Here is a 115,343-nt window from a genome sequence, read left to right as displayed (position 1 = left end):
GAGCACAGCTTGCCTTTTTCGATATTCCCTTACTCTATGAGACAGGCTATGACCAGAAAATGGATCAGGTCTGGGTGGTCTATCTGCCCCATGACTTGCAAGTAGAGCGGCTAATGGCCCGTAACAGCTGGAGCCGGGCTCAAGCGGAGGCGGCCATTGCTAGCCAGGCATCTATTGAAGCCAAGCGCCAGCGGGCAGATTTAGTCATTGATAACCAGGGAACTTTAGCGGCGACCTTTGCCTATGTGGATCAGGCTTTAAGCCGTCTCTAGCTTGTTCCTCTGATAAGAATTCGTTATAATAGAAGGGAAAAGCGCCCTCTGGCGCCAGAAGATAAGGAGGGGACCCTATGGAATGTCCAAAATGCCATCACCAAAACTCCAAAGTTAATGACTCCCGGCCAGCTGATGGTGGGGCGGCAATCCGGCGGCGGCGGGAATGCCTCAACTGCAAGCATCGTTTCTCTACCTATGAACGGATCGAACAGATCCCCTTGTTGGTCATTAAGCGTGACGGTACCCGAGAAGAATTCAGCCAAGAGAAGCTACTGCGCGGGATTGTGCGTTCAGCTGAAAAACGGCCCATTACCATGGAACAAATGCAGGCTTTGGCTCAACAAGTAGAAAACAAGATTCGCGAAATCACCGACCAGGAAATTGAATCAGAACAAATTGGGGAATTTGTGATACCACTCTTGATGGAATTAGATGAAGTGGCTTATATTCGCTTTGCCAGTGTCTATCGCCAATTCCACTCGCGTGAGAGTTTCTTAAAAGAACTCCAAGCCCTGCAAGATCGTTTAAGCGAGAAAAACGATAAGAAATAAGCCAAGCGTCAATTTTAGAAAGGAGGTCCCATCATGTTAAGTCCCTTACAGCCCTTTCGGGTTCGGCAGCAAGCGCCCTTGTCCCAGCTACAGCAGGTGACCTTGCGCCAATGTTATCAGCCTGTTATCGGCACGGTGGGGCTAGCCTTCTATCTGTCTTTAACGGATTACGCGGGAGCGGACGGGGCCTGGAGCCCAGCGGTCATGCATGCTAGTCTGATTGATCAACTGCAAGTTTCGCCGGCCGACTTAAATCAAGCCCGCGGATACTTGGAGGCCTTGGGCTTACTCAAGTCCTATCAACCTAAGAAGGTCCAGGGTAATGCCCAGACTCAATTAGTGTCCTATGAAGTCATAGCGCCACTTGAGGTGGGGAGCTTCTTGCAGCACCCCCTTTATGCGGCTCTGCTGATGAATAAGATTGGGGATCAAGCCTTCTATCGCTTGATGCGCCGCTTTGAATGGGAAGAAATGGATGCCAGCGAGTATGTGGAAGTAACCCAGTCCTTCAGTCAGGTCTTCGACTATCCATCAGACCAAGCTATCAAAGACGCGCAGAACCAGGATGCTTTATCTGGCTCCTACCGTCAGCAGACCGCCCCTAATCCAGCAGAAGCTAGCTTGGACCAAGAGAGTCAGGAAAGTTTCCGTTATGGTCAGGTTCTAGATATACTAGAAGCGGCTCAAGTCAATAGCCGCCTCTTCACGCGGGAACTGCGCCAGCAAATGGCTAGTCTCCATCAAGTCTATGGCTTTAACGAGGAGCAAGTGGCGACAGTCATTAAATTGGCCTACCAAGACCAGACGGAACAAATTGCCATGGATCAATTACCGAGTCTAGCTAAGCGCTATAAGGCTAGCCTAAGCAGCAAGGAATCGGCTGCTAATCAAGCAGGCCAACTCAAAGACCAGATTCAAGCCCGCGCCCAAACCTTGCGGGAACAAGGCCAATATAGCAATAATCAGGCACAAATTATTGCCACGGCGGAGATTTTGCCACCGCTAGCCTTTCTTAAGCAAGTCAAACAGGCCAAGGGTGGCATCCGGAGCGACCAAGAGGGCTACAACCTAGAAGCTGCCTTGGAAAAGGTTAAATTGTCGCCTGCCATTGTCAACCTAGCAGTCTATTACCTCTTGGTCATGGAAGGGCGCGACCACCTTTACAAGTCTAATTTCGAAAAATTACTGGATGAATGGCAGCAAAAGGGGATTAAAGAAGTCCACCAAGTCTTCCGCTATATCGAAGACAAGCGCCAGGCCCAAGCCAAGAAGCCTAGCCAGGAGTCGGAACGTCCTTATGGCCGGACCCACAAGGGGGCTGGCGGCCATCAGCGTCAAGAAGTGGTGCCTTCATGGTTAGCCAAGCAACGCCAAGAAGGTCAGGATTCAAGGCAGGCATCAAGTCAAGCCAAGCCTGAGGCCAGCCCAGCTACTAGTCAAGCCACCCAGACCTTCGTCAATCCATTTAAGAAAGGGTCAGCCCAGGAGCTAGACCACTAGAGGAGGAATCTTATGGAGACAATCCAAGACGTCATGCGTCAGATTATGAACCAGCCCCATCTGCAAGAAATTTATGAGCAGGCAGTGGCCTTGGTCCGCCAGGATGAAGCCATTCAAGCCTTCCTCCAAGAACATCAGGCAGAATTAAGTGGGGAAATGATTCAAAATTCCCTGTCCAAACTCAATGAGTTTCGCCTAGAACGTGGGGCTATTGAGGCAGGCCAGCCAGGGACTAACCCAGGCTACCAGCCGGAATTATTCATTAACCACAATTTTATTGATGTTCGCTACAAGCCAACGACTGATTACTTGGCCAGCCTCAAGGCGCGTCGCCAAGCCGCTAATTTAGATAACCGCATGATGGCGGATGATGTCCGCCAGGCTCATTTGGCTGATTACATTATTGATTCGCCAGAACGCCAAGCCTTAATCAATGCCGTGACGCAATTTATGCAGACCTATCACCAAGATCCTAAATCAGCACAAGGTCTCTATATTACGGGTCCTTATGGGGTGGGTAAGACCTATTTATTGGGGGCTTTGGCCAATCATTTGGTGGAAGAAGAGGGAGCGACGGTGACTTTCTTACACTTCCCAACCTTTGCTTCTGATATGCGGGCTTCTATTCGGGACAATAGCACCCAAGCCAACTTGGATAAGGTCAAGCAGGTGGATGTCTTAATGCTAGATGACATGGGCGCCGAGTCTGATCCGTCGGGCTGGGTTCGAGACGAAGTCTTGGCCATTATTCTAGAGTATCGTATGCGGGAATCGCTACCGACTTTCTTCACTTCCAACTTCTCTCTGAAAGAATACGAAGAAGTCCTGACCTACAACCAAAAAGGCATTAGCCTAGCCAAAGCAGGCCGTATCATGGAGCGGGTTCGTTACCTAGCGCGTGAAATCACCCTTGATGGGCCAAACCGTCGCCAACTCAAACGGCAAGGATAAGGAGTAAAGCAATGAATCAACCAGAACCTAATGAACTGATCAAGCGTTATCGGATGACTCGTTTTCTCATGGTCATCGTCTTGGCTGTCCAACTATTCGTCCTGGCAGCCTACTACTTCAAGGAAAAGCAAACGGTTTTAGCCTTTCCTATGATTGTTAACAGCCTTTTCTTGGCTTTGGCCTTGACCCATTTGCGACATATTAAGCCTCGCGATTAAGCCAATCAATTCTTTTCAGCCCCGTTCTGCTTGAACTGGGTTTTTTTTCTTATGATCAGGTCTTGTCTGATGGACTCAAGTTACATACAATAGAAGTAAGAAAAAGCAAGGAGTGGATGTCAGATGAAGGTCTTGGTGACAGGGCATGGGGGCTTTGCCTCCGGCATGGCGGCAGCCAGTAGGATGATTGTAGGTGACCAGGAGCTTATCGACTGGTTGCCTTTTGAGGAAGGCACCAATCTCAGTGACTACCAAGCTCAAATCGTAGCTAGAGTCGAGAGGCATGGGGAAGAAGGTTTGTTGATTTTAACGGATTTTAAAGGCGGCACCCCCTTTAATGTCAGCATGCTGCTGTCTCAGGGGCATCCACAAGTCGCTGTTCTGGCAGGAACGAATTTGGCCATGATTTTAGAAGCCATTGATCAGGCATCTACAGCAAGTTCAGTGACTGACCTGGCGGATCACTTAGTAGTCATAGGACGCCAAGGTCTTCTTAAGGGAGTTCTGTAGGCGCGGAACTAGGCTTCCTTATCATGCACGGCCTCTAGCTTCTAAATTTATTTCCTAGTAAATTCATAGTAATTTCCTAAAAAAATACCTGCTTTTAGTCGCAAGAGCAGGTTATTTTAGTGTATAATAGGAAAGAATACACTGGCAAATCGATGGAGAGGAGTGGACATTATCGCAACGCTGAAAGACGTGGCCAAGAAGGCCAATGTCTCTAAAATGACGGTCTCTCGAGTAATCAATCACCCCCAACTGGTGACGGATGAACTCAAGCAATTGGTCTATCAGGCCATGGAAGAACTCAATTATCGACCTAATATGGCGGCCAAGGCCCTAGCCCAGAACCGGACCCTAATTGTTAAGGTCTTGATTCTGGAAGAAATGGATGCCACTGAACCTTATTATATGAACCTCCTATCCGGGATTGCCAAAGGTTTAGATAAGTACCAATACTCCCTTCAACTCATGACGGAGAACACCATTGATACGGGGAATAGTGATGGTTATATTATCACCGGCATGCGAGAGTCCGACTATGAATGGATTCGCAAAATCGACAAGCCGCTTATTCTCTACGGGGAGAATACCTACGGGGTGCCTTTTGTTGATTCTGATAATCGGCAGGCTGAATTTAAGGCCACCGAGTATGCCTTTAAAAAAGGTTATGACCACATTATCTTTGTCGGGATTGACGTGCCGGAATACTTCGAGCGCCAGCGGGAGCAAGGCTATCAAGACGCTCTGGCGCAACATCCAGATCACACGGCACAAATTCACCGCATACGGAATTCCTCGACCGCGGCAGCAGAATTGGTTGAGCGTCTGGACGCGCATTTGGAACCTAACACATGCTTCGTCTGTGCCTCAGATCGCATTGCCTTAGGCATTCAGCGGGGGCTCAAGTCACTGGGCAGAACCATGCCGGACGATGTTGGGATTATTGGTTTTGATGGGGTCTTTTTAGACCAGATTGCTAGCCCGCAGCTGACGACTGTGAAGCAGAAAGTCTTGGACATGGGGATTGCCTGTGTGGAACAGCTCATGCGCTTAATTGAGGGAGAAAGCCTCAAGGAAACGGCTTGTTACTTTGAAGCAGATTTGGTGGAAAGAGGGTCTACTAGATTGTAGGTTGCTTTACTTCCTATTTAGCTAGTGACATGATAAACTAAGAACCATAAGTAGATAGAGGGGGATATATAGACTATGACTGAGAAAAGAATGACGCGCACTGAGCGTATGCGTCAAGGAAATAAAATTGCTAAGAAGCCTGATAAGGCGACAAAGGCAAGTAAGAAAAAACAAGGGAAGAAAAGAAAAGGGGGCTTCTCTTGGCGGATTTTTCTGGCAATCTTGCTTTTCTTAGCGGCGGCAGTGCTATTCTTGCTAGATCCAATCAAGAACTACTTGGTCCGTCAAGGTCAGGAAGCGAATGCAGTCACTGAGTTAGACCGTAATAAGCGGGCTGAGATTGAAGCGAATGAGAAGAAGGAAGTGAACTATGACTTTGGTGTCATCAAACCACTTAATCCTTATGATGTCATCGCAAATGGAATTAATGCCAAGGATCTTCCGACTGTAGGTGGCGTGGCCATGCCAGATGTTGGTATGAACTTACCAATTTATAAGGGAGTAACCAATGAAGGGATGTTCTTAGGTGCAGGGACTTTGACTCCTAGCCAGAAGATGGGGGAATCTAACTATTCTATTGCTAGCCATCACTCCATTCATAAGGGCTTACTTTTTGAACCTTTGATGCATGCCAAGGTAGGCCAAGCTGTCTATCTGACAGACTTAGACAAGGTCTATAAATATGAAGTGAATTACATCGATCAAGTGGATCCAAGTCGTGTGGATTTGATTGAACCTACAACCAATCCAATCCTAACCATGATTACCTGTGACTCGACTCTTACCATGCGTGTCGTTGTTCAAGCTAAGTTAGTGGAAACTAAACCTATCGAAGAAGCATCCAAAGATATGGTCAATGCCTTCAAAGCCAAACAGACAGTTCCTACCAATAACTAAACAAGTAGAAACCCCAGACAGAATGTCTGGGGTTTTGTTTTAGGAGATAAATAATAGTCTAACTAAGCTTTGGGATGGCTTTTTGAATGATGACATTGGCAAGCTCCAGGAGGACACTGACAGGGGATGGTCTCCGGGGCAGTCTTGGCTTGTTCTTCTAGTTGCGTTATGATAGCTTGGCAATCAGCTTGGCTTAATGGTGTGCTGGCTAATAGCCGGGCCAGAAAATGGGCGCGATCTTTTCGACAAACAGGATCAAGGGCTGCTTGTAGGCGAAGGAGAGTGGCCTCTTCCTGGCTAATCGTTGCATAAAACTGGTAGGGGCTAATCCCTTCGGCTTTGTCTAAATAGCCCTTTTGAATTAGTCGCGAGAGCAGGGATTTAATGGTCCCAACCTTCCAATCACTTGAGGCGGATAGTGTGTCAATGAGTTGACGACTGGTGATACCGGGCATAGTCCAAACCAGTCTCATAAGCCGCCACTCAGCCTCGCTAATATGATACATATCTGATTTATTTTGGCTTAGATTGGCAGTCATGAGCGGGCTCCTTTCTGTAAAAATTACATTTGTCATCTCTTAGTCTAGTAGGCTCAGAAGCCCTTGTCAAGCCAGGAGCACAAGATATAGGGGGAGCCCTAGTTAAAAGGCTCGATTGGACCGGATTTGAAGCGAGTGATTGCTTTTCAAACCACTATATCTTGTGTTGTCTAGATGAATTGTGCACTAAATGTTGGGGCTTAAGGCTTGTTTTTCGTCCCAAATATGGTAAGATAGAACATGTTGAAAAATCTATTCAGGGAGGTGTTGAAATTGCTAGTTGTCTACTTATCCATCACGGGTCAAACGCGTAAGTTTGTCCATAAATTAGACTATCCCTTGTTGGAGATTACTCCAGACTCCGTCTTCACTGAAGTCCAGGAACCCTATATTGTAGTCGTGCCGACTTATGAGAAGGAAGCAACCGAGATAGTGAATGAATTTATCGAAGTAGGCAATAACCGCCATTATTTTAAGGGCGTTGCCGGTGGTGGGAACCGTAATTTTAATACCTTATTTGGTTTTACAGCCAAGGATTTGGCCCGAGATTATCAAGTGCCCCTCTTGCACTTATTTGAATTTCAGGGATCCGAAAATGATGTTAATAAATTGAAAGAGCAGGTGGAACAACTTGGATAAACCAGTCTTAAAGAGTCGTCCGACTGAAGTCACTTACTTCAAACTCAATAATGAATTAAACCGGCCCGTTGATGGGAAAATCCCTCTCAACAAGGATCGGGAAGCCGTGCGTGCTTATTTCCTAGAGCACGTTAACCCTAACACGGTCTTCTTCTATTCTTTGGAAGAGAAGATTAACTACTTGGTAGATAACGACTTTATCGAACGGGAATTCATAGAGAAATACCCAATGGAGTTCATCAAGGAGCTGATTTCCAGCACCTATAAGATGAAGTTCCGCTTCAAGTCCTTTATGTCTGCTTTCAAATTCTATACCCAATATGCCTTGCGAACCAACGATGGGGCTCGCTACCTAGAGCGCTATGAAGACCGTATTGCTTTTTGTGCCCTCTTCTTAGCGGACGGGGACCAGGAATTAGCGGTGCGTTTGCGGGACGAAATGATCAGCCAACGCTATCAACCCGCAACTCCAACCTTCCTCAACTCAGGGCGTAAACGCCGTGGAGAGTTGGTTTCTTGCTTCTTAATCCAAATTTCTGACGATATGAACTCAATCGGTCGGGCTATCAACTCTGCCTTACAACTGTCTCGAATTGGCGGTGGGGTAGGGGTGAACCTGTCCAACCTACGAGCTGCTGGTGACCCGATTAAGAAGATTGAGAACGCCTCTAGCGGGGTTGTGCCGGTGATGAAGCTCTTGGAAGATAGCTTTAGCTATTCCAACCAATTAGGCCAACGTAATGGAGCCGGTGCTGTCTACCTCAATGTCTTCCATCCAGATATTGTTTCCTTCCTCTCAACCAAGAAGGAAAACGCGGATGAGAAGGTCCGGGTTAAGACCCTGTCTTTAGGGGTCGTGGTACCAGATAAATTCTACGAATTAGCTGCCAAAGATGAGCCTATGTACCTCTTCAGTCCATACGATGTGGAACGCATCTATGGCCGTCCATTTGCCTATGTGGATATTACGCAAGAATACGACAACTTGGTTAACAACCCTGAAATCCGCAAATCTAAGATTTCAGCACGTGACTTGGAAAATGAGATTTCTAAGCTCCAACAAGAATCAGGCTACCCATATATCGTCAACATCGACACGGCTAACCGGGCTAACCCAATTGATGGGACCATTACCATGTCCAACCTCTGTTCTGAAATCCTTCAAGTTCAACGGCCAAGCCACATTAACAACCGTCAAGAGTTTGAAGTCTTAGGGACAGACATTAGCTGTAACTTGGGTTCAACTAACATTCCAAACATGATTGAATCACCTGACTTTGCTTCATCGGTAGAGACTGCGGTCCGGGCCTTGACCTATGTCACCGACCACTCTAACATTGAAGCAGTGCCAACGGTTAAGCATGGGAATGATTTGGCTCATACCATTGGTTTGGGCGGCATGGGCTTGCATACCCTCTTCGCCATCAACCAAATGGAGTACGGATCTCCAGAATCTGTTGAGTTAACGGAAGCCTACTTCTATGCCCTCAACTACTACACTTTAGTAGCTAGCAACAAGATTGCTAAGGAACGTGGCAAGAGTTTTGACAACTTCGAGAATTCTAAGTACGCGACAGGTGAGTACTTCGATGCTTATATCCAAGCACCTTTCCAAGTGACCTCTGAAAAGGTTGCAGCTATCATGAGCAAGGTGGCCTTGCCAACAGCAGATGACTGGCGTGCCCTCAAGGAAGCAGTAGCGGCTAGCGGCCTCTACCACCAAAACCGTCTAGCTATTGCGCCAACAGGGTCTATCTCTTATGTCAACGAGACCAGTGCCAGCTTGCACCCAATTACGCGTCTGATTGAAGAACGTCAAGAGAAGAAGACAGGGAAGACCTATTATCCAGCGCCAATGCTATCCAATGAGACCCTGCCATACTATAAATCAGCCTACGATACCGATATGCGTAAGGTGATCGATGTCTATGCGGCGGCCCAAAAACATATCGACCAAGGCATGTCCTTAACCCTCTTCATGCGTTCAGAATTGCCAGAAGGCATGTATGAGTGGAAAGAAGGCCGGACCAATAAGATGACCACTCGTGACCTCAACATCTTACGTCACTATGCTTGGAAGAAGGGCATCAAGTCCATCTACTATGTGCGGACCTTTACGGAAAATAACGACGAAGTCGGCAGCAACGAATGCGAAAGTTGCTCGATCTAGGAGGCGTCAGACATGACAGACAAACAATACTTTAACCAAATTCTTTCCCAGAAGAACAACATGCCAGTAGCCTACTATAAGGCCATCGACTGGAACAAGGTCGAAGACATGATTGATAAGTTGACCTGGGAAAAACTGACCGAGCAATTCTGGTTGGATACCCGGATTCCGGTTTCTAATGACTTGGATGACTGGCGGACCTTATCCATGGCAGAGCGTGACGTAGTGGCCAAAGCCTTCGGCGGTTTGACCCTCCTAGATACTCTTCAATCAGAAGAAGGGGCGGCGCTCATGAAGGATTTTGTCCGGACCCAACATGAAGAAGCGGTCTGGAACAATATCCAGTTCATGGAATCTGTTCACGCCAAGTCCTACTCTACTATCTTCTCCACCTTAAACACCAAGGCTGAAATCGAAGAAATCTTCGAATGGACTAACACTAACGAGCAACTCCAGTATAAGGCTAAGAAGATCAATGAAATTTACCAATCAGGCCATGGCCTCAAGATTAAGGCAGCCTCTACTATGTTAGAGACCTTCCTCTTCTACTCAGGTTTCTTCACGCCACTTTATTACTTAGGAAATAACAAGTTGGCTAACGTGGCAGAAATCATCAAGCTCATTATCCGTGACGAGTCAGTCCACGGGACCTATACGGGTTATAAATTCCAATTGGGCTACAATGAATTGCCAGAAGATCAGCAAGCGGAGCTCAAGATGTGGGTCTATGAACTATGTATGGACCTCTACCAGAATGAAGCTAAGTACACCCAGTCCCTCTATGATCAAGTAGGTTGGACTGAAAAAGTTAAAGTCTTCATTCGCTATAATGCCAATAAGGCGCTTCAAAACTTAGGTTTTGATCCGCTCTTCCCGGATACAGCAGAAGATGTTGATCCAATCGTCATGAACGGGATTTCGACCGGAACATCCAACCATGACTTCTTCTCACAAGTAGGTAACGGCTACCTCTTGGGTGAAGTGGAAGCAATGGATGACGAAGACTATTCTAAGTGGCTATAAAAAGAAAGCTAGGACCGCGGTCCTAGCTTTTTCTTTGGCTTATCTTGTTTAGAAATTCTCCCGTACGTAAGCGTCTAAGGCTAAGAGGGCATCGGCCACATCACTAGGCGTGAATTTTTGAGCCATTTGATGAATGGTTTCGCCATCTTGGGTGGCCAGTGCGCCGACTTTGACTAGGTCTTCATAGGCCACGCCAGCTAATTTCACTTCTTCCAAGGTAGTTGGGAGACCCAAGGCTTGATAGAAGCGGATGTAGCGGTCTAATTCTTCTTTAGGACGATTTTCTAATACCAATTGGGTCAGGGTCCCATAGGCTACCTTTTCCCCGTGAGTTAGACTGTGAATATCGCCGTGTAAGGCAGTAAAGCCATTGTGGATGGCGTGAGCAGCAGCCAGCCCACAAGATTCAAAACCAATCCCACTCAGTAAGGTGTTGGCTTCTACCACTGCTTCTAGGGCTGGCGTCACGACCTTGGCATGGGCTGCAGCAAGCGCTTGTAGGCCATTTTCAAAGAGGGTGGCTTCGCAGGCACGGGCAATGGCTTCGGCTGCGATACTTGGACTGCCACCGGCCATGGTTGCGCCATATGCTTCAATGACAGCACGTCCTTCAACCCAGGTAGCTAGGGCATCTGCAATCCCAGAAGCTAGCAGACGCACAGGAGCTTGGGCAATGACTTGGGTGTCTACGAGGACTAGTTCAGGGTTTTTGCTGTAGAAGAGGTAACGTTCGAAGACGCCTTCTTCTGAGTAAATCACTGAGAGAGCCGAAGTAGGAGCATCAGTCGAAGCGACCGTCGGCAAGATAGCCACCGGTACCTGCAGTTTGTCAGCAATGGCTTTGGCGGTATCAATGGTCTTACCACCACCCAAACCTAGGATGACTTGAATGTCTAGGTCACGCCCCACTTGGCTAACGCGGTCAATTTCGACGTCTGAAGCTTCTCCATGGAAGGCTTCATAGTGAACAAAGGTACTGCGAGCTTTGAGGTCTTCTTCTAACTGACGGCCGGCAATTTCATAAACAGTCGAGTCGGCTAGTAGGAGTGCGCGCTTACCTAGAGCGAGAATATGGTCTAAGCCAGACTTGAGCACGCCTTTACCTTGGACATAACGAGAAGGACTTGCAAATACTTTTTCCATCAAACATCACCTTTTCTTTCTAGATTTGTGGCTAGGCCACTATAAGCTTAGTCTAGCACTGGAAGGCTTGTGAAGCAAGTGAAAGGCCTTTCAAAATTATGTTGTGATTAGGATTCACAAATTTTCTAATTTTTGTCGGGGAAAGGTCCTTTTATGACTGAGGTATAGGCAATCTCTATCTAAGTATAAACTATATTCTTAAATTCAATAAAATACCATATTTTATATAATCGGCTTTCAATCTGATGACAGGAGTGCTATACTTAAAGCATAGAATTCTATGACAAATCTAGAAAGAAGGATCTGATAACATGGACTTTACAGGTAAAAGAGCCATTGTCACAGGTGGTGCCAATGGGATCGGGAAAGAAGTCGTTCGCGGTATTGTCGAAGGCGGTGGTTCCGTCATTATTGCCGATATTAATGAGGCAGCAGCTCGGGCAACCATTGCCGAATTTGGTCCAGCCGTTGATTTTGTCCACATGGATTTAGGTGACCATGAGGCCATTGAGACCGCTATGCAAAGTATTCTGTCTAGACCTGAACGCGTTGATATTCTAGTCAACTGTGCTGGGGTCATCTCTGCTAAGCCATTTGATCAATTAAGCTATGAGGAATGGGAACGCACTATCCGCATTAATCTAACTGGTTGCTTCTCTACCATCAGCCAGATTTTCCCTTATTTCAAGGAAGCGGGCGGGGGGCGTATTGTCAACGTCTCCTCAGTAGCCGCTAAATTAGGGGGTGGCCTCTTAGGGACGGCTGCCTATGCCTCTTCTAAGGCGGGCTTGAATGGCTTGACCAAAGCCATTGCCAAGGAAGGTGGTAAATACGGTATCTACTGTAATGCAGTTTGCCCATCCTTCACCCGGACTGAAATGACGACCGTCCTATCGGAAGACGCTGAAAAGAGCCAACGTGTCATCAGCATGATTCCGCTAGGTAAACGCGCCGAGCCAGTTGAAATTGCCCAAATGATTCTCTTCTTCGCCAGCGATTTAGCTAGCTTCATCACGGGGGAAATTGGCGACTGCGACGGTGGCATCACCTTAGATGGTTGATGTCTAGAAGTCGATCTATCTGAAGGGAGCCTAGTAAGATGCAAAAAGCCAAAAAATTCAAAATCCCTGGGGACATTATTATTATCCCTATGTTTATCGGCTGTGCCATTAACAGCCTGTTGCCACAGGTCCTACAAATTGGGGGCTTCACTACTCCAATTGTTAAGGGGGCCGGGCCTCTAGTCGGGGCCTTCCTCTTCTTCATTGGGGGGACCATTTCCTTAAAAAATACGCCAAAAGCGGTAGGGCGCGGGGCTGCTATTATCCTATCTAAGATTGCCGTCTCCGTTGTCCTAGGGCTCTTAGTAGCCAAACTCCTAGGTGATAATTTCCTAGGACTGTCAGCCCTCGCCATCATCGGGGCCATGTCTGTGGCCAATAATGCTATGTATGCCGGTATTGTCGATGTCTACGGTAATGAAATTGACGCCGGGGCGGTGGGTATTACCACCCTCAGTGTCGGGCCGATGGTGACCATGGCGGCCTTAGCTTCAGCGGGTTTGGCTAATATTTCCATTTGGAACTTAGTCGGGACGGTCTTGCCCCTAGTCTTAGGGATTGCCCTTGGGAATGCCTTTCCTTTTATGAAGAAAGCTCTATCCAATGGGGTGCCTGCCATTATTATGATTGTTGGTTTCTGCTTGGGGGCCAACATGAGCTTCGGCCAAATTCTTGAAGGTGGCCTGCCAGGTATCCTCTTAGGGATTCTGACCACAGCGCTTGGCGGGGCAGTCGCTATCTGGGTGGACCGGTCTACAGGTGGCTCTGGGATTGCCGGTGCAGCCATTTCAAGTACGGCAGCCAGTGCCATTGCGACCCCAGCAGCCTTGGCGGCTGTGGATGCTAGCTTTAAGGGGCTGGAGTCAATCGCCACAACTCAAATTACGGCTTCTGTTATTGTAACGGCTATTTTAACGCCACTCTTGACCGCTTGGGTAGCCAAACGAAATCAGGAAAAGGGCATTGACAGCAAAGCAATCTAAGAAAGGGCCAGCAGAAGATGCTGGCCTTTTGGTATCAAGAAAACCACCAGCAATGCTGGTGGTTCCGGAGAGCTTATAGCGAGGTAAGAAAAATAACCTCCCAAGTGGTAAACTTAGTGTAGGTTTCCTGATCACACAAAAAGAACCATGGAGGTATCCTTACGAAAAAGGACAATACACACAAGTTGGAAATGTAAGTATCATATCGTGTTCGCGCCCCAATATCGACGCCAAACCATATATGGGAAGTAGAAGCCAACGCTTGGCACAGAATTATTCGTGAATTATGCGAGCGCAAGGGCGTCATTATCTATGAAATAAATGCCTGCAAAGAGCGCATTGAAGATTGCAAGCTTTATGGGGTATCTGAAAGGAAAAAGTAGTCTCATGGTATTTGATCGATAGGCAAATTTAAAGTACCGTTATGGGAACCGCAAGTTTTGGTGTCGAGGATATTTCGTGGATACAGTAGGCCTTTAGGCCGTGGCCGGTAGCAGAGGCTTCCAGTCGCAAAGCAAACCGCCTGTGACAAGGGTCGGTTTTGATTGTGGTTAACCCGAAGTGCTATAAGAATATTGTGACTTTTAGTGGAGCTCAAGCTAAATCCAGCATTGGCTTTAGTCTCTATATCTTGATGAACTGTCTCCCAGCTAGTAGAATGAAGGTAACAATTTTGTGTGTCAATCATCCTAGAACCCACAAAGGGTAGTTTAAGATAAGAAGGAGAATGAATATGACTTATAATATTGAATTAGTCTCTTTTGATGAAGACAAATTGCGAGCCGTTTGGGAGTTGGGATTTCGTGATGCGGAACCTGAGTGGGCGCGTTGGGATGCACCTTATTTTCAAGAATATCAAGCATATGAGAGTTTTGAAGACTTTGTCTCTAGTGGCGTGGCAGCTTTTCTCTTAAGTGAAGGTGTGCGTTGTATCCAAGTAGAAGGCCAAGCAGTGGGAATGGTCTCCCGAATTTGGGAAGATCGACGAACTCGTTGGATGGAAGTAGGAATTGTCATTTATGATGCCAATCGTTGGAACACTGGTGTGGGACGGAAGGCTTTGGCGAAGTGGACGACCGATACTTTCGATTGTTTTACTGAATTAGAACATTTGGGCCTAACAACTTGGAGCGGAAATGCCCGTATGATGAGTTGCGCCCACGGTCTCGGTTGGCAACAAGAAGCCTGTATTCGTAGAGTCCGCTACTGGCAGGGGACCTACTATGATAGCGTCAAGTATGGAGTCCTCAGAGAAGAATGGGGAAAAAAATAGATGAGAACTCACTGAGCGCTTGGTTTGTTGGGTTCTCTTGCTTTCAGTCATTGAGGATGGATGCGGGTAGATTCGTATTTCTTGTGCCCCATGAGCATGAGTAGTGAAATTAAACTATTCACTTTCCAATATGAAATATTTTTTAGAAGTGACTGATGGCCCCCCAAAAAATGAAGCAGAAAGGTAGAGTGCAGATGAAAATTAAAGATATAGTACGTGACTATAATTTGGACAAAGAGGCCTTTGAGGCCTTCCTCCAAGACCAAGGAATCGCAGTGAAATTTTCTCTGACCGGTGCCTATCTAGAAGACAGTGTGGACCTAGTTCATTTGCTAGACCAATTTCAGAACTATTTAGCTGACCAAGATGAGGAATTTGCTGAACAACTTGCCCAACAAAAAGAACGGGAGCAAGGAATTGCTAATATTGTAGTGACTACGGGACAGGGATTTGATGGCTATAGTATCACGCATTATGGTGGGCCTGTGGCTAGTGATTTGGCACATTCTATCGCGCGTGGTGTGGATGGAGGTCGTGGAGACAATGCCTTAGGTGACCCGGCCCAAAGTTTGGTAGATGTTATGGAAGAAGGGCGTATCCTGACTTTGGCCCATCTCAAGGAACAAGCCTATGATCTTGGCTGTAATGCCATTATCAACCTTAAATTTGATTATGTGACCTTAGAACCTGAAACAGTCAATACTCAAGGAGCTACAAGCTATCTTCCTTATGTATTCTGTGTTACCGCTCTAGGTACAGCAGTCTACGCGGAGGAAGTCTAATCAGCTAAGACCATCATTTCAGACGCTAAATCAACCCACTGAGCCTTACGGTTTAGTGGGTATTTTTTCATTGAGCTAGTAAATTTAGGTAAACCTCAAAGAATAGGACCTAAGTCCTATTCGCTGAGCACTGACATGTGGTATAATCATCTTGTCCTCGAAAAGAAAACTTGATTCAGGGGACAGGAGGATCATAATATGAAAAAAACGTGGTTATTTGTGATTGCTGTTCTGGCAGTCATCGCCTTTGCCTTAGGTGGTACCTATAATGGCCTAGTATCATCGCAAAATGCAGTTACTCAAGCCCAGGCGGACGTGCAAGTTGATTTGCAACGTCGCTATGACTTAATTCCTAATGTAGTCAACAGTGTGAAGGGTTATATGAGTCATGAATCAGAAATCTTCGAGAAAATAGCGGAAGCCCGTGCTAAGATTGGTTCTGGTAATGCGTCAGAAGCCGAGCAAGGCCAGTCTGACTTATCATCAGCTGTGTCCCGTTTATTGGTTTTAACAGAGAATTATCCAGATTTGAAGGCCAATCAACAGGTAGAAAATCTCATTACTGAATTGGAAGGCACTGAGAACCGTATCAAGACCTCTCGTGGCGTTTTCAACGAAGTAGCGACCAAGTACAATACTAAGGTTCGCTCCTTCCCAACTAACTTGGTAGCAGGAATCTTCGGTTTCCAACCCGTGACCTTATATCAAGCAAGTAGTGATGCGCAAGTAGCGCCAACAGTAGATTTGAATTCTTCTAGCCGTTAAGGCGACAGTAAGCCCTATGAGGAGGCATGACCATGAAAACTAAAAAATGGCGAGGATTCCTACTCTTACTAGGCTTTGTCTTCTTGTTTATGGTAGGCTGTGGCGCTAAGACTAACAACTTACCTGATAAACCAGAGCGGTCGGTTGTGGATGAGGCTAAGGTTTTGTCTCAGGATACTTTAGCCTATATTGACCAGGTCAACCGTCAATTGGCTCAGACCTCGGAGCAATATCAAATTGGGGTTTATATGCCAACTGATCTCAAAGGTTTCAGTATTGAAGAACTAGCTAACAAGGTAGCTAAAAAATGGCAAGTGGGTTTCTCTGGTACTAACAACGGAATATTGTTGGTGGTCGCGCCTAATGACCGCAAGATGCGAATTGAGACCTCAAATAAGGCAGCTGAAACCTTACCCGATGTGGCGGCCAAACGAATCTTGGATTCTGCCAAGAGTGAACTCAAAGCTAAAGATTATGACCGAGCAGTACGCCTGCAGATACAGGGGATAATCCAGTATCTAGGCTTGTCAGATAGCCAACTGACGCAACTTGGGGTGACCAACTCAGCGCGTGCTGAGCACGAGACATCCTTGCGCTGGTCTAAGAGTCCTTGGCGTTTTGTAGCCAGTGCTTGGCCGCTCTTCCTAATTTTACCTTTTGGCATACCACTTGGTATTCGTCTCTTACGGCGACGCCGTCGCGCCTTCCGCTGGTCTGATGACGATGATGATTTCTTCGACGGATTCTGGGGTAGCGGTGGTAGTGGCGGTATCCTAGGAGGTTGGTGGAGCTCTGGTAGTTCCGGCTCTGACTCCGATTCAAGTGGTAGTTCAAGTGGCAGTTCCGGCGGTTGGGGCGGTGGCGGCTTCGGCGGCGGCGGTGCTTCCAGTGGCTGGTAAAGTAATTAAATAGCTAAGGCTAGGACTGAGTCCTGGCCTTTTTCGTTTGGCTAGATTGAACCTATCTTCTGTGATATAGTAGGAAAGAAGAGATGAGGAGGATGAGCATGAAATTTCTTATACCAAGTGCTAAGCAGCTGTCAGACTTGCCTTATGGTAAGTTAGTTGAGTTAGCGCTAGCTAGCCAGGCTGTAGTGGCTCAATTAGTTGATTTATCAACTGAAGAATTGGCTAAGTTTTATGATATTTCTGACGCTCAAGCTGTAACCGAGACGGAACGCTGGCAGGCTTTGGCGGCAGGAAAAGCGGCGTCATACCCTGCCATGGATTTATACGATGGTCTAATGTATCGTCAATTCAAGCCGGTACTTAAGTCAGATAAGGCTCGAGCCTTCGCTAGTCAGCATGTCTTGATTGCCACCGCGCTCTATGGCTTAATTGCGGCTAATGCCCCGATTGCGCCACATAGATTAGATTTCATGAAATCTCTCAAGGTTAATGGCAAGCCCCTAAAAGCCTATTGGAAGGCACAGTATGATACATCTATAAGCGCCAATCAAGATGAAGTATTGGTTTCCCTTCTATCATCTGAGTTTGAACAAGTATTCAGTCCAGCCCTGCGGCGACTTTTCTTACGGGTTCAGTTTCTAGAAGAAGTGGATGGCCGACTCAAACGCCATTCGACCATTTCTAAGAAAGGGCGCGGGCAGCTGCTAGCTTATTGTATAGAACATCAAGTCCAGACTCTAGAAGCACTCCAAGCTGCTAAGTTTGATGGCTACAGCTACCGGGCAGATTTATCCAGTGAACTAGACTGGGTCTACGTTAAAAAATAGAGAAATAAAGGAATAAGCCAGCCCCTTAGGGGCTGGCTTATTTAGCTAGTATAGGCTATTTTTCATTGTCACTAGCTAGCTGGCTTTCAGGTTTCTTACCTTCTAACAAATCTAGCGCCCAGCGGTAGCCAATATAGTGGAAGTCACCGCGTAAATCCTCTTCCAAGATTTTGCGGTATTTGCCTTTGACGAAGTCAATGAGCTTCTGGTGTAAGTCGACCAGGATTTGATCTTGGTCCGTTACATAGAGGATGCGCTCAGCACCTTTGCTCGGATAGTAGTAGCGCGCCTTAACCGGTATATCAGGCTTCTCGGTTGCAAAGAGCCCATCTGTCAGAATCTTGACTGCTTCAATGATGCGGTCATCATGACCGAATTCCAGAATTTGAATCTTCTCTAGTAATTCAGGAACGGTTGTCACCAAGCGCAGTTGGTAGTGGTCTAGGGAGAAGTTGAGGCCTTCCAAGATTTGCTCCAAATCGTCTTCTAGACGATCTTTGTCTTCCAGATAATGGGGCAAGAGAAAAATCATATAGGCAGCTTGTGGATTATGATAGAGAAATTGATAAGTGAGTTGACGCTCAGCACCACAAGTAGGGCACTCGAAGCGGAAGAGTTGACCTTCGAAGAGATCACGCACTAAAGGCGATTGGGTCTTGCTATTAAGGTGAGTAGGGTAGTCTTTATCTACTTGGGTCTGACAGACAGGACAAGTCAGGTGGAGTTCAGGCATGGTGAAGCCTCCTTCATCAATCTTTCTTTTATTATATCAAAAAAAAATGCGAAATCTATCTCAAGCTACTTAGAATAGAAAAAATGTGGTACAATAGGAATGTAAGGGTGCCCGTAAGTCAGTCGCGAGCAATCCATAATGTATGCAGAAAGGGATGGAAGTAATGAACTGTTTAGTGGTCTATATGTCACGTTATGGCTCGACCAAACGCTATGCTGAGCAAATCGCCAAAGTACTTAATTGTCGTGTCTGTGCCCATAATGAGGTCACCGATACACTCCTGGCAGAGAGTCAGATTATGATTCTGGGAACCTGTATTTTGGAAGGGCGTTTAGAAGGTGCTCCTGTTTATCAAGAATGGATAGAGTCTTGGCCTGACAAGTATTGGATTCTCTACACGGTTGGTCTCTCCAATCCAGACTTAACTAACTTTGATCCTCTCATGGCGGCGGCCTTCAAACCAGAAGTCTTGGAGCGTATCACTGAATTCCATTTTCGCGGAACAATTGTCTATAAGCGCCTCGACTTTATGCAACGCTTAGCTAAGCAACTAGAAGATACCAAAGAACATTCCCTAGATACAGTCAGTTTGGGTGACGTAGAGCGCTCCATGCTGGAGACATATGGGACCACTTATGATGTAACCGAAGAATCTTCTCTGGAGCCTTTGGTGGCTCGGGTTCGTGCTATTCAGAAAGGAGCAAAATAAATGGTAGATACCAAGGAACTAGTCGGCCGTTACGCTGCTAACTATGTCAAAGATGGCATGGTGGTTGGTTTAGGAACCGGATCAACGGCTTATTGGTTTGTTGAAGAATTAGGTGCTCGTATTGCGGATGGCCGCCTCAAACAAATTGTGGGCGTGGCTACTTCTCGTCGGGCAGCGGAACAAGCCCTTAAGTTAGGCATTACCATCATGGATTTAGATCGGGTTAACCATATTGATTTGGTCGTTGACGGGGCGGATGAAGTGACCCGTGATTTCTATGGCATCAAAGGGGGTGGTGGTGCCCTCTTGCATGAAAAGATTGTGGCTAAGAATGCTAAACGTTCTATCTGGGTTGTAGGTGAAGACAAGGTTGTCGATACTTTAGGAGCTTTCCCCTTGCCTGTTGAGGTGGTGCAGTTTGGGTCCTGGAATCTTTTCCGTCAATTGATGGCGGCAGGCCTAGAACCAAGCTTCCGTAAAGTTGGGTCTGATTCGCTCTATATGACAGATTCTGGCAACTACATTATCGACTTAAAGCTAGGCCAAATTCCTTATCCTCACCAACTAGCACATGAATTGAAGAATACGGTAGGGGTAGTCGAACATGGCCTCTTCCTAGATGTTTGTGATACTTTCTTGGTGGGACGTGCTGACGGTAGCATCCTCCTTTATCAGAAAGATCAATCCGAGCCAATGACAATTGAGGTGGATTAAATGCGGGTAGTAGACCTAATCGAGAAAAAACAAGCAGGCCTGGCCTTGAGTCAGGAAGAAATCAATTTCCTGATTGCCGGTTATACAGATGGCACAATACCTGATTATCAGATGAGCGCTTTAGCCATGGCTATCTATTTCCAAGGCATGACGGAAGAAGAAGCTAGCTACTTGACTATGGCCATGGTCAAGTCAGGGGATGAGATTGATTTATCCGCTATTCATGGTGTCAAAGTCGATAAACACTCAACTGGTGGCGTGGGCGATACAACTACCCTGGTGCTAGCACCTCTAGTAGCTGCCTGTGGTGTGCCAGTTGCTAAAATGAGTGGTCGTGGCTTGGGCCATACGGGTGGGACCACTGATAAATTAGAGGCCATTCCTGGCTTCTCCGTGACTCTATCACCCCAAGATTTTATTGATCATGTTAATCGCTACAAGATTGCGGTAGTTGGACAGAGTGGTAACCTGACTCCGGCCGACAAGAAGCTTTATGCCCTGCGGGATGTGACGGGTACCGTCCAATCTATTCCCTTGATTGCTAGCTCCATTATGAGTAAGAAAATTGCGGCCGGAGCAGATGCCATTGTCTTAGACGTTAAGACAGGCGAAGGGGCCTTCATGAAGACCTTGGCAGATGCGGAAGCTCTGGCCCATACCATGGTGAAGATTGGACACCAAGTGGGCCGTAAGACTTTGGCGGTTATTTCTGATATGAGCCAGCCATTAGGCTATATGATTGGAAATGCCTTAGAGGTCAAAGAAGCCATCCAGACCCTTCAAGGCCAAGGACCAGAAGATTTGACGGAGCTCTGCCTGGTTTTAGGTGGCCAAATGTTGCTAGCAGCAAATCGAGTAACTAGCCTAGAAGAAGGCAAAGTCCTCTTGCAAGAACAAATCGATTCTGGTCGTGCCTTGGAAGTCTTCAAGACCTTCCTTGCTAATCAAGGCGGGGATACGAGAATTGTGGATAATCTAGACTTGTTACCTCAAGCTCGCTATCACATTCCATTCCTAGCCCAAAGTTCGGGTCTAGTCAGCCAATGGGTGGCTGATGAAGTAGGGGTAGCCGCTATGATGTTAGGCGCAGGACGTGAGACTAAGGAAGATATTATTGACCCAGCGGTAGGGATCGAGCTCTGCGTTAAGGTTGGTGATCCTATTCAAGAAGGCCAACCACTTGCGATTTTACACAGTAACCGAGAAGATGTGAGCGAGGTCTTGGCTCGCTTGTCTGCTGCCGTTTCGATTGCCGACTCCGCTCAGGTGCCAGAATTAATTCGCAAAGTTATTGTGGAGTAAGTTTATCAACCAATCAAACAGCCCCCATCAGTTGGAAAATCAGCCAACGGTGGAGGGCTGTTGAATTATAACGAGCTTTTCTAAAAAAGTCTTAACTAGGGTGGTTTTAGTTTACTTTTGCAAGTCAGAGTGTTAAACTGACTGATGAATTTGTATGATTTTCGGAAACGAAATGAGGTGACAAAATGTCAATTAAACCAAGAACAATCAAGCCTTTTTCTTATGGGGTGCTAGCCTTAGGCTTAGCGCTTATACTAGGGAGCGCAGAGGTGGTAGGTGCCCAATCAGATTCTGAGCAAGTAGACTCAACAAGCCAAGTAGAAGGCCTAGCCACCTCGTCTGAGAGTGCTAGTTCTGTAGCTGAATCCGAAATGGTCTCCACTTCTGCTGAGAGTTTGGCTGAACCACAACTATCCAAACAAGAACTATTGCAGGCCGCCCTTGATGCTATGCATGAGTTAAAAACCTACCAGGTACGTTATGGCTTTACCTACGTCAAGGATCGGGCTTATACTGCCCAAGTACAAGCGGTAGGGGACCGTAGTCGCGGTATTGCTAAGATACAATTAACCTATTATGGCGATAAAGGCGAAGGTCTTAAGTATCAACTCGATTTGATGACTTATGATAATCTCTCTCATGTCTATATTAAGCATAGTCAATTATTAGCAAGCATGACCTTCTTCCCTGAATTGTCTTTGACAACGGAGCAGCTCAAGGCCCTAGAAGCCTATGATGACTATTATATCGAACTTAGCAAGGAACAGCTCAAGCAAGTTGGCTTAGATCAAGAAGCTTTCCAACTGCTTTTCTTAGAGCCTAACCGCAAGAAGTTGAATCAGTTGCCGGAAGCTAAGATTCATGAGTTCAAAGGGACCGTGATGACCAGTGCAGAGTTGACTGAAATTCCGGAGTTTCTCTTTGACCAGACACGTAACTTACATCTGGATTATCGTCTTAAGATGGAGTGGGAAGCAAGTGACAAAGGCCCTAGTCTAAAACTCAATCCCCATCTGGATTTGGTGGGGAAAGGGGTCGGTTTGGACCTTCAAGGGGAAGTATCAGCTAAGATTCGTAAAGGAGAATTTGGCCTCAACCGCATTGCGGATATCGCGACGGGCAAGGTAGATTTTCTTAAGGCAATGCAATTGAAGACGAGCCCTGTGCTCCAAAAGCTCAAGCGTTTTAGCTTGCGAGTGAATCCTAAGGAACAGAGCTATCGTATGACTCTCTTGGGGGTGGTAGAAGATACCAACCTTAACCTTTTCAATAATAATCCTGCCTATACACGCTCTTATGACTATGTAGTGGATTATGAGTTGAGCCCTAGTCAGAAACACTTACCAGATATTACTGAGCTTAAGCGCCTTTCGGCTCAGGAATATCAATCCATATTAAATAAGATATTAAGTCAGACACCAAAAGAGTAGGATTTCTTTTATGGCTGCCAGTTTACTAGATAGTAAACTGGCTTTTTGTTTTGCCTAGGAACCTATGTCTGTGGCACCAATTAGCTAATAATAGCAGAGGCCCATGACAAAATAGTGTTCGTATGTCCCTAATGTAGAATGGTGTGATAGGGGAGAGTCTTAAGCTAGTGTCTAGGGATGAGTGGATAAAATGAGTCTTTTTGTTAATTTATATAGAGGAATCCAAAAAATGATCTTTAATTATTAAGTAGAATAGGCAATTTCATTGTCTCTTAGGCCATAATAAGAGCCTATGTCAGAAGCAATAAATTTCTGTAAAACTACATATTTATCAATGGAAAGCTTGTCAAATGATTAGAAGCAAATTTCCTAAAAAACATCGTGCAATCTCTCTCTATATATACTATAATAATGGGCGGAGTGAATGAAAGAAGTTAACAAGGGCACTACCTTGGCTCCAGTTCCATTGGTGTGCAGATTCTCATGTAGAGTAGCTTCCTCGTTAGTTTGTTTCTTTCATCGTATATTTTATATAGAGGAGTCAGTCTATGTTTAGTAAGAATAATCGCCAGATGAATGATAAAAAACAGGGCGAGATAATCACGCGCTATACGATTAAGAAGTTTAGCTTTGGCGCAGCCTCTGTAGCAGTAGCCTGTGGTATTTATTTTGCTAATGGTGCAACTGCGGAGGCCCAAGATTATAGCGGTGTAACAAGTAGTGTAGATTACGAAGTAGTGGCCGAAGCGAGCGATCAATCGCTAGCCCCCGAGGTTAACCTAAATCAAGCCTCAGAAGTAGATAGTCTTGCTTCAACGGATCAAGGAAGTGATCCAATAGAATCTAGGGAAAAACTTAAAGAAGAAGAGAGTTTGAATAAGCCCCAAGAATCCTCAGAAGGCCCTATTCATTCTGCTTCTAGTCAAGCAACAAATGAAGATCGACCAGTGCCTTCTGTGGAAGCATTACAGACTAGTCGTTCTCGCCGAGTACGTCGAGATGTTACATCTAATAGTTTGCGGGATGGCAATCCTAATAATACGGTATCGAAGCCTACCTTGGCTGATTCGGAGAATAAGAGACCAGCTGATTTAATGAAGCAAATCAATTGGCTAGATTTATCTGACCCTAATTCAATTTCGAATTTGGACAATGGTTCCCTTAAAGTAGGAACCGTCTATGAAAAAGAAATTTCGCCAGGATATCGGGTTAAATTGACGGTTACGGACTTAAAACCCTTTAACTCAACCGAAATCTATCGTAATCGTGTTCAGGGGACTGAGCATGCAGCTAGCTACAATCCGAATGCTAAGAATACATGGCTGACATATGCGCCTGAATACAATGATCAGCAGAACAATGGAGATGACTACCGTCCTAAAATTATAGGGGCAGCTCAGAACCAATGGACAGCTATTAGAGATCAAGGAATCAATACTAAAGGGCGATTGACCCAATTACAAGTGCCACGCAACGGTGCTAACTATGGGGTGACTTTCAATGTTGAAGCAACTTATCTTAACAAGCCAGTTAAGGCGACTGTAGTTATGGCCGATGGCGAAGAAGCCAACCCAGGTGAGTATGCTATATTTACTACAAATGGGCAAGGCTGGGAGCACTTGGCTGAATGGAAACGTGTCCGCCCAGATGGGACCGAAATTACGGATACCTATTATGCAATGCTTCCTAACACTGATGGTCAATATATCGGGGAAGAAGGGAGTAAGGTTTATTGGCATGCCTATACTAATCCAGATCAAAAAACGGGGGGGCTAGGTTCCCAAGTTTTTGGTCCTAATGTTTCAAATGGCTATACGGTGCCACTTGTTATGAGTCGTGGGGCTTCTGAAGTGGGAATTTATATTGCTTCTTCCGGTCAACAAGGGGCTATGATAGGTTTTATGGTTGTTGATGAAGGGGATGCTCCTGAAACTTATGGGACAGCAGTTCACGCTATTTCTGGCTACGATGCAGAGACAGGGAATCCTAGCCCTCAACCTTATCTAGGTAGGGTGAAAGCCGATATTGACACGTCTTCTGGCGGTGATTGGACTCACGATGATAATACAGACCACGCCGATGAGGGTATCAAGCAACTCTTGCCTGATGATTTAGTTAATCAGACTCACAATCTTTTCCGGGCAGATCGTCTTCGTGACGGAAATTACTCCGTTCGTTTCCACGCAAATGTCAATGGCAATGCCAAGGCATATGTTCGTGCTTGGATGGACTTCAACCAAAACGGAAAGTTTGATGATAATGAAGCCAGTGATTTCACTGAAGTAACGGGTGAAGGCGACTTCACTGTTAACTTCAAAAATCATCCGCCGATGACAAATGATCAGGTTAACAAGATTGGGATGCGTGTTCGTATTGCCTTGAATCAAGGGGATATTGAAAAACCTACTGGAACAGCATTTAGTGGGGAAGTAGAGGACTTAGAAGTGCTCTTAACCTATCCACCAAAAGGTGAGAAGAAGGAGACTTTTGGTTTACAAGATCAACAACAAAAAGCAACCCTTCACTTTACTCCTCGTGGTGTTGATAAGAACGATGAGAATGCCAAAGCAGCCATTGACACCAACAAAGCACCAATCGTTTTAGATAATACAGGGCAGACCCTAACACCAAATGGTGAGGGATGGTATACTACGACAGAAGGACGCTATAAAGTGACCGCAGATGGCGCTGACGTTAATGTTGTTTTTGAGCCTGCGGCAGGTTTTACTGGTAAAGCAGCAGGGATTAATATTCGTCGTTTTGATACCAACGGATCAGACACTAACTGGACCGCTAAGAACAATTCAGAAGCACCTGTAAGTGATACGCTCAATACTATGGACGCTCGTTATGTTCCAAATGTATTGAAGCATACTGAGAACGTTTCAACCGACGCACAAGGTTTACCACAAGAAAAAGACATCGTCTTTAATGATGGGGATCCAGCCAACACACCTGTTCAGCCATCGGCTAGCAATCCAGCTACTTTCTTAGATGCTGAGGGTAATCCTGTATCAGGGACAAGTATTCCAGCAACTTCTGGTGGTAAGGAAGTCGGGACCTTTAACTTAGATCTAGCAACAGGTCGCGTAACTTTCACTCCAAACAAGTCATTTGTTGGGACGGTAGATCCAGTTAATTTACAAGTAAATGATGCTTCTGGGCAACCTCACCGAGCGACTTACCAACCGAAGGTGACGCCAGTTGTACCAACAGGTCAGAACGCAAGCTCTGAAGGTATTCAAGGGGCTGAGCAATCCGGAAACCTAGTCTTCACTCCAGGTGATAGCCGTGTGCCAATTGATGAAGCCGTTGCACCAACTTTTGACAATGGAAAATCAACTAAGGAAGTTCCAGGTGTTGGGACTTATACAGTGGATAATACAGGACGTGTAACCTTCCAACCACTTCCTGGCTATACTGGTCGTCCAAATCCTGAAACGGTTAAACGTGTGGATAAGAACGGGACAGAAGTAACTGCTACTTATCAAGCCGATGTCAAGGCTGCAACCCCTACAGGCCAAGATACTCAGACTACTGGGCTTCAAGGGCAACTTCAAACTAGCCAACTTAACTTCACACCGGGTCAAGCAACTGTTAATAATCAAACTCAAACAGTTCCATTAAACCCAGCTGGACCACAATTCGTTGTGGATGGGCAAGTTCAACAGGGTAATACCTTGGCAGTTAGCGACGCAAGTGGCAAGGTACAAGGAACCTATACAGTTAAACCAAATGGGGAGATTAGCTTCCAGCCTGCTCCTGATTTCTACGGAACACCTACTCCTGCACGCCTTCGCGTAACAGACAGCAATGGTTCTACTGCAGATGCAGTTTATCAGCCAAACGTTACGCAAGTAACGCCAACCAGCACCAACGCTGAGTCAAGTGGTGTTCAAGGCCAACCACAAAAGGGTAAGCCAACATTCACCGAGGGTGATCCGTTGGTACCACTTGATGACGCTAAGCCAATGACTTTCGAGGATGGGTCAAGCACTAAGAAGGTGCCAAATGTCGGGACCTATGTCATTGAATCAGATGGTACGATTACCTTTACGCCAGACAAGCAATACGTTGGAACCCCAGACCCAGTTACTGTTAAGCGTGTGGACAAGAACGGTACGGAAGTCACTGCTAAGTACACGCCAACTGTGACGAAAGTAACACCAACAAGCACTGACGCCACATCGAACGGCGTTCAAGGCGTTCCACAAACAGGAACCCCAGTCTTCACACCAGGTGACTCAGCCGTGCCAATCGACTTGGATAGCCCAATGACTTTCGAAGACGGCCAGCCAACTAAGACTGTGCCAGGTGTCGGTGTCTACACCATCAACCCAGATGGTTCCATTACTTTCACTCCAGACAAGCAATACGTAGGGACACCAGCCCCAGTCACTATCAAACGTGTAGACAAGAACGGGACACCTGTGACTGCTACTTATACTCCAACCGTGACTAAGGTAACACCAACCAGCACGCCAGCCACTTCAACAGGTGTCCAAGGTATGCCACAAACCGGCAGTCCAGTCTTCACACCAGGTGACTCAGCCGTGCCAATCGATGTGGATAGTCCAATGACTTTCGAAGACGGGTCAAGCACGAAGAAGGTTCCAGGTGTAGGTGAGTACTCCATCAACCCAGATGGCTCCATTACCTTCACCCCAGACAAGCAATATGTTGGGACCCCAGATCCGGTGACAGTTAAACGTGTCGACAAGAACGGTACGGAAGTAACGGCTACCTACACTCCAACCGTAACCAAGGTAACGCCAACCAGCACCAACGCTGAATCAAATGGTGTTCAAGGTCAACCACAAAAGGGCACGCCAACCTTTACTGAAGGGAACCCATTGGTACCAATTGATGCGGATAGCCCAATGACCTTCGAGGACGGCTCAAGTACTAAGACTGTGCCAAACGTTGGTGTCTACACCATCAACCCAGATGGTTCCATTACCTTCACCCCAGACAAGCAATATGTTGGGACACCAGATCCTGTCACGGTCAAACGTGTCGACAAGAACGGTACACCAGTCACCGCAACTTACACCCCAACCGTGACTAAGGTAACACCAACCAGCACACCAGCGACTTCGACGGGTGTTCAAGGTCAACCACAGACAGCGACGCCAGTCTTCACTCCAGGTGACCCAGCAGTGCCAATCGATGTGGATAGTCCAATGACCTTCGAGGATGGCTCAAGCACTAAGGCTGTGCCAAACGTTGGTGTCTACACCATCAACCCAGATGGTTCCATTACTTTCACGCCAGACAAGCAATTTGTTGGTACGCCAGACCCAGTGACAGTTAAACGTGTAGACAAGAACGGTACACCAGTCACCGCAACTTACACCCCAACCGTGACTAAGGTAACGCCAACTAGCACGCCAGCCACTTCAACTGGAGTGCAGGGCAAGAAACAAACGGCTCGTCCAGTCTTTACGCCAGGAAATTCATCGGTGCCAATTGATGAGACGGTGCCAATGACCTTTGAAGATGGCAAGACAAGTAAGTCTGTCATCGGCGAAGGGGTCTACACCATCCAAGCAGATGGCTCCATCGAGTTTGTTCCAGAGAAGACCTTCACGGGCCAAGGTTCACCATTGACGGTTAAACGCGTCGATAAGAACGGCACCCCAGTGACGGCTACTTACCAAGCGACCGTTATCCCAGTTAAACCAGGTGCTAACGACGACTACTCTTCAGGCGTGGTTAACCAAGCCCAAACGGGTCAAGTTAAGTTTGTACCAGGTTCTGCCAATATTGACGGCACAGAACAAAGCGTGGACTTAGTCCCAGGCAGCCTCAAGTTTGTGGTCAATGGCCAAGCTGTGGCTGACACGACTATTCCAGCCTTGGACCAAGCGGGCAAGCAAGTCGGGACCTACAGCTTATCCCAAGACGGAACCGTGACCTTCACACCAAATCCAGGTTACGTGGGTCAACCAGTCCCAGCCCGCATTCAAGCCACTGACGTCAACGGGACAACTGCTGAAGCGACTTATTCACCAGTTGTCAACGCTAGCGTGACTAGCGAGGGCATGAAGGGTCAAAGCCAAAGCAAGTTACCAGAATTCAAGGGTCAAGTGGATACCAAAGTTCCAGCTTATCTCGAGGGTGGGGTCACCAGCGTGACCGTTCCAGGTCAAGGGACTTACACCGTCAACCCTGAGACAGGGGAAGTGACCTTCACGCCAGAACCAGACTTTATTGGCCAGGCAAGTCCAATTACGGTTATCCGTCGTGATGTCAACGGGAAAGAACTGAAGATTCAGTACATTCCAACCGTTTACGGACAAGTGAAGACACAAGATACGACTTCAACCGGCTACCCAGGTGAAAAACAAACCGGGACGCCAGTCTTTGAAGGCGATGTGGATCTGACCATCCCAGCTACCTTCGAAAATGGTCAAACTGAATTAACCGTACCAGGGGAAGGGTCTTATGTTCTTAACCCAGATGGTTCTGTGACCTTCACACCAGAAGCCGGCTTCTTAGGCCAAGCAAGTGGTGTGACCGTGGTTCGGGTTGACCGCAACGGGCGCAAGGTGACGGCACAATATGTGCCAACCGTTGTACCACTACCAGTCGCTCCAAGTGAGCCAGAGGTAGAAAGACAAGGGCTCTTACCAGCAACTGGTGAAGCCCCAGACTATAGCTTCTTCTCAGGTGTGGCCTTGACTATCTTAGCAAGTGTCGGCCTAGTTGCGACGCGCAAGCGCCAAGCGACAGATGAAGACTAAAGCCTAGTCAAAATCCCTCAGCCTTCTTAGCAAGGACTGAGGGATTTTTTCTGCTTAAGCAAGTAAACACTAGGGGCTAGCTAGCCTTGAGCAGGACTCTTGTGCTAGAATACAAGAAAGGAGTGTGACAGGGAATGGAGTTAGGAATCATTGAAGCTTTTGTGCGTCAACGTATGGCGCAAGATAAGACGGGGCATGATATTCAGCACCTTGAGCGTGTGGTAGCCAATGCTCAACGTTTGATGGCAGCTGAATCACAGCCCATAAAAACCTCCATTGTGCTAGCTGCCGCTTGGTTGCATGATGTCATTGATGATAAGGTGACATCGAATCCAGCTCAAGCGCGTAGAGAAGTAGCAGAGCTTCTAATACAAGCAGGCGCAACTTTACCGGAACGAGATGCTATTTTAGAAATTATGGATCGCCAGTCTTTTAGTAAAAACCTGCAAGAAAGGCAATCTCTGTCACTCGAGGGACAAATTGTGCAAGATGCAGACCGATTAGATGCCTTAGGCGCAATTGGTATCGCTCGTACCTTCTATTATGGAGGTTCACGAGGACATGATCTCTATAATGACTTGCCTCCTCGTGATTTGTCCCAGTTAAGTCAAGAAGATTATCGTCAAAATCAGAGCAGCCTTGCGCATTTTGATGAAAAATTATTAAAGTTGGCTGACTTGATGAATACTGCATCAGGCCGTGCTATAGCCCAAGATAGAACTGCTTTTATGCGCCAATACCTGGCACAATTCTGGGCTGAAATCAAAGGAGAATAATAGATGGATACACTAATCGTGAAGAAGAAAGCCAGTCAAGGGCTAAAAAAGGGCAAGGCGTTGATTCAGTTAGCTGACATCATGGAGTCAGAAGTAGCTGAGCGGCTAGCCGAAGGAAGTGTAGTAGGCTTAAAGTCGGTGACGGGGCAGTGGCTGGGACTCATGCTAGTCGGGCGCCAACAGAAGGGCTTAGGCTGGTTGTTAACTCAGAATAGTCAGCTAGACGCTAACTGGTTAGAGCAACGGGTTCAAGCTTCCTTGTCTCAGCGTCAGTCCTATTTTAACCGTTCAGACTTAACTGCCTTTCGCCTTATCAATGGAGAAGGTGATGGCTTGGGCGGGGTGACAGTGGATTGGTATGCAGGATTTATCCAGCTTAACTGGTATTCTCAAGGAATTTATCATTACCGCGATGAGCTAGTATCAGCTCTTAAAGCTCATGTTCCCGGCATCTTGGGAATCTATGAAACCCAGCGTTTTGATCAACAAGTGGCTGAACAAGCTATTAGTCACCTTGAAGGTCAGCTAGCACCCGCACCAGTCACTATTCGCGAAAATGGCATTCACTATGCCATCCATCTTGGAGAGGAATGGATGACAGGTCTCTTTTTGGATCAGCGGCAGGTGCGAGACTATATCATGCAGGGAGCTGCTGGCAAAAGTCTCTTAAACCTCTTCAGTTATACAGGTGGTTTCTCAGTAGCGGCCGCAATGGGGGGCGCAAGCAAAACCGTTAGCGTAGATGTGGCTAATCGTAGCCTAGCTAAGACCCAGGAAAACTTCGCGCTGAATGGGATAGAGACGCCTAGCCAAGCGCATGAAATTCGTGTCATGGATGTCTTCGACTATATCCGCTATGCTAAGCGAAAAGGACTGACCTTTGATCGAGTTGTATGTGACCCACCTAGTTTTGCGCGCACGAAGAAATATACCTTCTCTGCCCTTAAAAATTATGGCCAGCTTGCGGCAGATCTTTGGTGTTTGGTGGCCCCAGGTGGTCAATTAGTCTTGTCTACCAATCACTCGGCCTATCCTTTAGAACGCTTTAAAGCAGATTGCTTAGCAGCGTGTCCGGGTGCTGAACTGCAGGCTAGTTTTGGCTTGGGAGAGGATTTCCCGCGGTCAGAAGATAAGCGCAGTGACTACTTGAAAGTATTAGTCCTGGCCAAGGGGACCAAGGGCTAATTATTGTGATAAGGCGCTTTAATTTTTAGCTATTCTATGATAGAATTGTAGGGAATAGGTAGCAACCTAATTAGAGGAGGGATTTAAGATATGCAATGTCCAAACTGTGGCAAGCCAGTCAGAAGTAAGACGCACTGTGCCCGTTGTGGTTATTCATTTGCGGATAAAAAAGTGGTGAGGGAACCACATTATGAGAATGATGAAGCATTCGATTCGAATACAGTTCTGCCTCATGATGATTTACACCAGACAACGGAGTATGAAGCGTGGCGTAATACCCAAGAAATTCAGAATTTTGATTTTTCATCCCAAGATGATGAGGAAGAATTAGTTCCTGAATTCAAACCAAAACGTCGTCGTGGTTTCATGCGAGTTATCTTCAGTATTCTACAGATGGTGCTTGTTTTAATTCTTTTATTCTTGGCTTTCTTATATGGTCCGGAGTTACCTAAGTACTTACCACAAGCCTTGAATGCCGTGGGAATTAAATGGGGAAATCAAAATACTGAAACACCAACATCATCAAGCTCTAGCCAAGTAGCGCAGGAGTCCAGCAAGGAAGAATCAAGTAGTACGCCAAACCTTCAAGCCAAAAGTAAACAAGCAGATCTTTCTGCCTATCCTTTTGTGACGGTCACTTTGACTTTTGAGCAACCATTAGAGAATTTGACCCGTGATACATTCAAGTTTTCCGTAGATGGTAGCGACTTAACAGACTACTCTTTAGTCAAGGAAGCTAACAATTTAGTCTTACGTTATGTGGACCCAAGCTATCAAATTACTAAAGCAACTGGTAGTAAGGTGTCCTTGGCCATCAAGGCGGACAGCCTTAACTACACCGAACAACTTGAATATCAAACACCGGATTTAGGTCTGAGTCAAGATCAAGTGAAAGCTTTAGAGGCAGCCTTCAAGTCCGATGGTAAACAAGTCCTGGCTCTTCAAGAAGTCGGTAGCAAAGCTCCTTACTTATCAAGTACTAAGTCTAGTGACGCATCTAACCTTTTTGCATGGTTTGTATTAGCACGGACCTATCAATTGATTGATGAGAAAAAGTTTGAACTAACAACTGAAGTTGAAATTCAAGAAGCTCTCCGTGTAGGGACGGGAGAGACGGCTATGGCAACACACGCTATTGGTTCAAAGATTACTATCCAAGAATTAATTGATGCAGTAGTGGTAGCCCAAGATGCAACAGCCATGAATTACTTAATTCAACAAGTAGGTGGCGCAAATGAATTGAATCTCTGGCTTAATAGCCAAGGCTACTATTCAACAAAGATTAGTGCTAATCTAGCCTTGAATGAGGCAGGTGATATTACAGGTGTGACCACAAGTGCCTATGACTTGGCTAATTTGTTGAATCAGCTGGCCCAAGATAAGTTAGTTAATAATAAGGTGAGTGCAGCGCTTAAAGAAGCCGTTCTTAAGACTCCGGTTTCCACCAAGTTCCCAACAGATCTGAAAGATGTAACACGACGTTATGAAATGACGACACCTGATCAAGTGGGGAGTATGCACCATTATGCGGCAATTATTGAGATGAACGGAAAATCCGTGATTGTTGTAGTTCTTGGTGCACCTGGCGAAGGAGAAACCGCGAATACTAATGTGGCTTCAATCGTGAAGACCTTAGTGGAGTTTGCCCAAGGCCAAACTAATGCAACTGAATCAAGTGCTTCAAGTAGTGAATCATCAACTGCGAGCAACTCATCTGCTCCTGAGTTGCCTACTCAGGCTGAACTTAACAACCCTAACGTAGAACCTGCACCTGTTTTTGATTATTTCGATGATGATGGTGACGGTGTCCTCGATTCCACTCCACGTCAAGGACGTTGGTATTGGGATACAGGTCGCGGTACCTGGCTCTATTACTAAGATAAAAAGCTGAGACAGTAGTAATACCTGTCTCAGCTTTTTTAGTCTAAGTTGGCAAAATTCTCTAGGCCTCTTTCTTGACATGAGGATTGGGAAGCAAACGGTTGACTATAATGGCAATGGCGGAACCGATGATAGCGTCCAAGATGCGATTAGCGCCATAATCTAAGAGGTGTTCCTTGGGGGTGTTAAGGAAGACGACGAAGAAGGTAGCGCTTGAATTAACGACACTAGCGGGGTGGTTGAAAGCATTACAAAAGACGATAACTAAGAGAATCCCCAAGCTAGCACCTAAAACCCGATAGATAGGTAAGGGCAGATTCATCCAGAGGGCAATCTGAGTCAGCAGAATAGCAATCACTACACCTAACGTATTGCCGAAGAGGCGGATGCGCCCAAATTTAACAGAGGTTTCATGCTCGGTCCTCAAGGTGAAAACTGCTGCGATAGCCGCCAAAACGGCAGGTTGACGATTCAAAAGTTCGAAAAGAGTGATAGTCAAACCAACCGCAATAGTAGTCTTGAAGGTCCGCATGCCCACTTTAAAGGATTTGAGGTCGAGATTAAGTTTCATATAGGGTATCTTCCTTTGTCAGACTTTCTTAGGCTTAAGTGTATCAAAAAAAGAACTTAGGGACAAACCATTTGATAGTTCACCTAAAAGGTGTATAATAAAAGGACAAGTAATCTATTGAATGAGGTGATAAGTATGAATCAAGCTCTTATCAGTATCGTACTTAATGCAGTCAAAGAAAAATATGTAACCGAAAAGGCTTTTTATACAGATAAACTGGGTATTAGCGCACAGAGCTGGGATCGCTTCAAGAAGGGAGAACAGGGCCTGAAATATGAAAATGTTAAAATTTTGTCGACCCTTTTTACAGATTATGAATGGATGCTAGTTCAAAAGGTGGTTCGCAATGCTGAACGTCTGAGTGATGTCATGGCCAATCCAGTCAAAGAATACCAGTATCTCAAGTATCAGATAGCCCGCCGTTGGATTCATCAAGGGATGGCCCGTATGGAGTGGCACCACAGCGAACCTAATGAGGAAAGCTCAAATCGTAAATCCAACATGATGATTTTACAAGTAATTGCTGATTATCATATCTGGGGTTATAGTGATGTCTTAGAATTACGGTTACCAGGCATTATTCGTCAGCAAATTGAGGGCGATGAGATTAAACTCTTGGAATGGTTTGATAACCAATTGAATGGACAGCTGTAGTAACGATTAAGTAAATCAAATCCCAAGGAGGTGACCCATGACTAAAAGAGGTAAAAGCTACTATGCTAAAAAGAAAAAGAAGAGTAGCAAGTGGAGCTGGAAAAAAATAAAGACTCGTTGGCGCAAATTCCGCTTAGCTCTCTATCAAAAATTAGGCAAGGGAACCGTTATGGGGATTGGACTCATGCTGGTATTGTTCTTGACCTATCAAGTTATCCAAGATCGAAGCGGTCAACCTGACAACAATACTCAGATTCAACATGTTAGCCGTGAATCGTTTGTTCAAAAGTTAGTTCCTACGGCTCAACGCTTACAGAAAGAGTATGGAGTTTTGGCTAGCGTTTCCTTGGCCCAAGCCATGGTTGAGTCAGATTTCGGCCAGAGCCAGTTAGCGGCTAATTACTACAATCTCTTTGGTGTCAAAGCCGCAGCAGACGATCCTAATGGCGTGGATTTAGAGACTAAGGAGTATGTCAATAATGAGTGGGTAACAATCGTGGATCGTTTCAAAGTTTATAAATCTTGGGAGGACTCCTTGGTTAAGCATGCTGAACTAATTTTTTATGGAACTTCTTGGAACGCTAAGCAGTACCAGGCGGTCTTAGAGGCCAAGGACTATCAGTCCCAGGCTCGCGGTTTGCAGTCGTCAGGTTATGCGACGGATCCAGATTATGCTGATAAATTAATTGCAATGATTGAAGAATGGCAACTAACTCAATATGATCAATAATTTTAAAATTGTGTAGGTTTCAGTTATAAAGTATGGTAAACTAGTAAGGTGTGAATGAGATAAAGGAGGTGGCACTGTGCCAGAAAAACACTATCCAGGTGAAACAGTAGGGATAATTGGTTCTAGCATTCATGCTGCCCTTCTGGCTCAAGCGGCAGGGAAATTAGGCTACCGTGTAGCGAGCCTAGTTCTAAATCCAGATAATTTAGTGCGGCAATTTGCAACTTGGCAGACAGTGGCCGAAGCATATGATGAAGCAACCTTGAGATTTTTCGCTGGGCGGATTGATACCGTAATTGTAGAGCCGGGACTCTTGTCTAATTTGGCATTTAAGGTTTTAGCCGATATTACGGATGTTACGCTATCGGAAGACTTGCGGGCTATTGCCACAGACCGTCTGATTGAGAAGGCCTATCTAGATGAGAAACGTTGCTTGGTGGCGCCTTTTGCTATGGTGACTTCGCTAGAGGATGTCAAGGAGGCAGTGGAGTTTATCGGCTTCCCTTGCTATCTCAAATATACCCAACGGCACATTGAAGCTGTGAGCAGCCATCTCATTCTTTATAGCGAGGCTGACTATGAAGCTGCTCAAGACAAAATTGCCTTGGGAACCTGTATACTTGAGGCTTGGATTCCTAGCGAAAAAGTAGTCTCCTTGTCGGTGGTTCGGAACGAACGAGGGGAACTCCTGGTCTATCCACCATTTGAACAAGTTCAATCTAGTGCAGTGAGTGGTACGCAGGTCCGCTACCCAGTCAAACTCCATGAAGAAGTTGAGCGAGAAATCCGTCGCTTGGGGCGCTATTTAGTCGAGACTTTAGCCTTAGTGGGCTGTATGACCATTGATTTTCTGGTGACTTCTGCTGGCGTGGTCTATATTAATAGTGTTGAGATAGGCGCTAAGGACGCAGCCATGTTTACTCTAGGTGCCATGTCCTTGTCCTGTTATGAAGCCATGGTGCGCTCAGTAGTCGGATTACCTCTGCCTAGTCTAGTACCTTTGGCTGATGCGGCCATCGCCTTACCTCTAGAAGCCTTAAATGCTGAGCAGGTCATGACCCAATACATGTTACGGACTGACTGGGGCTTTGCTCTCTTCAATCCAATGGGACGTAATCCTCTGGATTTAGAAGGACAAGTCATTGTCACAGGGGAAAGTTTGGCTCATTGTCAACGTCAGATTGAGTTGACGGATATCTTGAAAAAATAAGAAATAGGTAGCCTTATGGCTACCTATTTTTGTTTATAAGTGTTAAGAAGTCATTTCTAGCCTTAAGGAAATATCCGCTAAACTTAGCCCCAGCCTTGCATTCTGAGCTAATTCACGCTAGACTAGAGAACAGGGGTTTCAGGTCCAGCCTGGAACGACAGATTGTATAAGGAGGGTTTCCATTTGGTGGAACATCAAGAAGAAAAACAACAACCTTTTCTCTATCGCTTTTTGGTAGGGATACTGATTGGCTCTGGCTTTATTGTGCCAGGGGTTAGTGGCGGGGCGCTTGCTGCTATCTTTGGAATCTATGAGCGCATTATTGGTTTCTTGGCCAACTTAACCAAGAACTTCAAAGAAAATATCCTCTATTTTATTCCGGTAGGACTAGGGGCGCTTTTCGGTATTGTCCTCTTCTCCTTTGGGGTCAGCTACCTATTAGCTAACTATGCTACTATCGTTTCTTGGTTCTTTGTCGGCTGTATCCTAGGATCCGCGCCTGCTTTATGGCGAGAAGCTGGTAAAGAAGGGCGAAGCCATAAGGACTTATGGGTGCTAGCTGGATCTTTTATCTTTGGGATTGTGCTTTTACAGTTTGGTAGCCATCTCTTTAATGGCCAAGTCGAGGCTAACTTCATTTCTTGGTTTATCTCCGGGGCGCTGATTGCTTTAGGGATTCTAGTACCTGGCCTTAGTCCATCTAACTTTATCCTTTATATGGGACTCTATGAGAAAATGGCGACAGGATTTAAGCAGTTAGACTTAGCCGTTCTGATTCCAATTGGCTTGGGTGGCTTGGCGACCATTATCTTGCTTTCTAAGCTGATTGAGCGTATTTTCCGCAGTCATTACAGTGTCTTCTTCCATTTTATTTTTGGGATTGTCCTTGCTTCAACGATTGAGATTATTCCAAGAGAGTACACTGGCTTTGGCTTGCTCCAATACCTGCTCTGCTTCCTTACTCTTTTTTTGGGGACAGGGATGGGTTGGTGGATGGCCCAGCTTGAAGAAAAATATAAGTAAAACAAAAGCCCGGGAAACCGGGCTTTTTCTTTAGGCATAGAGCTTGCGCCAATCGTAGGGAGCCAAACTTTTGACGCGTTTAAAGGCAGCAGAAAAGTTGAATTGATTGGTATAACCGACTTGCTGGGCAATAGATTGGATGGATAATTGGCGATTAGTTAGGAGCTGGCATGCAATATTCATGCGGTAGTTAAGAATAAATTGAGAAGGAGTTAAGCCCATTTCCTGTTTGAATAACTTGCTAAAGTAATTGCGATTCAGGTTGCAATGTTGTGCGATATCATCAATCGAGATAGACTCGGCAAAATGATCTTGAATAAAACGAATGGCCTCGCGAATATAAAAGTTGTGAACATCATTTTGGGGTATGAGTTGGGTGTGGTTAGAGTAACGAATCAGGGCATCCATGACTAGGTAGAGTTGGCCGATTAAGAAAGACTCATGTTGCTTAGGGTTATTAATCAGTTGCATGAGGGGGGCCATGATGTTATCTTGCACAGACTGCTGCTTAGGTTTAAAGAGATAATTAGAAGCATTAAAGCCCGCTTCCTGTAAAAAGTGCTTAGCTTTTAGCCCATTAAACTCAACCCAACAATAGGTCCAAGGGTCGGATTCATCCGCTTCATAGGCACAAATGCAGTCGGGCGTCATTAAAAAACCTTGCCCCGCAGAGAGCGTTTGTGCCTTCTGGCCTACCAGTGAAAAGCGTCCTTGGCCAGACAGAATGTAATGGAAGAGATAGTTATGGGTTTGTGTGGGTCCCATGCGATGCAAGGGGGCGCAAGCCTCGCGACCAAATTGAATAGGATAAAGTTCAATAGACGTTTTGTTGTGGAAGACATAGAATTCTGCTCGGCTCATAGGGATCCTCCTTTTCTCAATTATAGTAAACGCTTTAATAATTAGTCAAACTTTATATTCGCTAAAGCGCTATTATATATCTGAAAATCATCTTATAACTTAAAAACGAATAAAGGAAGTGACATTTAACTATTCGATGGCTTGGAATGACATGTTATAGTTAGCTTAAACAAAGTTCATTATGACAAGGACTTACTTATCAATTATTCTTGGATTAGGCAACCCTAGAAACTCATTTTTTGAAAGGAGCACATAAACAATGGAAGTTATTTTCGATAGTAGTCAACAAGTCTTCCACCTACGCAACCAGAAGCTGTCCTATCTGATTCAGTTGGAACGTTTTGGTTATGTCACTCATCTCTATTTTGGCCAGCGCTTGGAACATTACAGTGGCATAGCGGCTTATCCACGGATTCATCGCGATTTTGAAGTGGAGTCGGTCGAGTTTGGAGCAGATGTACGTGATTTCTCGGTTGGGAATTTGCTTTATGAATATAGTCAATATAATCGTGGGGATTTCCGGCACCCGGCCCTAGTCTTACGTCATGCTGATGGCTCCACGGTCAGTGATTTTCGGTATGACCGTCATGAAATTGTGGCGGGCAGTCCAACCTTGGAAGGTCTCCCTCATGCGAAAGTAGATGGAGGTCAAGAGGCCGTCACCCTCAAAATCTACCTTAAAGATGCACTTAAATCGCTAGAACTCGTCCTATCCTATACGATTTTTGAGGACCAAGCAGTAGTGGTGAGATCAGTCGCTCTTCACAATAAGGGCAGTGAGACAAGCCGGATTGAGAAAATTTCCAGTTTTCAATTGGATTTGTCGCCAAGGCAAGCAGAACTTATCCACTTAAACGGTACCTGGGCTCGGGAGCGATTCGTGGAGCGTGAGGCCATCCATCACGGCATCAAAGTTCTAGATAGTAAACGAGGAACGAGCAGCCACCACCAGAGTCCTTATGTGGCTTTAGTAGCGCCTGAGACGACTGAACATTTAGGTCAGGCTTTGGGTGCCCAGCTCATTTACAGTGGCAGCTTTGAGATGTCTGTTCAGATGGACTCCTATAATCAAATTCGGCTTCAGGCAGGCATACAATCGCTAGGATTGGATTGGGAGTTGGCTCCTGGGGAAAGCTTCCAAACTCCACAGGTTGTCTTGGCTTATAGTAATCGTGGTTTGAATGGCTTATCCCAAGCTTACCATGATTTTGTCAGTCAGCATTTGATTCCTAGTCGCTTCCGTGGTGTGGAAAGACCGATTCTCATAAATAACTGGGAGGCAACCTATTTTGACTTTGATCAACCTAGATTGCACGCCTTGATTGACCAAGCAGCAGATCTTGGGATTGAACTCTTCGTCCTAGATGATGGTTGGTTCGGCCAACGTAATCATGATAATAGTTCGCTGGGTGATTGGTTTGAACAGGAAAGTAAATTGCCACAGGGCTTGGTAGGTTTATCGGAATATGTCCATGGAAAAGGGATGAAGTTTGGACTCTGGTTTGAACCTGAGATGATTTCAGAAAATAGTAATCTCTTTCGAGAGCATCCTGAGTGGGCCATCCAGACACCCGGTCGAAGTTTGACACCTGGTCGTCAGCAGTTAGTCTTGAATATGGCCAATCCAGATGTCCGAGATAACCTATTCCAACAGATTAGCAAAATCCTGAATCAAGTACCGATTGACTATATCAAGTGGGATATGAACCGTCATCTTACTGAAGTCTATGCTCTACATTTACCTGGCCAAGCTCAGGGACAGGTAGCTCATCGTTATACTTTGGGGGTCTATGATCTCATGGAACGGTTGACTAAGGCCTATCCTCACATTCTATTCGAAAGTTGTTCAGGTGGGGGAGGTCGTTTTGACTTAGGCATTCTCGCCTATATGCCACAAACCTGGACGTCGGATAACACGGATGCTGTAGAGCGCCTGAAGATTCAGTACGGGACCTCCATGATGGTGCCGCAGCACACCATGGGAGCTCATGTATCCGCAGTGCCTAACCATCAGACACATCGTGTGACCCCTCTCGCGACTCGGGCTCAGGTCGCCTACTTTGGTGATTTTGGTTATGAGCTTGATTTAACCAAACTGCCAAAAGAAGAAGTTGAAAGCATTCGACAACAAGTGAACTTCTACAAGCAACATCGTGCTCTCTTCCAGTTTGGTCGCTTTAGTCGCCTGCTAAGTCCTTTCCAGGATAAGCTGACAGCCTGGATGGTGGTTAGCCCAGAGCAAGATCAGGCAATGGTCTTGTTGGCTCAGACTCTAACTCAAGCTTCCATGCCATTGCAGGTGCTTAAGTTACAGGACTTGCGCCCAGAAAGGCGCTATCAAGTGAAATCAGAGGAGCAAGAATTTGTCGCGACCGGGGCAGAACTGATGCAAGCAGGCTTCTATGTCTTTCCACAATTGGAGGGTGACTATGCCAGTCGACTCTACCACGTCAAGGCATTAGTAGATTAAGAATTAGACATTCAGCACCTGGTTTCAGGTGCTGTTTTTTAGGTCTTGAGGTAAAAATAAACTTCCCATTATATCATATATGATATAATGGGAAGTTTTCTTATTAGCCGTTTTCTAAGAAATACTTAAATTTTCACGCTTAGCAGTCAAAATTCATAAGAAATTCGTAATTTTCCAGTATAATAAGGGACATGAATGAAGTAATGAGGTGATCATAATGGCCAGTCAAGCAAGTTTTAGAAGCCGGCTTTGGCAAGGTTTCAAAGGCATCTGGCGGTATTACCGTGGCTGGAAATGGTTAATCCTTATCGGCATGTCAATCATGCTAGTCATGTCGACCTACTTGGTTTTTATCGCTAAGACGACCAATGTGGCTATGCTACAAGATGCACTCAAGACGGTTACGACCATCTATGATAAGAATGACCAAGAAGCTGGAACTCTGAGTGCCCAGAAGGGAACTTATATAAATTTAGACCAGATGTCTACTACTATCCGTGAAGCGGTGGTGGCAACGGAAGATAAGCGATTTTATCAGCATAACGGATTTGATGCCCAAGGGATAGGGCGGGCCCTAGTGCGATTTGTAATCAATCGCAATACTTCTGGCGGGGGCGGCTCGACCTTGACCCAGCAACTGGTTAAGAATGCCTTTTTGACCTTAGACCAGACGCTACAACGTAAGCTCAAGGAATTTTTCCTGGCCCTTGAAGTCGAAAAACAATTTAGTAAGGACCAGATTCTAGAGATGTATCTCAATCATGCCTACTTTGGTAATGGGGTCTGGGGTGTCGAAGATGCCTCGCAACGTTATTTTGGTCACTCGGCAGCTAGCCTGTCTTGGAATGAGGCAGCGGTTCTGACAGGTATTCTCAAAGGGCCATCACTCTTTAACCCTATTGATGACTACGAGGCGGCAATCGAACGCCGTAACGTAGTGGTTGGTCTCTTGGAACAGGAGTCAGTGATTGATAGTCAAACGGCGCAGTCAATTAAATCTTCGGGTATTGAACTTCATGATGCCTATGTGGCTAAGGAGCAGGACCAATATCCGGCCTATTTCGATGCGGTGTTAGATGAGGCGGTAGCTGAAACTGGGATTCCTGAAGCGGACTTGCTGGCTAAGGGCTATAAGATTTATACCTACCTTAATCCTGAATATCAAAATGCCTTGGATTCAGCCTATCAAGTGCAGGGGATTTTCCCAGATGATAATACGGGAACTCCATTAGTACAGAGCGCCTCAGTTGTGGTAGAGCCTTCAACAGGTGGTGTGATGGCCATCTACGGTGGGCGAGGTGATTACGTCCACCGTGGTTTTAACCGGGCAACTGACATGAGACGCTCGCCAGGTTCTACAATCAAGCCACTGGCGGTCTATGAGCCAGCGCTTGAGGCGGGTTATAAAATTAATAGTCAGGTGCCTGATCAGGTAAGATCCTATGGGAACAACCATTATGCACCTGAGAACTATGATCGTCAGACTGATCCATCGGGTCAAGTCCCACTTTATTATGCCTTAGCCCAAAGTAAGAACACTTCAGCTGTCTACTTGATGGATCAGTTAGGAATAGGCAAGTCAGTGCAAAAGTTAGATCAATTTGGTCTCAAGATTCAAGCTCAAGACCAACAACTCACCTTGGCCTTGGGCGCCCTCAGCCAAGGGGTATCGCCTTTGCAGATGGCTAGTGCCTATGCAGCCTTTGCCAACAAGGGGATTCGTAATGATAGCTACTTAATTCGTCAAATTAAAGACGCCAGTGGCCATATTATCTACCAGAATACTCGACCAACTAAATATATGGTAATGACACCACGAGTAGCAGCCGATATGACTAGCATGATGCTGGAAACTTATGGTGGTAATGGAACTGGTTATGGTGCCGGACCTAGTTTTGGTCAAATCGCGGGTAAAACAGGGTCAACGGAAGTATCGGACGGCAACATGGCAACTCGTGATAAATGGATGATTGGCTATACACCAGATTTTGTTATTGCTTCTTGGGTAGGCTTAGATAAGTCTGGGGAGCAATCACTGGATGATTTAATGCCTAGCGGTATGCGCCAGCTCTTCTCAATTCAGACTACTAATCTCATGTCGGCATCGCCACAGACTTCATTTGGTCTAGAAATGGCTTCGCAAATGACGACCGACACCAATCCAGTTGCTGATGCAGTTCAGCACTATAATGTTGGAGAAACCATTGATCAGGGAGCCAAATGGGTTAACCAAAATGCGGGTAACCTATGGGACGACATTGTCTTCACCACCAAGGAAGCTGTGCGTGGTGTGGGTGATTGGTGGCGCTCGATTGACTGGCCATTTTAAGCTAGATAGTTAGAGAAAGCAGGGGCCTCGGTCCTTGCTTTTTGCTGGCTAGGGGGATAAAATAGAAAATGAGTTTTGTGTCTTAAATTCTATGATGCGCTTGTCTTATTAGGTCCCTCTGCAGGCCTATTTATTAGCTTAATGAATCCAAAATTTTGAAGTTGAAGGAGTCTCGTTATGACCTTACGAAGTAAATTAGCGACCGGAGTAGGTCGCTTAACCCGCTGGGCTCTCACGACCTTTACCAGTGGTGGTTCTAGCCTACCTGGTAAATTAGCCCTAGCCCTGGATCCAAATCTTCTAGCCGAGTTGGCAAAGAACTATGATGTCGTCATTATTACGGGTACAAATGGTAAAACCTTGACCACAGCTTTGACAGTCCATGCCTTGGCCCAGTCTTACGACCACATACTGACTAATCCAACAGGTTCTAATATGAAGCAAGGGATTGTGTCCACCTTTTTATCTGCACCAGCCTTACCTAAAGGGCAACGAGGTGTAGCTGTTCTGGAAGTCGATGAAGGCTCCCTTAAACACGTGGTTAAGGCCCTAGCTCCTAAGGCTTTTGTCCACACCAACGTCTTTCGAGATCAAATGGACCGTTATGGTGAAATCTATACTATTTATAAACTCATGGCGGACGCTGCTAAGCAGGTGCCAGAAGCGACTGTGATTGCCAATGGAGACTCTCCTCTATTTAATTCAGTGGCTTTGCCTAATCGTCGAGTATACTTTGGTTTTGACCATGAAGAGGACCATGAGGTAACGCCCCACTATAATACGGATGGTATTCTCTGCCCAGAATGTCAGCATATCCTTCGCTATCACAGCAATACTTATGCCAACTTAGGGAAATACTATTGCCCGCATTGTGGCTTCAAACGTCCAGATTTAAATTATCGCGTGACGGCTCTGGAAGAATTAGCGCTGACTCATTCGCGTTTTGCCATTGAAGGACATGAATACGCTATTCCAGTAGCAGGGCTCTATAATATCTATAATGCCTTAGCAGCCTATAGTGTGGCTCGTGAATTTGGTGTGTCTCCTGAGGCCATTGAAGCTGGCTTTAAGCAAGCAGAGCGGGTGTTCGGCCGTCAAGAGTTCTTTCAAGTAGGGGATAAGAAAGTCCTTCTTAACTTGGTTAAGAATCCAGTCGGATTGGATCAAGTTTTAGCACTTATTAAATTGGATCCAGAGCCTTATAACTTAGTGGCCATTCTCAATAACCGCTATGCAGATGGAACAGATGTCAGCTGGATTTGGGATGGTCATTATGAACAGATGGTTGATTTCCCAATTCAAGAAGTTTATACAGCAGGGATGCGGGTTAAGGATATGACCAAGCGTCTTGAGGTAGCAGGGCTTGATTCAGAGCGTATCCATGAGCTAGATAGCCTTGAGGCGGTTGTTGCGGCTATCGAAGCGAGCACGACACCTCATATTCATATCTTGGCTACCTATACCGCCATGTTAGATTTACGTAAATTACTAGTAGCCAAGGGCTACCTGAAACAATAAAACGGGAGGGCTAGATTGAATGAAAACTTTACGAATCTGCCATCTCTATGGCAATCTCTTGAATACCTATGGAGATAACGGTAATCTCCTCATGTTACAGTATCATGCTAAACAAGCCGGCTATCAAGTAGAAACAAAATTGGTCAGTCTAGGTGATGATTTTAAGGCGGATGACTACGATATCGTCTTTATTGGTGGTGGGCAGGATTACGAGCAGGGGATTATTGCGCGCGATATTGGCCGTCTAAAGGATGAATTAGAGCGTTATATTGAATCAGATGGCGTCTTGCTTGCCATTTGTGGTGGCTTCCAATTTTTGGGTCAATACTATATGACAGCAGAAGGGCAGAAAATTGAATGCCTAGGTATTTTTCCACATAAGACAGAACGCCAAGAAGGCACTCGCTTCATCGGAGATATTGAAATCTATGATGAAGTCAATCAAGTGACTTATTATGGCTTTGAAAATCATAATGGGGTGACCACACTAGGTCCCAATCAAGCACCGCTTGGTCGCGTAGTGACCGGTCATGGGAACAATGGCCAAGACAAAACCGAGGGTATGCACTATCGCAATACTTATGGTAGCTATTTCCACGGCCCGCTTCTAGTACGGAATGAAGGTTTAGCAAAACATTTGGTGGCATTGGCTATTGCCAATAATGAAGCTAAGAAGGCTTCAAAAGTCTAAGCCAGCTATAAAGGATTAAAGAGAGACTAGTTGCCTAGTCTCTTTTCTTGTGCCTTAAGTAAGAGGTGATGGCGGACCTCTGAAGAAATTTCACAAACATAATCTCAGGATGTAGGTAATTAAATGAGAAGTTCGTGATAACTAGTTACTAGCTTTGACTTCTGTGTTTGTCCATCTAAGGATTATTTTCAGAAAAATGAAAAACTACCTTGCAATAAGATTAGAAATACGTTAAAATTATGGCATCCTAAAAAGAAAAGAGGTATCTCTATGACGAATGAAAAGACCAAATCGTCTGCCTATAATTTTATAAACAATGTATTGAATGGGACAGCCATTGCTATCGTAGTAGCTTTGATTCCTAATGCAGTCTTGAAGGCGGCGCTCACAGCCCTTCAGAGCAATTACCCTGCTATTAAGCCATATTTAGTGGACTACTTAAATATTATTACCATCTTCCAGTTCTTCATTCCTGTTATGGCCGGGTTCTTGATTGCACATCAATTCAATATGAAGCCAATGCAGATGATTGCGGTCGGTGGGGCTACCTTTATCGGGTCTGGTGCTTGGAAAGCGGTTGAAGCAACCATCGGTGACAAGACAGGCCAAATCTTCCAACTTGCCGGGACAGGAGATTTGATTAATGCTATGGTAACGGCAGCTCTTGCGGTAGCTGTCATCCAGTTAGTGGGCCACCATTTTGGTGCCTTAGAAATTATCCTCTTACCAATTGTGGTAGGTTCCGGAGTCGGTTTACTTGGTTACAAGCTCCTTCCATATGTTAAACAAGTGACAGATACGATTGGTCACGTAATTGAAACCTTCGTACAATATCAACCTTTCGTAATGAGTATCTTGATTTGTATGTCTTTTGCTATCTTAATCTTAACTCCAATTTCAACCGTCGCAATCGGCTTAGCTATTTCATTATCTGGCCTATCAGCTGGGGCGGCCTCTATGGGGGTCGGGACTACGGCTCTATACTTAGTCTGGGCAACTCATAAGAAGAATAAGCCAGGTGTTCCAACAGCAATTGCTTTGGGGGCTATGAAAATGATGATGCCTAACTATCTGACTCATCCAATTATGTCAGCCGGGCTTCTCTTATCTTCAGCTATTACAGCTGTTTTGGTTCCAGTCTTTAACTTGACAGGGACACCACAAACCTCTGGTTTCGGTTTAGTTGGTTTGGTTGGCCCAATTGCTTCCTTACCAAGTTTAGGAAATAACTTCTTGCTCATGCTCCTCATCTGGGTGGCTGTGCCAGCAGTGGTAACTTTCCTAGTTCACTTCCTCTTCACCAAAGTCTTGAAACTCTATGATGAAGAAATTTTCGTATTCAAAGGTTCTAACTAATCTCATTATTATATTGGAGGAATAGACAATGACAACACCAGAACAAATGGATTGGAATAACTTAGGTTTTGGCTATACCGATACGGGCAAACGTTACCGTGCATACTACCGTAATGGTGCTTGGGAAAAGGGCGGCATTACAGAAGATGCCACCATTACCATGAGTGAAGCGGCTAACGTTTTACACTATGGTCAAACATGTTTTGAAGGTTTGAAGGCTTACCGCACCAAATCTGGTGAAATCAACCTTTTCCGCGTTGATCAAAATGCGGCGCGTATGCGCCGTTCTGCTGAGCGTCTCTTGATGCCGGCCTACCCAGAGGATTGGTTTGTTGAAGCAGTTAAAGAAGTGGTAGCAGCTAATGCGGATTGGGTGCCACCTTATGAATCAGGCGCGACACTTTATATCCGTCCTTTCCTCATCGGCTTGGGCGCATCAATTGGGGTTTCACCTGCAGATGAATACCTCTTCGGAATTTATGTATCTCCTGTAGGTGCCTACTTCAAGGGTGGCTTAACTCCAAGTAACTTTGTTGTATCGGATTATGACCGTGCAGCGCCACAAGGGACAGGGGCTGCTAAGGTAGCGGGTAACTATGCTGCCAGCCTCTATCCAGGTAAGAAGGCTAAATTAGATGGATATACTGACGCTATCTATTTGGACCCAGCAACCAAGACTAAGATTGAGGAAGTTGGGGCAGCTAACTTCTTCGGGATTACTAAGGATAACAAATTCGTTACGCCATTATCTCCTTCTATCTTGCCATCTATTACCAAGTATTCACTCTTATACTTAGCCAAAGAACGCTTGGGCTTGGAAGTAGAAGAAGGCGATGTGTATGTTGATCAATTAGATCAATACGTAGAAGCTGGTGCTTGTGGGACGGCTGCCGTTATCAGCCCAGTTGGCTCAATCACAGTTGGTGATAGGAAGTATGTCTTCCATTCTGAAACAGAAGTGGGGCCCATCACTAAACGTCTTTATGATGAATTAGTGGGCATCCAATACGGAGATGTTGAAGCTCCAGAAGGCTGGATTCAAAAAGTACCAGTTAAATAATCAGGATTAAGGGGCAGGAACTCAAGTTCCTGCCTTTTTGTTATGGAAAAATTATAGGTTCAGAAGAATAGAATTTCAGATGGGTTGAGCTAGCTAGCTTTGCTGATTCTTTGATTGACTATTGAGCTCTTTTCCCTTATCATTACTAGTTGGGACAGTGAAATTTGCGCTTAAAAATACCCAAGAAAGGATGCTTAGTGTGGCACAGTTTTATTTTAAGTATGGCGCCATGAATAGTGGGAAATCGATTGAGATTATTAAGGTGGCCCATAACTACGAAGAACAAAATAAACCGGTTGAACTTTTTACCAGTGCCATTGATACGCGCGTTGATATAGGAATTGTCAATAGTCGGGCAGGTTTCCAACGCCAAGCCACGCCTATTACAGAGGACATGGACCTATTTGAGACCATTAAGGATTTGACGCCTAAGCGTTACTGCATTTTAATTGACGAATCGCAATTTCTCAGCAAAGAACACATTTTGCAGCTAGCGCGAGTAGTGGATGAACTTGATATTCCAGTCATGTGCTTTGGCCTTAAAAATGACTTTACCAATGAACTTTTTGAAGGGTCAAAATATCTCTTGCTCTACGCTGATAAGATTGAAGAAATTAAAACCATCTGTTGGTTCTGCCACCGCAAGGCCATAATGAATTTGCGGATTTCAGATGGCAAGCCTGTTTATCAAGGTGAACAAATTCAAATCGGAGGCAACGAGTCTTACTACCCGGTTTGCCGTCGCTGTTACAAGAATCCCGGATTAATTAAGTAAAGGAGACCACTATGTTTGAACAATTGGATGCCCTCATTTTTCGTTTTGAGGAATTACACGAATTACTCAGTGACCCAGAAGTCATCTCGGACTCCAAACGTTTGCGGGAACTGACCATTGAAGAATCGGACTTGAGCCCTAAGGTAGCAAAGATCAAACGCTACAAGCAGGTCCAACAAGAAATTAAAGATACCGAAGATATGCTAGGTGAAGGCTTAGACGCTGATATGGCTGAATTGGCTAAAATGGAATTGGCGGAATTAAAGGCTGAAAAACCTCGTCTAGAAGAAGAAATTAAAGTCATGATGTTGCCTGAAGACCCAAATGATGGTAAAAACATCATCATGGAAATCCGTGGGGCAGCGGGTGGGGACGAAGCGCAACTCTTTGCTGGTGACCTTCTCAATATGTATACGCGATATGCTGATAGCCAAGGTTGGAAGGTAGAAGTCTTAGACGCCAATATTACTGGGATTGGGGGCTATAAGGAAGTCAGCCTCATGATTACTGGGCATAAGGTTTATAGCAAGCTTAAGTTTGAGAACGGAGCCCACCGTGTTCAAAGGGTACCCGAGACGGAATCTCAAGGCCGCGTGCACACCTCTACCGCAACTGTAGTCGTGATGCCTGAAGCTGAAGAAGTCGACTTAGACCTCAAGGATGCTGATATCCGGGTAGATATCTATCATGCTAGTGGGGCCGGTGGTCAGCACGTCAACAAGACTGCCTCAGCGGTTCGTTTGACTCACTTGCCAACTGGGGTGGTCGTTGCGATGCAAGATGAGCGGAGCCAACTTAAGAACCGGGAGAAGGCCATGAAGGTCTTGCGTGCTCGTGTCTATGATATGCTCCAATCAGAAGCTCAGGCAGAATATGATTCTAACCGTAAATTAGCTGTCGGTACTGGTGACCGTTCTGAACGGATTCGGACCTACAACTACCCACAAAACCGGGTAACTGACCACCGCATTGGCTTAACTATTCAACAACTCGATGCCATTATGTCGGGGAAATTAGATGAAATTATCGACGGGTTAGTTCTCTTTGACCAAACCCAAAAATTGGAGGAGCTCAATGGCCCTCAAATCTAATGCAAGCCTGGCTGAAGTACTCAAGAGTGCTTCAGTTTTTTTGGAAGAAAGAGGTTTTGATGGTAGTCTGGCCCAGTCATATTGGCTGCGGGTTTTCGATTGGACTCTAACTGATTTGGTCAGACAGCTTCATCAAGTCCCTAACCAGGAGGACTATGAGGCCTTTCAAGAGGTTTTAAATCGCCTAGTGACACATGAGCCCTTGCAGTATATTTTGGGTTATGAAGACTTTGATGGTCACCGTTTTAAGGTGACACCTGCCGTCTTAATTCCCCGAGAAGATACGGCAGGCATCTTAGATTTAGCGGCCACCTGGTTAGAAAAGCATCCAGATGCTAGTCAAGCTCTGGATTTAGGGACGGGATCTGGTATTCTAGCTATTAGCTTGGCTTTGCGCCATCCACAACTTCAATTGACCGCGGGCGATTTATCGCCTGAAGCCTTAGCTATTGCCAAAGAAAATGGCATAAATCTTCAGGCCACTGTTAATTGGTTGGTGACGGATGTCTGTCAAGACTTGCCTCAAGATCGAACCTACGATTTAGTAGTATCAAATCCTCCTTATATTAGTGAGACAGAATTAGATTTAATGGATGAGTCGGTTAAACGTTATGAGCCATCTATGGCATTGTTTGCTGAGCAAGGTGGCTTGGCTTTCTATCGCCAACTGGCTAAGCAAATTGGGTCCTATCTCAAGCCGAGTGCTTGCTTGATTCTAGAGATTGGTTTCCGACAAGGTCAGAAGGTCGTGGACATTTTTCGTCGAGCCTTCCCACAAGCCAAGGTTAGTTGCCATCAGGATTTGAATGGCCGAGACCGCTATGTCCAAGTAGAGATTAATGAATGAAAGGAGATGACCGCCTAAAATGTTAACCAAGAAATTTCGTTTGGGAGAATTGGATGAAGCGGCCGCTCTCTTAAGAAGAGGAGAGCTAGTCGCCTTTCCTACCGAGACAGTTTATGGTTTAGGCGCCATCGCGACTAAGGAACAAGCAGTTGCTAAGGTCTTTCAAGCAAAAGGTCGTCCTAGTGATAACCCACTCATTGTTCATGTCAAGGATGCACAACAAGTCTTTGACTACGCGGCAGAGGTGCCTAAATTGGCTAAGGATTTAATGGAGCGCTTTTGGCCGGGTCCTTTGACCATTATTTTGCCTGTTAAGCCTGGTGTTTTTCCGGCAAACGTTAATAATGGCCAAGAAACGGTTGCTTTCCGCATGCCAAATCAACAGTCGGCCTTACGCCTAATTGACTTAGTAGGGACGCCTTTAGTTGGTCCGAGTGCCAATTTATCAGGTAAACCTAGCCCTACAAGTGTCGATCATGTCATGCAAGACTTTGATGGCCTGATTGCGGGCGTAGTGGCTGGCGATACGGATCAAGCCCAAATTGGTGTTGAATCGACAGTAGTCCGTCCTATGGCTAACCGATTGGTAATTCTCCGCCCGGGTGCAATCACTCAGTCCATGTTGGCTCAAGTGTGCCCAAACGTTCAAGAATTCTCAGTAGCAGAGCAATTAGCTGCCCCTCAGCTCCAGTCACCAGGCGTTAAGTATCGCCACTATAGCCCTAAACAAGAAGTTTATTTGTTTGAGTCCACTGAAGATAGAGCTAGACTTCGGGCTAAGCTAGTGGCCAAGGGTGGGGAAGTCGGGCTATTGGCGGATGATTCAATCATTCAGGCCTTGGGTCATCAGAGTCCAGTTGTGGCAACTTATTCCTTAGGTCAGCCTCATGATGCGGTCAGTGCGACGCGTCAACTATATGCCGGATTACGGGCCTTAGAAGCGAGTGGCTGTGATTGGATTTTAGTGCAGGCAACCTTAGATTCAGAAAAATATCATGCCTATATGAATCGGTTGAACAAAGCAGCCACAAGTATGTTATAATAGGAAGCAGAACATAGGTTGGCGGGAGTCAACCAATAAGGAGGTTACCTATGACTGAGAGATTACATGATGCCTTGGTTTTTGATACTATTGAACGTGAAGAACGGCGACAATTAGAAGGAATTGAATTGATTGCCTCAGAGAACTTTGTTTCACCTGCAGTCCTTAAGGCGCAAGGAAGTGTCTTAACCAACAAGTATGCTGAAGGCTATCCTGGCCGACGCTATTATGGTGGCTGTGAATACATTGATGTCATTGAACAAGCAGCGATTGATCGAGCGAAAGAACTTTTTGGTGCGGAATACGCCAACGTACAACCCCACTCTGGTTCATCTGCCAACCTTGCTGTTTACCGAGCTTTCCTCAATGTTGGAGACCGTGTCTTGGGCATGGATTTATCACAAGGTGGCCACTTAACTCATGGTTCGCCTGTTAATTTCTCTGGCCAGTCTTATGAGATGCATGCTTATGGTGTAGACCCTGTTACTGAATTGATTGATTATCAGGCACTGGAAGCCCAAGCTGAAGCTGTCAAACCTAAGATGATTATTGCAGGAGCATCTGCTTATTCTCGGACCATTGATTTTAAACGTATTGGTCAAATTGCTAAGAAAGTAGGGGCTATCTACTTTGTGGATATGGCCCATATTGCTGGCTTAGTTGCGGCAGGTCTCCATCCTAACCCAGTGCCTTATGCGGATGTGGTAACAACGACGACCCATAAAACCTTACGGGGCCCTCGTGGTGGCTTGATTTTAGCTAAGGCCCAGTATGCTAAACAACTCAATATGGCCATCTTCCCAGGTATTCAAGGGGGACCTCTGGAGCATGTGGTAGCAGCTAAGGCTGTTGCCCTCTTAGAAGCTTTGCAACCAAGTTTTAAGACTTATGCAGCGCAGGTGATTAAGAACGCTCAAGCCATGGTGGAGGTTTTCTTAGACAGCCCTCTACGGGTTGTGTCTGGTGGAACTGATAATCACCTCTTTAATCTCGATGTGACACCACTAGGTGTGACAGGGAAAGAAGCCCAAGAGCGTTTGGATCAGGTAGGGATTACCGTTAACAAGAATTCGATTCCTAACGACAGCCGTTCCTTCATTGATCCAAGTGGTATTCGAATAGGGACATCTGCTATTACAACGCGTGGCATGAAAGAAGCGCAAGCTCAGACTGTTGCCCGTCTGATTCTCAAGACTTTAACAGCTTCTGACGACCAATTGGTGGCTATCCGCCAAGAAGTCAAAGAACTCGTTGCAGGCTTACCACTTTATCAAGCTTAAATTGATTGACTCAGAAAAGGAGAGACTAAGATGGCAAAATGCGTCGTAATTAATCACCCGCTAATTCAGCACAAACTAACCATTATTCGTGATAAAAACACTTCTACCAAGGCCTTCCGCGAAGTCACCAATGAAATTTCTATGCTGATGGCCTATGAGATTACACGGGATTTACCAGTAGAAGATGTGGTCATCGAGACGCCATTGGTTGAGACCACTCAGAAGCGGATTGCTGGTAAGAAAATGGCGATTATTCCAATCCTAAGAGCTGGCTTGGGCATGGTCGACGGGATTTTGGACTTAGTGCCTGCTGCACGTGTGGGGCATATTGGTCTCTATCGTGACCACGAAACCCTAGAGCCAATTGAGTACTTTGCTAAATTACCACAAGATATCGAAGAACGTCATGTCTTTGTGGTGGATCCAATGTTAGCGACAGGTGGTTCAGCGATTGCTGCGCTAGACCTTCTGATGAAAAAGTATGGCGTCAAGCCAGAAAATATCACCTTTTCTTGTTTAGTTGCTGCACCAGAAGGGGTAGCAGCTTTACAGGCGGCGCATCCAGATGTGGATATCTATATGGCGGCGCTAGATGAACGCCTCAATGAGCACGGCTATATCTTGCCAGGGCTTGGAGATGCGGGTGACCGTATTTTTGGTACTAAATAAGGAAGAAAGGCTGGGAAGAGATTTCCTAGCCTTTTTATTATGCCATTTGTTACGCGTTCCGAACATTTTGATCAAGAAATTGGCCTTTTCTTACTTTAGTACTTGTATTCATTCAAAATACATGATATTCTAATTTATATTTAATAATTATACTGAGGTGAAACTATGAATTACTTGATGATGTCCCCCCATTTCCCTAAAAACCTCCAGAATTTCGCAATTCGACTCAAAGAGCGTGGTGTGAATGTATTGGGGATTGGCACAGAGCCCTATGACTGGCTCTCACCAGAGTTACGTGGAAGCCTCACTGAATATTACCGTGTCGAGGATATGGAAGACCTTGATGAGGTGAAGCGTGCGGTAGCTTTCTTAATTTATAAGCATGGCCCAATTGATCGTTTGGAATCTAACAATGAGTACTGGTTAGAGTTAGATGCTGCCTTACGCGAGCAATTCAACGTACCTGGGGTCAAACCTCGTGACTTAGAAAAAACCAAGTATAAGTCAAAAATGAAGAAGTTATTTGAGAAAGCTGGCATTCCAGTGGTGCCAGGTTATCTAATCAAAAATGAAAGTCAACTCAATAAAGCTTTGAAGGAAGCTGGCCTCCCTGCAGTAGCAAAACCTGACCGTGGGGTAGGGACTGCAGCAACCTATCGACTTGAGACCAAAGAAGATGTTGCGACCTTCTTGTCCGAGTGGGACCAATCCATTCCCTATTTTGTGGAACCTTATGTCTTGGATGCGGAGCTCTGCACATTTGACGGTTTAGTTGATGAAAATGGCCAGATTGTCTTCTCAACGAGCTTTGTCTATTCCTTGCCAACCCTAGAATTGATTGAGGGCCAGTGCGATTACACCAACATTGTCCAAAAGGATGTAGAGCCTAAGTTGGCTGAGTACGGCCAGGCAGCAGTTAAGGCCTTTGGAATGAAGGAACGCTTCTTCCATATTGAATTCTTCCGTCGTAAAAAGGGAGACTACGTAGCCATCGAGTATAATAACCGACTGGCTGGCGGTTACACAATCGATCTATATAACTATGCTTATGGTTGTGATCTCTATGCTATCTACGCCGATATCGTAACTGGAAGGCTAGAAGAAATCCCAAGCTATGATCGACATTATGGGGTGGGTATCTCACGCCGTGATGAGTTATCATACGCGCACAATGTTGATGAGATTCGGGCAAGATACGGTGACCGTGTCAAAATGGTTGATCGCTTGCCAGATGCTTTTTCAGCCATTATGGGGAATGAGTTTTTAGTCGTTCTTGCGGATACCCAAGAAGAAGTTGAAGAAGTAAGTCAATATGTACATAAGAAACAAGGAGGACAATAATAAATGCACGTAGAATGGTTAAGTCACTGGAGTGGTCAACTCAATCGCGAAATGCCTCTCAATCGTTATGGTCATGCCGGACTACCGATTGTGGTCTTCCCGTCATCAGGCGGAACCCACAATGAATATGCCGACTTCGGTATGATTGATGCTTGTCGGGATTCCATTGAGGCAGGACGGGTTCAATTTTTCACCTTAGCTAGTGTTGACAGTGAAAGTTGGTTGGCCGACTGGAAATACCCACACGATCGTGCAGAAATGCATCGGGCTTATGAGCGTTATGTCATTAGCGAAGCGATTCCTTTTATTAAGCATAAGACGGGCTGGTTTGATCCAATGATGACGACGGGGTGCAGTATGGGGGCCTACCATGCGCTCAACTTCTTCCTCCAACATCCAGATGTTTTCCGCGGGGTGATTGCCTTAAGTGGGGTCTATGATGCACGTTTCTTTGTAGGGGAATATGGCGATGATGAGGCAATCTATTCTAATTCGCCGAGTGATTATGTCTTCAACCAACATGATCCTTGGTTCCTTGATCAATACCGTCAATCCAATATTATTGTCTGTACCGGGCATGGGCCTTGGGAGCATGATGGTTTACCATCCTTCTATAAGGTGAAAGAAGCCTTAGAAATGAAGGGAGTACCTGCTTGGTTCGACGAGTGGGGTGGCGATGTAGCGCATGACTGGCCATGGTGGCGCGTGCAGATGCCATATTTCTTGAGTCGTTTAGGCTTATAATAAATGAGGCTAGGAGTTTCCTAGCCTTTTTTGTGTGCATTTAAATCTTACAATAGCTTGGCTGATCGTCTGATTTTGGAAAGGAAGATAAAATAGCTAGAAGGAAAGGTGTAAATCAATGAAAAAATAGATGGCGCTTTCATGTAAATAGCATAGAAGCAAGGATTAAAAATGAAGCTAATAGAAAATCAATCATGAAAATAATTTTCTTCATAAAAACACTTGAAAAATATTTTCTTTGGTGTATAATGAAAGCGTAATCAGTTGAAAGACAGAAAGAGAGGTGACAAATTGGATGAATTACTTGTGCTTTGATATTGGCGGGACCTTCATTAAATATGGTCTCTTCAATGAAAAGGGTGAAGCGCTAGGCCAGACTCAGAAGGTCAAAACCAGCGTTGACCAGTATTCTAACCAGATATTGCAACAAGTTCTTTCGATTACAAAGCAGGTTCAATCCCAGGAAAGCCTATTGGGCGTGGCGATTTCAACTGCTGGAGTGGTTGATTCTCGTGACGGGTCTATACGATTTGCAGGGCCCACTATCCCAGGTTATACGGGGACGCCACTGAAAGCTGAAGTGGAAGCACTCACTGGTCTGCCTTGCTATGTGGTAAATGATGTGAACGCAGCTTGTTTGGGTGAATACTGGCAAGCCAGTCGAACAGGCCAGCCACCTAAGTCCATGATATGTTTTACGATTGGTACAGGTGTAGGGGGAGCCATTGTTTTAGATGGACAACTGCTAACCGGTGTGAGCGACATGGCCGGAGAAGTTGGCTATTTGCCTATTGGCAAAGCAGCCTTTCAGGAATTAGCCTCAACAACTGCATTGTTAGAACAGGCGGCTCAAGCGACAGGTGAAAATCTCAGTGGGGAAGCCTTCTTTGACCGCTTGGAAGCAACTGGAGATCCAGTCTTAAGCCAAGTACTCGACCAATTTCTAAATCATTTAGCCACCGGACTTTTATCAGCGATTTATCTACTGAATCCAGAAGTCCTTGTCCTAGGGGGTGGAATTCTAGCACGTGCTGATCTCATTATGCCACGTCTAATGGCAATCTTGGAGCAACGTGTGATTGATCCTCGCTTCCTAACAACAGAGATTCGACCAGCCCAGTCAGGTAACGATGCTGGGATGTTAGGTGCGCTATCTCAACTCATTAAGCTTACTCAATAAGGATGTGATCCCATGGGAGTATTAGAGCGAATTGAAGCCAACTTCGTTCATCTATCACCAAAGGAACAGCTCCTTGCAACCTATATTATGCAAGAAAGTCCCTACTTTACTAACATTACCATTAGCGAGATGGCCAAAGAAACAGGTGTTTCAGCCGCAACCATTACACGCTTTTGTCGTAAAGTAGGTTGTGAGAGCTTTGTTGATTTGAAAATTCAACTGCAAGCCAGTGAAGGGGAGTCGGCAAGCAATCACCAAAATCATGATATGTTCGATACGGTTAGCGAATTCTATAACCGTATCATTCAACGAACATCAGAATTACAATCAGAATATCAGCTTCGTCAGTTAATTCAAGTTCTCTCTCAGGCCAACCGAATCATGGTTTATGGGATGGGGTCCTCGGGGCTAACGGCTCGGGAATTGGCTATTCGCCTGTCACGTATGGGCCTGCCAGCAACGAGTGAGACGGACTCGCATATGATGATTATCTCCAGTACGGTGACACGTTCTAGTGACGTGGTAATTGCCATTAGTAATTCTGGTGAAACAAAGGATGTGATTGATGCTTTAGGCAATGCCAAGCAAAATGGCGCCATTTTGGTAGCTATAACTAGCATGAAGGGAAGTAGTTTGGCTAAGTTGGCCGATGAGACCCTTCTGGTACACAATAGCCGGTTTGTTAATAGTGAGTTTTTCGTCAATACTCAGTTACCGATTTTCTTTCTCATCGACGCCATAACGCTAATGATGCTAGAAAATCCTGTCTTCAGTCAAAATATGCAGAAGACGATTCAAGAAATTACATCTATCAACCAAAAATTACAAATGGGGGAATCAACATGAAATTATCAAAAGTTTTTGCAGCTGCCTTATCTTGTGGGATTTTATTAAACACAGTTGTGACAGCGGCACCATCCGATGTGCGTGCTGAAGAGACAGTAACCATTAAATACTGGAACTTCCCTAACTTTACCAGTGACTCAGAGTTTAAGACTTCTGAAGAATACGATGCAGCCTTGATTAAAGCCTTTGAAGCTAAGAACCCAGGCATCAAAGTTGAATACCAAAAGATCGACTTTACAGATGGTCCAGCTAAAATTGAAACAGCTATCCAATCTAAGACTAACCCTGACGTAATCTATGATGCACCAGGTCGTGTCATCGACTGGGCAAGCAAGGGTTATTTGGCACCATTCAAAGACGTTGATACTTCAAAATTAAATGAATCAGCTGTTAAGGCTAGCTCCTTCGAAGACGAATTGTATCTCTATCCACAAGGGATTGCGCCATTCTTGATGGCAGTTAACACTAAGTTGACTGACAAGTTAGGTGTGACAGACCTCTTGCCATTCGAAAAAGAAGGACGTAACTGGACGCCTGAAGAATTCCAAAAATTCTTAGAAGCTGTTCATGAAAAAGACAAAGACTTAATTCCAACCGTTGTGTATGCTAAATCTGCAGCTGGTGACCAAGGTCCTCGTGCCTTTGTCTCTAACTTATACGGTTCTTGGATTACTAACGATGAAGTAAATAAATACACCATCAATGACGAAAACGGGGTAAAAGCCCTTCAATGGATTCGCGAACAAGCACCTAAAGGCATTATCGGTCAAGGGGCCGCTTTAGAAGCAAAAGATGCTTTGGAATACTTCAAGTCTGGTAAGTCTCCATTAAGTATCTTGGCAAGCCCAGGTCTCTACGCTCAATGGAAATCAGTAGAAGACTTAAACGTTCGCTTCTTACCATTCCCTAACGCTAACAAATCACCTAAGTATGAATACTTAGTAGCAGGTCCTGCAGTCTTCGATAACGGCGACGACAAGAAGATTGAAGCCGCTCAAAAATTTGTAGACTTCATGATCAACGACCCAGAATGGGGTACTCGTACCTTGAAGGCAACTGGTAACTTCTCTGCTCAAAAAGGCGTGAAAGGCCTCTATGACAACGAAGAGTTGAAGTTTGCTGAAGGCTTATCAGATAACTTCGGTGCTTACTACAACACCATTCCAGGTTACGCTAAAATGCGTCCACTTTGGTTCCCAATGCTCCAAGGGGTATTGTCTGGCCAAGGTGATGTAAAAGAATTAGTGGACAGCTACGTAGAACAAGCGCAAGCTACCTACGAAGAAGCAAAATAAGCCACACCATAATCTGAATTCAGAGAGTGCTCGATTTACTGGGACAAATCTAGCGCTACCCGGACCAGGATCTCGCGTGCGACTAATATAAACATCCTACTCCCAAGCGCCCAATATTTTGGACTAGCGGGAGTTTGGGAGTAGTCGTTTATAGTGATCGCGACCTAGGGTAGCCGATTTGTTCCTTTTATTATGAATTATTCTCTCGAAAGGAGATCTCTATGTTAGCCAAATTAAGAAGAAAGTACGACTTTAGCGCCTATCTGTTCATTGCACCTGCTATGGCCTTCTTCCTGACTTTCGTACTCTATCCAATGTTACGCGGGATTTACATGTCCTTGCTCAAGTATAGAGGGCGGAGAGTTAGCTTTGTAGGCTTAGATAACTACACTAAGCTCTTAGGCGACCAGACTTTTATCAAGTCCTTAAGTAACACTATTTTTATCGTAGCAATTGCAGTGCCAATTGTAGTAGTCTTATCACTCTTTATCGCCATTAACATCTATAACAAATCAGCTCATGTACGGAGCTTCTTCCGTGGCGTCTTCTACTTGCCAGCTGTATCCTCAGTTGTTTCGATTACAGTGGTATGGTTGTGGATTTATAACCCAGACTTTGGGATTCTCAATTATATTCTCAAATCCATGAATGTCATTGAAGGTAATGTTCAATGGTTAGGGAACGCCTCTACTGCTATTTACGCAGTCATTGCCGTTCTAATTACGACCAGTATTGGTCAGCCGATTATTCTCTATATTGCAGCTTTAGGGAACGTTCCAGTGGAACTGCTCGAGTCTGCTAAGATTGACGGTGCCAACAACTGGACCATCTTCAAAAACATTATTTGGCCATTGATTATGCCAACGACCCTTTATATCGTGGTGACAACCACCATCAACAGTTTCCAAATCTTTGCCTTAATCCAATTGATGACTTCTGGTGGTCCTAACTATGCAACAAGCACCATCATGTACCAAGTCTACGAGATGGGGATTAAGCAGCAATCCTTTGGCCAAGCCTCTGCATGGGGTGTTGTGCTAGCCTTGATTATTGCTTTAATCTCGGCTGTTCAATATAAATACTTCAACCGCGATATTGATTAGGAAGAGGTGACGATTTAACATGGAATTCAAAAAATTCGGTCTCTACAACATTATTTCCTTCACATTGTTGGCTTTCTTGACCATTTTCTTCATCTTCCCATTCTATTGGATTGCAACAGGTGCCTTTAAGGTTCAAGACGTCGCCATTGCCATCCCACCAGAATGGTTCCCGATGAGCCCAACTTTAGATAACTTCAAATCACTCCTAGTGCCGTTAACTGCACGTTGGTTCTTCAACTCTGTATTCGTTTCAGTGGTAACAACCATCTTGGTCTGCACAACGGCTTCCTTAGCTGGCTATGCCTTAGCTAAGAAACGTTTCCCAGGTGCTGGCTTACTCTTTGCCGTATTTATCGCGGCCATGGCCTTGCCAAAACAAGTTATCTTGATTCCTTTGCTTCAATTGATTACCGATCTCAAGCTTATGGATACCTACCGCGCCTTGATTTTGCCGGCTGTCGGTTGGCCATTCGGGATCTTCCTCATGAAGCAATTCTCCCACTCTGTACCTGATTCTCTCTTAGAATCAGCAGACATTGATGGCTGTGGCGAAATCAAAAAATTCGTCAATATCGTCTTACCAATTGTTAAACCAGGTATTGGTGCCTTGGCTATCTTCACCTTCATTTCCTCTTGGAATGACTATTTCTCTCAATTGGTATTCACTAACTCAGAAACAATGAAGACTTTGCCTTTAGGTTTGGCGTCTATGGCTCAATCTGCTGAGTTCTCACTTAACTATGGGGTCCTCATGGCTGGCGCGCTCTTGGCTTCCTTGCCAATGATTATTGTCTTCCTGATGTTCCAAAGCTTCTTTGCCCAAGGTATTACAGTCGGGGCGGTGAAAGGATAGTGACTACAATGCATCCAACGATTGAACGATTAAAAGGAAAACTGATTATTTCCTGTCAGGCTTTACCTGGCGAACCGCTCTACCGAGAAGAGGGTGGGGTCATGGTTCTCATGGCCAAAGCAGCTATTGAGGCTGGAGCTGTCGGTATCCGGGCCCAAGGGGTTACTGATATTGCCCAGATTAAGGAAGCCTTTGATGTGCCAGTGATTGGGATTATTAAGCGAGCTTATCCAGGCTATGGTTCCTACATTACCGCCACCATGCAAGAAGTGGATGAGCTAGTAGCAGTTGGTTCTGATATTATTGCCTTAGATGCTACCTTACGTGAGCGTGCTGGGGAGACCTTGGATGAGTTCATCGCTCAAATCAAGGCAAAATACCCGAATCAATTGTTGATGGCCGATATTTCCACTTTAGAAGAGGGACTGAATGCTGAACGCCTAGGTTTTGACTTGATTGGGACTACCATGAATGGTTATACGCCGTATACGGAAGGTCAAACAACCGGTCCTAACTTTGAGTTAATGAAAGCTTTAGTGGAACAAACCCATACTCCAATTGTGGCTGAAGGTAAGATTCATACACCAGAAGACCTAGCAACAGCTTTCGCCCAAGGGATTCACACAGCTGTTGTAGGCGGCGCTATTACGCGACCACTGGAAATTGCTAAACGCTTCGTTAGCGTAGTAAACTAAAGAAATGCAAGAAAGAGAAAGGAGTGCCTGATATGACCCTGGAGCAACTGATTATTGGTTGGTTCTTCTATGGTATCTTCTTCATGGGCTTGTCGGTTTTGGCAACCTATCTGATTAACCGAGTAGCCAAGCGTTACTATACGGCGCCACTCATTATCAATGCGGTAGCCATTATTATTCTCATGGGGATGGTCGCCTTAAAACAATTTACGGCAGACATGTTCCTACAGAATTACCTCTTTACTTATATGCCAATTGTGGCGGCTAGTGTCACCTATAATCTGGTACTCTTTCTCATTCGACGTGGGCGACCTCTGCACGATCCTCGCGAAGAAGCCTTAGATACAGATAAATAAGCAATTGTCGGCAAAGAGGAGGTGAAAAGATGATTGTAGATCAATTACAAGGTCTTCAAGAATACAGTGACCGTATTCCCCATATAAAAGCAGCGCTCGAAACATTCAATAGCTTAGCTCAAAAAACTATCGGGCGATATGATTTCGAGGGAGGATACTTCTTCATCCAAGATGGAGAGCTAGGTGCAGTTGATGAATCTCATTATGAAGCCCATCAGAAATGGTTAGACATCCATGTGCCGCTTGAAGGCCATGAATATCTCATTGTGGCCCCTACATGTCAGCTGAATGAAGTCACCGCCTACGATGCCGAAAAGGACATTGCCTTTTTGGATGGTCCAATCCAGACCATTGTTAAACTCTATCCTGGACAAGCCTGTGTGGTATTTCCAGAAGATGCCCATAAGCCGGCCCGTCATTTAGGTCAGGCCAGCACCTATAAAAAGTTAGTCATAAAATTACCGGTTGCATAACCAAAGGAGTCTTAAACGTGTCAAAATTCGATAAGTACAAAGGAATTATCCCAGCCTTCTATGCCTGCTATGACGATGAAGGCAATATCAGTCCAGAACGCACTCAAGCGCTTGCTAAACATTACTTGGAAGTAGGGGTCAAAGGCCTCTATGTTGGCGGTTCATCTGGCGAATGTATCTACCAAAATGTGGAAGAGCGTAAACTAGTCTTAGAACATGTTATGAAGGCAGTTGGTGGCAAGATGACCATCATTGCCCACGTAGCAGCTGCCTCTACGCGCGATTCAGTTGACTTAGCTAAGCATGCGGAAAGCCTAGGGGTAGATGCCTTAGCAGCCATCCCACCAATTTACTTCCGCTTGCCAGAACATTCAATCAAGGATTACTGGAATGCTATGATTGATGCCACAGAGCTTGACTTCATCATTTACAACATTCCGCAACTGTCAGGCTATGCCTTAACTCCTAGCATGTTCAAGTCCATGTTGGAAAATCCTAAAGTGATTGGGGTTAAGAACTCTTCTATGCCAGTCCAAGACTTAATCACTTGGAAGTTGACAGCTGGTGATCGTGAAGTCGTTGTCTTCAACGGTCCAGATGAGCAATTCATCGGTGGTCGTGTCATGGGGGCTGATGGGGGAATCGGTGGCACCTATGGGGTAATGCCAGAACTCTTCTTAGCAGCTAATGCAGCCCTAGAAGCAGGCGATTTAGCCCTAGCCTTTACGATCCAAGGCCGCATTGATGAAATCATCTTCACCTTGGTAAGTGGTAAAGCTAACCTTTATGCCGTACAGAAAGAAATCCTCAAACGCGAAGGCCTCAACTGTGGTTCTGTCCGCCCACCATTAACAGGGGTTGGCCCAGAAGATCTAGCCGTTGTTGACAAGGCGCACGCCATGATCCAAGCCGCTCGGGCGGAATTTGTTAAATAATCACTCACACTATGCAAGACCTGACTACTAGGGAGCTAGTTTTATGCTAGCTACCCTGGTAGCCAGATTTTGTCGTATCAGCAAACCAAAATCCCTATAATTTGGAGGCTTAATATGAGTAAACAAGCAAAAGATCTTTTTGATCGCCGTTCTCGCTTCGCCATTCGTAAATTAGCGACGGGAGTCTTCTCAGTTGTCATTGGACATGTCCTCTTTTTATCACCTCAAACGAGTGTTTCGGCTCAAGAAATCCCTCAATCAAATACAACGGAGTCCATTAGTCAACCTGAAAATGTAAACGTTTCCGAAAAAGTGAATGAGCTTTCTGAAACTAGCAATCCTGAAGAAGTCCCAGCGACTGATGCAAACTCCCCCAAAGCAGAGGAAGAAAGCTCGGTCTCCAGTTCTGAAAAAACTGAAGAGTCCAGCCAACCTCAACGTGATGAAATCGTGCGAGAAGTGGGGCGTGAAAACCAAGTGTTAGACCAAAATGATGTCGCAACCAATCAAGAAAATAATCAACGGGTGGATTTAAGTCAGCATCTTGAAAGTCTGAAAAAATTGACTAACGCCACCATCCATATGGAATTCAAACCGAGTGAGCGGGCGCCACAATTCTACAGTCTATTCTCAGCTTCTAGCAATAAATTTGTGAATGAGTATTTCACCTTAGCCGTTCATAATGGGACTGCCTTGGTGGAAGCTCGTGGTCGCCAAGGTGAGCAGTTTTATGGAAGCTATAGTGATGCGCCCCTTAAAGTGACGCCAGGCCAATGGAATTCAGTGACTTTTACAGTGGAACGTCCAGATCCTAACAAAGAAACAGGAAAAGTTCGCCTCTATGTCAATGGGGTCTTGTCACGAACTAGCCCAGTATCAGGTAAATTTCTAAGTGATATGCCTGATTTGACAGATTTACAAATTGGCAAGACACGTAGAGGATCTGACTTACGTTGGGGTAGTGACTTAACAGTACGTAACTTATCCATTTACAATCGCGCCTTATCACAAGAAGAAGTGGGGGAACGCAGCCAACTATTCAAGCGACAACCTTTACAGTTAGAGCCAGCACCGGGAGCAGAGATTTCTGATAAAAAGGACGTTTTCGAGAGCGGGCATAGTGGTCAACCGAATGCTGACGGAATTGCTAGCTATCGTATTCCTGCTTTGCTTAAGACTGATAAGGGTACTTTAATTGCTTCTGCCGATGAACGACGACTTCACGCTTCTGACTGGGGCGATATCGGGATGGTGGTTCGACGTAGCGAGGACGGCGGTAAGACCTGGGGTGACCGCATCCATATTGCCAACCTACGAGATAATCCTAATCCTGAAAGAGCAGACCAAGCCTCTCCTGTGACAATCGACCAGGTGCTAGTTCAAGATCCAAAAACCAAACGCATCTTCTCAATTTATGATATGTTTCCAGAAGGCCGAGGCATCTTCGGTATGTCTGAGCAAAAGGAAACCATGTACCAGACCATTGATGGTAAGACCTATCAAGTGCTTTACCGTGAAGGTGAGCAGGGACACTACACTATTCGCGAGCAAGGGTATGTCTATGCACCTGATGGAACCAAGACAGACTATCGAGTAGTGGTGGATCCGGTAAAACCAAAATATGAAGATAAAGGGGACATCTACCAAGGTGAGAATCTCTTAGGTAATGTCTACTTTACTAGCAACAAGACCTCACCTTTCCGAGTAGCCAAAGACAACTATCTCTGGTTATCATACAGTGATGATGATGGCAAGACCTGGTCAGCGCCTCGTGATATTACGCCAATGGTAAAAGCCGATTGGATGAAATTCTTAGGAGTAGGGCCAGGGACAGGAACAGTACTTCGGACTGGGCCACATGCTGGTCGCATTATCGTGCCAACCTATTCGACTAACTTTGTATCTCACCTTAGTGGCTCCCAATCTTCTCGTGTCATCTATTCTGATGACCATGGGGAAACCTGGCACATGGGAGAGGCGGTCAATGATAATTTGCCAATTGAAGACGGCACCTTACATTCAAGCACCATGGATGATTACTGGTATCAAAATACAGAAGCTTCAGCCGTTCAACTTGATAATGGGCAGGTGAAACTCTTCATGCGTGGTCTATTTGGCCAGTTGCAAGTGGCGACCAGCTATGATGGCGGTCAGACCTGGGCCAAACAATTGGATTACTATCAAGATGTGCATGATTCATATGTTCAATTAGCGGCCATTTCAACTCACCATCAAGGACAAGAGTATATTGTCCTCTCTAATGCCAATGGGGAAGGGAACTCTCGAAGTGAAGGGACCATTCGTTTAGCTCGAGTAGAATCGGATGGGAGCTTGACTTGGCTTCACCATCGTTTGATTCAGCCGGGCTCCTATGCCTACAACTCACTTCAAGAGGTGTCACCAGGTGTTTATGGGATTCTCTATGAACACAAGGAAGGGACTCAAAATGACTTTACCTTATCCTACAAGACAGTCAATTGGGACTTTATTACCAAAGATCCAGTTCAAGCCAACGAAGTCAAGGCCTTGAATACAGAGCACTATGACAGTAAGATTTTTGCAGTGAACTTTGACCACGAAGTGCTAGTGAATGATTCGCCAGTTTTGACCTTATCAAATGGTAAGACGGCGCGATTCTACACACAACTATCTAGCAAAACCCTACTCTTTAGTGCCGAAACAGTGCATGACAAGGTAAGTGTGACGGGGCTAGAGTCTGGCCATATTGAAAGTTTGCATGGTCTACCAGTCAAGGTTGAAGGTGTTACCTTGCCGATTAGTCCTGCAGACCCCGTGACGCCAGAACCTGACCATCCAACTGATCCGTCAGACTCTGATGTGACAGTACCACTCTATCGTAGCCAAGGAGTCAATGTTACCTACAATCCAGATGGTACTGTAACTTTTGAAGATAATGACAAGGATACGGGGGTTAGTGTCACCATCCCACCAGAAGGTTTAGGCAAGCAAGTAGTGTCTTTACATGTGGGACGTGTTAAGGTGCCTGGGTTACCTGATAATGTCTTAGTCTACGAAATTCAATTCCAAGATAAGGAGGGTCAAGGCGTCCAAATCCAACGGCCAGCCCAAGTATCCATTCCAGTGGATGGGACGGTAGCCAAGGCCTATCATTTAGATGCCCAAGGTATACCAGGACAAGCGGTAGACTTCCGTATGTCAGAAGATGGACGCAAGGTCATCTTGACAGCGCCTCACTTCTCACTCTATGCAGTTGAGGTTGGATCAAAGCAAGCAGATAGAAACCAAACAAGTCAACTTCAGCAAACGCTAGCTGAATCTGGCCTTGCATCTGCTAGTCAGAGCCCTACAGGCAATGCTAATGAGGCAAAACAGGGGCAATTACCAGCTGCTGGGGAGACAAGTAATTTCTTCTTTAGTGCTGCAGCACTCAGCCTCTTAGCTGGTTTAGGGCTTGCAAGCTATAAGCCAAAAGAAACAGAATAATCTTGATAGCTCGGGGGTAGGCTCACCCTTTGGAGCATAACGAATTAAAGACACGACCTTTTCTCCTTTGGTCGTGTCTTTTGTCATTTTGAAGCGCCAAGCTAGGGTGACTAAATCATAATTTGATATAATAGGGTAAAAGGGGGAGTGAGATGATGAAGTGGGAACAGTTGCTGACAGACTATCTGACCTATCAAGATCAGCACTATCGTAATCCGGCTAAACTAGATAATCCAGTAGAAATTGAGGACATGGAATGCCTCAAAAGAAGTGGCCAGGCAGCTCGGCAGGCTTTTTCGAAATTGGCGACCGCCTTCGGGCAAGCTTTTCCAGATTGGACTCAGGGGCGAGTAAGTGCCTGGATGAATCAAGCTCAAGTGGCTCGACCTCATTTTTGGGTCTATTATTTTCCACCAGAAAATCGCTCGGCTAGTCCAAGCTTTGCCCTGCGGTTAGTTTCGGATCAAGGGGCGCTTACCGTCTGCTTGGAGTTGAGTTTTATTGAACGAAGTCGCCAAGAGCAGACGCTAGCCCAACAGGCGCGAATCTTAGAAGTACCAGCACCACAAGAGGCCTATTATTGGGTTCAGGATTCACATAAGCAAACACGTCGCATGACCACAAGTGAAGAGCACCGGCAAGAGCTGGTACAAGCCTATGAGGCGGGGCAGGTACGAAAGGTGTTATTGCGGCAAGATATGGAGCCATTGTCGGACTATAGCGACTTGGAAACTCTAGTTCAGGACTTAGTTAAGGCAGTAGCTGGCTTTTGGCCCCTATACCAAGTGACTCAAAGCTAGAAAAGGAGACATGAGAATGGATTACGAGTATATAAAGGGGTCTGACTACGACTACTACACGGTGCCGGCTTTGCTTGAAGCGGGCTTGGAGCATCGTTTTATTGGTAAGCCGCTTAATTTCAAACCTGATTTTAAGGAAGCATCCGTAGAAGTTGTCAATCGAACTTTTCTAAAAGCCGATATGCCTCTAGCAGAGGTGCACCAGGTTCACGGAGCTGACATCTGCCAAGTAAGGGCCGACCAATTGGGGACAGGATGGGGCTTACGCTCTCTCGGAGACTACGATGGCTTGGTAACAGAGGCAAGCGATTTGGCCTTAATGGTCAAGATTGCGGACTGTATTCCCATTATTCTTTTTGACCCGGTTAAAAAGGTGTTTGCCCTAGTTCATTCTGGCTGGCCTGGCACACTCCAATCGATTGGCCAAAAAGCCTTAGAAGTTATGATGAGCCAATATGATGTGAGGCCATCTAATCTGCTGATTGCCTATGGGCCCGCCCTTAGCATGGAAGATTTTCAAGTTCAGGAAGATGTCTATGGTCGCTTCCAACCCTTAGAAGCAAGGCATCCCCAGTCCTTCAGGCAGGAGGATGAGCATCATTGGCTAATAGATACCAAAGGAATTAATAAGGAGCGTTTCCTCGCTATGGGGGTTCCTTTGGAACAACAATATGATGTGGCTGTGTCGACCAAACAAGCCTTAGGCTGTCATTCTTATCGGCGCGATGGAAGAGATGGCTATGGCCTGAATGCAGTTGTCGCCTATCTAAAATCCTAAGAGGAGGGAATATAATATGGCCAAAGAAAATTTAAAGATTCGTGATGCCATCATGCAAGCGCCAGAAAACCAGATTTATAGCAAGGCAGGGATTGATCCACTTTTTACGGCGCCAAAAACTGCACGATTAGTAATTGTGGGACAAGCCCCGGGTTTAGCTACTCAAGAAGCCGGTCGCCCTTGGGATGATCGCTCTGGCGATCGCTTGCGGGAATGGTTGGGGATGGATCGTTCGACTTTCTATGATTCGGATCTTTTGGCAATTCTCCCCATGGATTTCTATTATCCTGGCAAGGGTAAATCAGGCGATTTGCCACCACGCAAGGGCTTTGCAGCTAAGTGGCATCCTCAGATCCTAGCTCAATTACCAGAGGTTAGATTGACTCTATTAGTCGGACGTTATTCCCAGGACTATTATTTGGCTAAGAGCAAAAGAAGTAATCTGACAGAAACAGTCGCCCATTATCAGGACTATCTGCCGGACTATTTTCCCTTAGTCCATCCCTCACCTCTCAACCAACGCTGGTTAAAACAACATCCCTGGTTTGAGCAAGAAGTAATACCAGATTTACAAAAGTTGATTCACACAATCCTTAAGTAAAAAAAGGACTGGAGATTCTCCAGTCCTTATTTTGGTAAAACTAAATCTTCTTCTTGGCTTGAGCTAGCGTTACTTGATTGACTAGTGTCAGTGCGGCCACCGGTTGAACGTTCGCCATGAATCTCGATAATGAGTCCGTGGGGCAAGCAGATGGAAACCTGACCTGGTCGGCCCACCCAACTGGTTTTAACCGCAATTTGATCAGGGCTGTTATCTTCGCGCACGCGAATTCGTTTGCCATCACGCTCAATAATGTTATACTGTCCCGGATGTGGGTAGTAGGTTTTCTCTTCATGAGGAGCGTCTTCCGAGAGGTCGAAACGGTCCACTTCCTTGCCGTCTATTTTGATGAGGGCATAGGTGGAGGAAGATGCGAGAGTGGTCTTAGTGCTAGACGCTTCAGTAACTTGGCCGACTTCCTCCGAATTATTCAAGCCTTGGTAGTGGTAGAAGGTCAGGATATTGGGCAAGAAAGATAAGGCAATGACCCCTAAAATAATCAGGTAATCAAAAGGTTTTAATAAGCTAAATAACCGTTTCATTGAGGAATCACCACCTTGTCTAAGCACAAAACTAGTACTATTGTATAAAAAAAGGGTAGAATAAGCTAGCAATTTGTGCCGTTTTTTGGTAAGATACCATTATGCCAATAAAAAGCGCTAGCCGCTTTATAAAAAATGCAAGCAAAAGGAGTTTTAAATACCATGTCATTAAAAGCAGAATTACGCGAAAAAGTGGGCTCTGGCTCAGCTAAAAAAGTACGTGAAGCTGGTTTAGTTCCAGCAACTTTATACGGGAAAGGTTCAGAAGCTGTTTCTTTAACAGTTAACCGTCGTGAACTCGATGTTGTCTTGAAAACTCAAGGTTTGAGCCAAGCTTTTGAATTAGAATTCGACGGCAAAAAAGAAAATGTTGTCGTTAAAGCTGTTAACAAGGCTGCTTTGGCAGACGAAATCTACAGCGTAGACTTCAAACTCGCTTAATTTTAAATGATAAGTCCCGCTAGTCAGTTCTTGGCAGCGGGATTTTTTGTGGGACCCTCTGCAGGCGACCACTAAGAAGGAGAGCCTATGAAAAATCATATTGCCTTATATCAACCGCTAATGCCGGCTAACACGGGAAATATTTCCAGAACTTGTGCGGCCACCAATACCCCGCTTCATCTAATCAAGCCCTTGGGTTTTTCGACCGATGATAAGATGCTCAAGCGTGCGGGTCTAGATTACTGGGAGCATGTGGAAGTTCACTACCATGAAAGTCTGGAGGATTTCTTAGCTTATGTGGGTGAGCGACCACTCTACTTGATTACCAAGTTTGCGCCCCGCATTTATTGTCAGGCGGACCTAGCTCAAAATAGTGCTGGCCAGCAATTCTTCCTCTTCGGTAAGGAAACAACCGGCTTGCCCGCTGACTTGATGGAGGAGCGCAAGGCAGACTGCTTGCGTATTCCGATGAACGATCAGCATGTTAGGAGTTTGAATTTGTCCAATACAGCCAATATCGTCATTTATGAAGCTTTAAGACAACAAGCTTTTGAGGGATTGGATGTCACCCATCACTATCGTGATACGGACAAGGCTCGAGATCTCAACTGGTAGACTTGCGCCAGTAGCGGATTCGTGATAGTATAGAAGCAGATAAATGATGCGACGGTTTTGACTAGTACAGGATAGGACGTCTTCAGAGAGATGATGGCTGGTGTGAATCATCACGGACTAGCCCTGGAATCCACCAGAACCCTGCAGCCTATGACTCAAGTAGTGCCGGTTGCCCCCGTTACAGGCCTTAAGTGCAGGAATAATGTCCTGAAATCGGGTGGTACCGCGAAACCAAGAAGAGCCTTTCGTCCCAATAAGACGAAGGCTCTTTTTGTTATTTGGCCAAAAGGAGGAAATGAAATGTTAGATCGTAAATTATTGCGTGAACAATTTGAATGGGTGGTAGAGAAATTAGCCACTCGTGGTGTAGACCGAGAGGTATTAGAGAATTATCGCCGCCTAGATAGCGAGCGCCGTGAACTTTTGATCGACGTTGAAGGGGCTAAACAATACCGTAACCAAGTGTCTGGAGAAATCGCCCAACTCAAACGCAACAAGGAAAATGCAGATGATAAGATTGCTGAAATGAAAGAAATCGGTGACCGTATTAAGCGTGACGACGAGCGTTTGGCTCAAATCGAAGCAGATTTAGAGGCCATCGAGCATCGTTTGCCTAACCTTCCAGCTGAAGGGGTACCAGTGGGAGCCGATGAAGAGGATAACGTGGAAGTACGTCGTTGGGGCACGCCGCGCAAGTTCGACTTTACGCCACTTAATCACTGGGAAATCGCTGAAAAATTAGATATTATCGACTTTGAACGTGGTGCCAAGGTGTCTGGTAGTCGCTTTGTCTTCTACAAGGGCTTGGGGGCGCGTTTGGAGCGGGCCATCTATAACTTTATGTTGGATACTCATACCCAACACAATGGCTACCAAGAAATTATCCCGCCATACATGGTGAATGACCAATCTATGTTCGGGACAGGTCAATATCCTAAATTCGTGGAAGACACCTTCCGGGTGAATGACGAACGCGGTTTGACCCTGATTCCAACAGCTGAAGTCCCATTGACCAACTATTATGCTAACGAAATCTTACCACTTGAGAACTTGCCAATTAAATTCACTGCCTTGAGTCCTTCTTTCCGTTCTGAAGCGGGGAGTGCGGGGCGTGATACACGTGGTCTTATTCGTTTGCACCAATTTAACAAGGTAGAAATGGTTAAATATGCTCACCCAGACCATTCTTTCGAAGAATTAGAGAGTATGACCCAAAATGCTGAAGGTATTTTACAAGCCTTAGGACTGCCATACCGTGTTATTACTTTATGTACTGGTGACATGGGCTTCTCAGCAACTAAGACCTATGACTTAGAAGTCTGGATTCCAGGCCAAGATACTTACCGTGAAATTTCTTCTTGCTCAAACTGTGGCGACTTCCAAGCTCGTCGTGCTAAGATTCGCTTCCGCAATGCTGATGACAAGGTGGAATATGTTCACACCTTGAATGGCTCAGGTTTGGCGGTAGGGCGGACCTTCGTGGCCATCCTAGAAAACTACCAACAAGCGGACGGCTCTGTTAAGATTCCTGAAGCCTTGGTACCTTACATGAACGGTATTACCGAAATTCCAGCTAAAAAATAAATAGTAAGAGGCTAAAACAAAAGTTTTAGCCTCTTTTCTGATGATCAACAAATCAAAAAAGAGCTAGAGATTATCCCTAGCTCCTAATAGCTTGCGCTTATTTTAAGATTAATTTACCAATTTCTTGGCCACGGCTTACTTGACCTGAAGCAGTGAGTTCGAAGCTTTCTACTAAATCATTACCGTTAGTGAAAATCACGATCATGGCATTATCTTTGCCTTCAGCTGCTAATTGGTCTAAGTCAACGCTTGATACTAAGGTGTTAGCATCAACCTGTTGAGCGTCAGAAACCTTGGTGTCGAACGGACCACCGTTAAGTGCTACAGTATCAATCCCCATGTGGAGCAATACTTCTAAGGCACCAGACTTGAAGCCAACTGCATGTTTAGTAGGGAAGACATTGACCACTTCACCTGCAACAGGCGCAGAAATTTCACCATTAGAAGGGACGATTGCGAAGCCATCACCCATCATTTTTTGCGCGAAGACGATGTCGTTTACTTCTTCGATGTTGATCAATTGACCATCAGCGACAGCGTAGAGTGTTACTTCTTTTGAAACGGGAGCCGCTTCTTCTTTTTTCTTTTTGAAAAATCCAAACATGATCCTATCTCCTTTGTGTTTGAAATTTATTTCTTGTCCTTATCATACCACATTCTTTGCGAGAAGTTCAATGCATTTAATGCCAAGATGGTGTATAATGGGTGATAGCTTATAGAGAAAGGACTTAAAATATGAATGGAATTATAGAATTAGTGAAGGTAATCATCCTTGGGATTGTTGAGGGGATTACCGAATGGCTACCGATTTCTTCGACTGGCCATATGCGTTTAGTGGATGCTTTTATGCCACTACAACTGGAAAAGGCCTTTACGGATATGTTCTTTGTGGTCATTCAGCTGGGGGCTATCTTAGCAGTAATGGTGGTCTTCTTCCACAAACTTAATCCGCTGTCGCCAAGCAAGTCAGCAGGAGAAAAGAAAAATACCTGGCTTTTATGGTCTAAGGTGATTGTGGCGACTATGCCAGCCTTTGTTCTGGGTTTCCTCTTAGATGACTTAATGGACCAATACTTCGACAAGCCATGGGTCTATGCTATTACTTTTACCGTCTACGGTTTAGCCTTTATCTGGGTGGAATCAGGCAAGCGTAAAGCTAAAGCAAGCCGTATCAATAGTTTAGAAGCCATTAGCTATAAAGATGCTGCCCTCATGGGGCTATGGCAGTGCTTGGCCTTGGTGCCAGGGACTTCTCGTTCTGGGGCTACTATTATCGGGGCGCTCTTAATGGGAACCAAACGCTATGTAGCGACTGAATTCTCCTTCTTCATGAGTATCCCAGTCATGTTTGGGGCAAGTTTCCTCAAGTTAGTGAAGTTTGGCTTCCACTATACAGCGGCTGAAGCGACTTATCTAATCTTAGGGATGTTGATTGCCTTCGGGGTATCACTCTTAGTCATCAACTTCCTTTTGGGTTATATCAAGAAACACGACTTCAAGGTTTTCGGTTACTACCGTGTAGCCTTAGGGATCTTAGTAGCAGTACTTTACTTGCTAGGAGTGTTTAAAGGCAAATAAAAAATGTCTGGGACCTATTAAGGGTTCCAGACATTTTTTATTATCAAAGTTAGATAGGATAGATACAGACACATTCAGGCTCCTGGGTCTCTGCCTCGATGAAGGTGACAAGGCCACTGTCAGCATCTCGACTGAAGACAGCGATATGGTCACTGTCTTGGTGGGGCACAAGGAGGTAAGTCTGGTCTTGGCTTAGGACGAAGTCCCGTGGAATCTGTCCACCACTGGCAATTTCTTGAATCTTAAGAGGCTGCTGAGGGTCGGCCAGGGAAAAGACGCAGATGACATCATGGAAGCGGCTGGAAGTATAGAGAAAACGACCGTCCTGGCTGATGCGAATGGCAGCACTAGCGGCAGATTCTAAAAATTCAGGATCTAGCAGGGCTTGCTCATGGACCAAGCTAAGTTGACCTCTTGAATCAAGGGCTAGGGTTAGAAGGCTATTAGCCAGCTCGCCAATGACATATACTAGATTTTGACTCGGATGAAAGACTAGGTGACGAGGACCAGTTCCCGGTGGACAAGTAAAGGTCTGAACCAAACTGAGAGCTCCAGAGCTAGGGGTTACGTCATAGACATAAATTTTGTCACTGCCCAAATCGCAGACATAGAGCAGGTCGCCCTCAGGATTTAAGCCCACAAAATGGATATGGGCACTGGCTTGATTAGGGTGAACGCTAGATCCCACATGTTCGTGGCGTTCGAAAGGACTTAAGACAGCCTGGTCATAATGGTAACTATCAATGGAGCCTTCATGGTAATTAGCGACATAGACGGTCTGACTGGCTTCATGGACGGCTAGATGGCAGCCAGGGATTTTGGTATTGAGTAGGCGGCTGACTTCCTGCCAGTCCTTACCCTGGTGTCTAAAGGCTACCAAGCCACTTTCTTCCTGACCGCGGTGAAGGGCGAAAAGGGTGCCACTTTCCTTGGCATAGGCTAGAAAAGTAGGTTGATTGAGTTTAGCAATCAGCTGTGGCTCGCTTAAATGGCCAGTAACAGGGTCAAAGTCAAGGCTTGAAATTCCTTGGTTGCGCCCCTTAGTGTAGCCACCTAGGATATAGGTTTCCGTCATAAAATCAGGTCCTTTCGCAAATGATTTGAGTTTTATAGCCTTGGCCGTGTATAAATCTAAGACAAGGCACCTATCCTTATGGTAGAATAAGATGACAGAAATTTCAAGGAGGGAGTTCTATGCAAGAACACACACCAAAACGCCAGTCGTCTTGGTTTACCCGTCAATTCCTAAATAGCCAGATGGTAGTCAGTCTTCTGATTTTGCTCTTGGTTTTATTAATTATTTGGGTCTTTACTAGAATTACACACGTTTTCGCGCCAATTGGGGTGGTCATTGATGTGGCAGCTTTCCCAATTATTACCTCAGGGGTTCTCTATTATTTGCTCTATCCTCTAGTGGATAAGCTAGAAGCGCGGGGAATGAATCGCCAGTGGGCCATTTGGGCTATTTTTATTGGCTTAATTCTATTGTCAGCTTGGGGAATTGCCTCCCTTATTCCGACCCTACAGACTCAGATTCTGAGCTTTGCTCGTAGTCTGCCTAAGTACTATGATGAAATCTACCATATGTTGTATCAGTCACCTTTTCTGACTGAGAATAAGGAAGTCACCCAACGTCTGCAGTCCTTCCTAGATGGTTTCGATTTCCGCAGTATGGCAGAGCAACTAAGTCGTTTTGCTTCTTCGACCTTCGGTAGTCTAGGGTCCGTGGTTGGGGCAGTGACCTCCGTCATTATGGGGCTCTTGACCGTGCCGATTATTCTCTATTATCTCTTGGCAGATGGTCAGCGTTTGGGCGATTATATTCTGAAATTCGTGCCGACTAAGCACCGTGCCATGGCATCTCGTATGATGTATCAAGGGCACTATCAAGTGGCCCAATATATTCGGGGCCAAATCATTGTGGCAATCTGCGTTGCCATTATGTTCTCTATTGGTTACAGTATTGTCGGGCTAGACTATGCTATTGCCCTTGGGGTCGTGTCTGGTTTCCTCAATATTATTCCCTTCCTAGGATCCTTCATCGCAGTGATTCCGGCCTTTATCATTGCCTTGATTACCAGTCCTGTTATGGTCCTGAAGGTGGCCATTGTCATGATGGTCGAGCAAACCATCGAAGGGCGTTTTATTGCCCCACAAGTTCTGGGGAATAACCTCAAGATTCATCCGGTAACCATTCTGATTGTGCTCTTATCAGCTGGTAAGGCCTTCGGTTTAGTCGGGGTCATCCTAGGGGTGCCAGGTTACGCCGTTATTAAAGTAATCGTGGGTGAGTTTTATGAATTATATCGTGAGCGTTCTGGGGCATATGGTCCCAAAGAAGCTATCCAAGCTCCAACAGACCAAACTAGCCAAGAACTTGCTAGCAATGAAAGAAAGTAGTGATAGGATGTCAGTAAAACAAGTATTCAAACGTTTGACCCTATTGGGTCTAGCCCTAGCGACCGGCTTGAGCCAAGGAGCACTCTTAGTCAGTGCTCAGACTGAGTCATCTTCCAGTGGCCAGGTCAAGATGGTAGACCCAGCCGAGTCTAGCTCTTCCTTCCAAGAGGCGGATACCTCGGTTAGTCGTGAGGCCTACAATCAATTAGAAGAATTGCTCAAGCAAAATAGTCAGGTAAAAATTAATCCCCAAGCCTTCTACCAAACAGATGATGATTTTAAGGCAGACCAACAGAACTTTGCCGTGACAGTGGATATGCTGCGACTCTACACAGTTAATAGTTTTGCCAAAGAATTAGAGAATGAGTTCAACTTTGAAGAAGGTGGTGGGGGATTAGTGGTCATGCACGTCTCTATCACCAACAAGACCAAAGAAACCGTGCATTATCCGATTGAGGAGCTTAAGTTATCTTATAACGAGGCCAGTTTAGAAGTATCGCCAAGTTATCAACTCTACCCTGCAGAGGATGGCAACCTAGCTCAAACCTTATCTGACAATAAGGGGACCATTGATGCCGGTCAAACAGTGTCTGGCTACCTAGTCTTTGGTTTAAGCGCTAGTTCAGTCAAACGTGTTCAGGAAGATGGCTACTTCTATATCAAGGTAGTTTCTCCTAAGCGTAGCGAATCTGATATTACCGGGATTAGTGTTAATAGTTTAGGTGACGAGCAGTTACTTTATCTGCCAGCCAAGGATGAAGCGGCTAAATCACTCAAAGAATCTGCCACTCATGTACCAGACCGTCTAACCACAGAATACTGGGGGACTAAGAGAGTCTTGGCTGACGATAAGCCTAAGCTTAAGGAAAGTGATGAAGGTATCGATGTGACGATTACGCGTTTGGAAGTCAGTGATTTCCAACCAAATAGCTACAACGAAGAATCCTTCCGTAACTTTAAATATGGGGCGGTGATTGTTTCCGTCGAATATGATGTGACCAACAAGTCCCAGAAGACGCTCTTGCCAGTTGATGGCAATACAGTCTTAACCATTAATGGGGATCCGATTAATAGTGACTATGTCTTAACCAACCAGGTTTATGGTAAGGAATTGGCGCCTGGTCAAACCTATCATGTTATCAAGACTTTCGCCTTGGACAAGAGTCGCTACCAAGAACTCTGGCAAGGTCATGATTATAGCCTAACCATTTCCGTTCCTGAAAAGAAACCAGTAGTGGATTCTGCAAGCTCAAGCCAAGAGGGGCAAGAAGGTCAAGCTGATCCAGAAACTCAAGGAGCTCAAGTGCAAGGCCAAACTGCCAACCCAGCGCCTGAAGTGACCACTTATAGTGTTACCTTCAATTTGGTGCCTAAGCTGATTCAGACGCTTAGCGAAGACCTGAAGCTTCAACCTTCTAATAGCACAAGCAATAGTCAAAACCCATAGTAGGGAAGGGCTGGGATCTAGGTCTCAGCCTTTTTCTTATGGTTAGGATGGGTGGCCTGTTCTTTTTTTGTTTTTGCGTCAACCTTATCCTGTCGATAGGTTGACATTAAGGAGCGAATTGCCTATACTCATAACATAGCTATTATTCTAGGGGCCCTAGCCCCAAATAAAGGAGTTTTTCTAATGTTCAATGATTTTAAAGATGTTCGTGTCTTAACCCGCATGGCCTTAGGCTTGGCAGTCTTAATCGTCTGCTCCTATTTGTCCTTCCCCTTGTGGGGTTTCCCAGCACCTATTACCATGCAGACTTTTGCACTCTGCTTGATTGGTTTGGTCTATAAACCTAAACAAGCCTTAGCGATTATCTTACTCTACCTATTGCTAGGGGCTGTAGGCTTACCGGTATTTGCTGGTGGTCGCGGTGGATTTGCCTCTTTTGTAGGGCCAGCAGGGGGTTACCTCTTCTCCTTCCCAATTGCCTATACCTTGCTCTCTATCTTCAAGGGCAAAAAGCCAAGCTTTGTCTCTTATGCTTTGCGAACTCTCATCATCACCGTTCCAATTGTAACGGTCATGGGGATTTGGGGCTTCGTGCAATTCGCGCATATGGATTTAACTAAAGCAGTGACGACTGCCTTGATCTTTGTACCAGGTGACATCCTCAAAGCAGTTGTATCAGGTTTCTTAGCAGACCGTCTGCAGGTGGTAACACGTCATTTTAACTAAGCATCTTCCTGCCCGGGAAACAAGTGATTGAACTTGGTTCCCGGGCTTTTTTTGGTTATAATAAATGAGAATGTGAGTAGGAAGGAAGCACTATATATGACTAATTCTAGAAGTAGCTGGCCTCAAGCTATGGTAGCATGGGACCAGGCCCGCGTCCAGGCCTTTCGTAAAGACCTCCTAGCCTGGTACGATAAAAATAAGCGTGATTTGCCCTGGCGTAAGAGTCAGGATCCCTATGCCATCTGGGTCAGCGAGATTATGTTGCAACAAACCCAGGTGGCTACTGTTATTCCCTATTATCAACGATTTATGACGGCCTTGCCCACAGTGGCCGACTTGGCTCAAGCACCAGAAGAGACCCTGCTCAATCTCTGGCAGGGGCTGGGCTACTATAGCCGAGTCCGCAATATGCAGGCAGCGGCTCAACAAGTTATGACTGACTTTGGCGGTCAGATGCCTGACCAAGTTGACAGCCTCTTAAGTCTCAAAGGGATTGGGCCCTATACGGCAGCTGCTATCGCCTCCATGGCCTTTGGTCGGGTGGCGCCGGCCCTGGACGGCAACCTCTTCCGGATTGTAGCTCGTCTCTTCCGGCTCAAAGACGATATTGCCCTGCCTAAAAGCCGTAAGGTCTTTATGGAAATTCTAGATATTTTGATTGACCCAGATCGGCCGGGAGATTTTAATCAGGCCATGATGGATTTGGGTGCCTGTGTCATGACACCAAGCAATCCCCGGCCAGACAATCATCCCTTGGCTGCTTATGATGCTTCCTATCAAGTTGGGGATTCTGACCAATATCCGGTCAAGAGCAAAAAGGTCAAACAAACCCGGCATGATTTGACCGCTTATTTTGTTCTTGATAGCCAAGGCAATTGGCTCTTGCGCCGACATGGGGAGGCTGAACTCCTGACGGGCCTTTGGCACTTCCCAATGTTGGAACAAAGCATGGTCTATGAAGAAGTGACGGCGGCCGAATTGACTGAGCCACTCTTAGATTGGCTAAGGGAAGAAGCTCTAGTAGAGGGTGATAGTCCCCTAAGTAGCCAAGTAATGAGTCCAGGCCTGGGCCAAGTCAAGCATGTCTTCAGCCACCGCATTTGGCAGGTACAGTTGGTAGGTTTGCGGCTGGATACGACTAGTCCCCTCCAAGAAGGCTGGTGCTGGGTGGCGCCAGAGGCTGTTGGCCAGCTACCTCTGTCTACCTTGCAGGAAAAACTCATGCAGGTCCTAGTTCATGAAAGAGAGGCCGTCCGATGAAATCCTTATGGTCTTTTTTTAAGGGCTACCGTGGGGTGGCCCTTTTGGGGCCCTTGCTTAAGTTGGCGGAAGCCCTACTTGAATTAGCGGTACCCTTGGTAGTGGCCCAAATTATTGACCGCATCTTGACGGGTGACGGTGCTATTTGGGGATCCATTGTCTTGCTGTTGGGCTTGGCCCTGGCGGGTGTCCTCATGGCCATTACGGCCCAGTATTTTTCAGCCAAGGCGGCCATTGGCTATACCCGGCAATTGACCCAGGCCCTCTATCAAAAGATTAGTCGTCTATCAGAGTCGCAACGTCAGACTATAGGGGAATCCAGTTTGATTACGCGAGTGACCAATGACAGCTATCAAGTGCAGACGGGGCTTAATATCTTCTTCCGTCTCTTCTTGCGGTCACCTTTTATTGTCTTCGGGGCGACCTATATGGCCTGGCAGCTCAATGCCCAGTTGGCCAGCTATCTCCTAGTCATGATTCTGGTTCTATATCTTATTTTGGCAGTCTTAATGGGGCTAACAGCGCCTGGACATGCCAAGATTCGCCAAGCTACTGACCGAGTAGTCCAAGTCACGCAAGAAGGCATGGCGGGTTATCGAGTCATCCGGAGTTTTAACCAGGTAGATGGCTATCTGTCTACCTATAACCAGGTTAATCAAAACTTGCTTGGCCATCAATTAAAGACCGGCTTTCTGGCAGCTCTAACTAATCCGCTGACTTACCTAGTCGTTAATGTCACCACGGTCTTAGTCCTCTGGCAAGGGGATTGGGCCCTGGGTCAAGGATTGCTAGCCAAAGGGGCGCTGGTGGCTCTGGTCAACTATTTGACCTTGATTTTGGGTGAGTTGATTAAAACAACCATTGTCCTAGGTAACCTCAACAAGGCCTGGATTAGTGCTCAGAGAATTCAAGCAGTCCTGGCTATGCCAGAAGAGGACCCAGGCCAGAAAACAAGTAGCCAAGTGACGCGAGGCACTTCCGCTTCGACCTGGCAGGCGCAGTATCTGTCCTACACCTATCCAAGTAGTCCCATGCCGACCATTAAGCAGGTTAGCTTGCAACTTCAAGAAGGTCAATGGCTGGGCCTGACCGGGGTAACCGGGGCAGGTAAGACTAGTCTAATCAAACTCCTACTGGGCATCTTACCGGCTGACCAGGGTAGCCTAGTGGGGCCAGATGCTGAAAATTTAGCCTGGGTGCCTCAACAAGCCCAACTCTTCAAAGGGACCATTCGCTCTAATCTACTCTTGGCCCAAGACAAGGCTAGTGACCAGGACTTATGGCAGGCCTTAGCCCTGGCTCAAGCAGACGACTTTGTTGCCGAAAAGGGTGGGCTGGATGCCCAAGTCACAGCCTTTGGTCGTAATTTCTCGGGTGGCCAACGGCAAAGACTGACTGTGGCCCGAGCCTTGCTTAAGGCCAAAAAAGGCCTGATTCTAGATGATGCGACTTCAGCCCTGGACTATGCCACCGAAAGTCGCCTCCTATCTGGCCTAAAGGCGGCGCGACCTGACCTCATGGTCATCATGGTTTCGCAGCGTTTGAATGCCTTGCGTTTTGCTGACCAAATCTTGGTCTTAGAAGATGGCCAGACCACGGGTTATGGCCCAGCCCAAGACTTGGCCCAATCCAATCCTTATTACCGGACCCTAGTCCAGACCCAAAGCCAGGGAGGTGACCGCCAATGACGCAAGGTCAAGTCATGAAACGCCTACTTAAAGGCTTGGCTAGTCGACCATGGCTCATGAGCCTAGCCTTGCTGTCTACCTTAATCCAGGCCGGTCTCGTCCTCTATCTACCCGTCCTGATTGGTCGGGCCATTGACTGGATTGGGACAGGGCAAGCGCAAGTCCTGCAAGATTTGCTGGTCCAAATGTTAGTGCTTATTGCCCTAACCATTGCCTTCCAGTGGCTTAATCCTTGGCTCTACAATCAACTGGTCTATGGCCATATGGCCGAGCTAAGACAAAAGGTCATGGCCCAGCTCCAAGTTAGTCCGGTGCCTGCCCTTGATGGCTTTGGGCTGGGAGACTTGGTCAGCCGTCTGACCAACGACTTGGAGCAATTAACGGATGGCCTTATGATGCTCTTCACCCAACTCATGAGTGGCCTCTTCACTATTGGCGTGACCCTCTATCTCATGGCGGGCATGGACTTGGTCCTCTTTGGCTTGGTAGTCATTCTGACCCCAGTCTCCCTCTTCATTGCCCGTTTTATCGCCAAACAAAGCTATCACCGCTATCGGGACCAAGCTCAGACCCGGAGTGACCAGGCTCAGCGGGTAGAAGAGACCATTCGCCAAATGACCTTGCTGCAGGAACTAGATGCCCAGGAGTTCCTAGCTGACGAGTTTCAAACCTTGAACCAGGTCTATAGCCAGGCAAGCTTGGGGGCGACCTTCTATTCTTCAACGGTTAATCCTATGACCCGTTTCGTCAATGCCTTGATTTATGCCCTCTTAATTGGAGTGGGGGCTAGTCGGGTAGTGGGCGGCCAGTTTACGGTAGGGGAATTGGTGACTTTTCTGGCCTATGCCACCCAGTACACCAAACCCTTCAATGATATCTCCTCCGTCTTATCGGAACTTCAGGGGGCCATTGCCTGTGCCGAACGTCTCTACCAAATTCTGGATTTACCAAGCTTGGTTGAAAGTGCAAGACTTGATCTAGCAGGAGACCAGGTTCAAGGCGCTGTTGACTTTGTCGACATGGCCTTCTCCTATGACCCATCCCAACCCCTGATCCAAGACTTCAATCTGCATGTGCCGCCTGGCAGTATGGTAGCCGTAGTGGGGCCAACTGGTGCCGGTAAATCTACCATGATTAACCTGCTCATGCGCTATTATGAGCCAAGCTCTGGGGCCATTGAGCTAGATGGCCAAGCTATTGCCACCTATCGACGACAATCTTGGCGCGATCAACTTGGCTTGGTGCCCCAGGAAACCTGGCTCTTTACTGGGACGGTCCATGACAATATTGCTTTTGGCCGACCAGAGGCCAGTCGCCAGGAAGTAGTCGCTGCGGCTAAGGCGGCCAAGGCTCATCACTTTATTGAACTCCTGCCTCAGGGCTATGACACTATCCTGTCAGGACAGGGTGGGGGACTGTCGCAAGGTCAGGCCCAATTGCTGGCCTTGGCTCGAATTTTCATTAAGCCACCTAAGGTTTTATTGCTGGATGAGGCGACCTCGTCCATCGATGCTTATACCGAGCTCAAGGTCCAAGAGGCCTTCAACCAGCTTATGGCAGGCCGGACTAGCTTTGTTATTGCCCACCGCTTGGCTACCATTCGCAGCGCGGACCTAATTATTGTCATGAATCATGGGGCCATTGTAGAGCAAGGGACTCATGAACAACTCATGGCCAAGCGCCAACTTTACTACCAAATGCAAGAAGAAGTCTAAGACTTTTCAGAAAAATTTGCTAAGTCCGCATAAAGCCTTAGCATAATAGGTGAAATTGTGCTATAATATCGGAGTATTGGTTAACGGTCGAAGTACCGGTTCAATTTGGAACGGAAAGTAGGTTCAGTGATGAAACAACCCAAGGAAGGCGAGTTCATCACGATTAAAAGTTATAAGCATGATGGGTCTTTGCATCGGACCTGGCGCGATACCATGGTATTGAAGACCAGCGATCAATCCATCATTGGGTGTAACGATCATACTTTAGTAACGGAATCGGACGGTCGTCGCTGGGTAACCCGGGAAGCAGCCTTGCTCTATTATCACCAGCACTTCTGGTTTAATATTGTAGCCATGATTCGCAAACGCGGCGTTACTTATTACTGTAACTTGGCTTCTCCTTATCTGATTGATAATGAGGCGCTCAAGTATATCGACTATGATTTAGATATTAAGGTATTTCCTGATGGGGAAAAGCGGCTGCTGGACTTGGACGAGTACGAGCTCCACAGCAAGCGATACCGCTATCCGGAAGAAATCGATCGTATCCTCAAATATAATATCCAAGAACTGGTCCGCTGGATCGAAGAGAAGAAAGGTCCTTTTGCGCCAGAATTCGTGGATATATGGTATGAGCGGTATTGTCAACTGACTCATCGACGTAAATCTAAGCATAACTGATTAATCGTGATGCCAATTGATTAAAGAAGAGGCTGGGAGTTTCCCAGCCTCTTCTTTTCTTAGGTATTGAGCCCCAAATCTTTCAGATTTGGGGGCGGGCCTTTGCTTGTGCTAGCCTATGAACTTACTAGCCTTGCCTATTTATAGGTTACACCTATAAATAGGGTTTGAGCGCGACTTTTTTACGGGGGAATTTGGCTGGATTTCACATAGTCGGGTCAATTTCACAAGAACGTTCGTGTTTTTAGCTGAGAAGGCTGATTTAAAGGGATTTTGCTCGGGCCATTTATGAAAATGCCCTTATATAACAAATGTATATTTGCCTATAAATTTTGCCAGTTTCAGCATTTAAGTGCGCTCAAGCCCGGCCTAATCAGGAGTTGAGAATTTTTGACATTACAAATACTTTATAGTAAAGTATAAGGAGCTTTTAGAAAATTCAAAGTCAAGGAGGATAGTTGTAGATTAATGGATAGCGCCAGCCCTTCACATGAGAAGGGGACGAGGAGCGGGTTTATCGAATTTTCGGCGGATGACCCGGGGCCGTGCAGTCCACAAGAGAGAGCATAAAACTGGGGATGCAAATCCCAGGACAGAGGCTCTGTCTAAGCACCTAAAAGCAACTTAATTTATGATAATAAAGGAGTTGTTACCCCCATGTGTGGAGTAGTAGGAATGATCGGCGCAGGCAAGGTTCAAGAAACCTTAATTACCGGCCTAGAAAAATTAGAGTATCGTGGTTATGATTCAGCAGGTATCTTTGTGCGCAACAATGAGACTGTTGGTTTCTTCAAGGAAGTAGGGCGCATTGCTCAACTCAAGGAAATTGTAGATTTCGATTTACCTGCCACTGTTGGGATTGGCCACACCCGTTGGGCTACCCACGGGCCAGCTACCCAATACAATGCCCACCCACATTTATCCGCTAGCGGCCGTTTTGCCTTAGTGCACAATGGTGTGATTGAGAACTTTGCTGACCTTAAGGCTAACTATCTGCAAGACGTCGACTTCAAGTCTGATACGGACACAGAAGTCGTAGTTCAATTGATCGAGCACTTTGCCTTAAAAGATGGCTTGTCAGGTAAGGAAGCCTTCAAGAAGGCCCTGAGCTTGATTCACGGTTCTTACGCCTTCGGTTTAATCGACAGCGAGACCCCAGATACCCTCTATGCAGCCAAGAATAAATCACCGCTCTTAGTAGGTTTAGGCCAAGGCTACAACCTGATTGCGTCAGATGCCATGGCAACCATTCATTTAACTGCTGACTACCTAGAAATCAAGGACAAGGAATTCGTGACCTTGACCCCATCTGCTGTAACCATCGAAACCTACTCAGGTCAAGTGGTAGAGCGTGCTGCCTTCAAAGCGGAACTAGACGCGGCAGATTTAGAGAAGGGCGCTTACCCTTACTACATGATTAAAGAAATCGACGAGCAACCAACCGTTATGCGTCGTCTTATCCAAGAATACCAAGGCGACAAGGACCACTTCCATGTATCTGAAGACCTTTTGGCTGCCTTAACAGAAGCGGACCGCCTCTATGTGGTAGCCTGCGGAACCAGCTACCATGCAGGTTGGGTCGGCAAGAACTTGATTGAGAAAATGGCTGGCAAACCAGTCGATGTCCTCTTGGCCAGCGAATTTGCCTATGACCTGCCAATCTTTAGCAGCAAACCGCTCTTTATCTTCTTGACCCAGTCTGGGGAAACGGCAGACAGCCGTCAGGCCTTGGTTCGTGTCAATGAGTTGGGTTACCCATCCTTGACCATTACCAACGTTAAGGGTTCGACCTTATCTCGTGAAGCAAGCCATACCCTCTTGCTACACGCAGGGCCAGAAATCGCAGTAGCCTCTACCAAGGCTTATACTGCTCAAATCGCGGTCATGGCCATCTTGGCAGACTGCCTAGCCCGCCACTTAGGTAAGGAAACAGACTTCGACATGGCCCACGAGCTGAGCCTAGTGGCTAGCGCCATGGAATCTATCTTGGCAGAGAAAGACCAGCTTGAAGCATGGTGTAACGCCAACTTGATGGAACCACGCAATGCCTTCTATATCGGCCGTCTCTTGGACTACTATGTGTCCATGGAAGCTGCCCTCAAGCTCAAGGAAATTACCTATATTCAGACCGAAGCCTTTGCAGCGGGTGAATTGAAGCACGGGACCATTGCCTTGATTGAGGAAGGGACGCCTGTCTTGGCCTTAATCAGTGATCCAAGCGTAGCCGCTCATACCCGCGGTAACGTGGAAGAAGTTAAGGCGCGTGGCGCCCAAGCCGTTGTGATTGCAAGCCAAGAAGTAGCCAAGGAAGACGACTTCTTCGTGGTACCAAATGTAACCAAATTATTGAGCCCACTAGCCATGGTGGTCGTGACTCAATTGATTGCTTACTATACTGCCCTAGGCCGTGGCCTAGACGTGGACAAACCACGTAACTTGGCTAAGTCTGTGACAGTTGAATAAAAGATTAAAAGGTTGGGATTGTCGTCCCAACCTTTTTCTAATGATGGGTAAAATGAGTGGCCTATTGACAGACAGGGTAGGGAGGCGTATACTATATGCAAGCACTTACATGAAGTTGAAGGCAGGTATAAGTAGCCTAGCCCTAGACCAAGAAATAGCCGAATATTTGAAAGAAGAGAGCGTGAAAGTAAGCCAGTGATAGAACTTGATATGACTCGTCTAGTAGGAGGCCTTGCCTGTTAAAGACTCTATGTTGGTGCCTAATCGTCCTTTTAGCCAATGTCAGTCAATCTTAAGGAGAGACTGATACACAGAATGTGGAGGTGTCCGAGATGAAAGCTCTCAAACAATTTCTCATTCCTTTTCTAGCTATTTTACTTAGCTTGGTCACTTGGACTTCGGCGGCATCCAGTCCGCGCCAAGTGGTCTTCCGCAATGATAGGTCCGACAGCAGTCTAGTAGCCATTGAAATCAAGGACACGACGGTACGACTCTATCTGCCAGAGACCTATCGCTTTAACCGCGACAGTCAGACCGACCAAGTGCTAGATGATTTTTACCAGCTGACCCAGAATCCCCAAAGGGTTTCCTTGGCTGATCCAAGTAAGAAGCAGGAGGCCAGCCAGGAAAGGCTGGACTATGTCGAGCATAGTGACCATGACCAAGACATCACACCGCGTTACTTTGAGTTTAAGAATGTGGAAATAGTAGAAGAGCCATCTTCTATTAAGGTCCTATATGGTAAGACCACGGTCACGCGTTTAGTGGCTCAAATTCAGACCGGCAAGGCCCTGGATTTACAGGGTAACCAATTTTCTATTCAAGAAGCCAAGCCATAAGACCATAGCCGACTACTAGCAATCACTTGCCAAAGTAGTCGGCTTTTTCATTGCTATTTCATAAGGCTATGCTATAATAAGATTATGGAAACGCTTAACAAGGAGGTTCTTATATGGAAAAAGTTGTGTACACGAACTATTGGGTAGACCGCTATACAGATGCCCGCAAGGAGCATGGTTCCTACCCGACAGAGGAAGAAGCCCTCAATGCTATTTACACCTGGTGGCGCATCCACAAGGAACACCATCGGGACGTCAAGGAGACGCGGACTAATACCGGGGCCTTGGAAATCACCTATGATGATGACCGTTATGTCTACCGGATTGAAAAACGCAAACTCCAAGGCAATTTGCCAAGTCGTAGCTATCAACTCTGGACCCAAGGACAAATTGAGGTCCAACGTCAACAACTGCAACTGTCCGATGACGAGTTCCTCTTCGACGAGTTGGCTGAGCCTTACCGCGACCGTCTCATTGAAGTGATGGCTGATGCCAGCAAGGTACGCAACTTCTGCTATACCCAAGATGGCCGCCTAGTGGTGAAACTGTCTGACCTTAAGGCAGCCCGGCAACGTTAAACACAATAAAATAAGCCCCTGAAGCCATTCGGAATCCTGGCTTCAGGGGTCTTTTCTTGATAGCATAACTTAATAGCCTTGAGGCGCGAAGAGGGCACTGCCTACACGTAGGAAGCTAGCCCCTTCCTCGGTGGCTATGGTATAGTCTTGGCTCATGCCCATGCTGAGCTCAGTGCAAGGAGCGTGAGGATAGCCGGCTTCTTGGACTAGGAGTTGGAGATGTTTGAGCGTCTTGAAGAAGAAGTGGAGCTCGCCTTCTAGGGCATCGGCTGGCGCCATGGTCATCAGGCCCACGATTTCAATCTTATCGTAAGGGGCAAGTTGCTCGATGGCCGCAAAGACCTGCTCGGGCTCATAGCCTGTCTTGCTCTCTTCGCCCGATACATTGACCTGGAGGAAGCACTTGATGGGGTGGTCGGCCCGCTTTTGAATTTCCTTGGCTAAGTCAAAGCGGTCTAGGGCATGGAGATAGTCAATTTGATTGATAAACTCCTTTACTTGGCGGGTTTGGACCCGGCCGATGAAGTGCCAAACAATGTCTGGAGCAGTTTGGGCTAGGGTGGCCTGCTTTTCTAAGAGGGCAGGATAGCGATTCTCGCCAAAATGCCCTTGGCCTAAATCATAGAGGGCTTGAATTTGGTCGGCGCCCACGGTTTTGCTGACGGCAACTAACTGTGGCTGCTTGCCTTCTGGGCTATGTTTTTGGATACGGTCTAAGACCGCCTGATAGCGATCCTGGATCAACTTCTGAGTCATGGAATATTCCTCCTACTTAATGGCTGTAGTATAGCACGCTAGCTAACTTTTTGCAAAAGTCCCGCGTTCCCAAGTGGCGCGGGACATGCTATACTAAGAAGGTAGAATACGTCTTGAGGAGGATCTAAGATGCCAGCAGATTTTGGAGGCTTCTATCAAAAAGAAATCAGCCAGCGCCGGGCCATTTTGGCGACTTATTTGGAAGAGGAAGGGCACGGCCAAGCCCTAGAAACAGCCCTGGCCTTGCCAGAGTCAGTGGCTAACCAGTTGATTGAGAACTATGTGGGCAATTATAGTCTGCCTTTTGGTCTGGCTCCAACCTTCAAAATTAATGGTCGGGACTATGTGGTGCCCATGGCCATTGAAGAGCCTAGTGTGGTGGCTGCCGCTAGCAACGGGGGCAAACGCCTAGGTAATATCCAGTCTCAGGTTTTGAGTCGCCAACTAATCGGTCAGATTGTGCTGACCGATATTGAAGACCTGGCTAGCGGGCTTGAGCAAGTTTCGGTGCAAAAAGACCACTGGCTAGACCTAGCAAGGGCAGCCTGTCCTAGCATGGTGGCTCGTGGTGGCGGGCCTTGCGATTTATGGGCTGATAGCTACGGGGACGACCAGGGCGATTTTCTCTGTGTCTATTTGAGCCTGGATCCCTGTGACGCCATGGGCGCCAATGTCATGAATACGGTCCTAGAGGCCCTAGCGCCTGAAGTGGCAGCCAGCCTAGGTGGCCAAGCCCTCCTGCGGATTCTTTCCAACCATGGCGATAAGCTCCTAGTTAAAGCTCAAGTGAGTCTGTCTGTTTCCCAGCTTCACGCCAATCCAGAGCAAGCCTTGACCCTGGCCAAACGCTTGAGTCAGGCCAGTCGCGTGGCCCAGTTGGATCCACGTCGGGCGGTGACCCATAATAAGGGTATTATGAATGGGGTAGATGCGGTCTTGCTTGCCACCGGTAATGACTGGCGAGCGGTGGAAGCTGGTGTCCACGCCCATGCGGCCCGGGATGGTCAATATCGGGGGCTCAGTCAATGGACCCTTTCCGCTGACCAAGCCAGACTAGAAGGGGAATTAACCCTGCCCTTGTCCCTTGCGACCGTTGGCGGGACTCTAGCAGTCCATCCAACTGCCCAATTGGCCCTAGCTATCTTAGGCAAGCCCAATGCTCGTGAACTGGCCCAAATCATTGCAGCAGTCGGCCTAGCCCAGAACTTTGCTGCCTTGAGAGCCCTAGTGACTGACGGCATTCAAAAGGGCCATATGGCCTTGCAAGCCCGGTCCTTGGCCCTTCAAGTCGGTGCCAGCCTAGAGGAAGTGCCTGCCCTAGTTAAGGCCTTGCGTCAGGCCCCTGCTATGAATCGTACTTTAGCTGAGCAAGTCTTGGCCCAGTTACGCAGCCAAGAGGGAAGTTAAAAAATTTATTAAGTTAGCGCGCCTTTAAGTTAAAGGCGCGCTTTTCGTGGTACAATAAGCGTGACAAATTAGGAATATAGGTGATAAAAGATGACCGTAACTGTCGGTATAGACAAAATCGGGCTCTATGTGCCCCAATACTATATTGAAATGACTGAATTAGCTCAAGCCCGCGGCGTTGAGCCAAGTAAATACACGATTGGTATTGGCCAAGACAAGATGGCCGTGCCACCCCTAGACCAAGATGTGGTCGCGATGGCGGCCAATGCGGCAGCTAGCATCTTAGATGAGCATGACCGTTTAGCTATTGACCAAGTTATTGTCGGGACTGAATCGGCTTTTGACTATTCCAAGTCAGTAGCTAGCTACTTACACGAATTATTGGATTTACAACCCTATTGTAAGGCCTATGAAATCAAGCAAGCCTGCTACGGGGCGACAGCAGGCCTCCAGTCGGCCTGTGACTACGTTCGCCTACGACCAGACCGTAAGATCCTGGTAGTGGCAACCGACATCGCCCGCTACGGTCTCGGCACGCCAGGTGAGCCTACGCAAGGAGCTGGGGCAGTAGCCCTCCTTATCTCTGCTAATCCGCGGATTTTGGCCTTGGATAGCCAGTCTATTTCTTATACTGATAATCAATTCGATTTCTGGCGCCCATCTTATTCTGACGTGGCACTAGTAGATGGCAAATTCTCGACTGAACTCTACCAAGATTGCTTCTGTCAGGTCATGGCATCGGCCAAACAAGCAGGTTTGTCGCCTGAAAACTGGCGCAATGTGGTCTTCCACTTGCCATTTACCAAGATGGGCAAGAAGGCCTTGGATGCCTTGGCTCAAAAAGGAAGCTTGGATGCCAGTCTAATTGAGCGTTGGCAGGCAGCCTATGAACCGGCTACGCGTTTGGGGCGTCAGGTGGGCAATATTTACACCGGCTCCCTCTATCTCAGCCTCCTGTCCTATTTGACGCAAGTAGAGGATTTAGCAGCAGGGGACAGCCTGGGACTCTTCTCCTATGGTTCAGGCGCGGTCGCCGAACTCTTCTCTGGGACACTACAAGAAGACTTTAGACAGGCCTTGGATCTGGAAGCTTTGAAGGCCCACCTGGAGCGCCGACAAGCCCTAGCAGTCCAAGACTACGAGCGGATTTTTTCTCAGCGCTTGCCACAAGAAGCGGACTATCAAGTAGCTCGCCAAAGCCAGGAAGCAGGCTTTGTCTTAGATAAAATCGACGGCCACCGCCGTTACTATCGCCAATACTAAAAAACTGGGACATAAGTCCCAGTTTTTTTGATATAGGAAGTTAGCTTAGAGGCTGTCCAAGCTAAAATGGAGGCTGCCGTCTTCCTTAAGTAATACAGGGACGCCCACTCTTGCGCCATCTTTAACAGCTTGAAACTCTGGTCGGCTATCACGTAAGTGGAGAAAGGCCTTGAGTTCCCGCATGGAATTCGTAATATTGACTGCATCATAGCGGATACCACGAGCTTCAAGTCCAGCTACAAAAGCTTGGGTATCGGGGCATTTGTCACTAAAAAATAGGGTAGGTTGGCTCATAAATTAATCCTCCTCTAATAAATGATCTTTAGGGTTATTGTAAGCCCTCTAATCCTAGGAAACAAGGGATTTGCTTGTAAGGTTTGAAACCAGTTCTAATGACTGATATTCTGATACCGAGAACATCAGGCAAAGGCATTGCACTTGCATACCGTTTGCGTATAATTAGAGTTGTCAAAAAAGAAAATATGCAAAGGAGGTTTGGGTATGCAACGTACGAGTGGCGTACTCCTTCATATATCATCTCTCCCATCTAAGTTTGGGATTGGGTCTTTCGGGCAATCAGCCTATGATTTTGTCGATTTTCTGGCAAAAACAGGCCAACAATACTGGCAAATTTTGCCTCTAGGGACCACGTCTTATGGAGACTCCCCTTATCAATCATTCTCTGCCTTTGCCGGCAACACTCACTTTATCGACTTGGATCTCCTAGTTGAAGCGGGCTGGCTGACAGAAGCTGATTATGCTGGGGTAGACTTCGGTGACCATCCAGAATATGTGGACTATGCCAAGGTCTATACAGAACGTCGTCCAATCTTGGAAAAGGCAGTCGCTAACTTCTTGGCTAAAGCTGACAAGAAGGACTACCAACAATTCTTGGCGGACAACTATGAATGGTTGGAGCCTTACTGTGAATACATGGCGATCAAGGAGCACTATGATCTTAAGCCATGGTTCCAATGGGATCCAAAAGCTACCTTGCGCGATGAAGCGACCATCGTTCATTTGCGTCAACAATTAGCGGATGTGTTGACCTACCACCGGGTAGTACAATACTTCTTCAACATCCAATGGCAGGCACTTAAGAAATATGCCAATGCTCAACACATTGAGATTATTGGGGACATGCCAATCTATGTTGCAGCGGATAGTGTTGAAATGTGGATGACCCCACATTACTTCAAGACATCTAAAGATCACCAACCAAGTGTTGTTGCTGGTTGCCCACCAGATGCCTTTACCGCTGACGGCCAACTCTGGGGTAACCCAATCTATAACTGGGACGCTATGAAGGCTGACGGTTATGCTTGGTGGATTACTCGCCTTAAGGAAAGCTTCAAGCTCTACGATGTAGTCCGGATTGACCACTTCCGTGGCTTCGAGTCCTACTGGGAAATTCCATTTGGCGACACCACTGCTATCAATGGTGAATGGGTCAAAGGCCCAGGTAGCGACCTCTTCCGTGCTATTCGCAAGGAATTAGGCGACGTGAAGATTATTGCTGAAGATTTAGGTTTCATGACTCAGGAAGTAATTGATATGCGGGATGAAACCGGCTTCCCAGGCATGAAAATCATGCAATTTGGTTTTGGCGGAGGGGATTCAGTTGATTTACCTCACAATTACGTCTATAATTCTGTATGTTATGTGGGAACCCACGATAACGAAACAGGCTTGGGCTGGTTCCAAGATTCAGCTGATGAGGCATCACGCGAATTCTTCAATGCCTACATGAGACGTGGGGAAGATGAAACAGTTTCTCATGCCCTCAACCGTGGGATTGCTGCTGCTGTCAGCAAGATGGCAATCTACACCATGCAAGACTTGTTGAACTTAGGTAACGAAGCGCGTATGAACGTGCCATCTACCTTAGGTAACAACTGGAAATGGCGTATGAAGTCAGATGCTTTGACTGACCAATTAGCGGAAGAATTATTGGAGTTGACAACTACCTACTGCCGTTTGAATCCTGCCTTCAAGGCAGCAAGTGAAGAGGCTGAAGTAGCGGGAGAGACTAAGTCAACTAAGACTACTGAAGTTAAAAAGGCCAAAAAGCCTACAACTAAGTAATACCAAGCAAGACCCGTAAATAAATGTGGCCGGTGTTAGGAGATTTCTTCTAACACCTCTTGCTTGCCTACCTGTTAATCAGAAAGATCATTGAGGCTTACGGCCTAATCAAAATAAGGAGTTAAACATGACTATTTTAGAAAACTATACTAACAAGCTTTTCAATAAATCAATTGATGCTTGTAACGATGCAGAACTTTACAAAGCCCTTTTAGATATTACGCGTGACAAATCTCGCGAATTACCAACTCACGATGACAAGAAAAAACTCTACTACTTCTCTGCAGAGTTCTTAATCGGGAAGCTCTTGAGCAACAACCTCTTGAACTTAGGTATCTACGATGAAGTGAACGCTGAGTTACAAGCTCACGGCAAATCTATCATGGATATCGAACAAGCTGAAAATGAACCTTCCTTAGGTAACGGGGGCTTGGGTCGTTTGGCTGCCTGCTTCGTTGACTCTATCACCAAATTAGGGATCAACGGGGACGGGGTTGGTTTGAACTACCACTTCGGGCTCTTCCGTCAAGTGTTCAAAGACAACCAACAAACGACTATTCCAGATGCTTGGTTGACTGGTGATGACTGGACTATCAAAAGCAAGAAGGCTTATACTGTTCCTTTCCGCAAGTTCTCCTTGCATTCTACCCTTTATGATATCGACGTATTAGGTTACAAACAAACCAAACGTAACCGTCTCCGTCTCTTCGACTTAGACAGCGTGACTTCTGACATTATTGAAGATGGCATTTCCTTCGACAAACACGACATCGAGAAGAACTTGACCCTCTTCCTCTATCCAGATGATTCTGACCACGCAGGTGAAGTATTACGTATTTACCAACAATACTTCATGGTATCTAACGGGGCTCAATTGATCTTGGAAGAAGCAGTCGCTAAGGGCAGCAACTTACACGACTTGGCAGACTACGCAGTTATCCAAATTAACGATACTCACCCAGCCTTGGTTATCCCAGAAATGATTCGTCTCTTAGGCGAACGCGGGATTGAGTTCGATGAAGCAGTAGAAATCGTTCGTTCTATGACTGCCTTCACTAACCACACAATCTTGGCTGAAGCCTTAGAAAAATGGCCTGTATCCTTCTTGGAAGAAGTAATTCCTAACGTGATGGCGATTATCCGTAACTTGGATGCTCGTATTAAAGCACAATTCCCAGATAACGACGCAGTACAAATCATCGACCAATTTGACCGTGTTCACATGGCTCACTTGTCAATCCACTACGGCTTCTCTGTAAACGGGGTTGCAGCTCTGCATACAGACATCTTGAAGAAGTCAGAATTACATGCCTTCTACGAAATCTACCCAGAGAAATTCAACAACAAGACCAACGGGATTACCTTCCGTCGTTGGATCATGGACGCTAACAAGGAATTGTCTGACTACATCGACTCCTTGATTGGTCGTCAATGGCACCACACTGCTGAATTAGAAGGCTTACTCAACTATGTCAATGATCAAGCGGTCTTAGATAAGTTAGAGTCTATCAAGTTCAACAACAAGCTCCACCTCAAACACTACCTCAAGGAAGTGCAAGGTGTAGACATTAACGAGCACTCTATTTTTGACATCCAAATCAAGCGTATGCACGAGTACAAGCGTCAACAAATGAACGCTCTTTATGTGATTAACAAGTACTTAGATATTAAAGCCGGCAACATTCCAGCAACCCCATTGACTGTTTTCTTCGGTGGGAAGGCTGCACCAGCTTATACAATCGCGCAAGATGTCATTCACTTAATCTTGACCTTGTCTGAAGTAATTGCCAATGATCCAGAAGTAAGCCCACACTTACAATTGGTAATGATTGAAAACTATAACGTGGAACGTGCTCAATACTTGATTCCAGCATGTAACATTTCTGAGCAAATCTCCTTGGCTTCTAAGGAAGCAAGTGGTACTGGTAACATGAAGTTCATGTTGAACGGGGCCTTGACCTTAGGGACTGAAGATGGGGCTAACGTGGAAATCCACGAATTAGTTGGTGATGACAATATCTACATCTTCGGTAAGCACAGTGATGAAATCATCAAGCTCTACGAAACTCAAGGTTATGTAGCGCGTGACTACTACGAGCATGACGCGATTCGCCCATTAGTTGACTTCATCGTGAGCGATAAGATGTTAGCAGCAGGGAACGAAGAACGCCTCAGCCGTCTACATCATGAATTAATCAGCAAAGACTGGTTCATGACCTTAATCGACTTGGAAGAATACATCCAAGTTAAGGAAAAAATGTTGGCTGACTACGAAAACCGTACTGAATGGAACAAGAAAGCCTTGATTAACATTGCTAAAGCTGGCTTCTTCTCATCTGACCGGACCATCGCAGAATACAACCGCGATATCTGGCACTTGAAAGAAAACCGTGTAGAAATCGACTAATCGATTAATTAGAAAGCTGGGTTTATCCCAGCTTTCTTTTATATAACAAAATAGCCGGAGGACTTATGTCTTCCGGCTATTTATTAACTTTCTTGAGGGCACTGAGCAAGCTCATTGCCAATATTATTCAGTCGTTCGATTAGGGCCTCAATGGAAATCGCATTAATGTTGATAAATAATTTAGATTGTAATTGCGGAATAGGCACATTACTGAGGATGACATCATACTCAGTACGTATAATCTCGTGGACATTTTGATAGAGGACCTGGGGTGCATGAAATTCTAGTTGCTGGGAACAAGAACAAGTCAAGAGGTCTCGAATCATCAAGGAATGAGAGGAATTAATGCTGCTGAAGATACCCACTCTAATCTTCTTCTGACATGTCATAAGCTGAGGGATTAATTCTGACCAAGTTGAGAAGATGGTATAGATTAAGTATCGGATAATTTCAGGATTTGTATGCAGCTTATTTGCTTGTCTGTATTGAATAACAGCTTTCTCAATATAACCGTAAAAGTCTGGAAAATCATCATAGAGATGACTCATCCATGTAGCGCGGCGTCGGAAAATTTGTGATTTAGCGAATACCTCGTAACATTCGACGGAGGACGCGTTATGGAAGAGGATGGTGAGAACTTCTGGATTGCTAATTTTGAGATCGAAATGTTGACGGATATCCTCAATCATTTGTTGGGCCTGAATCAGCGAAGTGTGGATTGTGGCATATAAACGAGAGGCCACGAGCATATCTTCAAAATTATAGAAAAAATCTTCACGCAAGAATGGGTAAAGAAGGTTAGACAGCACGATATCTCCCAAAGGCTCTCCCACATAGTCCGATAAGGATCGAACGAATTCTTGGTCCGCTTTTTGCGCCAAGGCTTGGGCAAAACGACTTGAGAGATTAGTTTTGTGAAGGGGGAGGTCCCATTTGAAGTAGTGACGCTTGATGTTGATAATGGTTGCGCGCTTAATTAGATAGTAGAGGGAGAAATCTAATGGGCGGTTAAGAATCTTGATGAAGGTGGCCACGAATTTATCTACATGTGATTCTTTGATATCTTCAAAAGGCCAAGTAGTTGATGGATAGCGCTCTGCAAAGTACTGACCAAAGAAGAAGCGAATCTCATTCTCATTACCCGTGATGGCCAGCGGTTTGGTAGATACCTGAATATTATAGAGGCCATTAAACCAACGGTTAATACGGCGGATGGTACGGTAGAAGGTAGGGTAACTCATGAAAAAGTGCTCGAGGATCTCTTCCATTTCAGTATGGGGGTGGAAGAAGAGGTATTCTAAGACTTGGAAGTGGACAGAGTTAGCCAAGTAGAATTGGTAGGCAAGGTTGATGTCGACTGTGAAGCGATTGACCATTTTAGCGCCATCAGGCTGGACTGAAATCTCATACTGTGGCAGATTACTGGCGATTTGCTGGAGGTCTTCCTTCAAGATACGGGTAGAACAGTCGAGGGTCTCAGCCAGTTGGTCTAATGGCAGGGCGTTATCGGAAGCGTGGAGGATATTTAATAACTGAAGTTGACGCTTGTGCGTCTTGGAAAGTAACTTTTCGATAATGATGGCCCCCTTAAAATTTGTACTGACGAATTCTTACTAATTATATCATAAAAATGTTTGCTTGCGGAAAAAAGATGACCCGAAACCACGAAAAAAACAGGCCAATTTGAAAGCTTCTAAGCATACAAAAACACCTCCCAAAAGGGAGGCGTGAGCTGGCCTTATTCTTTGACAAAGGCAGCAGATTGTTCACCAGCTTGGCGACCGAAGATAATGATGTCGGCAACGGCGTTACCACCGATACGGTTAGCACCGTGAACCCCACCAGTTACTTCACCAGAAGCGTACAAACCTTTGATTGGTTGGTTTTCCTTGTTGAGGACTTGCGCGTTAGTGTTAATCTTGAGACCACCCATGGTGTGGTGAATCCCTGGTGCGATTTTAATCGCGTAGTATGGTGCTTGTGACAAGTCGTTGTCCATCCCGGTAGTCCGGCCAAATTCTTCGTCCTTCTTATCAGCAACAGCCTTGTTCCAAGTTTCCATGCTAGCTTTTAAGTTAGCTGGGTCCACACCAATTTCCTTAGCCAAGTCTTCAATGGTATCACCTTTGACAACTAAACCTTTAGATTCGTATTGGTTGATGGCTTTAACGCGTCCCTTAAGAGCTTCGTCGAAGACTACATAAGCTGCTTTTCCTTCTTGGCCGATAATGGCAGCAGAAACCTTGTCACGGGTCTCTAGTTCGTTGAAGAAACGTTTACCTTCTTGGTTGATTAAGATAGCACCTTCACCACGAACGGCTTCAGTGATTAAGTAAGAAGTCTTTTGTTCAACAGAAGGGTGGATTTGGATTTGATCCATGTCAACGGTTTGTGCGCCCAATTTTTCGGCCATCTTGATACCGTCCCCTTGGGAACCTTCTTGGTTAGTTGTAACAAAGCCTTTGAGTTCTGGCTTAAGTTGGCTGACCATGTCTAAGTTAGCCCCGAAACCACCTGTTGCTAAGACAACGGCCTTAGATTTGATGGTTTTTTCTTGGCCTTCAACCGTTACTTTGACACCAGAAACTGCGCCATTTTCTTCAGTGATTTCAGTTACGTCAGAGTTAACGAAGGTTGGAATCTTACGCTCAGTGACGTTAGCATAGAGGCCTTCTACTAAGTAGCCCCCAATTGCAGAACCATCTGATGGACGGTGTGTACGCTTAACGCTCATCCCACCGGTAGTGGTCAAGTTATCCAACTTAATGTTCATAGAGTCTAACCAATCAATGGCGCTAGCAGAGTGGTCTACTAAGAAGCGAAGCAATTCTGGATCGTTCTTTTCTTTCCCGCCTTTGAAGGTTTCTTCGTAGAACTTGTCGTTAGAGTCTTCAATACCAGCTTCCTTTTGGAATTTGGTTTCGCTAGCGTTCATCCCAGCAGAAGACTTGCTAGTATTCCCACCCACGATTGGCATTTTTTCGAAAATTGCAACGTTGGCTCCAGCGTCATGGGCTGCGATTGCTGCGGCCAAACCGCCACCACCGGAACCGACAACGACTACGTCGTAACTTTCCTTAAGTTCAGCTGGATCCGTATATTTTTTCTCGGACGCTCCTGAAGTTGTATCGGGCTTGGAAGATTCTTGGGCTAAGACAGACAAGGTGTGACCGAGGCTAGCAAAGACCAAGAACAAAGCTGCGAAAAGGATAGATAATTTTTTACGCATGTGAACTGACATCTCCTTTTGTGATTTAATTATCTTATTATATTATACAGAATTTTGGCTTAAATTTCAATCTTTTACCGGAAAAAGACAGAAAAAAACACCTTTTCCAGTAAACAGGGCAAAATGAAAAACTTTGTGAAAGCAAGGTGGATAAGAGTCTTGTTAAATCAGGGATGTAAACGCTCAAAAAACTTGCTTTAAAGAGCTTAAAAGGCTACCTTTTTTGCTGTTTGTGTGGTATTATATATCTGTTGCTAAGCAATATCTTAAGGAGGAAGAAAAATATGAAAGTAGTAGTAGTTGGCTGTACTCATGCGGGAACAGCATCTGTTAAAACTATTTTAAATGATCACCCAGAAGCGGAAGTTGTTGTTTACGAACGTAACGATAACGTATCCTTCTTGTCATGTGGGATTGCCTTATACGTTGGTGGGGTTGTGAAAGACCCTCAAGGGCTCTTCTACTCAAGCCCAGAAGAATTAAGTTCTTTAGGCGCTAAAGTCAACATGGAACACGATGTTTTAGAGGCTGACTTGAAGGCTAAGACCTTACGCGTTAAGAACCTCAAAACTGGTGAAGAATTCGATGAAACTTTTGACAAGTTAGTGGTAACGACTGGTTCTTGGCCAATCATCCCACCATTAGAAGGTTTAGACTTAGAAAACGTTCAACTCTGCAAGAACTACAACCAAGCTAAAGAAATCTTCGCTAAGAAGACTGACAAGCAAAAAGTGGTAGTAATCGGTGGGGGCTACATCGGGATTGAACTCGTTGAAGCCTTCAACTTAGAAGGTAAAGACGTTACCTTGCTTGACGGTTTAGACCGTATCTTGAACAAATACTTAGACCCAGAATTCACGGATGTCTTAGAAGAAGACTTGCGTAACCGTGGCGTTGAAGTACGCCTTAACGAAATGGTTCAAGGCTTCAAAGGCGAAAACGGCGTCGTGAAGAAAGTGGTAACCACTGGTGGCGAATACGAAGCTGACATGGTAATCCTCTGTGTAGGTTTCCGTCCAAACACTGACTTAGTTAAAGACCAAGTTGAAACCATGCCTAACGGTGCCATCATCGTTGACGACTACATGAAGACTAGCCATCCTGATGTTTTTGCAGCGGGTGACTCTTGTGCGGTTAACTACAACCCTAATGGCGGTCATGCTTACATTCCATTAGCAACTAACGCTGTGCGTATGGGTGCTTTGGTTGGTAAAAACATCGCAGGCGACAAAGTTCGTTACCGCGGGACTCAATCAACTTCAGGTCTCCACCTCTTCGGTTGGAACATCGGTTCAACTGGGGTTAACGAAGGCTCTGCTAAGCACTTCGGTTTAGATACTCGTTCAGTATACGTGGTGGATAACTACCGTCCAGAATTCATGCCAACAAACGAGAAAATCTACATGAAGTTAGTTTACGAAGTAGGGACTAACCGTATCGTAGGTGGGCAAGTAATGTCTAAATACGACTGTACCGCTTCTGCTAACACCTTGTCCTTGGCTATCCAAAACAAGATGACCATTGAAGACTTGGCTTATGTTGACTTCTTCTTCCAACCTGTCTTTGACCGTCCTTGGAACTACCTCAACATCTTAGCTCAAGCTGCAGTTGAACAAGAACGCAAACTTAACGCTTAATAGCAAATGGACTGGCCTTGCCAGTCTCTTTTTTTATGGGTACTCGGGGTAAATTAAAAATCCCATTATATCATATATGATATAATGGGATTTTTTGTCTGCCTATAAATCAGATTTGAGCAGGCTATAGTGGGCGGAATCCACAATGCCTTGGTTGTTATGCATGGCTTGGCGTAGGATGCCTTCGAAGTGGAAGCCGGCCTTTTGCATGACGCGACCAGATCCAAGATTGGCAGTGTCATGGGTGGCAATAAGTCGATTGAGGTCTGCTTCTTGCAAGAGGAATCGGCTGACCGCAATGAGGGCTTGGGTCATGTAGCCTTTGCCCCAGTAATCTCGTCCTAGGACATAGCCTATGGTCATGGAATTGGTGCCAGGCACATAGTCGAGGGCACTAATATCGCCAATGACTTGGTCAGGCTGGGATTTGAGAGTGATGGCCCATATAAAGGTACCTCCGTCTTGATAGGCCGCTACCCAACGCTCTAGGATGGTTTGAGTGACGTCTAAGTCGGCATGAGCCGGCCAGATCAGGTAGGTGACATTGTCGGGACGGCCCGCCCAGTTGTTGAACATGGCAGGCGCATCTGATAGTTCAAATCGTCGTAAAACAAGGTCTTCTGTGATGAGAGTTTGGGTTCCAATGGCTTTCATAAGCAAGCCTCCTTTCTTTGACCTTGATTATACGCCCAAGAAAGAAAAAAGCCAAGACAGAGGTGCTGTCTTGGCTAGTTTGTGGGATGGAGGGGACAAGAAAAATTCCCATTATATCATATATGATATAATGGGAATTTTGTCTGCCTATAAATCAGTTTTGAGCAGGCTATAGTGGGCGGAGTCCACAATGCCCTGGTTGTTATGTCCGGCTTGGCGTAGGATGCCTTCGAAGTGGAAGCCAGCCTTTTGCATGACGCGTCCAGAACCCGGGTTGGCAGTGTCGTGGGTGGCACTAAGTCGATTGATGTCTGCTTCTTGCAAGAAGAAACGACTGACCGCAATGAGGGCCTGGGTCATGTAGCCTTTGCCCCAGTAATCTCGTCCTAGGACATAGCCAATGGTTATGGAATTGGTGGCAGGCTCATAGCCGACGCCACTAATATCGCCAATGACTTGATCAGGTTGGGATTTGAGGGTGATAGCCCATTTAAAGCTGTCGCCGTCTTGATAGGCCGCTACCCAACGCTCTAGGGTGGCTTGAGTGACGCTTAAGTCGGCGTGAGCTGGCCAGGTTAGGTAGGTGACATTGTCGGGACGGCCCGCCCAGTTGCTGAACATGGCAGGCGCATCTGACAGTTCAAATCGTCGTAAAATAAGGTCTTCTGTGATGAGAGTTTGGGTTCCAATGGCTTTCATGGGCAAGCCTCCTTTCTTTGGAATTGATTATACACTTAGAAAGGGAAAAAGCCAAGACAGATGGACTGTCTTGGCTAGTTTTATTGCTTGCGCAAAAGGCTAGGAAATTGAATCTGTTCAATCAGTCGTTTGACTGGCTCGTTATTGAAGAGGTAATAGAGGACGACTGAATTGACCACTAGGGAAGCCATATTTTTGTAGAAACGTACTGGCAAGATAGCCATGATAGCTTTTTTCTGAACCATCATGGTCCAGAGGGTATTAAGTCCCAAGTTACAGATGAGGGTGACAGCCAAGACGGTCAGGAAGATTCGAAGAGGGGTCTTAGTTTGGCGGTGAAGGCCAAGCCCATAAATCAATCCGCCGACAATGGCCGTTAGGGTGTAACCGGGGAAGTAGACACCTTTAGCACCACCCAAGGCGAATTTGAGAATATCGTGGGCAGCGCCAAGAATCATGGCAGGGATTGGTCCGGCAATTGCGCCAGTCAAGGCAGCCCCCACAAAGCCAAAACCCATTTTGGTAACGCCTAAATCGATTTCTGGTAGGTAATCCAAGGCGAAGCGAATAGCCAACAAGATGGCCAGGGTAGTTAACTGTAGGGTGGTGACGGCGCCTTTACGGCGGTATACTTGATTTTCCATTTTAATAGCATCTCCTTAATTTAGCGAGTTGCTTCATTTAACTGACAGAACCAATTAAATGCAGCGAATGCAGAAAAGAAACCGCAAAATGTCCAGCATTTTTTCGTATAGGAGCAACATTCCATCTCGCTATCACTTAACGCTTCTTTTCTTACTCTGGTGTTAGTTGGTGTCAGCGCCCTTCTTGCCATAACCTCCTTCTTCTAGATTAGGGTTCTAACCTCCTAAGCATAGGGATAAAAGGGGCCTTTGTCAAGCCTTGCAGACTGAGAATTCCGGTGCTATAATAGGCTTGTTCCGGAGACGTACCGAAGAGGCCGTAACGGGAATGACTCGAAATCATTTTGTCGGGCAACCGGCACGTGGGTTCGAATCCCACCGTCTCCGTAAGATAAGGGCTTATCACTCTGTTAAAACGTTGATAAATCAATGTTTGAGGCAACAGGTGATAAGTCTACTTTTCGTTTTTCTTTAGCTTTTTCTTTAGCTTTCTCAGAAATTAGCATACTTTCCTAATGGAACGAGATTTTCAAGCAGAACCAAAACAAGGCCGAAAAGCTATCAGTATCAAATTTGAAATCAGTGAGATTAATAAAGAGTTAGCCAAAGCCAAATATGATTTAGAAGCGCAAATTATGGACTTGTCCGGTAGCCTTTATTGTCAATTGGAGGTAGGTAAACAGGAAAATTTGGATACTTATGTGAGGCTCGTCAAGGAAGAAAAAGGAGAAGTTCTAAAACAAGCCTTCAGTACTTTGTTTGGTCTACAGAATGAAATCTCGATGGCTGTTCGCCTCTACCAGGCTGAATTGAATGCTGAATTAAGAGAGTTTCGACCTTACGGCATTGCTGATAGTGTATCGTTTGACCGTCTTTCTAGTCCTGTAACCCTCTGGAGTCTAGAAAAGATGCTAAGTGGCCAAGAATAAGAAGAAAGTCTCGCATGGTAATGTATAGAGGATAAGGAGTGGTAATCGATGGTTAGCCACAACTACTGGCTGAAACGAGCGTCACTCCAAGACTCTCTTATGCGAGTAACCGAAGACGAAACGATTAAGCGAATCAATAAGATTCGCTCTTTTTATTTACGGTAGAAAAGAGTATAATATCCCCATAAAGTATTGGGAATCAATAGAAGGAGTTGGTGCATCATGAAAATTGAAGGTATCTACCAATCTCCGATTGGTTCTGTTGTGGTTCTATCAGAAACACCCCTTATGGCGACTCCTGGTGATTTCTTAAAAATTGGAGACTTTGTTTATAAAATTAGAAATTTCGGCTTTGGAGACAGGCAATCGGTACTGTTAGACAAAAAGATTGATGAGAGCTTATCAGGGCTCGAAGTAGAGATTTTAACATCTAATAAATTAACTACAAGCACCTTTTAGAGGAGTATAGATAGAATCAAATCGAAATAAGGTGATTAAAATGAAAAAGTACTATGTGACTACAACTGAAAACCTTAAAGTACTCAAATTTGATGTTGATACTATGTACGTTTATGAGGATGGATGGAAAGCTAGCTTTTACTGGTTTGATAAAATCCTTGTAAGTGACTACGTCGATTTCGATGAAATAACAGAAGAAAAGGCCTACGAACTCATTGGTCGTATGGTCGTCTAATTCTAGCACCTTTTAGTGGTCTTTTACTTGTGCCCATGAATTGGGTATTTCGTTCTTAATGTATTTTGACTAAAGTACTCGAATCTGATAACACATATGTAGAGTCTTTAGGACTATTATCAGATATTGCCTATAGGGCTAGGACGGGTACTTTGTATCCGTCCATTTTTTGTAATATGAGGAGAATAAAAAAACGCCCCAAAGGGTGGGGGAGGAAGTAATGGAATTTATACAAGCTCTTGTTATATTGATATTGGCAATAGGATTTAATGGTGGCATTAGTGGAGGCCTTAATGGTGAGATTTTGCCACCAGGAGCGACTCTTATTTCGCCTGGTCAGTATAAGTCGGCCGAGGAAGTGTTTAGCGGAGAGGACCAATATAAGGCGTATTCAGAGGATGAAGATGGAACGCTTATCATGAACCCTATGTATAGAAACGCTTGGGGCCCATCAGATGATCCAATCAATCAAGTAGACCCAGTAGAAAACTACTTCGACAACGAAACACAGCCAGAAAACGGTGGTCGATGGTATTGGGATGAAGCCCGCCAAGCTTGGCTACAGTATTAGGCCGAAATATTGATATATATAATTTAAACGCCCAAATGGGCGGAGGAGGTTTATCTAATGGTAAAAATAAATGCTGATGGGAACGAAATTTCACTATTATCTAAGGACACCAATTATATTAGCCTGACAGATATAGCTAAATACAAAAATAGCGAAGACCCACGAATTGTAATTACAAACTGGTTAAGCTCGTATGCAACGATTGATTTTTTATATACATGGGAGAAAATGCACAATGACGATTTTAACCGATTGGAATTCCAATCGGTTAGAAATAAGCCCGGTCGATTAATTATGACTCCCAAGCAGTGGATAGAAAAGATGAATGCAATCGGAATAAAGTCGTCCTCAGGAAGATACGGAGGAACATACGCGCATTCCGATATAGCCTTTGAATTCGCTTCTTGGGTATCACCAGAATTCAAACTATATATTATCCAAGATTATCAGCGATTAAAACAAGAGGAAAGCTATAAAGAGCAGCTTGAATGGCGCACCAATAGGTATATAGCTAAGCTGAATTATTCAATACACACAGATGCTGTTAAAGAACACTTAATCACACCGCAATTGACTAGCAATCAGATTAAATACACCTATGCAACCGAAGCTGATATCCTTAATATGGCTTTATATGGGATGACCGCTAAAGAATTTAAACAGAATTTTCCTGATAAAAAAGGAAATCTGCGCGACAACTCAAGCATTGAACAACTGATGATTATGAATAATCTACAAGTTTTGAATTCGGAAATGTTGAGAAAAGGAATGCCAGTATCTCATCGTTTGAGAGAATTGAACAGAATAGCTCTGGAACAACAAGCCATTTTGCAGAAAAATAATCAGAAGGCCCTTCGCGATTTAAGGGCTTTAGAATAATATAAGCTCCACTTCTAAACTTTGGCGAGCTATAGTGGGGCTATCGCAAGATATATGTGCTTCTCCTTAATTTACTTCATCTATTACATATGCTTGATGCCAAAGGATACAAAAAGAGCGCATCATAATTGATACGCCCAACCGTCCGTGGGATATAAACTGGTTTAGATACCGGGTTAGATAGTGAGGAGTGCCAATCAGTAGCAATAGGTAACAAATCAACAAGTACCCCGGTAATAGTGGGCTCTTTGCTGGCCAATGACGCGGTTCCGATTTGCTTGAGTGCTCCCCACCGTCTCCGTTATATCAGATAAAAAAGCCATCCCACGTAAGGATGGCTTTTGACATTTTAATCTCTAAAATAATGCGGCAGGCTAGCGAAGACGCGTTTGTCGGCCCAACCAATCCAAGCGCCTTGGCAGAGTAGGGCGGCGATGGTGCCTAGGTTAACGGCATAGAGATGGCCGGAGAGGGTGAACATAATAATCAGCATGGCAATTGGGATGCAAAAGGTTAGGAGTTGCGCATGTACTGGGTTGCCATTGCAGAACTTGAAGCGGATGGTGTTTGTCAATTCATCTAAAGGATGAATAATCCAATTGACCCGTTGATAGATGGAAATGGCAATAGCAATCAAGAAAATGCCGGCCACATTCAAGACCAGGCGTAACCAAACCGGCAGACTAGGCAAGCCTAGCCAGCCCATACCTTGCACAAAAAATTGGACCAAGACACTAAAAGGGAAGATGAAGACAAAATTTCCTATAATTAGAGGAATATCTATTTTCTTATCGATGACAATATTCAAGATAATTCCTAACAAGGCATTGCAGAGCAAGACGGTACCCAGTTGAATAGGAAAATAGTTAGAAATATTGACGGAGGCAGCGGTCCACATGGAAGAGCCCATATTCATGGAAATGGTCAGAGCATTGCCAAAGGTATTGAGTAAGATTGAGATAGACAGGTAATAGATTTTTTCCTGGAGAGTGAGTGGGCGGGGTTGAGACATTATTTAAAGTTCCTTTCTTGATTTCACAACCCTCTTATTCTAGCATAATTCCCCCAATTTGCCTATCAGTAAATCCTCAAGCAGACGGGTTGAAGTTAAGTCGCAAAATACCTATAATAGTAACTAGCAATGACCCGTATTTTATAGGAAGAAAACTTCCTCGCTCCCTATAAAGGGACTGACAAACGGATTTCTGGCTGAAGAAAGATAGAAAGAAGGAATACTATGGCACAAGTAGAAAGTTTTACCCTGGATCATAATGCCGTTAAGGCGCCTTATGTCCGCCTAGCTGGCACGGAGCGCCACGAATCTGGAGCCCTCTTGCAAAAATATGACATGCGTTTCTTGCAACCTAACCAAGACGCAATCCCTACAGGAGCCCTCCATACTCTGGAACACTATTTGGCCATTAACTTACGCGATGAGTTGGAAGGGGTCGTGGATATTTCGCCAATGGGCTGCCGCACTGGTTATTACATGGTGATTTGGAATGAACACACGCCAGCAGAAGTGGCTCAAGCGCTAGCCAATGTTTTGAAGAAGGTCCAAGATTTTACTGATATTCCGGCAGCCACTGCTAAGGAATGCGGTAACTACAAGGATCATTCACTCTGGGGCGCCAAAGAATATGCCCGTTTGGTCTTAGAACAAGGTATTAGCACGGATCCTTTTGTCCGTGATCAGGTAATCCGTTAATTTATATAAAAAGGACAGGCACCGACCTGTCCTTTTTGTCTACTCCAAGATAGGAATCAAAAAAATGTTGTCGACAGGAAAGGTAGGGTAAGGACTAGGTCCTAGTATGAGAGAGTAGGGCGTTAGCCTGCCATCCTGACTTCCTTATAGGACATAAAAGGCGATGATAGCGTAATTTTCATGAAAGCACTTCCTGTTTATTGGTCGTTTTCGGACCAACCAAAACCAGATGAAAATTTAGTGAGAAATAAAACTGTATGCGGTTTAAGATTTGCATTATAGGAATAAGAATGGTATCATAAAAGAGGTTAGAGAAGGAGCAATTCTTCTTAAGACGGGAGTCTGAGAAGCTTTGCATGGTCAATCTTTGACCAAAGGAGGCAGATGATGCGAGATATGTTTTCTTTGATTGAGAAAGTCGTCCCGCAAGTCGGCCAAGAATTAGTACAGCGATTGCGCATAATGAAGACCTTGGCCCAACATCCTGAGCGGATTGGTCGTAAGACCCTAGCGGAGGAAGTGGCCCTATCAGAGCGAAGCTTGCGAACCTTGATGGATAGCTTGCGGTCTCAGGGCTTGGTGGATGTCAAGCAGTCGGGGATTCGGCTAACGCCTATTGGCTTAGATGTTTTGGAAGCCATGGAGCAGGCTTTAGATGATCACCATGAGTTCTTCGAGTTGGCTCAAGGAGTCAAGGAGAAGCTGGGGCTCCAAGAAGTCTGGATTGTCAAAGGTGATGCCGATGTCGATCCTAAGGTTGGAAGCCGGCTAGGACGCAAGGTAGCAGAGTTTCTGGCCTTGAACCTAGAATCAGGACGTCAAGTGCTAGCCATGACCGGGGGAACTACCCTGGCTCAAGTGGCCCAAGAATTCACACCTCAATTGGGAGAAGGTAGAGACCTGGTCTTTGTACCTGCTCGTGGCGGGGTTGGGGGTTCTTATGATATTCAAGCCAACAACATTGGGGGCTTGATGGCTAAACAGACAGATGGTCAGTTTGTGCCACTCTTTATCCCTGAGAATATCGGTGAGCAAGTTTCGCAAGTACTACTCAACAATCCTTCTATACGTCATGCTGTTGAATTAAGTAAGACAGCCAATGTGCTCTTGTTATCGGTCGGCAATGCCAATGTGATGGCAGAACGACATGATTTAACGGCGGATCAGAAGCGATTATTGAAGGACCAAGATGCGGTTGGAGAAGCCTTCGGGGTATTTTTCAATCAAAGCGGCCAGGAGGTCTTACGGTTACCGAGATTTGGAATTCAATTCCAGTCTTTGCGTGAGGTGCCTCTCTTGATTACTGTAGTAGGCGGCGCTAGCAAGGCCCGCGCTGTAGAGGCTTACTACAAACTTATCCAACATCATGGGGTTTTAATCTGTGATGAAGGAATCGCAAACATGGTTTTAAGTGGGGCTAATACCCCGTTAAAATAAATTTTTCCTTAAGGAGGAAGTCAAATATGACAGTAAAAGTAGGTATTAACGGTTTTGGACGTATCGGTCGTTTAGCATTCCGTCGTATCCAAGAAGTAGAAGGTTTGGAAGTTGTCGCAATCAACGACTTAACTGATGCTAAACAATTAGCACACTTATTAAAATATGACTCAACTCAAGGTCGTTTCAACGGTGAAGTTGAAGTATTAGACGGCGCTTTCCGTGTGAACGGCAAAGAAGTTAAAGTTTTAGCTAACCGTAATCCTGAAGAATTACCTTGGGGTGAATTAGGTGTAGATATCGTGCTTGAATGTACTGGTTTCTTCACTTCAAAAGAAAAAGCTGAATTACACTTAAAAGCTGGTGCTAAACGTGTAGTTATCTCAGCTCCTGGTGGTAACGACGTACCAACAGTTGTTTACAACGTAAACCACAACATCTTAACTGGGGACGAAACAGTAATCTCTGGTGCTTCATGTACTACTAACTGCTTGGCTCCAATGGCTAAAGCTTTACAAGACAACTTCGGCGTTGTAGAAGGTTTAATGACTACTATCCACGCTTACACTGGTGACCAAAACACCTTGGACGCTCCACACCCTAAAGGTGACTTGCGTCGTGCTCGCGCAGCAGCTGCAAACATCGTACCTAACACAACTGGTGCTGCTAAAGCTATCGGCTTAGTAATCCCAGAATTGAACGGTAAATTAGACGGGGCTGCACAACGCGTTCCTGTACCAACTGGTTCTTTAACTGAATTAGTAACTGTTTTAGAAAAACCTGTAACTGCTGAAGAAGTTAACGCAGCAATGAAAGCAGCAGCTAACGAATCATACGGTTACACTGAAGATCCACTCGTATCTTCTGACATCGTAGGGATCACTTACGGTTCATTATTTGACGCAACTCAAACCAAAGTAATGACTGTAGGCGACAAACAATTAGTTAAGACTGTATCTTGGTATGACAACGAAATGTCATACACTGCTCAATTAATTCGTACCTTAGCTTACTTCGCAAGCTTATAATCATAAGTTTCATATACGAATGTCGAGCTTAGTCGCATGACACTCTAGGCGGGGAAGTGACAAGCTTCCTCGCCTTTTGTTTATTATCACCGCTTTGGTGTTGAGGTCAGTTGCATCAGCAGGTTGACCCATCGCCAGGAAGAGTCACAGCTGTCAATTGATAACAGCACCAAATCGCATGCCCAAGGAGGTTTTTATATGGCAAAAAAAATCGTAACAGATTTAGATGTAGCAGGTAAAAAGGTATTAGTTCGGGTGGACTTCAACGTTCCAATGAAAGACGGCGTCATCACTGATGACAACCGGATTGTTCAAGCTTTGCCAACTATTCAATACTTAATCGATAACAAAGCAAAACTCATCCTCTTCTCTCACTTAGGCAAAGTTAAAACTGAAGAAGACAAAGCTTCTAAGTCTTTAGCTCCAGTTGCTAAACGTTTAGGTGAATTATTAGGTAAGGAAGTAACTTTCGTGCCAGAAACCCGTGGGGCAGCTTTAGAAGCAGCTATCGATGGTTTAGCTGAAGGCGATGTCTTAGTATTCGAAAACACTCGTTTTGAAGACATCGATGGTAAAAAAGAATCTAAAAATGACCCTGAATTGGGTAAATACTGGGCAAGCTTGGGTGACCTCTTTGTCAACGATGCTTTCGGGACAGCTCACCGTTCCCACGCATCTAACGTTGGGGTGGCTAGCCACTTAGAAACTGCCGCTGGTTTCTTGATGGACAAGGAAATCAAGTTCATTGGTGGTGCAGTTGACAATCCAAAACGTCCATTCGTTGCTATCTTAGGTGGGGCTAAGGTCTCCGATAAGATTGGGGTTATTGAAAACCTCCTCGATAAGGCTGACAAAGTCTTAATCGGTGGTGGTATGGCTTACACCTTCTTCAAAGCAAAAGGCTACGAAGTAGGGCTTTCGCTCTTAGAAGCTGATCGCGTAGAATTAGCTAAAGAAATCATGGCCAAGGCTGGCGACAAATTAGTATTGCCAATTGACAACAAGGTGGCACCAGAATTTAGCAATGATGCACCAATTACAGTGGTGCCTTCAGATGCTATTCCAGCAGATCAAGAAGGGTTAGACATCGGTCCAGCGACTGTTAAACTCTTCTCTGACTACTTACAAGATGCTAAAACCGTTGTATGGAACGGGCCAATGGGTGTCTTCGAGTTCTCTAACTTTGCTGGCGGGACCATTGGGGTCTGCGAAGCAATTGCGCACCTTGAAGGGGCAACCACTATTATCGGTGGTGGGGACTCTGCAGCAGCTGCAGCTCAATTAGGCTATGCTGACAAGTTCACTCACATCTCAACTGGTGGGGGCGCATCCTTAGAATACCTCGAAGGTAAGGAATTACCAGGGGTTGCTTCTATCTCAGATAAATAAGAATTTAATCAATCTGTGAAGGCCAGGGCTTTTTTCTAAGCCCTGGGACCTTCCGTAATCCTTAGGAGGATACTAATGAGAAAACCAATTATTGCAGGTAACTGGAAAATGAACAAAACCAACGAAGAAGCGAAGGCTTTCGTTGAGGCGGTTAAAGGTAAATTACCTTCCGCAGATCTTGTTGAAGCAGTTGTAGGCGTTCCAGCTTTAGTGGCTTCTGACGTTAAAGCAAGCTTAGCTGGGTCAAACTTAGGTTTGGCAGTACAAAACTGCTACTTCGAAGATGCAGGTGCCTTTACAGGTGAAACTAGCCCAGCATCACTCAAAGCATTAGGTGTTGACTATGTTATCATTGGTCACTCAGAGCGTCGTGAATACTTCCATGAGACAGACCAAGACGTTAACAAGAAGGGCTTAGCAATCTTCCGCAACGGTATGGTGCCAATTATCTGCTGTGGTGAAACCTTAGAGCAATACGAAGCAGGTCAAGCAGAAGAAGTTGTTGAAAAACAAGTAACAGCTGCTTTGGCAGGCTTCTCAGAAGATCAAGTGAAAGCTTCTGTTATCGCTTATGAACCAATTTGGGCGATTGGGACTGGTAAATCTGCAACCCAAGAAGACGCACAAAAAATGTGTGCGGCGGTTCGTTCAGTCGTAGCTAAGAACTTTGGTCAAGCAGCAGCAGACGCTGTACGCGTGCAATACGGTGGCTCAGTTAAACCAGAGAACGTGGCAGAATACATGTCATGTCCAGATGTTGACGGTGCCTTAGTCGGCGGTGCTTCTTTAGTACCAGAATCATTCTTAGCGTTATTAGAAGGTGTGAAATAATGTCAAAAGCTCCTGTAGCCTTAATCATCTTGGACGGCTTCGCTATTCGTGACGAAGTGTTCGGGAATGCCGTTAAAGCAGCCAAGAAACCAAACTTTGACCGTTACTGGGAAACTTACCCTCATAACCAACTCAAAGCCAGCGGCGAAGACGTGGGCTTGCCAGATGGCCAAATGGGTAACTCCGAAGTAGGTCACTTGAACATTGGGGCAGGGCGTATTGTTTATCAATCCCTAACCCGTATTAATATTTCCATTCGTGAAGGCCAATTCTACGAAATTCCTGAATTGGTTGAAGCGGTGAAAGCAGCCAAAGAATCAGGTAAAGCTCTTCACTTGATGGGCTTAATCTCTGACGGTGGGGTTCACTCTCACTACGAGCATCTCTTCGCGCTTTTGCGTTTAGCTAAGCAATATGGCCTTGAAAAAGTCTATGTTCACGGCTTCTTAGATGGTCGTGACGTGGCGCCATCTTCAGGTTTAGACTTCGTTAAGAAGACTGAAGAAGTCTTTGGTGAAGTCGGCGTAGGTCGCTTCGCAACCATTTCTGGTCGTTACTATGCTATGGACCGTGACAAGCGTTGGGAACGGGTGCAACTGGCTTATGACGCTATGGTTCACGGCAAAGGTGCCCAATTTGACTCTGCTGTGGCAGGGATTGAAGCTTCCTATAAGGAAGAAGTTTACGATGAATTTGTCGTACCATTTGTGGTCACTGAAGGTGGACAACCAGTAGCTGAGATTGAATCTGGCGATTCTGTTGTCTTCTTCAACTTCCGTCCAGACCGGGCTATCCAATTAGGGACTGCCTTGTCTAACCCAGCTTTCGAAGGTTTCGACCGCGGTGACTATCCAAAAGACCTCAAGTTTGTGACCTTCACTGTATACAGTGATGATGTCTTAGCTGAGATTGCCTTCAAGAAGGAAGACCTCAAAAACACTATCGGTGAAGTTCTGGCCAATAATGGCAAACAACAATTACGGATTGCAGAAACTGAGAAATATCCTCACGTTACCTTCTTCATGAGTGGTGGCCGTCATGAGGAATTCCAAGGTGAAGATCGGATCTTAATCCCATCTCCTAAGGTTGCAACCTATGACCTCAAGCCAGAAATGTCTGCTTATGAAGTCAAGGATGCCTTAGTAGCTGCCATCAATGAAGATAAGTTGGATGCCATCATCCTTAACTTCGCTAACCCTGACATGGTAGGTCACTCTGGTATGTTAGAACCAACTGTCAAAGCCATTGAAGCGGTTGACGAGTGCTTAGGCGAAGTCGTGGACTTAATCTTAGCCAAAGGCGGTTCTGCCATCATTACAGCCGACCATGGGAACTCTGACGAAGTGGTGACTTTAGACGGTCAACCAATGACTGCCCACACAACTAATCCAGTGCCAGTTATTGTAACCAAGCCAGGAGTAGAACTTCGTTCAGGTGGCCGTTTGGCTGACTTGGCCCCAACCATGTTGGATTTATTAGGGGTTGCGCAACCGGTAGAAATGACCGGGGAATCCCTCATTAAGAAATAGGTTTAAAAAGCAAGAAAATCTTTGCATTTTGCCACGAAAATCACTAAAATAGATAGTGGCAATACTCTTAAGCAATTAAGAGGCTAATCAACTTTAAAGGAGAGAACAATATGCCATACATTACAGACGTTTATGCTCGTGAAGTCCTCGACTCTCGCGGTAACCCAACCATCGAAGTAGAAGTTTACACTGAAAGTGGTGCCTTCGGTCGTGGGATGGTTCCATCAGGTGCGTCAACTGGTGAATATGAAGCAGTTGAATTGCGTGATGGCGACAAATCACGTTACTTAGGTAAAGGGGTTTCTAAAGCAGTTGACAACGTGAACAACGTCATCGCTGACGCTTTGTTAGGCTACGATGTTTTAGAACAAAACGCCATCGACAAATTGATGATTGAATTAGACGGGACTCCTAACAAAGGGAAACTCGGTGCTAACGCAATCTTAGGTGTATCGATTGCTGTTGCTCGCGCTGCTGCTGACTACTTAAACGTTCCACTTTACAAATACTTAGGTGGCTTCAATACGAAAGTATTACCAACACCAATGATGAACATTGTCAATGGTGGTTCTCACTCTGACGCGCCAATCGCTTTCCAAGAGTTCATGATCTTGCCAGTAGGCGCACCAAGCTTCAAAGAAGCACTTCGTTGGGGGGCAGAAATCTTCCACGAATTGAAATCTATCTTACACAAACGTGGTTTAGTAACTGCTGTTGGTGACGAAGGTGGTTTCGCTCCTAACTTTGAAGGGACTGAAGATGGCGTAGAAACTATCTTAGAAGCTATCAAGAACGTTGGCTTGGAACCAGGTAAAGATGTATTCTTAGGTTTCGACTGTGCAGCTTCTGAATTCTACGAAGATGGCGTATACGACTACACCAAGTTCGAAGGCGACAAAGGTGCAAAACGTACTTCTGCTGAACAAGTAGACTACTTGGAAGAATTAGTTAACAAATACCCAATCATCACCATTGAAGATGGTATGGACGAAAACGACTGGGATGGTTGGAAATTATTGACTGACCGTTTAGGTTCTAAAGTTCAATTAGTAGGTGACGACTTGTTCGTAACTAACACTGCTAAATTGTCTGAAGGGATTGAAAAAGGGATTGGTAACTCAATCTTAATCAAGGTTAACCAAATCGGTACCTTGACTGAAACCTTCGATGCAATCGAAATGGCTCAAAAAGCTGGTTACACTGCGGTAGTATCTCACCGTTCTGGTGAAACTGAAGACTCAACCATCTCTGACATCGCTGTGGCAACTAACGCTGGCCAAATCAAGACTGGTTCATTGTCACGTACTGACCGTATCGCTAAGTACAACCAATTGCTCCGTATCGAAGACGAATTAGGCGAAGTAGCTCGCTACGACGGCTTGAAGTCTTTCTACAACTTAGGTAAATAATCCTTAAGTAAATTCGAGGCTAGGACATATGTCCTAGTCTCTTTTTATATTGTCTAGACTAGCCTGCAAAATGTTGACTTGCTTGTTAGCTGAACATATTTTCTTATGTGAAATTAAAGAGGGGAGTAGTCGCTAATAAGAAAAATTAAAAACTTAAGATAAGCTAAAACTTAAAGGGAATAGAATTTAGTTAGAAGTAGCAAAAAGAAGTCGCTTCACTATTCAAAGTGCCCTGTTTTTGTGTAAAATAGAAGTGACGAGAAGTGATGAGGTCAGAGGAGCGCGTATGAGTGTGAGTGGAATAGGAGTACTATATTTTCTGATTATTGTAGTTGCTAATGCG

General features: G+C 45.6%; 105 protein-coding genes, 1 tRNA gene, 1 pseudogene and 1 riboswitch (2 of these 108 only partly in view). Of the genes and pseudogenes, 91 read left to right on the top strand and 16 right to left on the bottom strand.

The genetic code is table 11. The features are described from left to right. The 8 genes from coaE to V7R82_RS07105 form a co-directional block, all read left to right on the top strand. Window positions 1–272, top strand: the end of a protein-coding gene (coaE, locus tag V7R82_RS07140) for a dephospho-CoA kinase (RefSeq protein WP_338542176.1). The gene continues 316 nt to the left of window position 1, outside the view; 272 of the gene's 588 nt are visible here — the last part of the coding sequence; the start codon falls outside the window, past its left edge; the stop codon is at window positions 270–272. 77 nt (window positions 273–349) lie between these two features. Beyond that, window positions 350–826, top strand: a complete 477-nt coding sequence (nrdR, locus tag V7R82_RS07135) for a transcriptional regulator NrdR (RefSeq protein ID WP_023390995.1) — start codon at window positions 350–352, stop codon at window positions 824–826. A gap of 33 nt (window positions 827–859) precedes the next feature. Next, window positions 860–2,326, top strand: coding sequence for a DnaD domain protein (locus V7R82_RS07130; protein WP_338542174.1), 1,467 nt, complete (start codon window positions 860–862; stop codon window positions 2,324–2,326). 12 nt (window positions 2,327–2,338) lie between these two features. Next, the gene (dnaI, locus tag V7R82_RS07125; protein ID WP_338542172.1) at window positions 2,339–3,277 is read left to right on the top strand and encodes a primosomal protein DnaI; all 939 of its coding nucleotides are present in this window, start codon (window positions 2,339–2,341) and stop codon (window positions 3,275–3,277) included. An 11-nt stretch (window positions 3,278–3,288) separates the two neighbouring features. Further along, window positions 3,289–3,495, top strand: a complete 207-nt coding sequence (locus V7R82_RS07120) for a hypothetical protein (RefSeq protein WP_023390998.1) — start codon at window positions 3,289–3,291, stop codon at window positions 3,493–3,495. A 123-nt stretch (window positions 3,496–3,618) separates the two neighbouring features. Next, window positions 3,619–4,005 (top strand): PTS sugar transporter subunit IIA, encoded by a 387-nt coding sequence (locus V7R82_RS07115; protein ID WP_338542169.1) that lies wholly within the window; start codon window positions 3,619–3,621, stop codon window positions 4,003–4,005. A 171-nt stretch (window positions 4,006–4,176) separates the two neighbouring features. Further along, window positions 4,177–5,130 (top strand): LacI family DNA-binding transcriptional regulator, encoded by a 954-nt coding sequence (locus V7R82_RS07110; RefSeq protein ID WP_338543758.1) that lies wholly within the window; start codon window positions 4,177–4,179, stop codon window positions 5,128–5,130. A 75-nt stretch (window positions 5,131–5,205) separates the two neighbouring features. Continuing rightward, entirely contained in the window at window positions 5,206–6,027 is an 822-nt protein-coding gene (locus V7R82_RS07105; protein WP_291431183.1) for a class A sortase, read from the top strand. A gap of 62 nt (window positions 6,028–6,089) precedes the next feature. Here V7R82_RS07105 and V7R82_RS07100 read toward each other — a convergent pair whose 3' ends face one another. Further along, on the bottom strand, window positions 6,090–6,566 hold the full coding sequence (locus tag V7R82_RS07100) for a BlaI/MecI/CopY family transcriptional regulator (protein WP_070756580.1): 477 nt from the start codon (window positions 6,564–6,566) through the stop codon (window positions 6,090–6,092). Between the two features lie 273 nt (window positions 6,567–6,839). Here V7R82_RS07100 and nrdI point away from each other — a divergent pair, with 273 nt between their 5' ends. From nrdI to nrdF, 3 genes are read left to right on the top strand one after another with little or no spacing between them, the layout of a single operon-like run. Next, on the top strand, window positions 6,840–7,205 hold the full coding sequence (gene nrdI / locus V7R82_RS07095) for a class Ib ribonucleoside-diphosphate reductase assembly flavoprotein NrdI (protein WP_035363895.1): 366 nt from the start codon (window positions 6,840–6,842) through the stop codon (window positions 7,203–7,205). Next, window positions 7,198–9,375 carry a class 1b ribonucleoside-diphosphate reductase subunit alpha gene (nrdE, locus tag V7R82_RS07090; protein WP_338542165.1) on the top strand — a complete coding sequence of 726 codons (2,178 nt, stop codon included), beginning with the start codon at window positions 7,198–7,200 and terminating at the stop codon, window positions 9,373–9,375. The genes nrdI and nrdE overlap by 8 nt, the downstream gene beginning before the upstream one ends. A gap of 12 nt (window positions 9,376–9,387) precedes the next feature. Then, a complete protein-coding gene (nrdF, locus tag V7R82_RS07085; protein WP_180363301.1) occupies window positions 9,388–10,398 on the top strand; it encodes a class 1b ribonucleoside-diphosphate reductase subunit beta in 1,011 nt (336 codons plus the stop codon). A 48-nt stretch (window positions 10,399–10,446) separates the two neighbouring features. Here the strand turns inward: nrdF and V7R82_RS07080 are convergent, their stop codons facing one another. After that, the gene (locus V7R82_RS07080) at window positions 10,447–11,541 is read right to left on the bottom strand and encodes a glycerol dehydrogenase (RefSeq protein ID WP_338542162.1); all 1,095 of its coding nucleotides are present in this window, start codon (window positions 11,539–11,541) and stop codon (window positions 10,447–10,449) included. Window positions 11,542–11,852: 311 nt separating this feature from the next. Here V7R82_RS07080 and V7R82_RS07075 point away from each other — a divergent pair, with 311 nt between their 5' ends. The 8 genes and pseudogenes from V7R82_RS07075 (at window position 11,853) to yaaA (ending at window position 18,140) form a co-directional block, all read left to right on the top strand. Next, window positions 11,853–12,602 carry an SDR family NAD(P)-dependent oxidoreductase gene (locus V7R82_RS07075; protein ID WP_315026268.1) on the top strand — a complete coding sequence of 250 codons (750 nt, stop codon included), beginning with the start codon at window positions 11,853–11,855 and terminating at the stop codon, window positions 12,600–12,602. Window positions 12,603–12,640: 38 nt separating this feature from the next. Next, the gene (locus V7R82_RS07070; RefSeq protein ID WP_303824575.1) at window positions 12,641–13,585 is read left to right on the top strand and encodes a 2-keto-3-deoxygluconate permease; all 945 of its coding nucleotides are present in this window, start codon (window positions 12,641–12,643) and stop codon (window positions 13,583–13,585) included. Between the two features lie 147 nt (window positions 13,586–13,732). Continuing rightward, window positions 13,733–14,059, top strand: a pseudogene (tnpA, locus tag V7R82_RS07065) (IS200/IS605 family transposase); the annotation flags it as partial. A 259-nt stretch (window positions 14,060–14,318) separates the two neighbouring features. Beyond that, the gene (locus V7R82_RS07060; protein WP_338542157.1) at window positions 14,319–14,858 is read left to right on the top strand and encodes a GNAT family protein; all 540 of its coding nucleotides are present in this window, start codon (window positions 14,319–14,321) and stop codon (window positions 14,856–14,858) included. A gap of 194 nt (window positions 14,859–15,052) precedes the next feature. Continuing rightward, window positions 15,053–15,640, top strand: a complete 588-nt coding sequence (locus V7R82_RS07055) for a heavy metal-binding domain-containing protein (RefSeq protein WP_338542155.1) — start codon at window positions 15,053–15,055, stop codon at window positions 15,638–15,640. A gap of 198 nt (window positions 15,641–15,838) precedes the next feature. Further along, the gene (locus V7R82_RS07050) at window positions 15,839–16,405 is read left to right on the top strand and encodes a LemA family protein (protein ID WP_291431195.1); all 567 of its coding nucleotides are present in this window, start codon (window positions 15,839–15,841) and stop codon (window positions 16,403–16,405) included. 32 nt (window positions 16,406–16,437) lie between these two features. Then, on the top strand, window positions 16,438–17,304 hold the full coding sequence (locus V7R82_RS07045; RefSeq protein ID WP_338542153.1) for a TPM domain-containing protein: 867 nt from the start codon (window positions 16,438–16,440) through the stop codon (window positions 17,302–17,304). Between the two features lie 107 nt (window positions 17,305–17,411). Next, window positions 17,412–18,140: a peroxide stress protein YaaA gene (gene yaaA, locus V7R82_RS07040; protein ID WP_338542152.1), complete on the top strand. Its 729-nt coding sequence runs from the start codon at window positions 17,412–17,414 to the stop codon at window positions 18,138–18,140. A 55-nt stretch (window positions 18,141–18,195) separates the two neighbouring features. Here the strand turns inward: yaaA and V7R82_RS07035 are convergent, their stop codons facing one another. Beyond that, on the bottom strand, window positions 18,196–18,873 hold the full coding sequence (locus tag V7R82_RS07035) for a CpXC domain-containing protein (protein WP_338542151.1): 678 nt from the start codon (window positions 18,871–18,873) through the stop codon (window positions 18,196–18,198). A gap of 163 nt (window positions 18,874–19,036) precedes the next feature. On the opposite strand from V7R82_RS07035, the gene V7R82_RS07030 reads away from it, so the two are divergent. From V7R82_RS07030 to V7R82_RS06995, 8 genes are all read left to right on the top strand, one after another. Then, window positions 19,037–19,582: a flavodoxin domain-containing protein gene (locus V7R82_RS07030; protein WP_070756591.1), complete on the top strand. Its 546-nt coding sequence runs from the start codon at window positions 19,037–19,039 to the stop codon at window positions 19,580–19,582. After that, on the top strand, window positions 19,583–20,296 hold the full coding sequence (gene rpiA / locus V7R82_RS07025; RefSeq protein ID WP_338542147.1) for a ribose-5-phosphate isomerase RpiA: 714 nt from the start codon (window positions 19,583–19,585) through the stop codon (window positions 20,294–20,296). After that, on the top strand, window positions 20,297–21,598 hold the full coding sequence (locus tag V7R82_RS07020) for a pyrimidine-nucleoside phosphorylase (protein WP_314063136.1): 1,302 nt from the start codon (window positions 20,297–20,299) through the stop codon (window positions 21,596–21,598). A 185-nt stretch (window positions 21,599–21,783) separates the two neighbouring features. Beyond that, entirely contained in the window at window positions 21,784–23,028 is a 1,245-nt protein-coding gene (locus tag V7R82_RS07015) for a hypothetical protein (RefSeq protein WP_338542143.1), read from the top strand. Between the two features lie 548 nt (window positions 23,029–23,576). Next, window positions 23,577–29,774: a CshA/CshB family fibrillar adhesin-related protein gene (locus tag V7R82_RS07010; protein WP_338542141.1), complete on the top strand. Its 6,198-nt coding sequence runs from the start codon at window positions 23,577–23,579 to the stop codon at window positions 29,772–29,774. A gap of 134 nt (window positions 29,775–29,908) precedes the next feature. Then, complete coding sequence (locus V7R82_RS07005; RefSeq protein WP_291429381.1) at window positions 29,909–30,550, top strand: HD domain-containing protein; 642 nt, start codon at window positions 29,909–29,911, stop codon at window positions 30,548–30,550. 3 nt (window positions 30,551–30,553) lie between these two features. Further along, window positions 30,554–31,735 carry a class I SAM-dependent rRNA methyltransferase gene (locus V7R82_RS07000; RefSeq protein ID WP_338542138.1) on the top strand — a complete coding sequence of 394 codons (1,182 nt, stop codon included), beginning with the start codon at window positions 30,554–30,556 and terminating at the stop codon, window positions 31,733–31,735. 90 nt (window positions 31,736–31,825) lie between these two features. Beyond that, window positions 31,826–33,613: a serine hydrolase gene (locus V7R82_RS06995; RefSeq protein WP_306485940.1), complete on the top strand. Its 1,788-nt coding sequence runs from the start codon at window positions 31,826–31,828 to the stop codon at window positions 33,611–33,613. Window positions 33,614–33,677: 64 nt separating this feature from the next. Here V7R82_RS06995 and V7R82_RS06990 read toward each other — a convergent pair whose 3' ends face one another. After that, the gene (locus V7R82_RS06990) at window positions 33,678–34,187 is read right to left on the bottom strand and encodes an FUSC family protein (RefSeq protein WP_070755221.1); all 510 of its coding nucleotides are present in this window, start codon (window positions 34,185–34,187) and stop codon (window positions 33,678–33,680) included. Between the two features lie 135 nt (window positions 34,188–34,322). On the opposite strand from V7R82_RS06990, the gene V7R82_RS06985 reads away from it, so the two are divergent. The 4 genes from V7R82_RS06985 (at window position 34,323) to V7R82_RS06970 (ending at window position 37,804) form a co-directional block, all read left to right on the top strand. After that, window positions 34,323–34,841 (top strand): hypothetical protein, encoded by a 519-nt coding sequence (locus V7R82_RS06985; RefSeq protein ID WP_070755222.1) that lies wholly within the window; start codon window positions 34,323–34,325, stop codon window positions 34,839–34,841. 37 nt (window positions 34,842–34,878) lie between these two features. Beyond that, entirely contained in the window at window positions 34,879–35,571 is a 693-nt protein-coding gene (locus V7R82_RS06980) for a glycoside hydrolase family 73 protein (protein WP_311464952.1), read from the top strand. A gap of 76 nt (window positions 35,572–35,647) precedes the next feature. Further along, on the top strand, window positions 35,648–36,781 hold the full coding sequence (locus V7R82_RS06975) for an ATP-grasp domain-containing protein (protein WP_070755224.1): 1,134 nt from the start codon (window positions 35,648–35,650) through the stop codon (window positions 36,779–36,781). Window positions 36,782–36,967: 186 nt separating this feature from the next. Then, window positions 36,968–37,804, top strand: coding sequence for a DUF368 domain-containing protein (locus V7R82_RS06970; protein WP_338542133.1), 837 nt, complete (start codon window positions 36,968–36,970; stop codon window positions 37,802–37,804). A gap of 30 nt (window positions 37,805–37,834) precedes the next feature. Here the strand turns inward: V7R82_RS06970 and V7R82_RS06965 are convergent, their stop codons facing one another. Continuing rightward, complete coding sequence (locus V7R82_RS06965) at window positions 37,835–38,665, bottom strand: AraC family transcriptional regulator (RefSeq protein WP_338542132.1); 831 nt, start codon at window positions 38,663–38,665, stop codon at window positions 37,835–37,837. 259 nt (window positions 38,666–38,924) lie between these two features. Here V7R82_RS06965 and V7R82_RS06960 point away from each other — a divergent pair, with 259 nt between their 5' ends. The 27 genes from V7R82_RS06960 (at window position 38,925) to V7R82_RS06830 (ending at window position 69,258) form a co-directional block, all read left to right on the top strand. Beyond that, the gene (locus V7R82_RS06960) at window positions 38,925–41,135 is read left to right on the top strand and encodes an alpha-galactosidase (RefSeq protein WP_338542130.1); all 2,211 of its coding nucleotides are present in this window, start codon (window positions 38,925–38,927) and stop codon (window positions 41,133–41,135) included. Between the two features lie 217 nt (window positions 41,136–41,352). Then, a complete protein-coding gene (locus V7R82_RS06955; protein WP_338542128.1) occupies window positions 41,353–43,464 on the top strand; it encodes a PBP1A family penicillin-binding protein in 2,112 nt (703 codons plus the stop codon). Between the two features lie 177 nt (window positions 43,465–43,641). Next, a complete protein-coding gene (locus tag V7R82_RS06950) occupies window positions 43,642–44,982 on the top strand; it encodes a Mur ligase family protein (RefSeq protein WP_338542126.1) in 1,341 nt (446 codons plus the stop codon). A 19-nt stretch (window positions 44,983–45,001) separates the two neighbouring features. Beyond that, the gene (locus tag V7R82_RS06945) at window positions 45,002–45,673 is read left to right on the top strand and encodes an adenosylcobyric acid synthase (RefSeq protein ID WP_338542124.1); all 672 of its coding nucleotides are present in this window, start codon (window positions 45,002–45,004) and stop codon (window positions 45,671–45,673) included. Window positions 45,674–45,937: 264 nt separating this feature from the next. Beyond that, entirely contained in the window at window positions 45,938–47,029 is a 1,092-nt protein-coding gene (locus tag V7R82_RS06940) for a PTS transporter subunit IIC (protein WP_311465576.1), read from the top strand. 28 nt (window positions 47,030–47,057) lie between these two features. Further along, a complete protein-coding gene (locus tag V7R82_RS06935; RefSeq protein ID WP_338542123.1) occupies window positions 47,058–48,089 on the top strand; it encodes a branched-chain amino acid aminotransferase in 1,032 nt (343 codons plus the stop codon). 199 nt (window positions 48,090–48,288) lie between these two features. Beyond that, window positions 48,289–48,864 (top strand): thymidine kinase, encoded by a 576-nt coding sequence (locus V7R82_RS06930; RefSeq protein WP_070755230.1) that lies wholly within the window; start codon window positions 48,289–48,291, stop codon window positions 48,862–48,864. Window positions 48,865–48,875: 11 nt separating this feature from the next. Further along, entirely contained in the window at window positions 48,876–49,955 is a 1,080-nt protein-coding gene (prfA, locus tag V7R82_RS06925) for a peptide chain release factor 1 (RefSeq protein WP_070755231.1), read from the top strand. After that, complete coding sequence (gene prmC, locus V7R82_RS06920; protein WP_338542120.1) at window positions 49,939–50,802, top strand: peptide chain release factor N(5)-glutamine methyltransferase; 864 nt, start codon at window positions 49,939–49,941, stop codon at window positions 50,800–50,802. The genes prfA and prmC overlap by 17 nt, the downstream gene beginning before the upstream one ends. A 19-nt stretch (window positions 50,803–50,821) precedes the next feature. Then, window positions 50,822–51,844, top strand: coding sequence for an L-threonylcarbamoyladenylate synthase (locus V7R82_RS06915; RefSeq protein ID WP_338542118.1), 1,023 nt, complete (start codon window positions 50,822–50,824; stop codon window positions 51,842–51,844). A 50-nt stretch (window positions 51,845–51,894) separates the two neighbouring features. Beyond that, window positions 51,895–53,124, top strand: coding sequence for a serine hydroxymethyltransferase (glyA, locus tag V7R82_RS06910; RefSeq protein ID WP_338542116.1), 1,230 nt, complete (start codon window positions 51,895–51,897; stop codon window positions 53,122–53,124). Window positions 53,125–53,154: 30 nt separating this feature from the next. Next, a complete protein-coding gene (upp, locus tag V7R82_RS06905; protein WP_070755235.1) occupies window positions 53,155–53,793 on the top strand; it encodes a uracil phosphoribosyltransferase in 639 nt (212 codons plus the stop codon). Between the two features lie 165 nt (window positions 53,794–53,958). Next, window positions 53,959–55,134 (top strand): ATP-grasp domain-containing protein, encoded by a 1,176-nt coding sequence (locus V7R82_RS06900; RefSeq protein ID WP_338542115.1) that lies wholly within the window; start codon window positions 53,959–53,961, stop codon window positions 55,132–55,134. 3 nt (window positions 55,135–55,137) lie between these two features. Then, window positions 55,138–55,878: an esterase family protein gene (locus tag V7R82_RS06895; protein WP_268445076.1), complete on the top strand. Its 741-nt coding sequence runs from the start codon at window positions 55,138–55,140 to the stop codon at window positions 55,876–55,878. A gap of 295 nt (window positions 55,879–56,173) precedes the next feature. Then, window positions 56,174–57,058: an ROK family protein gene (locus V7R82_RS06890; protein WP_338542112.1), complete on the top strand. Its 885-nt coding sequence runs from the start codon at window positions 56,174–56,176 to the stop codon at window positions 57,056–57,058. 12 nt (window positions 57,059–57,070) lie between these two features. Further along, window positions 57,071–57,904, top strand: a complete 834-nt coding sequence (locus V7R82_RS06885; RefSeq protein WP_023391091.1) for a MurR/RpiR family transcriptional regulator — start codon at window positions 57,071–57,073, stop codon at window positions 57,902–57,904. Then, window positions 57,901–59,199 (top strand): ABC transporter substrate-binding protein, encoded by a 1,299-nt coding sequence (locus tag V7R82_RS06880; protein ID WP_338542109.1) that lies wholly within the window; start codon window positions 57,901–57,903, stop codon window positions 59,197–59,199. Before V7R82_RS06885 ends, V7R82_RS06880 begins: the two co-directional genes overlap by 4 nt. Window positions 59,200–59,420: 221 nt before the next feature. Continuing rightward, a complete protein-coding gene (locus V7R82_RS06875) occupies window positions 59,421–60,302 on the top strand; it encodes a carbohydrate ABC transporter permease (protein WP_070755241.1) in 882 nt (293 codons plus the stop codon). Window positions 60,303–60,321: 19 nt separating this feature from the next. Continuing rightward, window positions 60,322–61,155 (top strand): carbohydrate ABC transporter permease, encoded by an 834-nt coding sequence (locus V7R82_RS06870; protein WP_023391088.1) that lies wholly within the window; start codon window positions 60,322–60,324, stop codon window positions 61,153–61,155. Window positions 61,156–61,163: 8 nt separating this feature from the next. Continuing rightward, the gene (locus V7R82_RS06865; protein ID WP_023391087.1) at window positions 61,164–61,850 is read left to right on the top strand and encodes an N-acetylmannosamine-6-phosphate 2-epimerase; all 687 of its coding nucleotides are present in this window, start codon (window positions 61,164–61,166) and stop codon (window positions 61,848–61,850) included. Between the two features lie 32 nt (window positions 61,851–61,882). Next, entirely contained in the window at window positions 61,883–62,206 is a 324-nt protein-coding gene (locus V7R82_RS06860; protein WP_023391086.1) for a hypothetical protein, read from the top strand. 29 nt (window positions 62,207–62,235) lie between these two features. Continuing rightward, the gene (locus V7R82_RS06855; RefSeq protein WP_338542105.1) at window positions 62,236–62,679 is read left to right on the top strand and encodes a YhcH/YjgK/YiaL family protein; all 444 of its coding nucleotides are present in this window, start codon (window positions 62,236–62,238) and stop codon (window positions 62,677–62,679) included. Window positions 62,680–62,696: 17 nt separating this feature from the next. After that, window positions 62,697–63,614 (top strand): dihydrodipicolinate synthase family protein, encoded by a 918-nt coding sequence (locus V7R82_RS06850; RefSeq protein ID WP_338542103.1) that lies wholly within the window; start codon window positions 62,697–62,699, stop codon window positions 63,612–63,614. Window positions 63,615–63,728: 114 nt separating this feature from the next. Beyond that, entirely contained in the window at window positions 63,729–67,079 is a 3,351-nt protein-coding gene (locus V7R82_RS06845) for a sialidase family protein (protein WP_338542102.1), read from the top strand. A gap of 152 nt (window positions 67,080–67,231) precedes the next feature. Further along, window positions 67,232–67,879: a hypothetical protein gene (locus tag V7R82_RS06840; protein ID WP_338542100.1), complete on the top strand. Its 648-nt coding sequence runs from the start codon at window positions 67,232–67,234 to the stop codon at window positions 67,877–67,879. A 16-nt stretch (window positions 67,880–67,895) separates the two neighbouring features. Continuing rightward, window positions 67,896–68,657, top strand: a complete 762-nt coding sequence (locus V7R82_RS06835) for a polyphenol oxidase family protein (RefSeq protein ID WP_338542099.1) — start codon at window positions 67,896–67,898, stop codon at window positions 68,655–68,657. A gap of 16 nt (window positions 68,658–68,673) precedes the next feature. After that, entirely contained in the window at window positions 68,674–69,258 is a 585-nt protein-coding gene (locus V7R82_RS06830) for a uracil-DNA glycosylase family protein (protein WP_338542098.1), read from the top strand. 26 nt (window positions 69,259–69,284) lie between these two features. Here the strand turns inward: V7R82_RS06830 and V7R82_RS06825 are convergent, their stop codons facing one another. Beyond that, the gene (locus tag V7R82_RS06825) at window positions 69,285–69,800 is read right to left on the bottom strand and encodes a NusG domain II-containing protein (protein ID WP_338542097.1); all 516 of its coding nucleotides are present in this window, start codon (window positions 69,798–69,800) and stop codon (window positions 69,285–69,287) included. 162 nt (window positions 69,801–69,962) lie between these two features. Between V7R82_RS06825 and V7R82_RS06820 the strand changes: the two genes are divergently transcribed. From V7R82_RS06820 to serS, 3 genes are all read left to right on the top strand, one after another. Next, window positions 69,963–70,241: a hypothetical protein gene (locus V7R82_RS06820; RefSeq protein WP_070755248.1), complete on the top strand. Its 279-nt coding sequence runs from the start codon at window positions 69,963–69,965 to the stop codon at window positions 70,239–70,241. Between the two features lie 87 nt (window positions 70,242–70,328). Beyond that, entirely contained in the window at window positions 70,329–70,856 is a 528-nt protein-coding gene (gene trmL, locus V7R82_RS06815; RefSeq protein ID WP_338542096.1) for a tRNA (uridine(34)/cytosine(34)/5-carboxymethylaminomethyluridine(34)-2'-O)-methyltransferase TrmL, read from the top strand. Between the two features lie 300 nt (window positions 70,857–71,156). Then, complete coding sequence (gene serS / locus V7R82_RS06810) at window positions 71,157–72,440, top strand: serine--tRNA ligase (RefSeq protein ID WP_291431219.1); 1,284 nt, start codon at window positions 71,157–71,159, stop codon at window positions 72,438–72,440. A gap of 97 nt (window positions 72,441–72,537) precedes the next feature. Here serS and V7R82_RS06805 read toward each other — a convergent pair whose 3' ends face one another. Next, complete coding sequence (locus V7R82_RS06805) at window positions 72,538–73,044, bottom strand: PTS sugar transporter subunit IIA (protein WP_291431221.1); 507 nt, start codon at window positions 73,042–73,044, stop codon at window positions 72,538–72,540. Window positions 73,045–73,175: 131 nt separating this feature from the next. On the opposite strand from V7R82_RS06805, the gene V7R82_RS06800 reads away from it, so the two are divergent. Further along, window positions 73,176–74,018: an undecaprenyl-diphosphate phosphatase gene (locus V7R82_RS06800; RefSeq protein ID WP_338542092.1), complete on the top strand. Its 843-nt coding sequence runs from the start codon at window positions 73,176–73,178 to the stop codon at window positions 74,016–74,018. A gap of 49 nt (window positions 74,019–74,067) precedes the next feature. Here the strand turns inward: V7R82_RS06800 and V7R82_RS06795 are convergent, their stop codons facing one another. Next, window positions 74,068–75,093 (bottom strand): lactonase family protein, encoded by a 1,026-nt coding sequence (locus tag V7R82_RS06795; protein WP_338542090.1) that lies wholly within the window; start codon window positions 75,091–75,093, stop codon window positions 74,068–74,070. 119 nt (window positions 75,094–75,212) lie between these two features. On the opposite strand from V7R82_RS06795, the gene V7R82_RS06790 reads away from it, so the two are divergent. The 10 genes from V7R82_RS06790 (at window position 75,213) to V7R82_RS06745 (ending at window position 87,815) form a co-directional block, all read left to right on the top strand. Next, the gene (locus tag V7R82_RS06790; RefSeq protein ID WP_338542088.1) at window positions 75,213–76,418 is read left to right on the top strand and encodes an AI-2E family transporter; all 1,206 of its coding nucleotides are present in this window, start codon (window positions 75,213–75,215) and stop codon (window positions 76,416–76,418) included. Window positions 76,419–76,425: 7 nt separating this feature from the next. After that, window positions 76,426–77,865 (top strand): hypothetical protein, encoded by a 1,440-nt coding sequence (locus tag V7R82_RS06785; protein WP_338542086.1) that lies wholly within the window; start codon window positions 76,426–76,428, stop codon window positions 77,863–77,865. A gap of 183 nt (window positions 77,866–78,048) precedes the next feature. Further along, window positions 78,049–78,591: a biotin transporter BioY gene (locus tag V7R82_RS06780; protein WP_023391070.1), complete on the top strand. Its 543-nt coding sequence runs from the start codon at window positions 78,049–78,051 to the stop codon at window positions 78,589–78,591. A 96-nt stretch (window positions 78,592–78,687) separates the two neighbouring features. Continuing rightward, on the top strand, window positions 78,688–79,851 hold the full coding sequence (mutY, locus tag V7R82_RS06775) for an A/G-specific adenine glycosylase (protein ID WP_338542084.1): 1,164 nt from the start codon (window positions 78,688–78,690) through the stop codon (window positions 79,849–79,851). Further along, window positions 79,848–81,539 carry an ABC transporter ATP-binding protein gene (locus tag V7R82_RS06770; RefSeq protein WP_338542083.1) on the top strand — a complete coding sequence of 564 codons (1,692 nt, stop codon included), beginning with the start codon at window positions 79,848–79,850 and terminating at the stop codon, window positions 81,537–81,539. The genes mutY and V7R82_RS06770 overlap by 4 nt, the downstream gene beginning before the upstream one ends. Beyond that, entirely contained in the window at window positions 81,536–83,254 is a 1,719-nt protein-coding gene (locus V7R82_RS06765) for an ABC transporter ATP-binding protein (RefSeq protein WP_338542082.1), read from the top strand. Before V7R82_RS06770 ends, V7R82_RS06765 begins: the two co-directional genes overlap by 4 nt. 129 nt (window positions 83,255–83,383) lie before the next feature. Beyond that, window positions 83,384–83,935 (top strand): nucleoside tri-diphosphate phosphatase, encoded by a 552-nt coding sequence (locus tag V7R82_RS06760; protein ID WP_023391066.1) that lies wholly within the window; start codon window positions 83,384–83,386, stop codon window positions 83,933–83,935. A 657-nt stretch (window positions 83,936–84,592) separates the two neighbouring features. Then, window positions 84,593–86,398, top strand: coding sequence for a glutamine--fructose-6-phosphate transaminase (isomerizing) (gene glmS / locus V7R82_RS06755; RefSeq protein ID WP_291429375.1), 1,806 nt, complete (start codon window positions 84,593–84,595; stop codon window positions 86,396–86,398). A 332-nt stretch (window positions 86,399–86,730) separates the two neighbouring features. Beyond that, window positions 86,731–87,237: a hypothetical protein gene (locus tag V7R82_RS06750; protein WP_338542078.1), complete on the top strand. Its 507-nt coding sequence runs from the start codon at window positions 86,731–86,733 to the stop codon at window positions 87,235–87,237. A 113-nt stretch (window positions 87,238–87,350) separates the two neighbouring features. Then, window positions 87,351–87,815 carry a hypothetical protein gene (locus V7R82_RS06745; protein ID WP_338542077.1) on the top strand — a complete coding sequence of 155 codons (465 nt, stop codon included), beginning with the start codon at window positions 87,351–87,353 and terminating at the stop codon, window positions 87,813–87,815. A gap of 69 nt (window positions 87,816–87,884) precedes the next feature. Here the strand turns inward: V7R82_RS06745 and V7R82_RS06740 are convergent, their stop codons facing one another. Beyond that, the gene (locus V7R82_RS06740) at window positions 87,885–88,559 is read right to left on the bottom strand and encodes a YggS family pyridoxal phosphate-dependent enzyme (RefSeq protein ID WP_422388393.1); all 675 of its coding nucleotides are present in this window, start codon (window positions 88,557–88,559) and stop codon (window positions 87,885–87,887) included. Between the two features lie 141 nt (window positions 88,560–88,700). Between V7R82_RS06740 and V7R82_RS06735 the strand changes: the two genes are divergently transcribed. Beyond that, on the top strand, window positions 88,701–89,978 hold the full coding sequence (locus V7R82_RS06735; RefSeq protein WP_338542073.1) for a hydroxymethylglutaryl-CoA reductase, degradative: 1,278 nt from the start codon (window positions 88,701–88,703) through the stop codon (window positions 89,976–89,978). A gap of 90 nt (window positions 89,979–90,068) precedes the next feature. Beyond that, window positions 90,069–91,241, top strand: coding sequence for a hydroxymethylglutaryl-CoA synthase (locus V7R82_RS06730; RefSeq protein ID WP_338542072.1), 1,173 nt, complete (start codon window positions 90,069–90,071; stop codon window positions 91,239–91,241). A gap of 45 nt (window positions 91,242–91,286) precedes the next feature. Here V7R82_RS06730 and V7R82_RS06725 read toward each other — a convergent pair whose 3' ends face one another. Further along, complete coding sequence (locus V7R82_RS06725) at window positions 91,287–91,535, bottom strand: hypothetical protein (protein WP_314237150.1); 249 nt, start codon at window positions 91,533–91,535, stop codon at window positions 91,287–91,289. Between the two features lie 207 nt (window positions 91,536–91,742). Between V7R82_RS06725 and malQ the strand changes: the two genes are divergently transcribed. Both malQ and V7R82_RS06715 read left to right on the top strand, forming a co-directional pair. Further along, the gene (gene malQ, locus V7R82_RS06720) at window positions 91,743–93,326 is read left to right on the top strand and encodes a 4-alpha-glucanotransferase (RefSeq protein ID WP_338542071.1); all 1,584 of its coding nucleotides are present in this window, start codon (window positions 91,743–91,745) and stop codon (window positions 93,324–93,326) included. A 127-nt stretch (window positions 93,327–93,453) separates the two neighbouring features. Beyond that, window positions 93,454–95,733: a glycogen/starch/alpha-glucan phosphorylase gene (locus V7R82_RS06715; protein WP_314211036.1), complete on the top strand. Its 2,280-nt coding sequence runs from the start codon at window positions 93,454–93,456 to the stop codon at window positions 95,731–95,733. An 83-nt stretch (window positions 95,734–95,816) separates the two neighbouring features. Here V7R82_RS06715 and V7R82_RS06710 read toward each other — a convergent pair whose 3' ends face one another. Both V7R82_RS06710 and V7R82_RS06705 read right to left on the bottom strand, forming a co-directional pair. After that, entirely contained in the window at window positions 95,817–97,307 is a 1,491-nt protein-coding gene (locus V7R82_RS06710; RefSeq protein ID WP_338543755.1) for a helix-turn-helix domain-containing protein, read from the bottom strand. 164 nt (window positions 97,308–97,471) lie between these two features. Continuing rightward, the gene (locus tag V7R82_RS06705) at window positions 97,472–98,962 is read right to left on the bottom strand and encodes a flavocytochrome c (protein ID WP_338542069.1); all 1,491 of its coding nucleotides are present in this window, start codon (window positions 98,960–98,962) and stop codon (window positions 97,472–97,474) included. Between the two features lie 284 nt (window positions 98,963–99,246). Between V7R82_RS06705 and V7R82_RS06700 the strand changes: the two genes are divergently transcribed. Then, window positions 99,247–100,599 carry an FAD-dependent oxidoreductase gene (locus V7R82_RS06700; RefSeq protein WP_070755277.1) on the top strand — a complete coding sequence of 451 codons (1,353 nt, stop codon included), beginning with the start codon at window positions 99,247–99,249 and terminating at the stop codon, window positions 100,597–100,599. Window positions 100,600–100,701: 102 nt separating this feature from the next. Here V7R82_RS06700 and V7R82_RS06695 read toward each other — a convergent pair whose 3' ends face one another. The 3 genes from V7R82_RS06695 to V7R82_RS06685 form a co-directional block, all read right to left on the bottom strand. Continuing rightward, window positions 100,702–101,253 (bottom strand): GNAT family N-acetyltransferase, encoded by a 552-nt coding sequence (locus V7R82_RS06695; protein WP_338542067.1) that lies wholly within the window; start codon window positions 101,251–101,253, stop codon window positions 100,702–100,704. A 147-nt stretch (window positions 101,254–101,400) separates the two neighbouring features. After that, window positions 101,401–101,952: a GNAT family N-acetyltransferase gene (locus tag V7R82_RS06690; protein WP_338542066.1), complete on the bottom strand. Its 552-nt coding sequence runs from the start codon at window positions 101,950–101,952 to the stop codon at window positions 101,401–101,403. 80 nt (window positions 101,953–102,032) lie between these two features. Beyond that, on the bottom strand, window positions 102,033–102,596 hold the full coding sequence (locus tag V7R82_RS06685; RefSeq protein ID WP_291428616.1) for a folate family ECF transporter S component: 564 nt from the start codon (window positions 102,594–102,596) through the stop codon (window positions 102,033–102,035). A gap of 59 nt (window positions 102,597–102,655) precedes the next feature. After that, window positions 102,656–102,757, bottom strand: a riboswitch (THF riboswitch). A 138-nt stretch (window positions 102,758–102,895) separates the two neighbouring features. On the opposite strand from V7R82_RS06685, the gene V7R82_RS06680 reads away from it, so the two are divergent. The 6 genes from V7R82_RS06680 (at window position 102,896) to V7R82_RS06655 (ending at window position 105,669) form a co-directional block, all read left to right on the top strand. Continuing rightward, window positions 102,896–102,983 (top strand) — tRNA-Ser (locus tag V7R82_RS06680). Between the two features lie 128 nt (window positions 102,984–103,111). Continuing rightward, a complete protein-coding gene (locus V7R82_RS06675) occupies window positions 103,112–103,525 on the top strand; it encodes a hypothetical protein (RefSeq protein ID WP_338542063.1) in 414 nt (137 codons plus the stop codon). A 222-nt stretch (window positions 103,526–103,747) separates the two neighbouring features. After that, window positions 103,748–103,984 carry a hypothetical protein gene (locus V7R82_RS06670; protein ID WP_315271332.1) on the top strand — a complete coding sequence of 79 codons (237 nt, stop codon included), beginning with the start codon at window positions 103,748–103,750 and terminating at the stop codon, window positions 103,982–103,984. A gap of 40 nt (window positions 103,985–104,024) precedes the next feature. After that, the gene (locus tag V7R82_RS06665) at window positions 104,025–104,219 is read left to right on the top strand and encodes a hypothetical protein (protein ID WP_315271335.1); all 195 of its coding nucleotides are present in this window, start codon (window positions 104,025–104,027) and stop codon (window positions 104,217–104,219) included. Window positions 104,220–104,439: 220 nt separating this feature from the next. Continuing rightward, a complete protein-coding gene (locus V7R82_RS06660; protein ID WP_315271337.1) occupies window positions 104,440–104,790 on the top strand; it encodes a hypothetical protein in 351 nt (116 codons plus the stop codon). A 57-nt stretch (window positions 104,791–104,847) separates the two neighbouring features. Continuing rightward, a complete protein-coding gene (locus tag V7R82_RS06655) occupies window positions 104,848–105,669 on the top strand; it encodes a KilA-N domain-containing protein (RefSeq protein ID WP_315271339.1) in 822 nt (273 codons plus the stop codon). 349 nt (window positions 105,670–106,018) lie between these two features. On the opposite strand, the gene V7R82_RS06650 is transcribed toward V7R82_RS06655, so the two are convergent. Further along, window positions 106,019–106,681, bottom strand: a complete 663-nt coding sequence (locus V7R82_RS06650) for a hypothetical protein (protein WP_338542059.1) — start codon at window positions 106,679–106,681, stop codon at window positions 106,019–106,021. Between the two features lie 225 nt (window positions 106,682–106,906). Between V7R82_RS06650 and V7R82_RS06645 the strand changes: the two genes are divergently transcribed. The 8 genes from V7R82_RS06645 to V7R82_RS06610 all read left to right on the top strand — a co-directional run. Further along, window positions 106,907–107,377: an S-ribosylhomocysteine lyase gene (locus V7R82_RS06645; protein ID WP_306485980.1), complete on the top strand. Its 471-nt coding sequence runs from the start codon at window positions 106,907–106,909 to the stop codon at window positions 107,375–107,377. Between the two features lie 387 nt (window positions 107,378–107,764). Then, window positions 107,765–108,814: a sugar-binding transcriptional regulator gene (locus tag V7R82_RS06640; RefSeq protein ID WP_268444959.1), complete on the top strand. Its 1,050-nt coding sequence runs from the start codon at window positions 107,765–107,767 to the stop codon at window positions 108,812–108,814. Window positions 108,815–108,840: 26 nt separating this feature from the next. After that, window positions 108,841–109,842 carry a type I glyceraldehyde-3-phosphate dehydrogenase gene (gene gap, locus V7R82_RS06635; RefSeq protein ID WP_070755289.1) on the top strand — a complete coding sequence of 334 codons (1,002 nt, stop codon included), beginning with the start codon at window positions 108,841–108,843 and terminating at the stop codon, window positions 109,840–109,842. 198 nt (window positions 109,843–110,040) lie between these two features. Continuing rightward, window positions 110,041–111,231: a phosphoglycerate kinase gene (locus V7R82_RS06630; protein WP_070755291.1), complete on the top strand. Its 1,191-nt coding sequence runs from the start codon at window positions 110,041–110,043 to the stop codon at window positions 111,229–111,231. 75 nt (window positions 111,232–111,306) lie between these two features. Next, window positions 111,307–112,062 (top strand): triose-phosphate isomerase, encoded by a 756-nt coding sequence (gene tpiA / locus V7R82_RS06625; RefSeq protein ID WP_268444953.1) that lies wholly within the window; start codon window positions 111,307–111,309, stop codon window positions 112,060–112,062. Then, window positions 112,062–113,591: a 2,3-bisphosphoglycerate-independent phosphoglycerate mutase gene (gpmI, locus tag V7R82_RS06620; protein ID WP_306485983.1), complete on the top strand. Its 1,530-nt coding sequence runs from the start codon at window positions 112,062–112,064 to the stop codon at window positions 113,589–113,591. Before tpiA ends, gpmI begins: the two co-directional genes overlap by 1 nt. 110 nt (window positions 113,592–113,701) lie before the next feature. Continuing rightward, entirely contained in the window at window positions 113,702–115,000 is a 1,299-nt protein-coding gene (gene eno, locus V7R82_RS06615) for a phosphopyruvate hydratase (protein ID WP_023391042.1), read from the top strand. Window positions 115,001–115,292: 292 nt separating this feature from the next. Next, a protein-coding gene (locus tag V7R82_RS06610; RefSeq protein ID WP_291454441.1) for a sulfite exporter TauE/SafE family protein crosses the window boundary here: on the top strand, window positions 115,293–115,343 show its start. It continues 735 nt past the right edge of the window; the window shows 51 of its 786 coding nt (coding positions 1–51); the start codon lies at window positions 115,293–115,295; the stop codon falls past the right edge of the window.

Origin of the sequence: Abiotrophia defectiva ATCC 49176, from assembly GCF_037041345.1 — a bacterium.
GTDB lineage: Bacteria > Bacillota > Bacilli > Lactobacillales > Aerococcaceae > Abiotrophia.
The sequence above is the reverse complement of the archived record's forward strand: the minus strand, read 5'-3'. Positions and strand labels throughout refer to the sequence as shown.

Excerpts from the sequence above, each read along its gene's own strand:
- V7R82_RS06660 (WP_315271337.1), top strand. The coding sequence starts at position 104,440 with ATGGAATTTATACAAGCTCTTGTTATATTGATATTGGCAATAGGATTT.
- mutY (WP_338542084.1), top strand. The coding sequence starts at position 78,688 with ATGACTAATTCTAGAAGTAGCTGGCCTCAAGCTATGGTAGCATGGGAC.
- V7R82_RS06965 (WP_338542132.1), bottom strand. The coding sequence starts at position 38,665 with ATGAGCCGAGCAGAATTCTATGTCTTCCACAACAAAACGTCTATTGAA.
- V7R82_RS06685 (WP_291428616.1), bottom strand. The coding sequence starts at position 102,596 with ATGGAAAATCAAGTATACCGCCGTAAAGGCGCCGTCACCACCCTACAG.
- V7R82_RS06895 (WP_268445076.1), top strand. The coding sequence starts at position 55,138 with ATGCACGTAGAATGGTTAAGTCACTGGAGTGGTCAACTCAATCGCGAA.
- V7R82_RS06780 (WP_023391070.1), top strand. The coding sequence starts at position 78,049 with ATGTTCAATGATTTTAAAGATGTTCGTGTCTTAACCCGCATGGCCTTA.
- V7R82_RS06695 (WP_338542067.1), bottom strand. The coding sequence starts at position 101,253 with ATGAAAGCCATTGGAACCCAAACTCTCATCACAGAAGACCTTGTTTTA.
- V7R82_RS06805 (WP_291431221.1), bottom strand. The coding sequence starts at position 73,044 with ATGTTTGGATTTTTCAAAAAGAAAAAAGAAGAAGCGGCTCCCGTTTCA.
- yaaA (WP_338542152.1), top strand. The coding sequence starts at position 17,412 with ATGAAATTTCTTATACCAAGTGCTAAGCAGCTGTCAGACTTGCCTTAT.
- V7R82_RS06735 (WP_338542073.1), top strand. The coding sequence starts at position 88,701 with ATGCCAGCAGATTTTGGAGGCTTCTATCAAAAAGAAATCAGCCAGCGC.
- V7R82_RS07010 (WP_338542141.1), top strand. The coding sequence starts at position 23,577 with ATGTTTAGTAAGAATAATCGCCAGATGAATGATAAAAAACAGGGCGAG.
- V7R82_RS06645 (WP_306485980.1), top strand. The coding sequence starts at position 106,907 with ATGGCACAAGTAGAAAGTTTTACCCTGGATCATAATGCCGTTAAGGCG.
- V7R82_RS06950 (WP_338542126.1), top strand. The coding sequence starts at position 43,642 with ATGACCTTACGAAGTAAATTAGCGACCGGAGTAGGTCGCTTAACCCGC.
- V7R82_RS06890 (WP_338542112.1), top strand. The coding sequence starts at position 56,174 with ATGAATTACTTGTGCTTTGATATTGGCGGGACCTTCATTAAATATGGT.
- V7R82_RS06690 (WP_338542066.1), bottom strand. The coding sequence starts at position 101,952 with ATGAAAGCCATTGGAACCCAAACTCTCATCACAGAAGACCTTATTTTA.
- V7R82_RS06765 (WP_338542082.1), top strand. The coding sequence starts at position 81,536 with ATGACGCAAGGTCAAGTCATGAAACGCCTACTTAAAGGCTTGGCTAGT.
- V7R82_RS06960 (WP_338542130.1), top strand. The coding sequence starts at position 38,925 with ATGGAAGTTATTTTCGATAGTAGTCAACAAGTCTTCCACCTACGCAAC.
- V7R82_RS06700 (WP_070755277.1), top strand. The coding sequence starts at position 99,247 with ATGAAAGTAGTAGTAGTTGGCTGTACTCATGCGGGAACAGCATCTGTT.
- V7R82_RS06875 (WP_070755241.1), top strand. The coding sequence starts at position 59,421 with ATGTTAGCCAAATTAAGAAGAAAGTACGACTTTAGCGCCTATCTGTTC.
- prmC (WP_338542120.1), top strand. The coding sequence starts at position 49,939 with ATGGCCCTCAAATCTAATGCAAGCCTGGCTGAAGTACTCAAGAGTGCT.
- V7R82_RS06795 (WP_338542090.1), bottom strand. The coding sequence starts at position 75,093 with ATGACGGAAACCTATATCCTAGGTGGCTACACTAAGGGGCGCAACCAA.
- V7R82_RS07020 (WP_314063136.1), top strand. The coding sequence starts at position 20,297 with ATGCGGGTAGTAGACCTAATCGAGAAAAAACAAGCAGGCCTGGCCTTG.
- V7R82_RS06785 (WP_338542086.1), top strand. The coding sequence starts at position 76,426 with ATGTCAGTAAAACAAGTATTCAAACGTTTGACCCTATTGGGTCTAGCC.
- V7R82_RS06770 (WP_338542083.1), top strand. The coding sequence starts at position 79,848 with ATGAAATCCTTATGGTCTTTTTTTAAGGGCTACCGTGGGGTGGCCCTT.
- V7R82_RS06820 (WP_070755248.1), top strand. The coding sequence starts at position 69,963 with ATGTCATTAAAAGCAGAATTACGCGAAAAAGTGGGCTCTGGCTCAGCT.
- V7R82_RS06900 (WP_338542115.1), top strand. The coding sequence starts at position 53,959 with ATGAATTACTTGATGATGTCCCCCCATTTCCCTAAAAACCTCCAGAAT.
- V7R82_RS06915 (WP_338542118.1), top strand. The coding sequence starts at position 50,822 with ATGTTAACCAAGAAATTTCGTTTGGGAGAATTGGATGAAGCGGCCGCT.
- V7R82_RS06650 (WP_338542059.1), bottom strand. The coding sequence starts at position 106,681 with ATGTCTCAACCCCGCCCACTCACTCTCCAGGAAAAAATCTATTACCTG.
- V7R82_RS07045 (WP_338542153.1), top strand. The coding sequence starts at position 16,438 with ATGAAAACTAAAAAATGGCGAGGATTCCTACTCTTACTAGGCTTTGTC.
- V7R82_RS07070 (WP_303824575.1), top strand. The coding sequence starts at position 12,641 with ATGCAAAAAGCCAAAAAATTCAAAATCCCTGGGGACATTATTATTATC.
- V7R82_RS06865 (WP_023391087.1), top strand. The coding sequence starts at position 61,164 with ATGCATCCAACGATTGAACGATTAAAAGGAAAACTGATTATTTCCTGT.
- V7R82_RS06655 (WP_315271339.1), top strand. The coding sequence starts at position 104,848 with ATGGTAAAAATAAATGCTGATGGGAACGAAATTTCACTATTATCTAAG.
- V7R82_RS06670 (WP_315271332.1), top strand. The coding sequence starts at position 103,748 with ATGAAAATTGAAGGTATCTACCAATCTCCGATTGGTTCTGTTGTGGTT.
- V7R82_RS06880 (WP_338542109.1), top strand. The coding sequence starts at position 57,901 with ATGAAATTATCAAAAGTTTTTGCAGCTGCCTTATCTTGTGGGATTTTA.
- V7R82_RS07005 (WP_291429381.1), top strand. The coding sequence starts at position 29,909 with ATGGAGTTAGGAATCATTGAAGCTTTTGTGCGTCAACGTATGGCGCAA.
- V7R82_RS06995 (WP_306485940.1), top strand. The coding sequence starts at position 31,826 with ATGCAATGTCCAAACTGTGGCAAGCCAGTCAGAAGTAAGACGCACTGT.
- V7R82_RS06855 (WP_338542105.1), top strand. The coding sequence starts at position 62,236 with ATGATTGTAGATCAATTACAAGGTCTTCAAGAATACAGTGACCGTATT.
- V7R82_RS07130 (WP_338542174.1), top strand. The coding sequence starts at position 860 with ATGTTAAGTCCCTTACAGCCCTTTCGGGTTCGGCAGCAAGCGCCCTTG.
- V7R82_RS06750 (WP_338542078.1), top strand. The coding sequence starts at position 86,731 with ATGAAAGCTCTCAAACAATTTCTCATTCCTTTTCTAGCTATTTTACTT.
- V7R82_RS07100 (WP_070756580.1), bottom strand. The coding sequence starts at position 6,566 with ATGACTGCCAATCTAAGCCAAAATAAATCAGATATGTATCATATTAGC.
- trmL (WP_338542096.1), top strand. The coding sequence starts at position 70,329 with ATGAAAAATCATATTGCCTTATATCAACCGCTAATGCCGGCTAACACG.
- V7R82_RS06830 (WP_338542098.1), top strand. The coding sequence starts at position 68,674 with ATGGCCAAAGAAAATTTAAAGATTCGTGATGCCATCATGCAAGCGCCA.
- tpiA (WP_268444953.1), top strand. The coding sequence starts at position 111,307 with ATGAGAAAACCAATTATTGCAGGTAACTGGAAAATGAACAAAACCAAC.
- V7R82_RS06985 (WP_070755222.1), top strand. The coding sequence starts at position 34,323 with ATGAATCAAGCTCTTATCAGTATCGTACTTAATGCAGTCAAAGAAAAA.
- V7R82_RS06705 (WP_338542069.1), bottom strand. The coding sequence starts at position 98,962 with ATGCGTAAAAAATTATCTATCCTTTTCGCAGCTTTGTTCTTGGTCTTT.
- V7R82_RS06630 (WP_070755291.1), top strand. The coding sequence starts at position 110,041 with ATGGCAAAAAAAATCGTAACAGATTTAGATGTAGCAGGTAAAAAGGTA.
- gpmI (WP_306485983.1), top strand. The coding sequence starts at position 112,062 with ATGTCAAAAGCTCCTGTAGCCTTAATCATCTTGGACGGCTTCGCTATT.
- V7R82_RS06860 (WP_023391086.1), top strand. The coding sequence starts at position 61,883 with ATGACCCTGGAGCAACTGATTATTGGTTGGTTCTTCTATGGTATCTTC.
- V7R82_RS06980 (WP_311464952.1), top strand. The coding sequence starts at position 34,879 with ATGACTAAAAGAGGTAAAAGCTACTATGCTAAAAAGAAAAAGAAGAGT.
- V7R82_RS06835 (WP_338542099.1), top strand. The coding sequence starts at position 67,896 with ATGGATTACGAGTATATAAAGGGGTCTGACTACGACTACTACACGGTG.
- dnaI (WP_338542172.1), top strand. The coding sequence starts at position 2,339 with ATGGAGACAATCCAAGACGTCATGCGTCAGATTATGAACCAGCCCCAT.
- V7R82_RS06870 (WP_023391088.1), top strand. The coding sequence starts at position 60,322 with ATGGAATTCAAAAAATTCGGTCTCTACAACATTATTTCCTTCACATTG.
- prfA (WP_070755231.1), top strand. The coding sequence starts at position 48,876 with ATGTTTGAACAATTGGATGCCCTCATTTTTCGTTTTGAGGAATTACAC.
- V7R82_RS06800 (WP_338542092.1), top strand. The coding sequence starts at position 73,176 with ATGAATGGAATTATAGAATTAGTGAAGGTAATCATCCTTGGGATTGTT.
- V7R82_RS07120 (WP_023390998.1), top strand. The coding sequence starts at position 3,289 with ATGAATCAACCAGAACCTAATGAACTGATCAAGCGTTATCGGATGACT.
- V7R82_RS06640 (WP_268444959.1), top strand. The coding sequence starts at position 107,765 with ATGCGAGATATGTTTTCTTTGATTGAGAAAGTCGTCCCGCAAGTCGGC.
- V7R82_RS06715 (WP_314211036.1), top strand. The coding sequence starts at position 93,454 with ATGACTATTTTAGAAAACTATACTAACAAGCTTTTCAATAAATCAATT.
- V7R82_RS07115 (WP_338542169.1), top strand. The coding sequence starts at position 3,619 with ATGAAGGTCTTGGTGACAGGGCATGGGGGCTTTGCCTCCGGCATGGCG.
- V7R82_RS06790 (WP_338542088.1), top strand. The coding sequence starts at position 75,213 with ATGCAAGAACACACACCAAAACGCCAGTCGTCTTGGTTTACCCGTCAA.
- gap (WP_070755289.1), top strand. The coding sequence starts at position 108,841 with ATGACAGTAAAAGTAGGTATTAACGGTTTTGGACGTATCGGTCGTTTA.
- V7R82_RS06745 (WP_338542077.1), top strand. The coding sequence starts at position 87,351 with ATGGAAAAAGTTGTGTACACGAACTATTGGGTAGACCGCTATACAGAT.
- V7R82_RS06945 (WP_338542124.1), top strand. The coding sequence starts at position 45,002 with ATGAAAACTTTACGAATCTGCCATCTCTATGGCAATCTCTTGAATACC.
- V7R82_RS07075 (WP_315026268.1), top strand. The coding sequence starts at position 11,853 with ATGGACTTTACAGGTAAAAGAGCCATTGTCACAGGTGGTGCCAATGGG.
- V7R82_RS06935 (WP_338542123.1), top strand. The coding sequence starts at position 47,058 with ATGACAACACCAGAACAAATGGATTGGAATAACTTAGGTTTTGGCTAT.
- V7R82_RS07000 (WP_338542138.1), top strand. The coding sequence starts at position 30,554 with ATGGATACACTAATCGTGAAGAAGAAAGCCAGTCAAGGGCTAAAAAAG.
- V7R82_RS06760 (WP_023391066.1), top strand. The coding sequence starts at position 83,384 with ATGAAACAACCCAAGGAAGGCGAGTTCATCACGATTAAAAGTTATAAG.
- eno (WP_023391042.1), top strand. The coding sequence starts at position 113,702 with ATGCCATACATTACAGACGTTTATGCTCGTGAAGTCCTCGACTCTCGC.
- V7R82_RS07015 (WP_338542143.1), top strand. The coding sequence starts at position 21,784 with ATGTCAATTAAACCAAGAACAATCAAGCCTTTTTCTTATGGGGTGCTA.
- serS (WP_291431219.1), top strand. The coding sequence starts at position 71,157 with ATGTTAGATCGTAAATTATTGCGTGAACAATTTGAATGGGTGGTAGAG.
- V7R82_RS06675 (WP_338542063.1), top strand. The coding sequence starts at position 103,112 with ATGGAACGAGATTTTCAAGCAGAACCAAAACAAGGCCGAAAAGCTATC.
- V7R82_RS07060 (WP_338542157.1), top strand. The coding sequence starts at position 14,319 with ATGACTTATAATATTGAATTAGTCTCTTTTGATGAAGACAAATTGCGA.
- nrdR (WP_023390995.1), top strand. The coding sequence starts at position 350 with ATGGAATGTCCAAAATGCCATCACCAAAACTCCAAAGTTAATGACTCC.
- rpiA (WP_338542147.1), top strand. The coding sequence starts at position 19,583 with ATGGTAGATACCAAGGAACTAGTCGGCCGTTACGCTGCTAACTATGTC.
- V7R82_RS07080 (WP_338542162.1), bottom strand. The coding sequence starts at position 11,541 with ATGGAAAAAGTATTTGCAAGTCCTTCTCGTTATGTCCAAGGTAAAGGC.
- V7R82_RS06825 (WP_338542097.1), bottom strand. The coding sequence starts at position 69,800 with ATGAAACGGTTATTTAGCTTATTAAAACCTTTTGATTACCTGATTATT.
- V7R82_RS06885 (WP_023391091.1), top strand. The coding sequence starts at position 57,071 with ATGGGAGTATTAGAGCGAATTGAAGCCAACTTCGTTCATCTATCACCA.
- V7R82_RS06845 (WP_338542102.1), top strand. The coding sequence starts at position 63,729 with ATGAGTAAACAAGCAAAAGATCTTTTTGATCGCCGTTCTCGCTTCGCC.
- V7R82_RS07055 (WP_338542155.1), top strand. The coding sequence starts at position 15,053 with ATGAAAATTAAAGATATAGTACGTGACTATAATTTGGACAAAGAGGCC.
- V7R82_RS06665 (WP_315271335.1), top strand. The coding sequence starts at position 104,025 with ATGAAAAAGTACTATGTGACTACAACTGAAAACCTTAAAGTACTCAAA.
- V7R82_RS07050 (WP_291431195.1), top strand. The coding sequence starts at position 15,839 with ATGAAAAAAACGTGGTTATTTGTGATTGCTGTTCTGGCAGTCATCGCC.
- nrdF (WP_180363301.1), top strand. The coding sequence starts at position 9,388 with ATGACAGACAAACAATACTTTAACCAAATTCTTTCCCAGAAGAACAAC.
- V7R82_RS06840 (WP_338542100.1), top strand. The coding sequence starts at position 67,232 with ATGATGAAGTGGGAACAGTTGCTGACAGACTATCTGACCTATCAAGAT.
- glyA (WP_338542116.1), top strand. The coding sequence starts at position 51,895 with ATGACTGAGAGATTACATGATGCCTTGGTTTTTGATACTATTGAACGT.
- glmS (WP_291429375.1), top strand. The coding sequence starts at position 84,593 with ATGTGTGGAGTAGTAGGAATGATCGGCGCAGGCAAGGTTCAAGAAACC.
- V7R82_RS06730 (WP_338542072.1), top strand. The coding sequence starts at position 90,069 with ATGACCGTAACTGTCGGTATAGACAAAATCGGGCTCTATGTGCCCCAA.
- V7R82_RS07030 (WP_070756591.1), top strand. The coding sequence starts at position 19,037 with ATGAACTGTTTAGTGGTCTATATGTCACGTTATGGCTCGACCAAACGC.
- V7R82_RS06725 (WP_314237150.1), bottom strand. The coding sequence starts at position 91,535 with ATGAGCCAACCTACCCTATTTTTTAGTGACAAATGCCCCGATACCCAA.
- V7R82_RS07035 (WP_338542151.1), bottom strand. The coding sequence starts at position 18,873 with ATGCCTGAACTCCACCTGACTTGTCCTGTCTGTCAGACCCAAGTAGAT.
- V7R82_RS06955 (WP_338542128.1), top strand. The coding sequence starts at position 41,353 with ATGGCCAGTCAAGCAAGTTTTAGAAGCCGGCTTTGGCAAGGTTTCAAA.
- upp (WP_070755235.1), top strand. The coding sequence starts at position 53,155 with ATGGCAAAATGCGTCGTAATTAATCACCCGCTAATTCAGCACAAACTA.
- V7R82_RS07105 (WP_291431183.1), top strand. The coding sequence starts at position 5,206 with ATGACTGAGAAAAGAATGACGCGCACTGAGCGTATGCGTCAAGGAAAT.
- malQ (WP_338542071.1), top strand. The coding sequence starts at position 91,743 with ATGCAACGTACGAGTGGCGTACTCCTTCATATATCATCTCTCCCATCT.
- V7R82_RS06990 (WP_070755221.1), bottom strand. The coding sequence starts at position 34,187 with ATGAAACTTAATCTCGACCTCAAATCCTTTAAAGTGGGCATGCGGACC.